The organism is Roseibium sp. RP-7 (assembly GCF_053005225.1).
Map to the genome: position 1 here is coordinate 2,517,500 of NZ_JBRKQA010000001.1, position 113,663 is coordinate 2,631,162.

Sequence of the window (113,663 nt, forward strand, 5' to 3'; positions counted from 1 at the left end):
ATTTTCAGCAGGTCGTGCGGATTCTGGACGAAGCCCGAACCTCAAAGTTGACAAGCGTTCGGCTGCATCTCGATTGACAGGAACACAAGGCGTTCCCGCAATGCAAACGAACCGTTCGTACGCAAAACCCCATCTGTGGCTACAAAAACGGCCCGGTTTTCAAGACCGGGCCGTTCTGGTTTGACATGTGACTACAAGTCGGTTGATCAGCGGCCGATTGCACCGCCGATGATGCCACCCACAACGCCACCGATGAAAGCGGCTCCGGCCGGGTTGAAGTTACCACCGTTGTTGTTGTTGTTGTTCGCACGGTGAGTGGTGGTGTTGTTGGTGCGGCGCGTGGAAGTCGCACTGCGAGAGGCGCTCGCGGCAGCCTGCTGCTTGCGGTTCACTTCAGCCTGGTAGACCGAATACTGCGTCGCCGTCTGTGCAGTCAGCAAGGCGTATTGGGCGGCGGTGAAGTAACCGGTGGCGACGATGCCGTTGGCAGCCTGCCATGCACTCACACCGGCGCGGGTCTTCGGACCGAAGGCACCATCCGGGCGGCCGACATCCTGACCAGCCAGGTTCAGACGGGTCTGAACTTCGCGGCGGGCAGTACGGTTCCAGCCGAGTGAAGCTTCGGTTGCCTCATTACCCGGAACGGCCTTTTGCGGGTCCGGCAGGGTCGCCACAACGCCCGTGGTGCTGGCGGCAGGAGCCGTTGCTGCACCCGGGACGACGGTCGGATTGACCGAAGCAACCTGGCTACCGGCTTCGAGCCGCTTGATGGAATTGCGCGCAAAGTCCGCGAAGAGGCCTGAAGGGTAGGCATCCAGGTAAGCCTTGTAGTCAGCAACTGTGTTGCTGGACTTGGCAGTTTCCCAGATGAGCTTCTCACGTTCCCATGCAATTGCCGACTGGCTGGGGGAGGTCGTTGCGGCATTGTTGACAACCGGCTGCTGCGGAGCGGACGTCGCGGTGTCGCCAAGGGAGGCAACAGTGGTCGTCGCGGCCGGTGCGGCCTGCTTGTTCAGGAACACTTCGCCGATCAGAGATGCATTCACCCACGGGCGCTGCTTCTTTTCCGTCTCTTCATAGACTTCACCGGTAACGCGAGTCATGACGGTCTGGATGGAAGCGTTCGGCGTGTCGATATGTCTGATCAACGCAGAGGTGAAGGGCGAGTTCGCACCGTCGCCGTCCAGGGCAACATCTCCCGGGCTGGTCGCGAATGCGATCACGGAGCCTTCTCCGCCGGTTTCCTGAATCTTGATTTCAGCAAGACCTGCACCAATGCTGCCGGAGCGGCTCGGTCCCATGCGGCGTGCGAGGGTGCGGGCCAGCGGATTGTCGCGGCAGGCATCCAGGAACACCATCTGTACCTTCACGTCCTTGGACATCTGGCGCATGATGAAATCAACGGTAATGGTTTCGAAGTCGAGCGAGGTTTCATCCTCGATCGTGGCGTCGATAGGTACCAGGTGATTCTGACCGGCGACTTGAAGGCCGTGGCCGGCGTAGAAGAGAATGGCGATATCCGCGCCATATGCCTTTTTCGCAAAATCCATGACGGATCTGCGCATTTCACCATAAGTCTGGTCCTGGCCGGCGACGACTTCGAAGCCGAGGGCCTTGAGTTTGGCGGCCATCTGCTCGGCGTCATTTGCCGGATTAGGAAGTTGTACTGTGTGCTCGTAAGCGCCGTTGCCGAGTACGAGGGCAACGCGCTTAGCCAGTGCCGGAGCCGTCCCTGCGAGAATTATTGCCAGCACGGCGATCATTCGTTTGAACATATCCTGTCCTCTCGTAGATCATGGTTGCCTGTCGGTTGAACCGATCTTTACACGAGGTCTTTGTCCTCTTGAGAGGAACAGGTACCCCGGATGGCACTATGTTTCTGTAATACGCGTCACAGGAACGTCAAATAGAAGAAGCTGTCCCTGCAACCAACTGAATCCGGACCGCAACGGTCCGTTGATGACCCCACTAAAATCAGTTGCAGACTATAGCCAATCCTTTTTTTAAAAACCACTTTTCAACAGACAGTTGCTGCCATTTTTTGAGTTACGTTAACACGAAAGGACGTTAGGGAAGGTGGTAGTGGTTTTTTTGCCGGCCGCAACTTGAAAACAGACCGGGTTTTTCGACCTGAAAAAACGCTTTGTGACTTGAATCACCGAGTTTGGGAGACTGTCTGGTAATCTGGTTTCATTGCAAATGCGCGTTTTCGCAGGCCCGGTTGAAGCCTGCACTCAGCGGAGAACACATTATGGCCGGAAGAGCAGATATTCTCAAACATATGAGAGCCAAGCATGTCGGCGTATTTCAGTCCGCAGCCCGGCTCTACAACGTTGCGATTCTGGTACGACGGACAAACACAGCATCCCTTGAGCACGTTGGCGAACCCTACGCCGCGCCCAAGCGCCTGGATTGCAAGGCCAAGACTGCGGACTTCGATGTTAAGCCCGTCGGAAGCAAGTGTCCGGACGCGCAGCGCAAGAACTTTGCAGGCCTGGTAGTCGATCCAAAAATCGTTGGCGAAAAGGCCTTCAAGGCGAGCAAGATGGCAAAGGTGATCGAGGAATGGAGGGAATTTCAAAAACAGTTGCGACCTGAAATGGCAACCTTCGAACAGCAACGGAAACTGACCTACATTCCGCGTGGAGGCGTTTATTTCGTCGAACGCAATCCAGAAGATCCCTATTTCGGCTGTGTGAAGTTCTCGTCCAGTTCGCTTATCACCGCGGCCAAGTGTGTGCACGGAGACTTCGATCTCTACGGCATCGTCGATATGGACGCTCCTGACCAGCTGATCCGCGTCAGAGAGGATCGCTTGGGTCAGAAGCACACGCGCTCGCCAAAGTTTTTTGACGTGCAGCATTTCGTCAACAACCGGCTCGGCATTGCCATGGTCTTGCACGGATCGCAGGAAACCTATGCGACGGAGCACAAGGATGACGACCTGGACATATTCTTCCCGAGTGGACGGATAGAGTATGCAGGCCCTGCAGCCGCAGATATCGAAGCATTCTACAAGAAGGAATTTCCGGGGCGGACATTGTTCCGCAAGGACGAACCTGCCCTGGAAATAAAAGGCAGTTACGTACCACCAAGTGCACTTTGACCAATAGCTTACGCCAATGCCAAGTGCCTGCTTCTGAACCGGAAGGGAAGAAGTTGGCACGCCCAACGGGACTCGAACCCGTGTTTCCGCCGTGAAAGGGCGGCGTCCTAGACCGCTAGACGATGGGCGCGCGGTCGACGCGGCTGCGTCGTGGGGAGGCTTATAGGCGGGATTGAAGCAGCCCGCAAGAGCCTTTGCGACAATTTTTTGCAAGCCCGGGATCCCGGGCCTGCGCCTGTTGAAAACTGTCCGGTTTTACCATTCGCCGGTATTGGGCATGGAGGCCCAGGGTTCTTTGATTTCAAGCGCTTCACCCTTTTGAAGCAGCTCGAAGGAGATGTTGTCCGGCGAACGGACGAAGGCCATGCGGCCGTCACGTGGAGGACGGTTGATGGTGACACCCTTGTTCTGCAGGTTCTCGCAGAATTCGTAGATGTTATCGACCTCATAGGCGAGATGGCCGAAGTTGCGGCCGCCGGTGTAGGTTTCCGGATCCCAATTGTAGGTCAGCTCCAGAAGCGGCGCAGCGTTTGCCTTTCCGGCTTCGACATCGTCGGATCCGGCGAGGAAAATCAGGGTGAACCGGCCTTTTTCGTTTTCGTAGCGACGGACTTCCGTCATGCCCATCTTGTTGCAATAAAAATCAAGTGAGTCTTCAATGTTTGTCACGCGGACCATCGTGTGCAAATAACGCATGTCCTATCCTTTTCCTCAATCGAGGGATTTTCCAAACGGGCACCGGACCGGCCGATGAAGTGCATTGATACCTTGCCCGAAGCTCAGCGCTTTGTGGCACAGTTCAAGGAAGGTTCCTACCGGCAGATCGTTGCCCTGACCGGGGCGGGGATATCGACGGACTCCGGAATTCCGGATTTCCGTTCACCTGGCGGGATATGGTCCAAACGTCAGCCTGTTCAATACCAGGACTTTGTTGCCGATGAGGATAGTCGCCTGGAAGACTGGGACCGCCGCTTCGAAATGATGGACTATTTCGCAAGAGCGGAGCCGAATGCAGCACATCTGGCCATGACGAGCCTGGCGCAGGACGGCAAGCTTCATTGCCTCATCACACAAAATGTCGATGGCCTGCACCAGCGAGCTGGGTTTCCGGACGACAAGCTTGTCGAGATCCATGGCAATTCCACATTCGCAACCTGTCTTTCCTGCGGGGCGCGGGCTGAACTGGAAGCTCAGAAGCCGATTGTTGACGCCGGGCAAAGTCCGAGATGTTCTGATTGCAACGGACTGTTGAAGGCGGCGGTCATAAGTTTCGGGCAGCAGATGCCGGAAATGGAACTGGAGCGGGCAGCGGAGGCTGCTGCTGCTTGCGATCTGTTTCTGGTGTTGGGCTCGTCACTTGTCGTGCATCCAGCCGCACAACTGCCGGCCATCGCCGTTCGTGGCGGTGCAGACCTAGTGATTCTAAACGGTCAGGAAACGCCGTTCGATTCTTACGCGTCAACAGTCATTCGAACACCTTTAGCTCAAACATTTGCGAGATTTGGCGAATAACCGGCCTGATTTCCGTAAATGGTCTGTGGTTAGTCCGACAATTTCCCTTCTCGCCAGAAAGCACAATGTTATCCTTTTGTTAGGAATCAGCTGGCTGGTGAGTCGAATTTTGCCTTCAGCTTAATCATGCGGACCAGAGACGGGACAAAAGGCTATGGGGGTTAAAACCGCACGGGAGCCCCGCGCACTCGAAACATTGACGGACGAAGTCGCCGTTGATGTTCTCGAGATTGCCGGAACGATTAAGTGGTTCGACGTCGGGAAAGGATATGGCTTCATCGTCCCGGACGACGGCGACGGTGATATCCTTTTGCACGTCACCTGCCTCAGGCGAGACGGGTACCAGACTGCTTATGAAGGCGCGCGGGTTGTTTGCGAAGTACTCGACCGACCGCGCGGTCTTCAGGCCTTCCGCATCCTGTCGATGGACGAAAGCACAGCGACCCACCCGTCGCAGCTGCCGCCGTCGCGCACCCATGTTCAGGTTGTCCCCGAAAGCGGTTTCGAAAAAGCGACCGTCAAATGGTTCAACCGCGTCAAGGGTTTCGGGTTTCTGACCCAGGGTGAAGGTTCAGAAGACATCTTCATTCACATGGAGACGCTGCGACGTTTCGGCATCACTGAATTGCGTCCCGGCCAGGATGTGCTGGTGCGCTTCGGCGAAGGCCCGAAAGGCCGCATGGCCGCTGAAATCCGTCCGGTCGGGACAGGCACCCACATACCTGCCTCTCACTGACCCCGCTTTCCGTCATTCTGCACATTGACTTGGCCGGACATGTTCCGGCCTTTTTGTTTGTCGACCTTCAGGCAATCTTCTTTGGCAAACGGGAAGTGTTATTCCGGTCTTGCCCTTGACTGCCAGTCTCCCAAACCGGTTCTGCCGGGTCTTTCAGGAAGTTTTCAGAATGCGTCCTTTCTTTCTGTGCCTCTCGCTTTTTGCTGCAACACTCTGGATTTCGCTCGCGGGTTCGCCAGGGCAGGCGCTGGCGCAGGACCCGCAGTTGAACCTGCCGGTGGAAGATCTTCTCATTCGGTCTGGAGACAAGGAACACCAGTTCAAGGCGGAGGTTGCGTCAACGGACCGGCAACGGTCGATGGGATTGATGTTCCGCAAAGAGATGCCGGCGGAACGCGGCATGCTGTTCCTCTTCGAAGGGGAGGGCGACCGTTACTTCTGGATGAAAAACACGCCCCTGCCGCTCGACATCATTTTCATTGACGCAAAGGGTTCCATCGTCAGCATCGCCGACAACACCACGCCTTTTTCCGAAGACGTCATTCCCTCGCTTGGTCCGGCGAAGTACGTGTTCGAAATAAACGCCGGTCTGGCGGAAAAACTCGAAATTTCGGCCGGAGACAAGGTCAGCAGCCCGTCCATGGAGCTGGAATGAAACCGAATTGCACCTATTCCAGCCTGCTCCAAAATTCTAAAAACATGAATTATATGCGTTGACCGATGAGGCGGCCAGACTGGCGACCGACAGGACCAGCAGGACGCCTGTCGGTGCAGACACGGCGGTGATTACCGCGGAAGCAGAAAGCTCCATCACCGCACCGATGCACTGAGCCTTCTTTTTGTCTCCGCCTGCAAAGGACACGATAATACCTGTCTTGTTGACGACTGTGGCACTGACAGCAACCATCGCGGCTCCTGGCGATAACTTGGTGACACTTGCTAGATTCGCTGTCTGCTGGAATTGGCTCAAAGCAAAAGATCCCGCGCGAACAGCATTCTTTGTCCGACGGTCGGCAGAGGAGTGTCCAACGGCCATATTGGCTACACCCGCTGCTGTATTGGCGATCGACAGCTTTTTTTGGAAGATTGACGAATCTTCTGCGACGGTGATCAGCAGGTCAAAGGTAGCTTGGTATGCTTGCGGATCCTGAAGTATTTTCTGGGACTCGGATCCACCGAAATCTTTTAATGCCTTTGTGAAGTCATCTTTGGTGATCATCTATTTCTTTTCCTGAAATCTATATCAAAAATTGTAATTTGGTTGATGTAAACGTTTTGGTATTTGATTCAATTGCTTGGATACTTTTCATGCGGGAGAATGCCGCCAGTAATCTGGTTGATCAAGCAAATATACTGAAGTTCAGTTTGCACTTTCAAAGACCGTGACGGCACGATGCCTTGGCCGTCGCGTTTACGAGGCTCGTTCACGGTCATCGGGCGTGCTGTTTTGCTTTTGTGTGCAAACTGAGAACAAAGTACGGGACATGTTTGTCAGGTTTTGCCCACAAAACTCGGATATTCTTGGTTTGTTCTAGCTTGACGATAGAGTCTGTGGCCTATAAATCCGAGCAAATCAACGGATCGGGGTATAGCGCAGCCTGGTAGCGCATCTGGTTTGGGACCAGAGGGTCGCAAGTTCGAATCTTGCTGCCCCGACCATTCATTCTCCTAAAATCGATGTGATGCGGTGCGCGTGACTTGGGACTTTGCAATGCAAATCCATGCGCTTGCTGTGGTTCCGTGCCTAAAGGCCGGGATAACTAGGGCCAAGCTACGCTGGTGTCTTGTGCAACTTATCGCCGCATAACAGACTGGTCAGACGGGCGTTTCCAATGCCTGTGGGAGTGACGCCGCTTGCGACGGCATGCAGGCCGCGCCGGATGGGGCTGATGATACCGGATCCTGACGACCAGGCGACGCTGGATGTATCGGCGGCGATAGCCGTGCTGCAGTCCAGAATTGAAAAGGCCGGGCTTTCTCTGAAGGAAAGCGCGGATTTTGCGCTTTTCGAAAAGACCGTCCGGAGCACCGAAGACAAATACCTGATGGAAGATTTTTCACCGCGGTTTTTCGACCTGCACGGGACGACCGCGTTCTGGGTAGGGGCCGTCAACAGCCATGGTAACGTCGTGTCTGTGCAAGCTGCAAAGGTGGAAGACCTGAAAGACAGGTGCCTTGCCGAGCACTGGCATCAGCAGCAACGCAGGATGTTTGTCGATCCAAACCCTCAGGTTCGCTTCGGGACAGAGCACGCGCATGACGCCTATTTCATGCGCGGGCGTATCGTCTATCACGGCAATCTCTGGCTGAGACGGGACATCCGGGGGCAGGGCCTTGCCGAGCCTTTGACCCAGTTGGGGTTTCTGCTCTCACTATTGAAGTGGTCGCCGGATTATCTCTATGGCCTGATGGCCGCAAAAAGCGCAGAAAAAGGCTTCGGCATCCGAGTCGGTTACCGCAGGTTCGTGCCACGCGGCACCCATTGGGAGATTGCGCCTGGACATATCAGGCCGGATGACTGGCTGGTCTATGCCACCAGAAGCGATCTACACGGCCTTGTAAAACTTATCCTCAGGACGTCCGCTGAAGATCCTGAATGACGCCCAGGTAGGCGCAGAAGCGAAGATCGGATTGCAACGAAGGTCGCACGGCGACGATCAACCGCTCGAACGCAACTTCATAGAGTTCGCCATTGACCTGAATTTTCGTGTGGGCGTAGCCGTAATAAGGCGTGCCTTCCAATGCCTTGCGATAACCTTCCGCCGAAGCCTTCTCCAGGTCCGGATCAGGTGTGCGCAGACCGCAGGCGGGTGTCGCCGGGCTTGCCCAGTCTTCGCCGAACAGGTGTCGCTGCCCACTTTCCTTACCGACATAGAAGATCGGAGGAGGAGCGTTTCCGGGCATCTTGTCCGAGCAAAGGCTCAAATGAGGCAGGAACGGTTTCAGGCATTGCTGGATCTGAACCGCATCGGTCGACATGATGCTGTCGTAGAACGCAGACACAGCCGGGTCGGCAAGCCCTTTTTCAATGGCCTGTGTGCCGAGTTCCGAAAAATGAGTATCAGGGCGTGTTAGCACGGTCCTCTCTCATGTTTTGATTTGTTCCATCCGGCAAAAATCGACCAGGGACACCGCACATGTTTGGCCGTTTGCCAATAACCATTTCTACCGGTCGAAGGCTTTCAACAACAGCGACATGACATTCAGGAATTCGTCGCGTTTTTCCGGTGACAGATCGGTGGGATCGGAAACCGAATAGTCCAGCGTCAGGATCATGTCCCACATTTCAGTGAGATTGGCGTCGTCGATCGCCGCTTTCAGTTCGACCGGCGCAATTTTTTCCGGTGCTCTGGTGACCGGCCGAACATGTTCTGGAACATAGCCTTCCAGTCTTTTCAGAAATTCGTAATGCATGTCAAAGCCTTATCGTTTTGATCTTTGGATCGGCCCTTTCAGGCTGTCCGGCCCTGCGATTCTGTATTTTTTGAACCTGCACTTCGTTCCGAAAATCGGCGTCTTCCAGACAAGTTCACGTTAGGGTAGTTAATAGCATGAGTTGCGCCTCCATGTCATGTTACGTGAATGTCATAAATCGCCTCTCCACCAACACCGTTAATACATACTTGTGCTGTTAAATGAGTCGTCGCCGAACCGAAGATTGCGGGTTGCGGCCAATATCGGTGTTGACACCGGCGGCAAAGGCGGGAAAAAGCTGCTGTAAGGAATTGCATCTCACATATTCAGACTTGAGGGCACTGTCACATGGTTGCGCGTATCTACCGTCCGGCGAAAACCGCCATGCAGTCAGGCAAGGCGAAAACCCAGAGATGGGTGCTGGATTACGAGCCGGAGGTCGCCAAGTCCGTCGAACCTTTGATGGGCTACACGTCGTCTTCCGACATGAAGCAGCAAATCCGGCTTTATTTCGAGACTTCTGAAGAAGCTGTCGCATATGCGAAGCGCCATGGCATTCCGCACAGGGTGGAGAAGGCGCAGGAGCGCAAGGTGCGCGGGTCTGCCTATGCGGACAATTTCAAATTCAACCGGTCTGCGCCCTGGACCCACTGAACAAGAACGTTCGGCTCCTCTGACCTGTTCGGCAAGAGATCGGATTGTCTGTTGAAAGCGCCGATTTCGAATCGACACGAGCCGGGTTTTTGACGCATTAGGGCGGTGGAGGCGATCGCCGGATCGGGTTGCCTCCGGACGTTTGGTCTCGATCCAAGTTTGCATGAACGTCTGGCAGGCCTCAGAGATACTGCCCGATAGTCTCATCTGGGAACGGTTTGCGTTCCTGAGAAATTGGCTCCGTAGCTCAGCTGGATAGAGCACTCGCCTTCTAAGCGAATGGTCGCAGGTTCGAATCCTGCCGGAGTCGCCATCTCCCTGATTTTTTTGAAAAAAAACCTGAGCTTCGATGCCTCTACCTTGCGTGGAAAGGCTTCCTGCCGTGCAGATGTCCTAAACTGGACGTTCAAGTCGGGTACTTGGAAAAAGCCTGCAAAAAACAAAAACCGCCGGCCCCTGCAATATAGGAGCACGGCGGTGTTTCTAGACCGCGATTCGCCTGAAGGTTAGAGCGTCTCGGACTTTCCCGATTCCACCTTCTGGCCAACCATGAGCGGCGTGATCTTTGTTTTGAGGATCATGTCCACGTCCTCGGAACCATCTTCCAGGGACTGAAGAGCCATATCCAGGAAATAGGAACAGAACGTACGGCCGTCCTTGTCCGATTCTTTTTTCGTGTAGCGGATCATGCGCTTGATCGCCTCGATTGCAGGCTCCTGCTCGAGTTCAGTGCGGTCCGATTTGCTAACGGTCTTAGACATTTTACTACCCACCAGTATTTGATTTGCCGATTGCAGCGTCGCTGCTGTGACCATCCGATTAAAGCATGCTGTTGCAGCGTGAAATGAGCGTGATAAGGTGCTGTTGTGTTTCAGGTTGCGTGATATTCGCGGTTGCGCGAAGGCGACGGCTGAAGCGTGCATTTCAAATACGGGGAATTGATGGCAATCGCGTCCTGCTTTGCATGCCTTGGGCGGCCTTTGCTCCTTGATAGCGACCAGGAACCTGTGGCGGTCAAGACCCGCAAGGCTCTGGCGATCATGGGCTATCTGAGCCGCATGAGCGGTATGGCGTCGCCCCGGGAAGCACTGGCGGATTTGCTTTGGAGCGGGACAGACCGCCACAAGGCAATGCAATCCTTGCGTCAGGCATTGCGCCAGTTGAAGAGCGCCGAAGAAACGGCCGGCATCGATGTAGTGCGCTCAGCGCCAGGTCACATACAACTCGACCCATCGGCGTTTGCGTCTGATCTCATGGCCATGAATTCGCTCTTGGAACGTGGGCAGGCAGCGGATTTCCGCAAGGCGGGGGAACTGTGGCGCGGCGAGTTCCTGACCGGCTACGACGATATCGATTCTGAATTTTCCGAGTGGCTGACGGTCGAGCGTGAACGGGTGCGCTCAGAACTCATCAGCGCCGCCTTCAAGCATCTGAACAGGATATCCACGGAAGACGGGGGTGTGCAGGCAGAGGCCGGGGCGCGTTTTGTCCTGAAACTCGATCCCGCGTTTGAGGCGGCTCATCGCGTTCTTATTCGTCTCTACATGAAGCTGGGACAGCGAGAACGTGCCGAACAGCAATTCCGGTCATGCGAACGGGAAATGCACCTTCATCTGGACGCTGAGCCTGATGACGAGACTCGGAAACTGCTTAGCGAGGTCGAGGTTGAGGCTACTGGGGAAGAGCTCTTCAAGCGCCAGGAAGCATTAGGTCCAATCGGGGGAGGACTTTCAAACAGCGACGAAGTTGTAAGGCTGCCTGAAATTTCGATTGTATCTTCATCGCTCCTGAAGAAAGGACTGAGCGACGCAGTTCACCTCAGAGAAGAAATCGTGTCAGGCCTATCGTCCTTTAGATCATTCGATTTATTTGAATCCGAATATTTCGGCGACGAGAATACCCCGAAACCAACCCTTGTCGAAGGTCATGAATTGGGGGCTTATCTGCTTCGGTTTAGGCATGACGAACGTTCTGGGAAAATCGTTGTACAATTCGAAGATCGTACAAACGGGCAGATTGTCTTTAATGAGATTGTTGACCTAACGCTTTGGGAAGGCATCGTCCCTGCAGCTAGTCAGATTGTCGGTCGAATTCATGGTCACGCTACAGGTCGCTTGAGGAACCCTGCCAATACGTCGGCATTCGCGCGTTGGTGTCAGGCCGAGGCACTACTTTGGGATTTTACGCCGCAATCCGATGAAAAAGCTATGCGTCTGCTGAACGAGCTGGAGCAGACGAATAAAACCTTCTCCATGATTTATGCCGGGAAGGCATCAATAATTATGAAGCAAGAGTTGCATTATCCCCTTAATGACAGAACGTCTTCGGAGGGAATGAGCAGTCTGCTTGATATGGCAGAGCGTGCAATCGTACTGGATCCTTGGCAAGCTGTGAATCAGCGAGTTTACGGCTGGTCCTTAATTCTTTCCAATATGCCTGAAGAAGCAAAACGCGCCTTCCAAAACGCGGGTCGCCTCAGCTCTTCCGATCCCGCTAACCTCATGTCGGTGGCAGAAGGACTTGCACTTTCGGGAGATGTCAACGAAGCCCGCGAAACGGCCGAGCGCGCGTTCCGCTTGTTCTCTTTCGTGCCCAGGGTGTTCTACGAATACCTTGCAAATATCTTTTTTGCTGCTGAGGACTACGAAAACGCCATCGTTCAAATTGAACGGGGTACGGGAAGCAGTCTTGGTTGCCTGACGACACGCGTAGCAGCACTTGTTTGCTCAGGAAGAGAAGGTGAGGCAATCACTATTCTGGAGAGTTTCAACGAGAAACGAAATCATTTCTTGTTGCCTAACGATAACCTTAATGTTCAACCTGAGCAGTGGCGCCAGCGCATCAATTTTTTCCAGGATGCGCGTGTTCGGGCAAATTTTGATCGGGGCGCTCAGTTGGTCCAAAGGGTGTTGTTCAACAAGCCAGATTAACCTAGCTCAAGAGTTTCGCAACACTAGTGACATATGAGACATCCGCAGAGGACAGCTTAGCTGGATTGAGTTTGAACGGCAGAACACGAGCTTTGTAGCAATCACGCTCGTCAACAACCTTGAAGTCGATCAATTCTGTTGTTTGGGCAGGCAATCCGAGTTCTGCCAGCACAGATCGGGGGTCGCTTTTTAGCTTTTCTGCAAAATCTGGATTTAAATTCGCCTTCGCCAAAAGGCGTCCTAGGTCTGCTGTGTTTCTCCTGTAATATGGAAATCTCGCCATGGCTTTCCACCTTCCTGTCAATTCAGAATAGTCTAACTCAAAGATCTATTGAGGTGTTCGCAAACCATCCAACAACCGACCATAATTGTCTGAAGGGAATGGAAGTGTGTCTGCGGCGGATCTGGCAATGCCAAATGAAACGCCGCACGACGATTTTGTCGGGTTTGGGAACGTGCCGCCTAGAAAAAGTTATTCCGGCAGGTCGTCGTAAAAGCATGTCCCGAGAGCTGCTTTACCGAGTTCTTCGAAATAGCTTTCATCGCCAGCAGCAACGCGCGCTGCATCGATTTCTGCCGGGATGATGAGGTGGACGAGGTCAGCAGTGTCGGCGAAGATTGCGGCATCGGAGTTGATGCCAACTTCAGCCAGGACTTCAGCCGGGTTGGCAACCAGCCGCTCACGTGCTGTGGCGTTCTGAATGATCGCGCCAAGTTTCGCGCCAATTTCCAGTTCAGTCCGGGAAGTTGTGTCAGCGTGCATTATGAGCCTCCGATAGGTTGAGTTGCAATGTGTCCTGCCTGGTGGTGGGATGGTCACCTGGCTTTTTCAAATTCGGTCAAACTTTAGTAAATAGTTATGTATTGAGACTGTTTACTACTGATCGACTGCTTTCGAATAGAATGTAGAACGAGGAAATGAACTCGCTCAATGGCAGTTTTGTTAATCTACGTTGTGTGCAATTGCAGGGTGAGGCGAAGTAAATTGCCATATCAAAACATAAGCAGCCGTCCCGCATCCTCACTGTTGGCGGCGGTGTCTCTTCTATGATCGTTGAAAGTGGATTTGCGGACGACGTACTTGCGGACCTGTCGCGTTTGGGCCTGATAGCGGTGGAGCCGGGCGTTGAGGGAGATCGTGTGCGCTTGCTGGAGCCGGACCTTCGTCTTTTCCTGAAGCTGCTTTCGTCATTCTCCCCAAGACTGGTCCCGATGACACGCCCCGGATGCCCGGTGCATTTTTGCACCGGGTTGCTCAAGTCATCTGAAACTGATGCAAATGAAGTACCTGCTGCAGGGGCACCAATTCCTGCCGGTGGACAGGGGGATATCGCATCAATTGCAGCTATTAGTTGTATAGGCGAGCTTTCCGAAAGGCTAACCCTTTGTAGTATCGGGATTAGTGACAATAGGATTTTCAATTACGACAAAAAACAACCTCAGGTAGATTTCGGTCGATTGCTTGGATTGAGTGAAGCCCAGGCAAGTGTCGCTCTCGGCAGGCTTCGTCTTGGACGGGATCTTTCACGCGTCAACTCTTCAGACTGGTCATCTCTTTCAGACAGGCGTGTCCGGTTGCGGAATTTGAGGTCTGATGAAGAGGCGCAGTGCCTTAGTTTGGGAATTTTGTTTAACGAAGCCGATGACGTTACGGGCTTACGTTTGCCCTTTGCTTCGAGCGTAGGATGCGCTGTCTGGCATGACCTTGAGGGAGCGCGCGCGCGCGCGCTTCTTGAGCTTGTAGAGCGTGATGCAGTTGCGCAGGCCTGGTACAACCGCCTGGGGATAACTTCTCTACCTGAGGGCTATGTGAGGGAAATGCTCCCTCCTGATCTGGTCCAATATCTCGATGACCAGCCGCGGGAATGGGAGCTCTTGCACGTCGACACGGACCTGCCGGTCCAGGTGGTGATTTGTGTCTCTCATGACGTTTACGGCCGGGGGTGTGCGTTTGGATCATCCGCCGGTTGGGACACCGCACAGGCCTGCACCAGTGCAATTCAGGAAATGTTGCAATCGGAAAACGCGCTCTCTCTGATGGACAAATCCTATCCCGCCAGTCACGGCACAAAAGAAGCGCTGAGGTCGCTACCCAGGCAGCTGGCGTATGCCAGAGAGCGCGTGATTTTCGAAGATCTGCCTTTGCGGGGTGCGGTTGCCACGCGTCCTGAGGTTCTGGAGAAGACCTCAACTTTTGAAAGCCTGCTTCAGGGCTGTTTCGACCGCGAGATCAGCCTTTGGGAGTTTGATGCGACCCGCCAAGACCTTGCAATTCCCTGCATCAAGCTGTTGTCCCCCGAGCTTTGCAGTTGGGAGCCAAGGTTCGGCAAAAAAAGGTTGTTCGACGGGGTTGTAGAGCGTGGTTTGCGAGACATTCCCGCGTCCGAAGCCGAATTTGCCGCCCGACCATTTCCCTTTTGAACGATTGACAGGCTGATGCGCCGGCCTTAATAAAATATGAGCCGTGCATTCATGTTTTGTTTGCGAGGCGTCCGGATGACAACTGGGTCATTCGATCTCTGGAAGAAGCCTTTTGGCGGAGCTTGGCTCCGTCCTTTTTCCAGGTGCCTTGTTATCGGACGGTCGGTCGGCCGTCCGCATAAGGGCGGGACAGTGTCATCACCCAGAAATTGCGCCATTTGCCATTATTGCGGTTGGTTCTGGCAATACCTACCCGTGTCACGTAGGGGTTGAGAAGGTTCTTGTTGTGGCCTTCTGAGCCTTGCCAGCCACGGAAGGCTGCTGCCAGATCAGCATATCCCGCACCCAGGTTTTCCGCGCCTGCGTAATTTGCGTATCCTGCCTTGTCGAGCCGTTGTGACAGACCGAAGGCACTGTGAGCCCAGGTGTCCATACTGTCGCGCTCGGCGATATGGCGTGCCATCTTTTGGGAAACGACATCCAGTTCCGGGTCGTGGCGCAAAGCGGGCAAGCCTTTTTGCTGCCGGTAGGCGTTTATCATCGACAGCATCTGCGCCTTGTCGACCGGCTGGTCTGTAAGCACTGTCTTGTCTTCAAGGTCGCTTTTTCCCGGCAAGGCGCCGCAGGCGCCGAGTGAGGCCGCGAAAAGGCCAAGCAGCAACAGCACCAGGAGGCGTTTGGGCAGGGCGATTACGGACATCAGGTTTCATCTCCCGGCCAGACGACGCCTTCATCGGCGAAGAAATGGTACGGGCCAGGATACGCTTCCACGTAGGCCATATGTGACACCACTCCGGTTTTCGGCGAATGATAGTGGAGAAAATAGGCTGCGGGTTCGAAGTTGAACATGGCGGGGCCGTCTTCCGTCAGGTCGAGGACGACCTGGTGTCCGGTGCTGGGAGCAAGCGTCATCACCTTTCCTGCAAAGCTCGCGATGATCGGACGGTGAAGATGACCGCACAGGAAGCGCGCAACATGCCGGTGCGGCGAAACAACTTCCGCAAGCGCATCGGCATCCACAAGTCCGATGTCGTCCATGTGTCGGATCCCGGAAAGTGCAGGCGGGTGGTGGAGGGCGATCAGCGTTGTCTTGGCGCTTTCGCGCAGCCGGCTGTCGAGCCAGTCAAGCTGTGCCTGTCCGAGGCGACCACGCGGATCACCCGGAATATGGGTGTCCAGCGCAATCAGGCGGATGTCGCCGATGTCTGCCGTATAGCAGATCTTGTCATCAAGGCTGCCTGAAAGACCCGGAAAGCTTCCGAGCTCGCGGCGCATGACTTCTGTGCCGTCGTGGTTCCCGGGCACAAGATAGACAGGCATGTCGACGCGCGAGAGGATGGAGCGGGCGAGCGCGTATTCCCTTGGATCGTTTCTGTCGGTTATATCGCCGGTTATAACGAGAGCATCAGGTTTCGGGGTGAGACTCTGCAGCGACTTGATCGCGCGCTCGGCGAGCATATTAGTGTCCGAAACGCGATAGCAGGGCAAACCTCGCGGACGCAAATGCAGGTCCGTCATATGAGCAATCAATGTCATGGAAAACCTTGTGACTCGTCAGGTGGATCATCTGCCCGGACGATAACCGTGCGTTCGAAGAGGGCAAGCACTAGTTTCCCTTTTTGAAAAGCTCATGTAGGAGAAGCGTTCAGAAACGGGCGGGCAGGGGCGACCGCCCAGACGCAGGACACCGGGCGCAGGACACCGGACGCAGGAACTGGACAAGAAAGTTGATGTCGGACACGCGCGACGATCAGAAGCCCGAGGCGGCAGGCAAGGCAGCCGGGAATTCCGAACGCAAGGACAACGTGGACAGCCCATCGGCTGCCCCAGTTCGGAAGCCGGTCTGGTTGCATATCTTCGGCCACGACATCACAGCACCGTTCCTTCTGCTGCTTCTGTCGCTTGCCTTGTTCGTACCAGGTCAATGGACGGTACCTCCCCTGGACAGGGACGAACCGCGCTTTACCCAGGCAACCAAGCAGATGCTGGAAACGAACGATTACATCGACATTCGTTTTCAGGATCAGGCACGTCACAAAAAGCCAGTCGGGATCTATTGGCTTCAGGCAGCTGCCGTAAAGCTGACAGGGCAGGGGGCGGACGCGCCGCTTTGGGCTTATCGACTGCCTTCCGTCATAGCCTCGATAATCAGCGTTCTGGCAACCTTCTGGCTTGCACGGGCATTTATGGGGCCTGCCGGTGCGCTGTTGGCGGCAGGTTTCGTGGCGCTGGCGATCATTGTCGGCGTCGAGGCGCGACTGGCAAAAACCGATGCCGCGCTGTTTGCAATGATCATAATAGCGCAAGGTGCCCTGGCGCGGATCTGGTTGAAGGATCCGGACAAACGGCTATGGGGTCTTGGGTTCCTGTTCTGGACTGCACTTGCGGGCAGTGTCCTCATCAAGGGGCCGGTTGGACCCATGGTGATTGGCCTTACGGTTGTTGGCCTCATGGCCTTGAATCGGAAAGCTGCATGGTTCAAGGGAACGGCGCCAATCGCGGGTCTGCTGTGGTTCGTGCTGCTCGTCTCGCCCTGGTTTGTGGCAATCTGGATCGCGACGGACGGAACGTTCTTCACTGAAGCCATCGGCAAGGACCTCCTTGGCAAGGTCGGGCAGGGGCAGGAAGGTCATGGAGCACCCCCGCTTACCCATCTCGGGGCGATGTTCGGCATATTCTGGCCTTTGCCTGCATTCTTCCTGATTGCCTTGCCGCTCATCTGGCATGAACGAAAAAGTCCGCTGGTGACGTTTGCCGTCGCCTGGTTCGTCCCAAGCTGGGTCGTGTTCGAACTGGTTGCAACGAAGCTTCCGCATTACACGATGCCGCTGCTGCCTGCGCTCGCGCTACCTGTTGCTGCTGCGCTGATGGAGGGGGCTGGCGCCACGACGAGAACGTGGCTGCGTTGGGTAGCGGCAGTGTTGCTGGCGGTGCCTGCGTTGGGGTTGGCCGTCGCCGCGTTTGCCGGTCCTTTTGCCCTGGGTGTCTGGCCGTCACCTCCCGGAGCCGTTCTGCTTGCAGTGGGAGCTGTTTTTGCGATTGCAGCAGCATCCCGGGTTCTGCGAGGACCGGCACTCTATGCTTTCCCCGCCATCTGTCTGACAGCGATCTGCGTCAGCATCGGGTTTTGGGGCTTTGTCGGCCCAGCTCTTACGCCGATCTGGGTCAGTCCGCGCCTTGTCGCGGCCATGGACGAAATCCCCGGTTGCGCAGACAAGTCGAACCGTCTGGTCGTGACTACCGGTTTTCACGAACCCAGTTTCATATTCCTGGAAGGCACGACGACAAAGATCGTTTCGGCGCAGGATGCCGCCGTCTTTCTTGCTGCCGATGAAGCCGCGAATCCAGCTACCTGCCGTATCGCGGCAATAGAAAGCCGGGAAGAAGCCGCGTTTTTGGCCGCCGCAAAGGAGATTGGTCTTGTGCCGGAGGCTGTAAAAAGGGTAGACGGCCTCAATATCAATGGCGGGGACGATGTCGATATCGGGCTTTATGAGAAGTCCGTGCCGACGACGGTTTCAGAAGACGGCAATGAGCAACAGCAGTAAATTTGTCTGGCATGTTCTGGCGCGCATGCGCGGGAATTCTCGGCGGGCTGCAATACTGTTTTCCGGTCGCAGGGAACGTGCGCGCCACAACAGGGATCCGCTTCCTCCCGGGCAGCGGCCGCAGGATATCCTTGCTGTCCTCTTGTTGACGGTTGGCATTGCAGTCGTTGCGTTCGATGTTCCGACCTATCCGTGGCTGCGCTCGCTCCCGGGCGAATACCGGGCCGCCTTCCGAACCTTCACCGATATCGGCAAGGCCGACTGGATCCTCGTTTCTACCGGTCTATGCTGCTTGTTTCTGCTGGCGCTGGATGCCGGGCGCTACGCATTCCGCCTGCGCATGGCAATCGGCGCAGTGTTCACTTATGCGGCCTTCATCTTTTATTCAGTCGCCGCGACGGGGCTTCTGGCCATTGCATTCAAGTGGTCGCTCGGCCGGGCGCGTCCCAAGCTTTACGAGGAAGTTGGTCCGGTCCGCTTCGACTTTTTGGCCTTCGACGGCACCTTCACCAGTTTCCCCTCTGGTCATTCGACCACTGTCGCTGCGCTTGCAACTGCGCTGGCCTTTATTTTCCCGGCCTACCGTTGGCTGATCATTGTTGCGGGCTTCTGGCTTGCGTTCAGCCGCGTCATGGTTGGGGCGCATTACCCCAGCGACGTCATCGCAGGCACGCTATTGGGGATGACGTTCACCTTTTTCACGGTTCGTGCCATGGCCCGGCGGCGGATCGGCTTTCACCTGTCTTCCTCCGGAAAGATTGTACCCAACATGAATGTCCTGTCTGCCAAGGCTTGTGTGCGGGCTGTCTGGCAGGTTCTGCGCGGCCAGCGAGGCGCTGACCGTGTGGAAGCCGAGGTCCCTGCGGCAGACACGACAGAACGGACAAGCGCATGACACAAAGCTATCTGGAAGCTGTTGCGGCCAGCAAGGGCGCGCTCGCCGTCACGGTCGTGGTTCCCGCGAAGGACGAAGCGGAAAACCTGCCCATCCTGCTGGATGAAATCGAAGCTGCATTGCAGGGCAGGCGTTTCGAGGTCATCGTCATCGACGATGGCTCGTCCGACGGTACGGATATCGTGTTGCAGGATTACGCGGCAACCCATGACTGGCTGCGGCCGGTCAGGCACGAGAAGTCTTGTGGCCAGAGCTGCGCGGTGCGCACTGGTCTTTTGAATGCGAGGGGCGACGTCGTCGCGACCATAGACGGCGATGGCGAAAACAACCCCGCCTATATTCCGGCGCTTTTGGACGCTCTCGACGCTGCCGGCCCGGCAGTTGCTCTTGCCGCCGGGCAAAGGCTTGGCCGCAAGGCCAGCCTGGCCAAGCGCTATGCGTCGAAGTTTGCCAACAAGCTGCGCGGCGCGATCCTGCGGGATAACACTCGCGACAGCGGTTGCGGCCTGAAGGCCCTGCGCCGGGAAGTGTTCCTGCAACTGCCGTACTTCGACAGTTGGCACCGGTTCTTGCCCGCACTCGTGATCCGCGAGGGTTACGGTGTCACCCATATCGACGTTCAGGACCGGCAGCGGCGCCATGGAACGTCTAAATACGGGATCTTTGACAGGGCGCTGGTCGGTGTGCTGGATCTGTTCGGAGTGTGGTGGCTGCGACGCCGCCGTAAAAAAATTCCGGATGTTCGGCCACTGACCTGATTAATGCCCCAATCCGGGTGGAGAAGCCCGCCGACCTTTCAAAAACACTGACTGGACCTGAGACATGAGCGCTCTATACGAATGGATCCATGCGGTTTTCATCGCGCAATTGGACTTCTGGATCATTCTGGGTTTCTTTGCCCAGGCCATGTTCATGATGCGCTTCGTCATCCAATGGATCGCATCCGAGCGCGTCGGCCGCTCAATCGTGCCGGTCGCTTTCTGGTTCTTTTCCGTTGCGGGTGGGTCGCTGCTGCTGATCTATGCCATTCAACGACAGGATCCGGTCTTCATCGCCGGTCAGGGACTGGGTCTGCTAATCTATTTCCGGAACCTGTGGCTGATTTTCAAGGAAAAGCGGAACGACCCTACGATTTGAGCCGTTCCGCCCTTCGCTCGACAGTCTGTCAGCCGAATGCCTTCGTCAGTGCCTGATCCAGATCGGCAATCAGATCTTCCGGGTCTTCCAGGCCGATGTGGAGGCGAACCGACTGGCGATCCAGGTTTACCGGGGTTGCCGTGCGGCCGCCCTTGAGGCGAACCGGAATGGCAAGGCTTTCAAAACCACCCCACGAATACCCGAGACCATAAAGCGTGAGCGCATCCAGGAAGGCGTAGGCCTGTTCCTGTGTCGTGCTTTCACTGAAGTCAAAGGCGCACAGGCCCGAGGCTCCCGAAAAATCTCGTTTCCAGAGAGCATGACCAGGATCCGATTCAAGGCCTGGATAGCGGATGCGATCGATGTTGGGCTGGTCCTTCAGCCACCCAAGAACGGCTAGTGTGTTGCGCTGGTGCCGTTCAAGGCGCACGGACAGAGTTCTGAGGCCTCGCAGGCCGAGGTAGATGTCATCCGGCGCGACGTGGCACCCCATGGCACCGCAGAACGCATCCAGTTTTTCCCAGGCGCGTTCGCTGGCAGCGACCGTACCGAGCATAGCGTCGGAGTGTCCGACAAGATATTTGGTGCCCGCCTGGATCGACAGATCGACCCCCATGGACAGTGGCTGGCAGTAAATCGGGCTCGCCCAGGTATTGTCCATCAGAACGGTCGCGCCGATGGCACGGGCCTCGGCGGCAATCGCCGGAACATCCTGCATCTCGAAGGTGAGGGAGCCGGGTGCTTCGGTGAACACGGCTGTCGTGTTTTCCTGGAACAGCGTCTTGATGTCGGCGCCGATCTTCGGATCGTAGAAGGTCACGGAAACCCCGATGCCTGGCAGAACAGTGTCGGCGAAATGGCGGGTCGGTCCGTAAGCCGTATCGACAATCAGGATGTGGTCACCGGATTTCACGCAGGACAGGATGGCCAATGCAATGGCATTCAAACCCGAATTCGCGATCTTGACCCCGGCTGCCCCTTCGATCTCCTTCATGGCCCCTTCAAGGGAGTCCGTGGTCGGGTTGCCTCTACGGGCGTAGGAATAGGTCTGGGCACCCGTCACCATGGTTTTGGTGTCGGGGTAGAGAACAGTCGAAGCATGCACGACAGGCGGATTGACGAAACCGTGAAATGCAAGCGGGTCGCGCCCTGCATGCGCCAGTTTGGTATCCTGCCTCAACGGCGGCTTGGAATTGGTGGAAGACATGAAGGCTCTTGGGTGTGTGTTTTGCGAGAGGCGGCGCGACATGAGCTGCCGTGCGCCGAGCGCTCACTTTAGTCATTCGCGTCATGGTCGCAACCGCCATTTCACGTGTTGTGCGCGGGTCTTTGTGTGGAGAATTTTTCGATTAGCGTTAACCTTCGCAAGGTCTCCGCTAAATGCATTGAACCCTTTTTAGGCATTGAATGAATTCGATTTAGACATGTTCGCTGTTTGTGCATCCAACCTGATGGCAAATGGCGGATAGCTCGAGAAATTTGACGAGATATCTGCAGCAAGTACTTGACCCGAACAGCTAAATGCCATCGTATGGAACCGTTGGGTGGGACGAAAGATATCTGGAGGAAGCAGCCGTCAAGGCTGGCATCCGTCCGGTTACAAGAGACGGAGAAGATGTCTTTCGAACAAACCCGGCATAATAAAAGTATGGGTAACAAATAAAGGCTGCATATCCATGTCCAATAAATTCCTTCCGCTCGTAATCGGCGCTGCTATGGGAGTCGCCGCGACGACGGCTGCTGGTGCAACGACGCTGGAAGACGTCAAGGCAAAGGGCTTCATTCAGTGTGGCGTGAGCCAGGGTCTACCGGGTTTCTCGAACCCGGATGCTCAGGGGAACTGGACCGGTATCGACGTTGACTACTGCCGCGCTATGGCTGCAGCAGTGTTCGGCGATGCGTCCGCTGTGAAATACACTCCGCTGTCCGCAAAAGAGCGTTTCACCGCGCTTCAGTCCGGCGAAGTTGATGTTCTGTCCCGTAACACCACCTGGACCATGTCCCGCGACACCCAGCTGGGTCTGAACTTTGCTGGTGTGAACTACTATGACGGTCAGGGCTTCATGGTTCGCAAGGACCTGGGCGTGACTTCCGCACTGGAACTGTCCGGCGCTTCGGTCTGCACCAACACCGGTACGACCACTGAGCTTAACGTTGCCGACTACTTCCGCGCCAACAACATGCCGTACGAAATCGTCGCCTTCGAAAAGGCCGACGAAGTTGTGGCTGCATACGACGCCGGCCGTTGCGACGTTTACACCACTGACGCATCCGGCCTGTACGCACAGCGCCTGAAGCTGACCAACCCGGGCGACCACATGGTCCTGCCGGAAATCATCTCCAAGGAGCCTCTGGGTCCGGTTGTCCGTCAGGGCGACGATGAGTGGTTCAACATTGCAAAGTGGACGCTGAACGCGATGCTCAACGCAGAAGAGCTCGGCGTGACCTCTGAAAACGTTGACGAGATGAAGTCTTCCGACAACCCGTCCATCAAGCGTCTTCTGGGCGTTGAGGGCGCATTTGGTGAAGCTATCGGCCTGCCGAACGACTGGGCCTATGCGATCATCAAAAACGTCGGTAACTACGAAGAGTCCTTCAACGCCAACGTTGGTCCGGACACTCCGCTCGGCATCTCCCGTGGCGTAAACGCTCTGTGGAACGACGGCGGCTTCATGTACGCACCGCCGGTCCGCTAATCCTCTTCTTTGATTGAGGATTGAAGGGGTTCCGGCGGTTGTTCTGCCGGAACCCTCAATAAATTCCACGCAATAAAAACCGGACAACATACCCGGCAACCGCGTGGGGGAACAGACTGCTTCCGTCGATAGGGGAGTGCCGACGAAGTTCGGCCAGGGAAGCAGGTCAGACACGATTGAGGAGAGGCTGCGTGCCGGGCTCTTTCGTGAAAACTTGGGCGAGGTTCTATGTCAGTAATGGAGCAGGACTCGGCGGGGGCGCCGGCGCGTGCTTCGCTGTTGAACGATCCCAAAGCGCGCGGCATCTTTTACCAGCTGCTGCTGGTCGTCGCGCTGGTGACTTTGGGATATGTCATCGTTTCGAACACGATAGCCAACCTGGAGAGGCAGAACATCGCCTCCGGTTGGAGCTTTCTAGAAAATACAGCCGGGTTTGGAACCAACCAGTCACTGGTTTCCTACTCTGAGACATCAAGTTACGGAAGAGCGATCTATGTCGGCTTCCTGAACACTCTGCTTGTGGCGGGCGTAGGTATCTTCTTCGCCACGATCTTTGGGTTCATCATCGGTATCGCCCGCTTGTCGAACAACTGGGTCATCAGCCGTCTGGCGTATTGCTACGTCGAGCTGGTCCGAAATATCCCGCTGCTGCTGCAGATCTTTTTCTGGTACTTCGCGGTGCTGCGATCGATCCCCGGCAAGCGTGAAAAATGGTCGTTATTCGACACATTCCACCTGAACATTGGCGGTCTTCGGCTTCCCAAACCCATCATGGGGACCGGATCGGAATGGATCGGCTATGCGTTCCTGATCGGGATAGCAGCAGCGTTCCTCGTGGCACGATGGGCGCGCAAGCGTCAGGAGGCCACAGGGCAACCGTTCCCGTCATTCCTGACGGGGGTCGGATTTATTATTGGCCTGCCTTTGCTGACGTACTTTGCAACCGGCATGCCGATCACTCTTGAACATCCGAACTTCGTCGAAACCGGGCCAATCCTGCGTCAGGGGTTCGAACTCAATGTCGGGCTCAATATTATCCCTGAGTTCCTGGCTCTTACCGCAGCCCTGGCAATCTATACCGCATCGTTCATCGCAGAGATCGTACGTGCCGGCATTCAGGCAGTGAGCCATGGTCAGACCGAAGCAGCACATGCACTTGGTCTGAGGAACGGACCGACGCTGAGACTGGTGGTCATTCCCCAGGCGATGCGCGTGATCATTCCGCCGCTGACGAGTCAGTACCTGAACCTTACCAAGAATTCTTCACTGGCAGTTGCCATTGCCTATCCGGACCTCGTCTCGATGGGTGGAACGGTGCTCAACCAGACCGGCCAGGCGATTGAAATCATCGGTATCTGGATGGTTGTCTATCTGTCGCTCAGCCTCATCACATCGGCCTTCATGAACTGGTACAACCAGCGCATGGCGCTCGTGGAACGGTAAGGAGCGTAAAATGGCTAACACTGATATGTTCCAAATCAGAACCGAGGAGGCGCCGCGACTGCCGGCGCCGATCTCGACCACCGGCGTCATCGGCTGGATGCGTCAGAACCTGTTTTCGTCCATCGGCAACACCGTTCTGACTGTAATCGGCATTCTGATCGCCTACTCACTTATCGCGCCTTTGATCCAGTTCGCATTTATCGATGCTGTCTGGAGTGGCGACAATCGCGAAGCATGTCTGCCGCAGGACGGCGGCCATAGCGGTGCCTGCTGGGCTTACGTGGAAGCATACTTCCCGCAGTTCATCTATGGCCGGTATCCGACCGAGGAAATCTGGCGGGTGAACATCGTCTATTTCCTGTTCGCGGTGTTGCTTGTACCGCTTGCAATCCCCAGCGCACCGTTCAAGAAAATCAACGCAATCCTGTTTCTGGTCGTCTTCCCGATCATCGCATACTTCCTGCTGACCGGCCTGGTCATCGGAGATGCGGTAATCCTGCCGATCGTTGAAACAGCGGTTTGGGGCGGTTTGCTTGTCACGCTTGTCATCGCGGTCACGGGTATTGTGGCCTCGCTACCGCTAGGTATCGCGCTGGCGCTTGGACGTCGATCAAGAATGCCGATCATCAAGCTTGTCTCGGTTATCTTCATCGAGTTCTGGCGCGGTGTTCCGCTGATCACGGTTCTGTTCATGTCGTCGGTGATGCTGCCGTTGTTCCTGCCAGAAGGCGTGACCTTCGACAAGCTGCTGCGCGTTCTGATCGGCGTGACCCTGTTCTCTGCCGCCTATATGGCAGAAGTGGTCCGTGGTGGCCTGCAAGCCATTCCGAAGGGACAATATGAAGGTGCCATGGCGCTCGGGCTCCGGTTCTGGCCGATGATGTATCTCATCATTTTGCCGCAAGCTCTGAAGCTCGTGATCCCCGGGATCGTCAACACTTTCATCGGATTGTTCAAGGATACGACTCTGGTTCTGATCGTCGGCATGTTCGACCTTCTCGGCCAGATCCAGTCGTCCTTCACGGATCCGACATGGTCGACGCCCAGCACCGGTCACACGGGTTACCTGTTCGCTGCAGTGGTGTTCTGGACCTTCTGCTTCGGCATGTCGCGCTACTCCATCTTCATGGAGAAGAAGCTTCATACAGGACACAAACGCTAGCAAACCGCTTCCGGGGCGCGCGATGAACCGCAGCGCCCCGGCCACAGGACACTCTTGGAGTTAAAAACTATGTCTGAAAACGCTGTACGCGACGAGGAACTCGCAGCCGATCGTTCCAGAATGACCATCTCCGATACGGACGTGGCTATTGAAATCAAGAACATGAACAAGTGGTACGGGGATTTCCACGTTCTGCGCGACATCAACCTGAAGGTCATGCGCGGCGAACGTATCGTTATCTGCGGACCGTCAGGTTCCGGCAAATCCACGATGATCCGTTGTATCAACCGTCTGGAAGAACATCAGGCGGGACAGATCCTTGTTGATGGCATCGAGTTGACGGACGATCTGAAAAAGATCGACGAAATCCGCCGCGAAGTCGGCATGTGCTTCCAGCACTTCAACCTGTTCCCGCATCTGACGATCCTGGAAAACTGCACTCTGGCTCCGATCTGGGTTCGCAAGATGCCCAAGAAGGAAGCCGAAGACATCGCGATGCACTATCTCGAGCGCGTCAAGATCCCGGAGCAGGCCAACAAATATCCGGGGCAGCTGTCCGGTGGTCAGCAGCAGCGCGTTGCTATTGCACGGTCTTTGTGCATGAACCCGAAAATCATGCTGTTCGATGAGCCGACCTCGGCGCTCGATCCGGAAATGATCAAGGAAGTTCTGGATGTGATGGTCGGACTTGCCGAAGAAGGCATGACCATGCTGTGCGTCACTCACGAAATGGGCTTTGCCCGCAAGGTTGCAAACCGCGTTATCTTCATGGATGCGGGGCAGATCGTGGAGCAGAACGAGCCGGAAGAGTTCTTTACCAATCCGCAGCATGAACGTACCAAGCTTTTCTTGAGCCAGATCCTGCACCACTGATCGGCTAAAGACTACGGATGATGAAACTGCTGCGCAGGTTCCTGATTGGAATTTGCCTTGTTGTCTTCACTGCTGTTGTAGCACTGGGCCTCGGAGCACTCGTTCCGAGGCCTTTGTTCGATTCCAGGCCGGTTATGGAAGCTGCGCAAAGTTTCACAGATAAACGGCGTATTCTGATACTCAACAATCCCATCCATACTGATATCGCCCTCCCGGCCGATCCGGACGTGTTGGAGGCGTTTGGATTCGTATCGGATGGCGGGCTGGAGCTGGATTATCCGGGTGTTTTCTGGATTGCTTTCGGCTGGGGTGGGCGGTCCTTCTATATCGAAACGCCAACGTGGGGCGATTTGAAACCGGGTCCGGTAATAGACGCGTTGACCTGGGATGCTTCGGTCATGCATGTCCGTCGTACCGGCGATATTCCGCTTGAACAGGAAAGCGTCCGCGTAGTTGAACTTAGCCAGCTGGAATTTGATGAGCTGGTCAATGATATCAGGACCAGTTTCCAGTCAGATGGCACAGCGCCTCCGACGGCAATTCCCGGCGTGGCGTACGACGCACACGACATTTTCTTTCCGGCAGTTGGCGGCTTCAACGCGATGATGGGCTGCAACACGTGGACGGCCGACATGTTGAGGCGGGCAGGGGTGAAGACCGGCATGTGGACGCCGCTGCCTCTGACGCTTGACTGGTCGCTGGATCTACATAACGGGCGCTGAAGCAGGGTCCGGAACAAGCCGGTCAACAGCAGCCTCTGCCAGTTCCACCAGGATATCGCGAGATTCCCCAGCGCGGGCGCGAACCGAAAGACCGTGCAGCATCAAAGACAGATGCTGGGCGGCGAACTGGACGCTTGCTTCCGGAACCGAGTCTTTCAGCTCCGCGTAAATCAGACCGGCGAACCCTCGATCCATTCGCTCAACGACATGCGCCAGCATTGATCTGAAGTCAGGATCATCAGCAGCTTCAGTCGTCAGTGTGGAGATGGCCAGGCAACCATAGGCCGCATCACCAAATGTCGACCTGCCGCAATAAAGATCGATAGCAGCTGTCATGATGGCCTTGAGCCGGGGTTTCAGCCCTGCTTTTGTCTGTCCTGCCGCCTTCAGGTGGGCCTGCATCTGGTCCGCGAACCGTGAAATCACCTTCAGATACATGTCTTTCTTACTGCCGAATGCGGCGTAGAGGCTGGGTCTGTTCAGGCCGGTTGCTTCTGCTATCTGGTCGAGACTGGTAGCGGCATAGCCGTGCTGCCAGAACACCAGCATGATGCGGTCGAGCGTGATGTCTTCGTCGAATTTGCGCGGACGGCCGCGTTTGCTTTCGGATTTCATTTTATACCAATTCGCACAAAAATATCGACATGTCTATTTTTGTGCGATACGGTACATAAAAATGGAGCAATCATGGAGACGTTTTGGGAGATGCCGGAAAACACTGCAGACATGGGGACGGTGGCTTGGGGACGAAGGTCTGGTCATTTCAGCAATGGGCGACTGACAAGAACTGAAAAGCTGAAGGTGCTTACAAATCTTGGCCGTATGGGGATGCTGGAAGCGCTGGATGCTTTCAGAGGAAAACTGGGCCTGATCAACACCTTCGGTGCAGACCTTGAAGGACTGCAGCCACCGGAGACCGCATTGGTCCGGGATGCGTTGGACTTTGCCGACGAAGTCCAGAATTTGGACCTGATGCGGCACAGTTGGCGCACCTATTACTTTGGTCTCTTGTTGGGTGGCTATCGTAAGCTCACTGTAGACAAGGAAATCCTCTTCTGTGCAGCCATATTGCATGACGTAGGCCTGGCGTCAGGCCGGACCAGTGAGCCGCGGGATTGCTGTTTCGTGGTCCATGGTGCGGAACGCTGCCAGCACCACCTTGTCGGCCAGGGACATGACCGGGCAAAGGTACATCGGATTGCCGATGCCATCGGACTGCACCTTAACGGGTATGTGTCTGCCAGAAGATATGGTGCAGAAGCACATCTTATTTCGCGAGGAGCAATGTGTGACGTGTTCGGAATGGGGCAGCGCAGGATCGCGCAGAACGTTCGCAAGGACATCTTCGCTCGATACCCGAAAGGGAAACTGAACGATGCTCTGGAGATCTGGCCAGGCCATCATCTTGCCGGCACACGTGCCGACTTTCTGATTAGTCTGGAGCCTTCACGCAAGAAACCGGATGGGTTGAAGGCAAGACCCCAGCCGGGAGAGTGAGCGTTGTGTTGGACAACCGGAATACGACCAAAGTATCGCTACCTTCGTTTTCAGGTTGTGTTCGCGACTCCCATCGGAAAGAATCGGATGTCGCGTTTTTATTGCCTAAAAAACGGCCAAAAACCGGGGGATTGGTAATTATTCCTATTTCGTTTTCGTTGTGGCTCAACGCGCCATTGTCACTATGTCGTACGTAAAAATACAATTTATGGTTTATTTAGAATTGTCGGGTCACGTAGGGTCAGTTTTTATCAAGGTGACCTGCCATGAGCGATCAGGAATACGACTTCCAATCCCGTTTGAAATTCGCCCAAATTGATCATTCCACAATCGAAAATCTCAGAAAACTCTGGCCGGTAATCGAGCCCGTGTTGGACGATGTGCTGGCGGGTTTTTACGTTCACATCAACACCCAGCCAAATCTGGCTGCACTCGTCGGCTCGCATCAGCCCCGACTTGTTTCAGCTCAAAAGGGCCATTGGAAGAAGCTGTTCACGTCGGGCTTCGACCAGAGCTACCAGCAGAGCATCAACCAGATCGGTCATGTGCATTGCCGCATCGGGCTGGAACCGCGTTGGTACATTGCCGGGTATCTTTATGTCCTGCGCCATCTGCATGCCCATCTGACCCGTAAATACAGACGGTCTTTTCAAAACCTTGCCGTCTTGTTGAACGATGTCACGGCGGCCGTCTTCCTTGACATGGACCTTGCCATATCAACCTACGAAGAAGAACTTCTTCTGGAGCGCGCAGCGCAGACGGAACGGTTGAACAAGGCTATCGAAAAGTTCCAGAGCAGCGTCAAGCAACCGCTGGCCGACGTTGAGGCCGGTGCTCGCAGCGTTGCGGGTGAAGCCGAGCATTTGACGAGCGTATCGCAGACCGCGAGAAGCCAGGTTGAGAACGCCGGGCATGTTTCAAAAGACTCTAGCGTCAGCGTCCAGACCGTAGCCTCTGCAACGGAAGAGCTCTCCAGTTCGATCCAGGAAATTTCGAAGCAGATCTCCGGTGCATCCCGTATTGCCAGCCAGGCGGCAGGCGGCACAGAACAATCAAGTCTTCAGGTGGCGAGCCTGGCAGGTGCTGCCCAGAAAATTGGGGATGTGATCGGTCTCATTCAGGCGATTGCCGAACAAACCAATTTGCTGGCTCTGAACGCAACGATCGAGGCTGCTCGTGCCGGTGATGCCGGCAAGGGATTTGCGGTGGTCGCAAGCGAAGTGAAAACCCTCGCAGAACAGACCGCGAAGGCAACCGAGGAAATCAGCCAGCAAGTCACCGAAATTCAAAGTTCGACGGACAATGCCGTGGCCTCCATCCAGTCGATTTCCGAAGTGGTCAAGCAACTTGACGAAATGACGTCATCAATTGCAGCGGCGATTGAAGAGCAGGGTGCTGCAACGCAGGAAATTTCCCACAGCATCCAGACGGTTGCTTCGGGAACGCAGACCCTCGATGAGAACATTGGCGGTGTCGAACAGGCAATCACCGCAACCGATCAGGCGGCCGACAGTCTGTTGGCTGCATCCAGCAGAATGTCTTCAAGCACCAGTTCGATCTCGGATGAGATCCGGGATTTCTTTGAAACCTTGAAGACTGGCACCTGATCAAAGCGCTATTTGATCTCTCAAGCTGGGCCGGTGACGACGTCCGTGTCGTCCCGGCTTCCCCATTCCGCCCAGGACCCGTCGTAAAGCGAAAGATCCCGAGCACCGAGCACGGTAAGGCCAAGGGTCAGGATCGCCGCTGTGACACCGGAGCCGCAAGAGGTCGTGACGGGTTTGTCGAGATCCACTCCAGCATCCTGAAAAGCCTTTGCCAGGTCTTCCTTCTGCAAGAATGTGCCGTCTTCCGCGATGAGCTGGGTGAAGGGCAGGTTGAGCGCGGTCGGCATGTGACCCGACTTCAGTCCGGCACGCGGCTCTGGCGCTTCTCCGGCAAATCGTTCGGCAGACCTTGCATCCAGTATTTGCCGCGAACCATTTGCGATGGTGGAGCGGATCTGGTCGAGGTCAGCAACGGCACCATGGTTCAAACGGGACGAGAAGTGGCTTTGAACCCTGCGGGGCGTATCGTCGTCAAAGGCACGGCCTTCTGCCCGCCACTTCGGAAATCCACCATCCAGAACATAAACTCGTTCCGCGCCCATGCTGCGCAGTGTCCACCAGACGCGTGGCGCGGAATAGAAACCGAAATCATCGTAGACCACCAGTGTCTGACCGTCGCCTATCCCCATCTTCCGCATGGTTGACGAAAACACGTGCGGAGCTGGCAACATGTGAGGCAGATCGCTGGTCTTGTCACAGACCTCGTTGACGTCGAAGAAGACGGCGCCTGGAATGTGGGCGTTCGGATAGACAGGCGGAGCATCTGGATGTGTGACCGGCGGCATCCAGGCATTGATGACAATCAGATCTGGCGAGGAGAGATGATCGTCCAGCCATTGAGTCGATACGAGGGGATGGTCGGTCATTACGGCTCCTTAGGTCTCCAGCAAGCCTTTGGACTTGTGCCAGTCCTCGATTGAGAGGTCCGGATAGTTCTGGAAGTGAACGTGTCCGGGACCGCTCGGCACCTCGATCCAGTCAGGCTTGAACGCCAGCATGATATGGACAATCTCTGGCGGTGTTGGCAAGGGGCTATCGACCGCTCCTGCATGTGGATGCACCAGTTCAGGCCAACGCGGATCCCAAAGCCACAGGTGAGATCCACAAGCCTTGCAGAAATGACGTTCCGCAGGACTGGTCTTTCCATCAATGACAGCGTTGTAGACCGACTTCGTCTCCGCGCCCGATACCTCAAGGCTGCCGGCGTCTCCCATCAGATTGACTGCATAACCGCCGCTGCCACCTGTCTTGCGGCAGATGGAACAGTAACAGCGCATGTAGGGGTAGGGGGTTCTGCTTTCCACTTCGAAGGAAACAGCTCCACACCGGCAGCCACCTGACAGTTTCATTTCAACTTCCTCCGTTTGCTTGTCAGTCGGTCAGGCGGATCCGGACGCGCCTGTTCTGCTTGCCCTTCTTTTCGATCTTGCCAAGTTCAAGCAGGCCGATTTCAGAGGTTCTCGTTACATGGGTACCACCGCAAGGCTGCAAGTCCACGTCGTCGCCGATCCTGACCAGTCTTACCCTGCCAGACCCGCGTGGCGGCTTGACGGACATGGTCTTGACCAGACCCGGGTTGGTATCGAGTTCTTCGTCTGTGATCCAATGGGTGGTTACTTCGTGATCACCAGAAGCCAGCGCATTGAGCTTCTCCAGAAGCGCTTCCCGGTCGATTGTGTCTTCGCCCATATCGAAATCAAGCCGTCCTTCGGGATCCCCGATTTGACCACCTGTAACGGGAAAGGGCAGGGCCACGGACAATAGATGCAAGGCAGTATGCATGCGCATCAACCGGTACCGTCTTGCCCAGTCCAAATGGGCGGTCACTTTTGTGCCGGCGGCAGGCAGGTGTTGTCCTTCTGAAGGGACATGGACGATGGTTTTCTTGTCGTCATCATAGACCGTGGTGGCAATCTCGATCTTCGTGCCGTCTTCCAGCTCCAATGTGCCGCTGTCGCCCGGTTGACCGCCACCGGTCGCGTAAAAAACCGATCTATCAAGCACGATGCCGCCACGCTCGTTGATGCCGGTCACTTCGGCTTCACATGTTCTGAGGTAGGCATCGTCGCGAAACAAAGGCGTGGTCATCCGGAACTCCCTGAAACGAATAGCGTCGAATTGACCAACGAACAGCATGCGGTGCAAGGCCCTATTTGCAGGAAACCGGGGTCATGAAAAACAAACGCCCGCAATCCGGCCGGACCGCGGGCGATAACAATGATGTGGACCAAGTTCAGTCGGCGAAATTCAGATCGACAAAACCTTCTGACCAGTTCTGTGCGTTTGCCTTGCCTTTTGCATTTGTGAAGATCGGCTTGGCCGGGTTTTCGCGCGTCACCGTGAAACAGAGTTTGCCCCAGCCATCGCCGCTCCAGTCTTCGCAATATTGACCAGTCCCGTTAATTTCGACGGCTTCCCACGGAATGTTCCGGATCTTGTCGCCCTTGACCACGACAACGGCGAAGCCGTCGGCGTGGTTGTTCTGCTTGTACTCCGTCACGCCGTCGGGAAAGAAACCATGGATGGAGTTTCCCGACATCATGTCGTTGATCTCGTCTGCCGTCAGGTTGGCCGGATCAGCCAGTGCGTAAAAGCTGCCCGTCAGTGTAGCCAGCGACGTCAGTGCAAGAAGTCGTAGCTGAGATTTCAAGTTGCGCATGTTCCCCTCGATTTCGATGCTTGCATTTGCGCTAAACCCTTGGTTTCGTTCCAGGGCACACTTCATCATGCAGCACGGTCGAAAGAAGACCTGTGAATATCGACGCCAAAATTTCCATTGAGCCGCAACAAGGTGCGGAGAACGTGCGTGTCAACGAGCCGCTCGGAGAAGCCTATTCGGCGTATTGGAACTGGTGGTTGAGGCATTTTGCGAAGCAGGCCGAGGCACGGTTTCCCGCAATTTATGGGAATTCCGTTTTGCAGGGCACTGAGGCGAAGGATCCGCTGTCCCGTATCGGAATGCTCTACGCTTCACGAGGATGCGGAGCGGTTTTCAATCTGGCGCGTGCTCTAGGTCGCCCAGCCGGTTTCGATGTGATCAGTCATCTCCTCACGAGTGCGCCGAGCATGCCTGACCTGGTGAACAGATGGTCGGGTGTCCTGGCACTGCAGGCGTCCTTTCGGTTTCACGAGAACGGTCAAGGAAAGGATTTTATTTCTTCCGTCCAGCGCAATTCACTGGTCTTGTCACCCTACAAGGTACGTCCCGCGAACCAGAAACCATTCGGACCGGCAATGCTGGCCGGTGTCGTGACCGGAACGCTTGAAAGCGCAGGAATACATATTCAGGACATCTGGGCGGTTAGCCGCGGCAGTGCTTCCCGGCCGATCTATCGGTTTGGCAATTTCGTTGAAGGCAACTTGGATTTCGACAGCGATATCCTGATTATTCCTGCAGAAGAAACTTCCGGGTTCAATTCCGAAAACCGGATGATGTCTTCTGCTTCAAGCCTGTCTTTTCACCACCTGCTGAACAGGCCGCAGGGGCCGGGTACGAACCGACTTCTTGCGCGGGTCGTCGGCAGTCTCGAACTTTCAGTGGGGGAGCATCCTGGCTTGTCGTCAACGGCGGCGGGACTTGGTTTATCGCCGAGAAGTCTTTCCCGGCGGCTATCGGAGGCAGGGTTGGGCTACGCCAGGCTCGCTCGTTTCGTCCGACTGCGAAAGGCGACACGTATGATGGCGTCGGGCGACTGCTGTCTCGATGAGATTGCCTACCAGGCGTCCTATTCAGACCGCCACCATATGAGCCGGGATTTTCGCAAGATGGCCCAAGTTCCCCCCGCCGGTCTGAGAGAACTGCTGGCACGCTAGACTGATTTTGGACGCTCAGTCACCACGGGTCACTGGCAGCCAAAGGAACCGGTTCAGCTGTTTGCCTTGGCCACCAGAAGCTTCAGGGCGAAGGTGCCCATAATGCCTGCAAAAGCCCAGTCGAAGGCTCGCATGAACTTCGGCGAGGACTTCAGGAAACGGGCAAACGCACTGGCTCCCAGAACCATCGCAGCGCAGATGGGCATTCCCAGAACGACGAAGTAAAACCCGAGGAACATCAGTTTTCCTGTCGCGTTCGGATCCGCCGCGCTGACAAACTGAGGCAGGAAGGTCACGAAGAACAAGACGATCTTGGGATTGAGGATGTTGATCCCGAGTGCCTGTAACCAGACCCGGTGAATAGGTTGCCTCTTCACGGAGGCTGCTTCCAGCGCAAGGCTGGACCCGTTCCTGACCGCTTGAACTGCGAGATAAATCAGATAAGCGGCGCCGACGATCTTCAGCACTGTAAATGCAAGTGCCGATGCTGAAAGCAGGGCGGAAACACCGATCGCAGCAAGCACGGTGTGCAGGATCAGACCACAGGTTGCCCCAAACACAGCAGCAAGCCCGGCGCGTCGGCCTTGTGTCAGCGTCTTGCTCATGAACAGCGTCATGTCGGGTCCTGGCGTAACGGTCAACACCAGTGCTGCGGCCGTAAAGGCAAGCAGGGTCGCGTAGTCGGGTATGTAAGCCATGGTTTGCAGATGCCGGAGAAGTTGGTCTGATAGAGGTTTAGATCATTCGCCTCGACGGCACCAGTCCGGAAGGGGGCACTCTTCCATCGGTTTCAGAAAACAGATGCTGGATTTTGCCTTCAAGCTGCACGAGGCGCTCTGCATGGCCGCGCAGTCAGGGACTGAATATGTCTCGAACACCGATCAAAGAATAGGAGACAGCAACCTGGCGCCTTGAGCCAGGACACGAAAAACATAACTGCGGGACTGGAACGCGTCCGGCCAGGTCAGGCGGGAGTTCTGGAAATCGGTCTCCAGCATGCTTTCGACGTTGTCGATCATGCGCGGATGGGTGAACCAGAGGGTCAGTTCAAAATTGATCTGGAATGATCTGTTGTCGAAGTTGACCGTGCCGATGGAAACGAGTTCGTCGTCCATCAGCGTAACCTTCTGGTGCAGAAAACCGTCGATATAGCGGTAAACCTTCACCCCGCGCTGCACCAGGGTGTCCTCGTAGGCGTGGCTTGCGAGCCATACAGTCCAGTGATCACGTTTTTCCGGCATCAGAACGCGTACGTCCACACCGCGCATTGCTGCCGAGCAAAGCGCTGTCTGGATGTCGAGAGATGGCACCAGATACGGTGTGGTGATCCATAGCCTCTTTCGTGCCCGGGCTGCCGTTTCGACAAAAGCCAGTGCGCATTCTTCCAGCTTGTCTGCAGGCCCTGTCGGCATCACCAGAACGGCTTCGTCACCAGGCATCGGAATTTCGCCAACCTGAGGCAGTTCGATGCGCTCGCCGCTCGCCCAGAGCCAGTCTTCGACAAAGGAGAGTGCACAAGCAACGGCAGCGGGCCCTTCGACACGGACATGGGTGTCGCGCCAGTGGCCAAACCAGTTGTCCCGGCCGACATACTGGTCCGCAACATTGTGGCCGCCGACAAATGTGACGCGGTAGTCGATCACGACCAGTTTGCGATGATTGCGATAGTTGAGACGCATCGGTCCAAGCAGTCGCAGGAACTTGTGGTTTTCGTTGAAACCGCAAACCTTGACGCCGGCGCTCTTCAAGCGGCTCAGATAGTCTTTTGACAGAGAATGGCTGCCGACATCGTCGTAGAGGAAATAGACCGTTATGCCATCCTTGGCACGGGCGATCAGGGCGTCGGCCATGTCACGTCCCAGTTCGTCGTCATGGATGGCGAAGAACTGGAAGAATATGACGTTTCTGGCCTTTGCAATTTCATTTTTGATGGCTGTGAACGTCGCATCACCATCGATAAGAAGGTCTGCCTTGTTGCCGGCCATGAAGGGAACCCCGGCAACGCGGGAAAGAACTGGCCAGTCTCTGGTTTCCTCGTGATCGGTCAGGCCAAGTTCGTCTGCACGCCTTGCCCGTTCTGCCCGGCCAAGGGTCGCTTGAATCTTCTCGTAGTCGGAAAAGGATCGCCAGCCGAACACGAAATAGAGCGGCACCGTGAGATAAGGCAGAAAAAACAGGGACAGCAGCCATGCGACGGATCCCTGGGAAGTTCTTGAATTCATTACTTCGCGAACGGCGCAGATGCCCGCCGTCACGTACATGATCGCGACAAATGCCGCGACCAGTCCGAGATTGTTTGCCATGGCATCCAGAACGCCGGCATCTGTGACGGCATCGCGGATCACCGCTTCGGCCGCGTCACCGCCTTGCGCCAATGCTTGATCCGCTGAACTCATGTAATGCCCCCCGGTGTCAATCGATCAGGCGAAGGGTGGCTGGATCGTGACTTTTCGCTCCAGCCACTCCGGAACCGGCAAATTCTTTGATCTGAGGAAGTCCGGATTGTAGAGTTTGGACTGGTAGCGGGTGCCGTGGTCGCACAGGATCGTGACGATCGTCTTGCCTGGTCCAAGCTCGCGTGCGAGGCGCCGGGCGCCGGCCAGGTTGATAGCGGTCGAGCCACCCAGCAGTAGCCCTTCCTTTTCCGCGAGATCGAACACCAGCGGCAAGGCTTCTTCGTCTGGAATTGTGTAGGCGTGATCGATTTTAAGATCGCCGACAATCGCGGTACTGCGGCCAAGGCCGATGCCTTCGGAAACCGATCCGCCTTCGGAGGCGACAGCCTTGCCGGTGGTGAACAGCGATTGCATCGCGGCGCCACGCGGGTCGGCGCAGCCGATGACGACACCCGGCTTGTTCTCCTGAAGATAGGTTGAAACGCCAGCCAGCGTGCCGCCTGAACCGACCGCACAGATGAAACCGTCAACACGGCCACCCGTTTGGGCCATGATCTCAGGACCTGTGGTTACGAAATGAGCCTTGCGGTTGTCGAGGTTGTTCCACTGATCGGCAAAGATAACGCCATTAGGTTCAGTCCGTGCCATCTCTTCTGCAAGACGGCGGGCGACGTGCTGGTAATTGTTGGGGTCGGAAAAAGGCTTGGCCGGGACTTCGACAAGTTCAGCACCACACAGGCGCAACATGTCCTTCTTTTCCTGGCTTTGCGTTTCCGGAATAACGATCACGGTCCGGTAGCCGCGTGCACTGGCTACCAGCGCCAGACCGATACCGGTGTTTCCGGCTGTGCCTTCAACAATCACACCACCGGGCTTGAGATCACCGCGGGCTTCGGCTTCTAGAATCATCTGTCGGGCAGGGCGGTCCTTGACCGATTGACCGGGGTTCATGAACTCGGCCTTGCCGAGAATTTCGCAACCCGTTTCCTCGGACAGAGCTTTCAGACGGATGAGGGGCGTGTTACCGATCGCATCGACAACAGAAGCGGACACAGACATTTATTCTTTCCCGGCTGATCTGGTCCGGTGGCGCTGACCGGCCAGATGAAATCTGATAAGCCCCGGACGCTAAAGGTCTGAAAGGCCTTGATCAAGGTCGCAATGTAAGGCTTCAAATGGGGAATGCCAGCACCTGAGGCCAATCAGGTTCCTTTTTCCCTCTGGTGTCAAAAACACGCCATCAGTTGTTCCGTGAAATCAGCTCACTGAAATTCTATTTCTAACAATTCTGGTGTAATTGTTGATCCGATTTTTGTTGCCTGTCGTATCGCCGGTAAGGCAACTTGGGATTCTAAAGCCAAATGAGAGCGGTAATGGAAAAAAACGTGACCGGAATGGACGAGTTACTGGCCGGATATGCGGCCGGGACCTTGACCTATCCGGCGCAGGCATTGGTCGGTGCTCATCTCGAAATGAGCGACTGCAACAGGTCATATGTAAACTCACTTGAAACTCTTGCCGGCTTTGAACTGGAAGACGCCGAACCGGTCTCCATTTCCAATCGGGACGAATTTCTCGGATCGATATTCAGTGGCGCCGTTGATGACCTGAACGATAACGCGCCTGCCGCCGAACTGTCTGAGAAAGGCGGACCGGCCGTTCCCGAATCGCTGCAGTCGATTATCGGTTCCTCGATGGATCAGCTCCCCTGGAAAACCCTCCTTCCTGGCGTCAAGGAATGCAAGTTCGGTGAAATTGACGGCTGCGCAAGCAGTCTCCTTTGGGTGCGGGCAGGTCGAGCAATGCCGTCCCATACGCACCACGGCACCGAGCTTACGCTGGTTTTGACGGGCGGGTTCAAGGACGAAGACGGCCACTATGTGGCTGGTGACGTTGCCTTTGCCGATGGCGATGTGGACCACAAGCCTATAGCTGACGAAGGTGAAGACTGCATTTGCTTCGCGGTGACGGCGGGACGCCTGCAGTTGACCGGCCCTGTTGGCCGCTGGTTCGCACCCTTTATCCGCTAAAATTCAATCCGACACCCGGTCTGTTTGCGTAAAGAGGCAAACGAACCGGGAGAATGAATTGCCCAAGACGAATTATGTTGCCCAAGCTGATCACGGTTGCGCCTGGATCACGGGAGCAAGTTCCGGTATCGGCCGGGAGCTTGCACTTGACCTCGCCCGTTCGGGCTGGAAGGTCATTGTAACTGCCCGCTCGGAACAGGATCTGGCGGAGCTGGAGAGGCAGTCCAAGGCGCTTGCCGGTTCAATTCATGCGCTGCCTGGGGATGTCACGAAGACAGACCTCATGGCCGAACACGTGAAAAAAATTCAGCAGGACTTCGGCGGTTTGAGCCTGCTCGTGGCTAATGCGGGCATTTATCTGCCGCAGGATGGCCTCGATGCCGAAGCAGACGCCTTTCGCAAAAGCTTTGATGTGAACCTCATGGGGACGGTCAATGTGCTTCTGCCGGCAATCACAGCCATGAAGGCGGCGGGCAGGGGGCAGATCGCAGTGGTGTCGTCTGTGGCAGGTTATGGCGGTTTGCCGACGTCAGCTGCATACGGTGCCACCAAGGCGGGGCTGATCAACCTTGTTGAATCCTTGAAATTCGATCTGGACCTTGCAGGGATCCGAATTCAGATCATCAGTCCCGGTTTTGTCGATACGCCGGCAACAAAGTCCAATCCGTTTCCGATGCCTTATCTGATGTCTCCGGAAGAGGCTGTCGAGGAAATCAGGAAAGGCCTGTCCCATCCAAGCCGTTTCGAGATTGCATTTCCGCGTAAATTTGTTCGGCAACTGAAGCTCTTGCGCTGGTTGCCGTACAGTGCCTACTTCGCGCTGGTCGCCCGGTCCACGGGTTGGAACAAGAAAAAGGCCGGGTGATCCCGGCCTTTGAAGTGTGTCTTCAAGATCAGTGCCTTGTCAGGCAGATTTGACGTAGACCATCTGGCGAACATCGATATTGCCGGACCGGAAGCCTGCCTCGCAATAATGCAGGTAGAACTCCCAGAGGCGCTTGAAGCGCTCGTCAAAACCCAGCGGACTGATCCTTGGCCAGGCCTGTCGGAAGCTCTGCCGCCATTCTGCAAGCGTTCTTGCGTAGTCCTGGCCGAAGATCTTCTGATCCATAAGGTCCAGTCCCAGGGACTTGCCGATTTCCGCCAGACGACCGGGCGGAGGCAGCATTCCACCTGGAAAGATATGGCGCTGGATGAAGTCTGTGCCTCTGCGATAGTCCTCGAACATCTTGTCCTGGATCGTGATGATCTGCAGGCCCGCCTTGCCACCCGGCTTGAGGCACTTCGACAATTGGCGGAAGTAGGTCGGCCAGTATTTTTCACCGACGGCCTCGAACATCTCGATGGAGGCTATCCTGTCGAACACGCCATTTTCGTCGCGATAGTCCTGGAAGACCACTTCAACCTTGTCGTTGAGGCCAGCCTTGTAGATCCGTTCGCGCGCGTAATCGAATTGTTCCTGTGAGATGGTCAAGGCTCGCACGTTGGCACCAACCGATTTTGCGACATATTCGGCAAAGCCGCCCCAGCCACACCCGATTTCCAGAACCTTGTGATCGGGAGTAATGCCCGTCTGCCGTACCAGAGAAGCGTACTTCTCGGTTTGCGCCTGTTCCAGATTGTTGGTTTCGTTGCTGTAGATCGCCGAGGAATAGGTCATCGAAGGATCGAGCCATTCCCGGTAAAATGCATTTCCGAGATCATAGTGCGCCGAGATGTTGCGCTTCGACCCGCGTTTGGTGTTGGAGTTCAGCCAGTGGCGTACCGACATCAGAAAACGTGTAAACGGCTTCCCCTGGAGAGCTTCCAGCGTCGATTCCTGGTTTATGCAGAAGACTTCCAGAAACGTGGTCACGTCGGGCGACGACCAGTACCCCGCCATGAAGGCTTCTCCGACACCAACGTCGCCTGCTTGGACGACCATCCGGAAAAATGCCCAGTTATGGATCTTGAGAACACCGTGTGGGCCATCTTCCTGCCCTTTGATATAGAACCTTCGACCGTCTGGAAATTGAACTTCAAGAGACCCGTAGCGGATCTTGAGGGCAAGGCCGGCCGCCATTTTGGCGAGGCGTGGAGCACCCTTCAACTCCGCGCGGAAGTTTTCCTTGGTCAGAACAATCGGCTCACTCATAGCAGAACCTCTTGAAACGTCAGTTGTTTGAAACTGGCAAGACAGAACCTGTCTGCCCAGGCAACCCGTCATTCCCTGCATCTCCTGCGGGTCGAGCGTGAAATGGTACACGCTTGCGCCAGATTTTAAAGGCTTCCCAATGGATGGCGCCGATGACCTTGAATGTCAGCAGCGGCACCTGAAGGCAGGCCTGCAGAATCGAGCCGTTGGAAAGGGGGTGTTGTGTGCCGGAAAATGTCGCCGACAAAAGCGGGCCTTCGCAATCCTTTTCCAGAATGCGAACGCGGACGGTTTTTCCCGGCGGCATCATGCGGAAGAAATAGTGTTGTTCCATGCTGACGAAGGGCGACACGTAGAACAGCTTCTTCTGATCCTGGCGTATACCTGCATCACTGCATTGCCCGGCTCTGACAGGTGCTACGTAGGTGTGGATGCCGCCAAACGTGTTGCGCACCTCGTAAACGAGCGCAATCAGTTGGTTTGACCGGTCATAGGCATAATAAACGCTGAGAGGGTTGAAGCCGTAACCCAGCATCCGCGGATATGCGAGCAGCAGGACCCGAGCAGGTGCCTCTAGCCCTTCCTTGGCGAGCAATCGGTCGACATGGAGCCGCAAATCTGACCCGTCCCTGGGGCCATGGTCCTTCTGATGAAACGACAGCAAATTGAACCGGTTGACGGAAAAGAAGTGGCTGGACTGCGCAGCTTCTTCGAGCCGATCCAGATCGAGCAGCACGGAAAAGACCTTATAGGAAAACCTGTGCTCACGGGGTTTCATGCGGTGATGCATGACCGAGCCCATGAACAAGGATGCCGCCAGATCAGGGGGCGGTCCATTGTCATGCATACAATTGCTCGGCCTTGCCTTCATTCGGCAGCCTCCAGATAGGTATCGCCAGCCGTGTCTTTTTCCCATGGCAGACGGGCACCCAGCGAACGGGCAACATCAAGCCCTGACGAAAGTCCATCTTCGTGGAAGCCGTGACCGCGCCAGGCACCACAATACCAGGTGTTGTTCACGCCTTGAATTTCCCCAAGCCGGTTCTTGGCCTGCTGCGCCATGGCATCGAACTGGGGATGATCATAAACATATTTCGCGAAGGTCTTGTCTTCCTGAGGTGGTGCATAGGGGTTCAACGTAACGAAGACCGGTTTGGAGTGATCGAAGTTCTGCAGCCGGTTCATCCAGTAGCTGACGGTTACGTCCCGGGTTTCGCCGGCTTCGCGATCGGACATGTAATTCCAGGAAGCCCAGACGTTTTTGCGTCTCGGCATCAAGGCCTCGTCGCGGTGAAGGTAAACCTCGTTCGGACGATACCGGATGGATCCAAGGATATCGCGCTCCTGCGGGGAGGGATCACCCAACATGGCAAGGGTCTGGTCCGTGTGGCTGGCAAGGATCACATGATCGAAGACGTCCTGGTGGCCGGATGCGTCGCGCACGATAACCTGACCGTTTTGCCGGAGAACTTCTGTGACCGGCTTGCCAAGCCTGATCTTTCCCTGAAGTGGCGCCAGCAGTTTTTCCACGTAGTTGCGGCTGCCACCGGAAATGGTGCGCCACAGGGGCCGATCGAATGAAAGCAGACGATGATTTTCAAAGAAAGCCACGAAGCTTTCCGCAGGATAGTCCCGCATTTCGTTGATCGGCGTCGACCAGATGGCGGCGCCCATCGCCAGCAGATAGTCGTTTATGAAACCGGAAGAGTAGTGTTCACGCTCCAGGTAGCCACCGAGCGTTTGCCCGCTGAGGCGTCCGGCCTTCAGATCTTCAACGGCTTTGCCATTGAAGCGGAAGATATCACGCAACATGCGCAGGAACCGCGGTGAGACCAGATTACGCCGTTGTGCGAAGACCGCGTTCAGAGAATGGCCTGACCATTCAAGCTTGCCGTTGTCCGCCGACAAGGCAAAGCTCATGTCGCTTATCTCGTTGGCGACCCCCAGATGGTCAAGCAGCGCTGTAAAATTCGGGTAGTTGAGCTCGTTGTAGACGATGAAACCGGTGTCCACCGAAATCCGGGCGCCATCATAGTCGATATCCGCCGTGGCGCTGTGACCACCTGGCCGTTCGCGCCGTTCGTAGAGAACAACGTCATGAAGATCATTAAGGGCCCAGGCTGCACTGTTTCCGGAAATTCCGGAGCCGATTACGGCAATCCGCATATCATATCCTTCGGGGCGTCGGTGTTACCGCGGGAAACCTGGTTGGACGCCAAGTTTTCCAGTTGATGTGCAGCGGTTACGCCTCGCCTTGAAGGGCGGATCACATAGGGCGATGAATTTTATGGATTATTTTTGACGCAAACCATTGGCGCGACTTCAGCCAACGTCATCTGAGGTTTTGCGACCTCGGAAGAGCGGAAAATCTCACACGCGCATCGCCGCTGCCCGGCGAAAAAGCCGGGCAAGCGAATGGCGTGTCGCAAGTCTGCAAGGCAATTGCGCCAAAACAAGCCTCAGGCCTGGATCGTGTCGACAATCCAGTTCCATGCGATTTCGACGCGTGTGCGTGCGGCATCGAAGAAGGCAACGACCTTCTGCCATACCAATTCGCCAAAATCTGCGACCTGCAGCATGGTGCCGCGTTTCTGCGAGGGTTGCTGGCCGGTTTCGATAAGTTCAATTGTGGTCGCATCAACACCTTCATTGACCACACGACGTGTGACCGTGAGGGTGCCTTCATTGACCAGTCTTGATTCATCCTTGCCGGCGACAACCGTATCCTGATCCATGGCGCGAACGACAACGGCCCGGCCATCTGGAAGCAGATGGGTTTCGTTGGTGTTCACTTCACTGTCATAGATAACTTCGCCGAAGGAATCGATCAGTTCTACCCAGATCGTTTTCCGGCCTTCAAGCTCGATTTCGCCCACCCATATCGTGAGCTCACTTTCCAGCGGATCGGCCTGATCCTGTGACGCTGACGCGACTGTGACCGCCAAACGATCCTCAGGCAACGTGATCGTTTCCTGAGGCAATGGGGCCGCAGCAGCGCTTCCCGCCAAGGCAAGGATGAGGCCAAGCGCAAGAGTTCCTGCTCTGGTATTCCGTTGCATGTACGCCTCCCAAGGCTAATACAACTTAAATTACCGCGCGTGGGGTCTGTAAACGGAGGTCCATTATAGGACTTTTCAGGTCTTCCGCGCTTTTGCGCCCCGTTCGTGCGGTCACGATTTTGCCATTATCGCACCACAATCTCCCGAATGCGTGTAACAAAGATCACAAATCCGGGCTTTTTCAGTTATATTTCGGTAATAAATGTGGGTTGAACTGCGAAGTTCAAGGCCAATCACCAGTTCGTGAACGCAAAGCCATCGTCATAACTAACAATGAACGTAGAGTAAGTTTGTTGACTGTGGTAATTTTGTCGATGTTTTTCGATGATTTTGATCGGTTTCCGCTATTGCCTGTGCACTTGCCTTGAACTCGAGGTCAGCAACCTGCCGGTTTGCTCAACGCGGCTAGAGGTGACTACCTCACAGAAGTTCCAACTAAAAAGCTCCACCGGCAGAGGTCCGGCGGAGCTTTATGGGATCGGCACAGTTGATGGGGCACGTGCAAATCTCCCGACAGATCAAATCCTTGCAGCAATCAGGCCGTTTTAGTTTGCCGTTGGATCTGCAGATCGGGTCAGGTCCTGAAGGCTGGATTTCGATCGTCCCATAAATTGATACTGACCGACCATTCACATTCAACCTTGGTAAAAATAACAATAAGTGTGTTTGAGGGGGCGCTGCTGAGCTCAAGATCCCATGTAAGACTATGATTGATTTGAGAAATGCAAATGCTGGGGGATGAACGATCTTAAATTCGGTATTGAAAATAATAGAAATAAAACTTTGCGAGTGCTTGTATTTGCAAGCAAAATGCCAATCATCCGTGCGTTCAGGACGCGTTTGGTAAGCAATGCATCCTTTTTAGTCGGCTGGATTCGGCAGTTACTCATGCCGTTCGAAAGAGCGCTCAGTACTCAAGCGGATGCCCTGCGCGATAGACTTGTAACCGGTTTCCAATCGAAGGTCCGCTGAAAAGGGTAACTCGGCACAGGGCGGTGTTGGTTTGTGAGCGCTTCTATGTCCTGGTTAACCGCACCATCCGTGAGGGCCATACGGGCGGGATTGGCGATTGGGGCCAGCTCTGGCGACAGGTATCCGGATTTCAAGATCAAGAACCTTGCAGTGGACGGTTCAATGGCAAAGCGCCGAAAATCCTCCAGTTGATGGAAGGGGCGTCTGTGTTCCGTCAGGATCACCAAATTACCTGCGATCCTGGTCAACACTTCCCGATTATGATCCTGTTCTCTGCCTCGTTTAGACAGCAAGACAGCTTCCGTGCTAACGACCTTGCAATCGCTGCCCAGGGCACCGCCAATTGTGAGGCGGGACGAAGAGCCGTCTGGCAATGCCCAGAGTTTTTCGACCGAAACCGGATCAGCGATCCCTGCAAATACACCTCCAGTCAAGCCTCGTTCCAGCCAGGCCGCCAGGACATCAGATCTGTCACCAACACCACCACCTGTCGGATTGTCGCCACTGTCGGCAAGGATGAGGGGAGACGAGCTTTCTGTTGCAGCATCGTCCAGGCACAGCTCGAGCGGCTTCGTGGGGACACCAAATTCGAAGTCTTGCCTTGCGGACCAGTACTTCGCAGCAATTTCGGAAGCCGCCAGTTGAATGGCATCCAGGTCTGTTCCCGTCACCACGGCAGCCGCTGTGGCTCTTGCCGTATCCGCCCAGACGTACCCCACCATCAGATTGGCATCGGTCACCCCGGATCTCTGATCGAATACCGGCAACGTCGCATAAAGAGATTTTGCCGGTTCATCTTCCGTGCTGGTTCGTTCCCCGGGCAGGAGAACCGGCACGGGAGCCCAGGCCACGTATCTCTTGGGACCGCCACCCAATTGGTCGACAAGATTTGCCGCGGCACGTCGATGTGTTTCGGTCACGTCGATATGAGGGGCAGTGCGATAAGCACAGAAGATGTCGATCTGATCGACAATGGTTTGCGTGACATTGCCGTGCAGATCGTAACTGACAGCGATTGGCACTTGCGGCCCGACAAGTTGGCGAACGGCAGAGATCCAGTCCCCTTCCGCATCGCTCAGACCGATCACATGCATGGCGCCATGCATAATCAAGAGAACACCGTCACATGGCTTCTCGGCTTCAAGTTCGGCAAGAAAGGCAGACTTGAAGCTCGCATAGCAATCCGCAGACACCGGTCCGCCTGGAATGGATCTGGCGTGAAACAATGGACAAAAGGTGACGTTAGGAAATCTGCCGCCGTCGACGCCTGCCTGTACCAGCAAGTCCTTGCCACGGGTGACCGTGAAGTCTGATGCGGTTTGCTGGACCGGTGAATAGGTGCTGCATTCGGTATGAATGCCGCCAACTGCAATTTTCATCTTCCTGCCTCGTCACGCATTCAAAGCTGGGGGAAGAAGGGGGCCTGTGCTGCAAATCGCAGCCAGGCCTTGCTGGCGGGATCGGTCCAGCCGGCTTCGGCGACCGCATACAGCCGCGGAAAAACCATATGATTGAAGATGACGTTGTCGGTCATGTGCTCGCACCAGATGCAGGCCTGCACCCCCTTGAGGCGCTCTTCACTGCCGGTGCTGAGACCGGCAGCTGCTTCATAGCCATAACAGTCTTCCGGTGTCGAAACGCCGGCCCAACCCGCACCCGGCTCATGCCAACCGGACGCCTGAACCATATCCATGTAATAGTGCTGTCCCGGGGTGCAGATGACGTCGTAGCCCTGATCGATCAGGTCCTTGGTGACTTCCTGTCTTTGCCAGGCCATCAGAAGCACGCCATCCGGGTCGATGCCGCCACCGTGTGAGACTTCGTCCCAGCCGGCAAGTTTCCGGTTGAGTTTTCTCAGGATGTCGCGCACGCGGCCCATGAAATAGGCTTGTACTTCCATTGTATCCGCAAGACCCTTTTCCTCCATGAGGCGTTGGGTCTTCGGCGAGGCAAGCCATGAATTGACGTCGACTTCGTCGCCGCCGATATGGATGAAGTCGAACGGAAACAGGCTGGCAACTTCCGCAAAGACCTTTTCCAGAAACTCGTAGGTTTCATCCATCGCCGGGTTCAGTGCGTTGTTCGGATAGCCCTGAATGGAATGGTAGCTCTCCGGGGTCTCCGCCTGATCGGTGAAGCGCGGGTAGGTTTTCAAAACGGCGGTTGAATGCCCCGGAACATCGATTTCCGGCAGGATATCTATGTTCAGGCTGGTGGCATGGGCAACAATCTCGCGAACCTCGTCCTGCGAATAGGCCCCTTCGTAGACTTCTGCGGCAAAGCCAAGCTGGGGCACCTGCTGGCACCCAGGGCCACGCCGCGCGCCGCCCACGGTCAGTTCGGGATAGGCCTTGATTTCAAGTCGCCAGCCTTCATCGTCTGTCAGATGCCATTGGAAGACGTTCATCCGACCCCAGGCGAGAATGTCGAGCAGGCGCATGATGTCTTTGGGGCCACGGAAATGTCGTGACACATCCAGATGCGTTCCACGCCAGGAAAACCTTGGCGCGTCTTCAATCACGCCCTGTGCAGGATACTTGAATGTACCGGGTGCCTCATAGGTGCCGTAGGCCATCTGGGCGAGTACCGTCAGGCCATAGTCACGGCCGACGGGGCCGCTGTAGCGCAAGACTGCTTTCGCTTGGTCAAATTCGAGCCGGTAACCGTCAACTGCAAGGCTATCGTCCTGCTGGAACTCAATCGCGATTTGATGATGCGATTGAGTAAAACGGAAAGGATGTGGCGCTCCTGGAAAGAGCCTTGCTGCGAGCGCGTTGATCTTGGCCGCCGCCGACTTTTCCTCTGCAGAGCCCTGGGCAACAAGGAAGCTTGTCTTGTCGTCCGCAAAGGCCGTTACTTCCACTTTCTGGGGCCAGGGAACGATATGCAACGGTTCAGGAAGGTGTCCAGCCGGCATGCTGCGACGTTCTCCGCTGTCCAGCTCTTCCGGCGCTTCAAGATCATTGCACAGCACCTCGATGACGCTGCCACCGGTGCTGACATAGGCGGACTTCGGACCATCAAGCCGGTGTCTTGCCACGTTCGCCAGGCCGGTGATGGCAAAGGTCCAGGTTTCGCCTGGTTCGATCGTTTCGCCAGTGTTTGGCGTGATTTCGTGAAAATTCGCAATTCGGCTGAAACTCGCTGCGTTTTCAAGCTTGGCATTTGCCGTGGCCCGGTTGACCGCCGTGTAGGCCAGCGTGAAATCCTTCAGGGGCCTGGAGCTTGTATTGGTCAGTGCAAACTCCTGACGAGACGCAGCAAGATCCTCCGCAGGGCGGTAGAAACAGTCGAGCACAAACTTGGTCATGACTTAAAATCCGTCGAAATCGGGAGATTGAGTGAAGGTTCGGGCAAGGGCAGGTGACCCGGCAGTGAGCCCACTGTCGACAGGCAGGCAAACACCCGTGATGCAACGCGCCGCCGGACTGATCAGGAATGAAACGGCCGAGGCAATGTCATTCGGTTCAGGCAGGGATTTGAACGGATACCAGGAAAGGGCCTCGTCAAAGACGTCCGGATTGGCAGCCTGCCGTATTTTCCAGGCCTGAGTCTTAACAGTGCCAGGCGCGATGGCATTCGATCTGAGGCCATACTTCCCGTATTCGACTGCGATGGACCTTGTTGCATGGATCAGGCCGGCCTTTGCAGCGCTGTAGGCTGGGTGACCGAAGACAGACAGTCCGTTGACAGAGGCAATATTGACCACGTTGCCGGCACCGCTTGAAATCAAGGGCTGTTCAAAGGCCTTGAAGCAGTTGAGCGCGGCTTCCAGATTGAGGGCGAGATCCCTGGACAGCGTTTCGGCAGTCATCTGATGCAACGTAAGTGCCGCAGCGGCGCCCGCGTTGTTGATGATTGTATTGACCTGCCCCAGTCTGGCAGCCTCCTTGGCAAGCCGGGCTAGGTCATCAGCCTTGGTCAGGTCGCATTGGATCGCAGCAATATCGGCACCGTGGTTTTCAAGACTTTCCACCGCGCCTTCGAGGGCAATCATGTCTATGTCCACGGCGGCGATGATGTGGGTTGCTGACAGCTTCGCAGCAATGGCCATGCCGATGTCGCCGGCTGCGCCCGTTACCACCGCAACGGGTTTCGGAGTTTGATCAGTCACCGAGGGCTTCCTTGTCATCCGGATCGCGCGTGTTGCTGAGCTGGTATTTGACGCGTCTGAGGTTTTCTCGAGCCTCGTCGCCCCGCCGCATGGCGACAAGCGTTGCCAAGAGATCTGTCACAAACAGGAAGGCATAGCGGCTGGTACTTGGCCGCAGGATGTTGTCACCTTCGGGCAGGTCGATGGCAATCGTGATATCGGCCAGATCGGCGACGGGCCGACCCGGGCGGGTGAGGGCGATTACGATTGCCCCGTAGGTCTTCGCTGCCTCCAGCGCACGTGCCATTTGCAGGTTCCGGCCAGAGACAGACGACGCAATGATGACGTCACCGGTCCTCATGGTGGCTGCCTGCATCAGCTGCATGGCATGATCCGTCACGCTGACCGTACGCAGACCCAGGCGGAAAAACCGGTTCTGCATTTCGTCCGAAATCATCGAGGATGTCCCGCCCGCACCGAACGCTGCCAGCAGATTGGCGGTCGAGATCGCATCTGCAGCTGCCAGCACCGACTCCATGTCCAACGCTTTGCGCGTACTGGTGGCTGCATCCTGAAACTGGGCCAGAAGACTGTCGGCAATATCGCGCGGCGCGTCAGAAGCCGCATTGGCGGTCAGATATCTGGTTCCGGCAAAGGTGACCTGGGCAACCTGCACCTTGAAGGCGGTGTAACTCTCGCAGCCAAGCCGACGGCAAAAACGGGTAACGGTCGGCGGCGAAACACCTGCCCGTTCGGCAACATCCGTAATGCCGGCATTGACGATGAACTCGGCATCGTTGCGCAACAATGCAGCCAGGATCCGTTCCGACTTGGACAGCTCCGGCTCGATCTGTTGCAGAACGGACAGGATATCCCGCATGGGGTCAGGCCGGCTTCTTGTACGCGACGCAATCAATCTCGACCTTGCAGTCCACCATCATGGTTGACTGGACACAGGCGCGTGCCGGTGGGTGTTCACCGAAATAGCTTTTATAGACTCCGTTAAACGACCAGAAATCGCGCGGATCATCGAGCCAGACACCGACGCGGACAACATGTTCAAGGCCGTACCCGGCCTCTTCCAGGATCGCGATAACATTCTTGATGGTCAGGTGAGTCTGTTCGACAATCCCCGTGCCGACAATCTCACCATCCTTCATCGGTACCTGGCCGGAGACATAAAGCCAGCCGTCAGCTTCAACGGCTCGAGCGAAGGGCAGATTCTGGCCGCCGGCACCTGATTTTTCAGCACCATAGCGCTTGATAGACATATTGGGCTCCAAAATGAAAATGATTTACATAGTGGTTTGACATTGGTTTTATTTCACCTTTATATTTTTCAAAAATCAACCGTCAAAATGAAAATGGTTTCCGATATGCAGGCCCTTTCAGACAGCCAGACAAATCCATTTGCAGGAAAAGACGAAGATCGCTCCGAGATCTGGGACATGCTTGTCATGCGGGACATCAATGCCTTCGTCGCAGCGGACTGGGAGCAGGTGGCCGATGATTTCGACGAACCAGCCTTTTTTGGTGTAGACGGCGGAAAGGTACCTAATCCCGACGACTGGAAACTCGGGTTTCCGGATCTCGGCTCCTACAAGGAGCGCTGGTTGAGCCAGGCGGAAATTTTCAGAGCGACGGAATTTACCGAAGACGCGCGTGCCGCCATTTTCGACGCTACCCGCCTGACCGAGATCGACATCAACGGAAACCGGGCGATCGCGCACAAGAAATTCGACGGCCGCATCCGGAAAGCAGATGGCGGCGAGGATCGCTTGTTGTGGCAGACGCTCTATTTATGTGTCCGAAAGGAGGGACGCTGGAAGATCTGCGGCTTTGCCGGATATTTGCCCAATCCTCTCGGAGCCGCGTCCTGATCATGACGAAGCCCCGCGCTTTTACGGCAGCTCTGGCAACAGAAACCAACACGTTTTCACCGATCCGGATTGATATCAACGCATTCAGGGCGTCGCTGCTGGCAAGGCCGGGGGAGCATCCGGAAACTCCGACCCTGTGTTCTGCCGTCGTCACCGTAGGGCGCCGGTTTGCTTGTGAAAACGACTGGGAACTGGTTGAAGGTACCGCGGCGTGGGCAGATCCGGCCGGACTGGTTTCGCGGCAGACCTTTGAGGGCTTGCGTGACGAAATTCTGGATCAGATCGTGGCAGGTGGACCTTTCGACGTTGTCGTCATTGGCCTGCATGGTGCGATGGTGGCTGACGGGTATGATGATCCGGAAGGGGATCTACTGAGCCGAATTCGATCCGTGGTCGGCCCGGATGTCCCTGTTATTGCAACGTTCGACCCGCACAGTCATCTGACTGCAAAGCGTGTTGCCGCGGCTGACGCGCTCATCGCCTTCAAGGAATTTCCCCACATCGATTTCGTCGATCGGGCCGAGGATGCATGGCGTATTGCTGGGCAAGCGGTTGCAGGCGAAGTCAAACCTGTAATGAGCGTTTACGATCCCAAGATGATTGACGTCTTCCCGACAACATCCGAGCCTATGCGCCGGTTTGTCGATGAGATGATCCGCCGGGAGCAGGAAACGCCGGGCCTTTTGTCTCTCTCTGTTATCCATGGCTTCATGGCGGGCGACGTCCCCGAAATGGGGACCAAGTTGCTGGCAGTGACAAATAACGATCCGGCACTTGGGTCCGAAGTTGCCCGTGACCTTGGAGAGGCCCTGTTCAAGCTGCGCGGCAAGGTGCGAAGTGCTGAACTTACTCCGGCCGAAGCCTACGCAAAGGCATTGTCCTGTGAAGGTGGTCCGGTCACGATCGCGGACATGTGGGACAATCCCGGTGGGGGAACGGCCGGGGATGCGACCGTCCTGCTGGCAGAAGCCATTGCCGGCAAGCTCGAGAACATTGCCTTCGGCTCAATCTGGGACCCGGTAGCAGTCCAGCTCTGTCACGCAGCGGGCGAGGGGGCTCGGATGATGCTGCGGTTCGGAGCGAAATCAGCACCGGAAACCGGTAAGCCGATCGACGCCGAAGTTGAAATTCTCCGCAACATCCGGAATGCAGAGCAGTTTTTTGGCCAGAGCATCGTTCCCATCGGTGACGCAAGTCTGATCCGGATTGGCGGAATCGAAGTGATCCTGAATTCGACCCGCGCCCAATGCTTCGACACGAGCCTGTTTTCCAACTTCGGTATCGATCCGTCCAAAAGGAAGATCCTGGTGGTCAAGTCGACGAACCATTTTCATCAATCGTTTGCTCGCATCAGTCCGTTGATCCTCTATTGCGCCGCCGGACGTCCCTATCCCAACGACCCGAGGGTAACCCCCTATAAGAAAGCGCCGAGGGATATCTGGCCGATCAACGAGGCAGTCAACGCGAGTGGGCATGAAACCGATACCAGTGCCGGTACTGCCGGCCGCAAGGGAGGCTAAGCGATGAGTGTCGGGCTGTCAGTGCAGGATCTTCTGACCCCTGTCGCCGTGATCGATGAAACGGTCATGGAGACGAACATCAAGGTTGCACAGGAGTATTTCGACCGTATTGGCCGGAACTTCCGGCCTCATATCAAGACACACAAGATCCCGGCGCTGGCCGCTTTACAGCTGGCCTATGGCGCACGCGGTATCAACTGCCAGAAAATAAGCGAAGCGGAAGTGTTCGCCGACGCAGGCTTCACCGATATCCTGATCACCTTCAATATGCTCGGCAAATCGCGGCTCGACAGGTTGAAGTTGTTGAATACCAAGGTGGATCTGCAGGTTGTTGCCGACAATGAAGTTGTCGTCGACGGTCTGGCGAGTGCGTTTTCCGGGGATCAGCCGCTGAAGGTTCTGGTCGAATGCGATACAGGGGCCGGACGCAACGGCGTGCAAAATACGGATGCTGCGGTCGCGCTGGCCAAGCGCATCGATGCATCGCCCGGGCTGGTATTCCATGGTCTGCTGACCTATCCGAAGGCATCCTCCGAAAAGGCGGTTGAAGCTTATTTTTCTGAAACACTGTCACTTCTGAAACAGGCAGGTCTTGAGTGCCCCGTCGTCTCGCATGGAGGTTCTCCGAGCCTGTTCGACAGTGATCTTGTGCCTAGTGCGACGGAGCACCGGGCCGGAACCTATATCTTCAACGACCGCTCGATGGTGCGCGCCGGTATGTGCGATTTTGACGATTGCGCCATGCATGTGCTGGCCACAGTCGTCTCCCGGCCGACCGAAAACCGGGCGGTTCTGGATGCGGGATCGAAAGCGTTGACGTCCGATTTATTGGGTTTTTCCGACCACGGTCTGTTGATCGACTATCCGGAGGCGTCCATTGCCGCGCTCAGCGAGGAGCATGCCGTCGTCGACCTGACGAAGTCCGGCAAAAAACCGCAGATCGGCGAACGGGTCCGGATCATTCCCAACCATACGTGCGTCGTTTCAAACCTTTTCGACCGCCTGGTGTTTCACAGAGACGGCGTGGTGACCCGCATCGAGACGGTCGCCGCCCGTGGGCAAGTCGTCTAGTCCTCCAGACGGCTTGCCCGCCGTTTCCCGAAATTTCAAACGGCCGCCTTTCGGGGCGGCCGTTCTCATTTGGGGTATCTGATGGCAAGTGTCAGATATGCATGTCCGCAGCATCCAGTTCTTCTAGCGAAAGCTGGCGGTCAAAAGCGTTTCCGTTACCGTCGAACAGGTGGCAATCCACACCCTTCAGTCCCATGGAAACAGGCACACCAACCTTCGCCGGGGCGGATCCGGGCAAGACACTGCAAAAAGTGGACTTGGCACCGGCAACCGTGCTGTAGGTGACGGTGTGAATGCCGAGATGTTCAACGACGGTCGGAACAATCTCTATGGAGGCATCGGCAGCGCCTAGTGTCAGATGTTCCGGGCGAATGCCAAGGGTAAGGCTCTTTCCTGCAACTTCTTCCGCGGCATCTACCTTGACTGTCAGGTCCTTGCCTGATGGCAAGGTGACGACAACGCCTTCAGGACCGGAACTTTTTCCGGACACCTCGATGAAGTTCATTTTGGGGTTGCCGATAAAGCCGGCAACGAAGGTGTTCTGCGGTTTGTGATAAAGCTCCAGCGGTGAACCGACCTGGGAGATGATACCGTGATCCAGCACCACGATCCGGTCCGCCATGGTCATGGCTTCAACCTGGTCGTGGGTGACGTAGATCATGGTCGCGTCAAGTTCCGTGTGCAGCTTGGCAAGTTCAACACGCATTTCCGCTCTTAGTGCCGCATCCAGATTGGACAGGGGTTCGTCGAACAGGAAAACGGAAGGCTCGCGCACGATGGCCCTGCCGATGGCGACGCGCTGGCGTTGCCCGCCGGAGAGCTCGCCCGGTTTGTGCTGCAGTCTTTCCTTCAGTTGAAGAATGCCGGCAGCGGCTTGAACCTTCTCCTCAACCTTGTCCTTGGAAAGGCGTTCGACGCGCAAGGGGAAGGCGATGTTCTCGTAGACAGACATATGCGGATAGAGCGCATACGACTGAAATACCATGGCGATGCCGCGTTTGACCGGCGGCAGATCGTTGACGACCTTGTTCTCGATCGTGATATCGCCGCCCGTGATTTCCTCCAACCCTGCAATCATGCGCAGCAAGGTCGATTTTCCGCATCCGGACGGACCGACAAAAACAATGAATTCGCCATGGTCCACATCAAGATTGACACCCTTGATGACTTCCATATGGCCATAGCTTTTGCGTACGTCGCGCAGCTGCAACTCGCCCATGGTCATTCCTTTTTTGAAGAGGTGACCGGGCCCCCGAAAGTGGGAGAGGGGGCCCGGACAGTGCTCAAGGTGTTACTTGAATTCCTCAAGCTGTTCCGCGGCGATTTCGACGGCTTCAGCCGGATCGACTTCACCAAGGACAACACCCTGAACGGCTTCGTTGATCGAATCCTGAAGGCCGACGTAATCGGTGACGAACGGCTCCGGACCACCGGTCGGGATCGCATCGAGGAAAGCAGACCAGGTCGGGTCCTTCTCAACCAGCGCACGCACTTCCGGCAGATCGCGCAGCGGCGTGAACCCTTCAGCCAATTCGAAGGCCATCTGGTTTTCCGGGTTGGTCAGAAGCTTTGCGAGCGAAAGCGCCTGTTCTTCAACGCCGGACCCCTTGAAAACGGCCAGGGAGTCGGTGATCAGCAAAGTGCCCGGAGTGCCGGACGGACCTACCGGGATCGGTGCGACACCCCAGTTCACGTCGGTCACGCGGGTGCGCTCCCACGGACCGGAGATGAACATGCCGATTTTGCCTTCGGAGAACAGCGGACGCAGCTTCGCGCGGTCATAGGCGATCGGGCCCGGCTGCGAGACTTCGGCCATCTTGCCGTAGAAGGCGAGGGCTTCAACGTTGTTCGGGGAATTGAAGACGATTTCGCCGTCTTCGTTGATGACCTGACCACCGTTCGTATAAACGTAGTTCATGAACTGGTGCATGGTGTTGTCGAAGGATGCGGCCGCGAGGCCGAAACCGTCAGAGTCGGTCTTGTCCTTGATAGCCTTGGCGAAATCGTACATTTCGTCCCAGGTCTTCGGCGGCGTATCCGGATCCAGGCCTGCAGCCTCGTAGAGATCCTTGTTCCAGTAGAGAGCCTTGGTGGAGAAGGCGCGCGGCAGACCCCACTGCTGACCGTTGGCAGTGATCGTTGCCAGGATCGGTGCCGCGTAGGTGGCCTTTTCTTCTTCTGTCATGTTGACCGGAATGATCAGGTCATTGGCCGCGAGCTGCTTCAGCGTGCGCGAGCCCATGTAGGCAACAGCCGGCGGGTTCCCGGCGGACGCGAGCGTCGTGGATTTTTCCTGGCACTGGCCCCAGGGAACGAACTCGAGCTGGACCTTGTAGCCCGGATTTTCGCCTTCCCAACCCTTGATCAACTCATCCTGCAATGGAATTCCGGCGCCGGTGTTGTCGCCGCAGTTGATCATGTGAATGACCTTGTCTTCTGCCTGGGAGGCTCCGACGAGAGAGAGCGCGAAGACCCCTCCCAATAGCACTGATTTAAGTGTCATCTGTTTTCCCTTTTCTGGTTGGTTTCTTCTTTTTGTTATTCTTTGACGGCGCCTGCCGTGAGACCGGCGACGATGAAACGTTGCAGGAACACATAGACGAACAGCACAGGGAGGATGCCCACGAGGCTGGCGGCCATGAGTTCGTTCCAGACCACGGTCTGGCGTCCGAAGAACTGGAACAGCCCCACGGGAAGCGGGTTCAGTTCGTTCACGGAGTTGAAGGTCAGCGCATAGATGAATTGCTGCGCGTAAGCGGTGATGAAAGCGGTGATCGTGACCACCACGATGCCCGGCAACGCCACGGGAATGATCACGCGCCAGAGCGTGTAGATCTTGCCGGCGCCATCCACCCAGGCCGCTTCCTCAAGCTCCTTGGGGATCCGGATCAGATAGGAGCGCAGAAGCCAGATACCGGTCGGAATGACGAAGGCCGTTCCTGGCGCAATCATCGCGAAATAGGTGTTCAGCAGCCCGTATTGCTGCATCAGCTTGAACAGCGGAATGATCAGCACCGCACCGGAGAACATGTTCACCGCTATGAAGATGCCGAGCAGCGAGTTTCGCGCTGGAAACTCGAACCGGGCGAAGGCATAGGCAGCCGGGATGATGCAGAACAGGCCGAGGACCGTCACCACCGTGGCGATGAAGAACGAGTTGAGCATGTAGACCCACAACAGCGGCACGTTCTGCCACATGGTGATGTAGGCATCGAAGCTCATCTTGTCGGTGATGAACTTGTAGGGGATCGAGAACAGGCTGCTGAGCGGCCTCAGCGACACCACGAAGGCTTCGACGAAGGGAGCCAGGACGAAGGTCAGGAACACCGCGAGACCGAGATAGATCAGCACATATTCGTACCAGCGATACTTATGCAGCATTGTGCGGGCTCCTTTTGGCAAGGCGCGACAGCAGCATGAAATAGACCAGCATGAACGAGCCCAGGAACACCACGATCATCACCGTTCTGGCGGCGCCTTCGCCGTATTTGAAGCGGCTGATCGCGGTCTTGTAGGTGTCGATGATCATCGTGGTGGTTGCGCCGCGCGGACCGCCTTCGGTCAGGATCCAGATGATGTCGAAGGAGTTGAAGGTCGCGATGGCCGACAGAAGCGCCATCGTCGCGATCGAGGGAATGATCAGTGGCAAGGTAATGCGGCGGAACCTGTAGAGCCGAGAGGCCCCGTCCACCCAGGCTGCTTCATAAAGGTCCTTCGAAATGGACTGCATGGCGGCCAGCAGATAAAGCGTCACCATTGGAACACCGATCCACACATCCGTCACGATAGTCGACATGAAGGCGGAATTCTTGTAGGCGAGGAATTCGAACGGCCCGCTCAGAATGCCAAGTCGTTGGGCCATTCCGGAAATCATTCCGAACTGACCGTTGTACATCCATCCCCAGATGAAGACGCCAATGGCAATCGGGATCACCCACGGCGGCATGACCAGCACGCGAAACAGGGTGCGACCCGGCACCATCGCGTTGAGAAGCACGGCTCCCAGGGTTCCGATCAGCATTTTCAGCGCTACAGAGAGAGCCATCCAGTAGAAGGTCCGCGCAATCACTTCCGGAAAGCGGCGCGACATGAGCTTCTCGTAGTTTTCCAACCCTACGTATTCGTAGTTCGGGCTCATGCTCGTGTTGGTGAAGGAAAGCCGGAATGTTTCAAAAAGCGGATAGGCGACGATAGCCAGCATGACGAGGGACGCCGGCACCAGAAGCAGATAAGGAAAATAGTCGGTCTTCTTTCGCGAGTGCGCCATGGTGCCCCCTATGCCACGCCGTAGCTGTCGAATTGCTGCCAGGTTTCGGCAAGGTCGATGACGCTGCGCGTCCGGCGCGCTTCGTCCAGCTTGATCGCCGTCAGACCGGCCTCAAGCGCATCCAGAACACTGACCGGCAGATGTCCGCCGTTGCGGAAGTAATGGTCGAGGTCACGCGCCATGGCTTCATCGGCGCCATAGTGGCCGTGCCGGCTGGCATCAACGACCTGCGGCTTGTCGATCAGGCAGGCGGATGTCAGGGCGTCATGCACCCGGTAGTAATTCCGAATGAAGTCTCCTTCCGCCATGCCCTTGGTCCCCATAACGGCAAAGCGCCGGAATTCGTCCGGTACATACATGTTGGTGTGAAAGCAGAGGTTCGCGCCGTCCTCGTATTCGATCAGCGCTGTCTGGTAGTCGATGATGTCGCCATCACTGTCGAAGTCGGCATTGCCGCCACCCCATCGCGGTGTGAATGGATCGACCCTGCCTTCGATTTTCGGTGTCGGAAAGGTATGGTCCTGATCCGGCCGGTTCTCCGGAACAAAGCTCTTCCGTCCGCCGAAGCTGGAAACGAAACGTGGCCGACAACCTGTGACACCCTGGTAGAGATCCAGATCGTGGCAGCACTTTTCCAGCATGAATCCGCCGGAATTCCGGTCATAGCGGCGCCAGTCGCGCATGAAGAAGGACCCGTGGTAGGGACCGATATGCTCGGACGCCTCAATCGAGACCACTTTGCCGATCTGGCCGGACTTGAGGCTTTTCTGAAGTTCGGTGTAGAGCGGCGAATATCGCAGCACCAGTCCGACAAGGACACGTTTCGATCCACCATGTTCCTTCATCAGGGACAGGAGTTCGAAGGTTTCCTCTTCGCTGACGACAACCGGCTTTTCACAGAAGATGTAGCGAACATCAGATTTGAGCGCGGTTCGCAGATGATCGAGGTGCATGAAATTGGGGGACCCGATCATCAGGAGGTCTAGCTTTTCCCTTCGGATCATCCTGTCGAGATCGGTGTAGGCGGTCAGGCTGTGGCCGCAATTGGCCTCGACATGCTTGAGGCCGGCGGGTGTCGGGTCAACGTAAGCGCAGGGATCAAGATCTCCTGAAACCTCCTGCAGGCAGTTGCTGACATTGGCAATTCTCGCGCCCAGTCCGACATAGCCGGTCTTCATGCTGCGGCCTCCGTAAATTGGTCCATGGCACGGCGAAGTGCCTGGACGACGTTTCCATCGGTGTCCTTGATGCCTGCCTCGGAAACGAAGCCGAGGCGCGTTTCCAGGTCCTGCGGCTCCGGCAAGGGCTTCACGGAAGAACAGGACGCATGCAGTTCCTGCACGCCGGATCGTTTGAGAATTTGGGAAGCATTGGCGGCGGTGACACCCGATCCTGCCATAATGGAAATCCGCCCTGCAGCGACATTGACCGCCTGCTGAAGCAGTGAAAGGCCGTGTTCTGCTTTGCTGGCCTGTCCAGAGGTCAGCACGCGTTCGAAACCGAGCGTGATCGCGTCTTCAATCGCTTTTTCGTAGTCGCGTGCGGTGTCGATGGCCCGGTGCAAAGTTGCCGGCAGTCTGGTGCCGTTCAGGGATGCGGCCAGAAAGTCTCGATCGAGATTGTGCTGGCTGTCGACCGCCCCGATCACGATTCCCGCAAGACCTGCTTTTTCAGCCGCGTGGATGTCGCGCAGCATCAAGGCCTTTTCCAGGTCCGAGTACTCAAAATTACCGGATCGGGGGCGGATCATCGCGTAGACGGGAACCGGTAGTCTGGCCGCGGCCACCATGAACCCCTGGGAAGGGGTCAGGCCGCCTTCGGACAGAGCCGCGCATAATTCAATTCGGTCAGCGCCGTTTTCGGCTGCCGTCCAGGCGCCTTCGAGGGTGTCTACACATACCTCGAGGGGGATCCTGGTCACCGGGCCGCCTCCTTGATGAGCGTACGGGCCACGATGCCGGCACCATGCAGGCCGCCATTGGCGGCAAATTCGCCTTTGATGACGAGTGGCTCGCTATAGTCGGCAAGAACAAGGTCACGTGTCTTTCGATCGATCACGTCGAGAAGAACAAGATCGTTCGAAAGGCCACCACTCACCGGTATGACATCCGGACCAAGTGTGTTGACGAAAGCGGAAAGCGCACGCGAAAGCAGAGTGGTGAAGGCGTCGAGCGTTTGTGTGGCTGCTGCATCACCGGCATGCCAGGCGGCAGTAATATCCTTGCTTGCCAGATCCAGCCCATGCAGTGACCGGTGGATCTTCTCCATGCCACGGGCCGAGCAGACCGCGTCGATGCATCCTGTCTGGCCGCAGCCGCAGGGATAGTGCTCAATACCTTTCAACTGGCCGCCAGCTGTCGGGTCCATGATGGGGCCGTGACCCCATTCACCCGCGATGCCGCCATAACCGGTAACAAGCGTGCCATTGACGACAAGCCCGCCACCGACACCAGACCCGAGAATAATACCGAAAACGACCGGCTTGCCCAGTCCGGTGCCATCGACGGCTTCGGCAAGCGCAAAAGCATTGGCGTCATTTGTAATGGCGACAGGACGTTTGAGGGCGGTTTCCAGATCCGATTGCACGGGTCGTTTATGCAGGCAGGGGATGTTGGCCACATCCGCGATGCCGCTGCGGGTATCAAAGGCGCCTGCAAGCGAAATCGAGATAGGAGATCCATCCGGCCTGGAGCAGTCGGCAATCGCGTCTACAAACGCCTGCCAGTCAGATCCGGGTGTCGCTACCCGGCCTTTTTCCGCAACGGTTCCATCCGCTTGGAGCTCTCCATGTCGGATGAAGGAGCCGCCAATATCAAAACAGGTGGTCATCGCCTGTTCAAACGCCTCTGGGTTATATTTGTTAACGTCCAGTTATAATACCAATATGCAACCAATCGCATTGGTAGTAAACCAAAAAAAGAAATTGGCATCATTTTTTCAAGGAATTGGGCGGCTGACACCTGTCAAAAACAACGGCTACATCGCGCAAGCTCAATAGTGCCGTGAGAAGGCCCAGCCTGCTGTTTGCGGACGAGATTATGTTCGAAAATGTGCCAGGTGTCTGTTGGAAGCGCGGGCACGCGTCAAAGGAAAGGACGCAAGTTTCCGCTGTGTTCGTTGAGCGACATTTCGGCGCTTTCAGCGTCGAGGCCTTCTCGAATCATGAGAACCGCAACCTTCACTCTGCCTTGGGCCTGCTGGAGCTTTTCCGCTGCAGTTTCTGCCGTACAGCCCGTCAGATCCTGAAGGATGCGATAAGCGCGCTGGCGCAGTTTTTCATTGTCCGCAACCAGGTTGACCATGTGGCCACGAACTGCGTGTCCAAGCCTCAGTGCCACCAATGTAGAGATCATGTTGAGTGCGGCTTTTTGGGCGCTTGCCGCCCCGAGACGTGTAGAGCCTGCGATGATTTCAGGAGGTGTTTTCAGGAAGATCGGAAAATCCGCCTGACGGAGGAGGGGAGTGTCAGGATTGTTTGCCAATGCAACGGTTTTTGTGCCTGCCGACTGTGCACCTCTGAACGTGCCAAGAGTATAAGGAGTTGATCCACTTGCAGAAACTGCAATCAGGATATCTCCTTCTCCAAGGCCTGATTTTTGAAAGTCAGCGAAGCCGGCTTCCTCGTCGTCCTCATATGTGCCGGCAAGGTGAAGCAGGTTTGCAGCCCCCCCGGCATAGAGCATGCGCATGCGCTCAACGGGAAAGCCGAACGTTCCCGGCAATTCCAGGCAATCCGCCAGGGCTGTCAGTCCGGCACTGCCGGCGCCGGCATAACCGATTTTTCCACCTGAAACAGTGACTGTCTGAAGTGCTTCGGCGGCTTTTGCGATCTCCGGAATGGCCGTTTCGGTGGCATTCAGCGCATCTTTCTGCCGTTGCAGCAGCAGCGACAGGACGTCTTCATCAGACTTTTTGGACAGGCCAATGGAAATCGGATCGCGGTCTTCGGTCGTCGGCAAATTCATGGTTCAGGAACTCGGAGGCACACCAAGTTTCGTATCGCGGAATTAAGTCTCTCAAGGCAATCACGCGCCTGGAACGTTTCCGTTGGGTGCTCCAGCAGTGGTGATGCAGGTTCGGAAATTGTTTTAACACTTGATTTTCGGTTTCGATAGAGTTTAAATTGGTATCTGAAAGGTATTATTTTCATCTCCTAAGGCGCCCCTTTTCATGACTGACTTCATTTCCTTGCTGGAAAATGGTGACTGGTTGGCGAATTCCAGCGGTCCCCGATACCTGCAGCTGCGGCGGCGCATTCAGCAGGCTATTGACGACGGCGTGCTGAAGGAGAATGAGCCGCTTCCGTCGGAACGCGAGATTGCCTCCATTACGGATCTGTCCCGTGTGACGGTGCGCAAGGCAGTTGCCGGTCTTGTTGAGGATCAGGTCGTTGTCCAGAAGCGCGGTAGCGGATCCTTCGTTGCACCAAAGGTGCATAAAGTTGAACAGCGCCTTTCCAGCCTGACGTCCTTTTCCGAGGATATGGCACGCCGTGGTCTTTCCGCCAGCAGCGAGTGGCTGCGCCGCGGACTGTTTCCAGCTTCGCCCGAAGAAATGTTCACGCTCGGTCTCACGTCCGGTCAGCGCGTTGCCCGCGTCGACAGGCTTCGCAAGGCAGACGGCACCCCGATGGCAATCGAGCGTGCCTCTCTTTCCGAGAGCGTCCTGCCTCATCCGGAGCGGGTCACCACGTCTCTTTATGCCATCCTGCGCACGGCCGGCTTGCAGCCTGTTCGCGCTATCCAGCGCATTTCAGCCCGCAATCTTGAGCCTATCGATGCCGACATTCTCGGTGTGCCGGCCGGGTCTGCCGGGCTGAAAATAGAACGCGTGTCCTATCTCGCGTCCGGAAATGTCGTCGAATTCACCCGTTCCGTTTACCGCGGCGATGCATATGACTTCATCGCCGAACTTCAGATTTCGGAAGACTAATCCTGATGATTGAAGCAAGTACCATGGCCACGCCGACGCACATGCGCCGGGAAATCGAAGAAATCCCGGACGCTGCGCGCCGTCTGTTGGCCGATGGACACCCGTTGATCCGCGACATTGCAAAGAGGGCAGGCGCGCCGGTGTTCCTGGCAAGCGTCGCTCGCGGTTCTTCTGACCACGCTGCGACGTTTCTCAAATATGCCTCGGAGATCTACCTTGGTCTTGCCATGGCCTCTCTCGGCCCATCCGTTTCTTCGGTTTACGGTGGCAAGGTCAAGCTGGGTGAGGCTCTTGTGATTGCAATTTCCCAATCCGGCGCCAGCCCGGACAGTCTCTCGGTTGTGGAAAGTGCAACCGCGCAGGGGGCTTTCACGGTAGGGTTTACCAACACGTCGGGAAGTGAACTGGCAAAGCTTTCCAGCGCCGCGATCGATATTTGTGCAGGTCCTGAGCGTAGCGTCGCGGCGACCAAGACCTTCGTCAATTCCGTCTTGGCGGGCCTGCTGCTTTTGGCGGAAATCGGAGCTGACAAGGAACTGCTCGACGCGTTGGCTGCCTTGCCGGAGCACTTTGAAAAAGCAATCGACAAGGACTGGCGCGCGCTTGCCAAGCCGATCGAGCAGCGGGGTTCGCTTTATGTCATTGGACGCGGACCTGGTCTGGCTATCGCAAATGAAGCTGCGCTGAAATTCAAGGAAACCTGCCAGATCCATGCGGAGGCTTATTCGTCCGCCGAGGTAATGCACGGTCCTGTCTCGATCGTCGAAAACGGTTACCCGATCCTGGCACTTGGTGTGCGCGATGCAGCCGAAGAGGGGCTAGCCCAGGCTGCGGATCGCATGGTGGACCAGGGTGGAAGTGTTTTTGCAACGACCGACAAGGTGGAGCGGGCGGAAAAGCTGGCGTTCCAGGCAACCGGGCATCCATTGACCGACGCCTTGGTGCAGATTGTTTCTTTCTACGCCTTCATCGAATGGTTTGCACGGCAACGCGGTTTCAATCCGGACGTTCCCAAGCACCTGAAGAAAGTCACCCAGACCGTATGACCTCCACAACCGCCTATCTCTGCAGCCGGGTTTTCGATGGTGAGAAAATCCATGCGAATGCTGCCCTGCTTGTCGAAAATGGCAAGGTGGCTGGCCTTCTTTCTGCCGATCAGGTTCCAGTTGGCGTAGAGACTGTCGATCTTGGCGACGGCATTCTCGCACCGGGATTGATCGATCTGCAGGTCAATGGCGGCGGTGGCTTGATGCTGGGGGATGCGGAAACAGTCGACGATATCGAACGTATTTGCGCCGCCCATGTCAGCCTCGGTACAACAGCCCTGACACCGACTTTGATCACGGACACGCCCGAGGTGACGCGAAAAGTCGTTGATCTGGGAATTGCCGCCTGGTCGCGGGGTGTGAAGGGGTTTCACGGTCTGCATCTCGAAGGGCCGCATCTGTTCGCGGGGCGCAAGGGGGCGCATGACCCGAATCTGATCCGGCCTTTGAACCGCGAAGATATGGCGCTTTACCAGCGCGCGGCGCGGGAATTGCCAAGCCTCATCATGACTGTTGCACCGGAAACGGTGCCGCCAGAACAGATGCGGGAATTGGCTGACGCGGGAATTCACATCAGTCTTGGCCACAGCGGAGCAACATACCGGCAGTGCAAGACAGCTGCTGAAGCGGGTGCTTCGATGGTCACCCATCTTTTTAACGCCATGAGCCCGTTGCAACACCGCGAACCCGGCCTTGTGGGCGCCGCGCTCGATCTGGGCGCGCTCAACGTGGGCATCATTGCTGATGGTGTCCATGTCGACCCGGTCGCGATGCGGGTTGCGCTCAAGTCAAAGACTGGCCCGGGCAGGATCTTTATCGTTACCGACGCCATGTCCCAGACCGGCACCGATGTTACGTCCTTCTTTCTCGGAGGTCGGGAAATCTTTCGCCGCGATGGCACATTGACCCTCGAAGACGGCACGCTTGCCGGCGCCGATATAGATTTGCCGGCGTCCTTGAAGTTTCTCACCGGTACACTCGAGCTTCCGGTCGAAGCTGCTCTTGCAATGGCGACCAGTGATCCTGCGGACGTTCTCGGGCGCCCGCTCGGTCGTTTCGAAGAAGGCTATCCGGCTGACTTCGTACAGCTTGGCAATTCCTATGAGGTCGAGGGCGTATGGATTGCGGGAGAGCAATTCTCGAATACGTAGCCCGGCATATATGCTGGTGGTCTACATACCGCACCAAACTTGAGGGATTGGCAGCGCGTTCGCCGGTTAGGTCTTGTCGACCTTTTTCAGCGTTGAGCGAACGTTTGGAAGTGTCAGCAGTGTATTCGGTATTTGCAGCAATTCCTTGAAGAAGCGGCTGACCAACGCTCCGCGGCTTGGCTTGTAGGGCGATGAAATGAACGATTTCAGACCCCAGCCAATACCGCCAACATTTGGAAGGGCGCGGATAGCGGTTTCGTAACAGCGCCGAACCAGCGCTGAATCACTGTTCTTGAATGAATGCAGCAGGCCGCACCGCTCCATGTCACGCTTGAATTCCTTCGAGATGACCGAGGTTTCGCGTTTCGTGAAAGTCCAATTGATGTTGATGTTCTCGTCTTCCTTGGCAACCACCCGGTGGTACCAATGGGGAGGCAGATAGAGAAGATCACCTTCCTCCAGATCGAATTTGTAGAATCGCTTGTTCCGAAGCAATCGCTCTTCGTCTTTCAGTAAAGAGAAGTTGGTGAACGGGTAGCACGGTAACGGTGTTTCGGGCGAAACCAGTACCCATTCCTTACGGCCCTTCACCTGTACGGTGATGACATTCTCGGCGTTGGTATCGTAGTGGAACTCTGTCCGGTTGTTCCTGCTGTTGATCCAGAATCTCCAGGCAACGGAATCTTGCATTATCCGATCGGACGCGAGGATCTCCTTCAGGAAATCCGGCATCTCGATATCTTGTTCGAGTACGGGGGAGCGGCTGACGAAAAAGACACCTCTGTCGCGGACCTTTGGCAGCGTATGGAGTTCTGCTCGTAATCGGCCGGATTGCCACCTTTCCCGCGCAGGCCAGTTTTTCGCTAGACCTTTTATCAGCAGGGGCTGTTCCTTGTCGCAGTAGGCTTCAAGAAATTCGGCATAACCTGGTGCTGCGGTTACGGTGGCAATGGTGTGTGTGTTGTCGCCGCTCATAAAAGGTACCACGCATTTGAAGATTTGCGGGTTCAGGGGTGCTGGATTTTGCTGCGATTTTCCATGATGCTCCCTTTGGAAAAATCACGATAGGAGCAACCTGAAGCTTTATCAAGAAGCGCTACTCAACAACACAGAGCCACTGGAGGCGCAATCTTCGCTATAAACGTACCCAGGAAATGTTGTTTAGGAAGATGGTGCGGAACGTTACTGCTGCGAAAGACGCGCTCGCATCAAATGGCTGTCGATTTTTGAGGCGGTGCAGATTGCTGCAAGATCAAACGTGAATAAGATCAACCCGGACACTGAACGGTGTCCCAGCCTTCAGAAATACAGCATTCGGGAGGATTAAGAAGAGGTGGTGATGGCTCCCCAGGCCGGACTCGAACCAGCGACCCAGCGATTAACAGTCGCTTGCTCTACCAACTGAGCTACTGGGGATCACCACGCTCGGGGCCAGCGCGTTGCCGCCCCGTCGATGGAGATGCGTATATCAAAGGCTTGATCCGTTTGCCAAGCCCCCGAGGGCGTTTTTTTCATCAAGCCGTCATTTTTTTGATCTCGGTGTGGAAAACTCGATATATTTCAGATGGCTAGGTGTTCTGTCGAGCTTGGAAAACCCTACGTTTCGCGACGATTGGAACACCCCGGGCAGACTAAATCGGCTGTGCCTTTTTCTGACTTTGGCGCAAGAAGGCGTCCGTCTTGATTGCCTGGCCGATTTTCAAGGTTAGCCGTCAGCGACTTTCTGCTGCTTGTGTCGGCCTCAAGATACGTTTAGGAAGAAACCGACGGTTCCGGAAAAGGCCTTGCCTGATCCGGATGAAACGGGAATCCGGTGCGGTCTTTTTCAAGTCCAGATCCGGAGCTGCCCCCGCAACTGTGAGCGGTGAGTGGCTGTACGAAAACCACTGGCGTCCTGATGGGGCCGGGAAGGGGTACAGACCGCGCTGAGCCGCAAGCCAGGAGACCGGCCGTCACATTGTCAACCCTATGGCGCTGTCGGGCGGACGGCTGGGAGAAGGAATGACGCATTCAAACGGCGAGAGGACGACGCTGGTCCTCGGCGGTGCCCGCTCCGGAAAAAGCCGGTTCGCGGAAAAGCTTGTCCATGAAACCGGTCTGCAAAAAATTTATATCGCGACTGGTGCTGCCCACGACGATGAAATGGCCAGCCGGATCGCCGCTCATAAAGATCAACGCGGCCCGTCTTGGCTCACCGTGGAAGAACAGCTCGAACTTGCGGCCGTGCTTGAAAACGAATGCAGGCAAGACCGGGTGGTTCTTGTTGACTGCCTGACCCTGTGGCTGTCGAACCTGCTGTTTGCAGACAAGGACATTCCCGCCGAAACGGCGCGGCTTTGCGCGGTTCTGAAGGGTCTTCAGGGGCCGTGCGTTTTCGTTTCCAACGAAGTTGGTATGGGGATCGTGCCGGAGAACCGTCTGTCGAGGTCGTTCCGCGATGTGCAGGGACGACTGAACCAGGATATGGCGCATAGGTGCCAACAGGTCGTCTTCGTTGCTGCGGGCCTGCCGATACTTTTGAAACCCACATCACAACCGGATATCAAATTATGACCACTTCATCCCTGCAGCCGGGCGCAAAAATTCCGGCAACGATCGTCACTGGGTTTCTCGGAGCAGGCAAGACCACGCTGATCCGCAATTTGCTTACCAATGCCAATGGCAAACGCATTGCCCTTATTGTCAATGAGTTTGGGGACATGGGCTTCGACGGTTCCCTGGTGAATGGATGCGCTGATCCCGATTGCGCCGCGGAAGAGGTGGTTGAGCTTACCAATGGCTGCATATGTTGCACCGTTGCCGACGATTTCCTGCCAACCATGGAAATGCTGCTCGCGCGGGACAATCCGCCGGAGCATATTGTTATCGAAACCTCTGGCCTGGCTCTGCCGCAGCCGCTCGTTCGCGCTTTCTCCTGGCCGAGCGTCAAGCCGAAGGTAACGGTAGATGGTGTTGTCACGGTGCTGGATGCTGCAGCACTCGCCGAAGGCCGGATCGCACTTGATGAAGATGCACTTGCCGCGCAGCGTGCCGCCGACGAGGCTCTTGATCATGACAGTCCTGTTGAAGAACTCTTTCACGACCAATTGCGTTGCGCAGACCTCGTCGTTCTGAACAAGGCTGATCTCGTCTCCGAAGACGCTTTGAAACAGGTGCATGAGAAGATCGCCGCCGATGTTCGTCCGGCGGTTCACGTGGTGACATCCGAAAAAGGCACGCTTCCGATTGAAGTTCTGCTCGGCAGGGGCTCTGCTGCCGAGGACGATATGGCAGATCGGCACGAGCATCATCACCATCATGATGATCACGACCACGACCATGACCACGATGATGATCATGATCATCACCATGACGACCATCATCACGATCATCACCATCACGATGATTTTGAAAGTCACGTGCTGGCTGTCTCATCTTTCGCCAGCCTGAAAGATGCAGAGGCAAAGGTTCTGGAAGCCATGGCGCAAAAAGGCGTCCTGCGCATCAAGGGGGCTGTAAAAATCGAGGGCAAGGCAGCACCTGCAATGGTTCAAGCTGTCGGACCGCGTGTCGAAACCTGGTTCGCCGCCGGCGCTGAGAGCAGCGGCAGACTGGTCGTGATCGGTTTGAAGGGCCTCGACCTGACTGCGGTTCGTGGCCTGCTGGGTGAATTGACGGCTGCTGCCTGACACGCTGGATAGAAGCTGGAAATAAAGACCAAGCATGCACATTCTCGCCAGCCAGACGCGCCGGATCGATGACGGTGGGGACGCGGTCGATCTCGGCCAGTCTCCAGCCGACATTCTGTTCCTGTCCGCTGCAGACACCGAACTGGGAAGCTTTGCCGCTGCGCAATCACGGCTTGGAACAGGCCGGGCAGGCCTGCGGCTCGCCAATCTCATGGCCTTGTCGCATCCCTATTCGGTCGATCTTTATGCCGAACAGACCGTCCGTGGGTCTCGGCTGATCGTTCTGCGAATTCTGGGTGGAGTGGAGTACTGGCGCTACGGCCTGGAAAGGTTTGAAGAAGAAGTCCGCGCGAATGGCATCGATCTGATTGTCATTCCAGGCGACGACAAGTGGGACGAAGAACTGACGTCCCGCTCCACCCGATCACCAGCGGAAGTGCATTGCTTCTGGCGATATTGTGTGGAAGGCGGCGCGGAGAATTACGCCAATGCCTTGAGATATGCAGCGCACCTGATCGGAAAGGGAGAAGAGCCCGCGCATCCGGTGCCTCTTCCTCGCGCGGGTATCTATCTTGCTGGCAAGGCCGCCCCCGATATAGCGCAACTGAAGGCCTCCTGGCGGGATCCTGAAAGACCTGTTGCAGCGATCACGTTCTACCGTGCTCTGGTGCAAGGTGCCCAAACCGCACCACTGGATGCGTTGATCGCTGCTCTCGACAAAGCCGGCGTAAATGCACTGCCGATCTATGTTTCCAGCCTGAAGGAAGCGGAATCCGTCGCCGTTCTGGAAAGCCTGTTCGATGAGGCACCGCCTGATGTCGTTTTGAACGGTACTGCCTTCGCCGTCTCGAAGGCCGGCGCAGCCCATCAGCCGACACCGCTCGATCGACCCGGCAAACCTGTGCTGCAGGTCGTCTTTTCGTCTTCCTCCAAAGAGGGCTGGGAAGACAGCGATCAGGGCTTGTCGATACGTGACCTCGCCATGCATGTCGTCTTGCCGGAGATTGACGGCCGGATCTTGACCCGTGCTGTCTCCTTCAAGGAAGAAGGGGTCTTCGATGAGGCCACCCAGTCGACGCCGGTTGCCTTTACGCCTGTTCCGGATCGGATCATGTTTACCGCGGCGCTTGCGGCTGCCTGGGGGAAACTCGGCCGGAAACCGGCTGCGGCCAAGAAGTCGGCCCTTATCCTGGCAAACTATCCGAACCGGGACGGGCGTCTTGCCAACGGTGTAGGGCTCGACACGCCTGCGTCATGCGTTCATTTGCTCAAGGCCATGGCCGCCGCGGGCTATGACGCCGGCAAGGTTCCAGCAAGCTCCGCAGATCTGATGGAAATCCTGACTTCGGGCGTAACCAATGCCCTGGAAGGCCGATCAGGCAAGGACGAATATCAGGCCTTGTCGCTTCAGGACTACGAGCGCTCCTTCGACAGGTTGCCCGACGTTGTTCGGTCAGCAGTTGTTGAACGTTGGGGAGTGCCGTCGGACGATCCTCATGTAACGGATGGCCATTTCCGCCTGGCCCTGCACCGGTTCGGCAATCAGGTGGTCGGTATTCAGCCGGCGCGTGGCTACAACATCGATCCGAAGGAAACCTACCACGATCCGGCATTGGTGCCGCCGCACCACTATTTTGCCTTCTACATCTGGCTGCGGGAACAATTCGCGGTCGATGCCGTCATTCACCTCGGCAAACACGGCAATCTGGAATGGCTGCCCGGCAAGGCACTGGCCCTGGCTGAAAGCTGTTTCCCGGAAGCCGTTCTGGGGCCAATTCCGAACATCTACCCGTTCATCGTCAATGACCCAGGTGAGGGGGCGCAGGCCAAGCGACGGACCTCGGCCGTCATCGTCGATCACCTGACACCGCCTTTGGCCCGAGCGGAGAGCCATGGCGTTGCCGAAGAGCTGGAGACGCTGCTTGATGAGTATTATCTGGCGAGCGGCGTTGACCCGCGCCGCCTTAAGGCATTGACGCGGGACATCCTGGACACTGCTGCACGGCATGGTCTGGACAAGGATATCGGTATTACCGAGACCATGGACGAGGAAACCCGCCTTGCGCGCCTCGACGCTCACTTGTGCGACCTGAAGGAACTGCAGATCAGGGACGGGCTGCATATTCTTGGCGAAAGTCCCGAAGGCGATCTTCTGATGGATCTGCTGGTTGCGTTGGCAAGGGTACCGCGCGGCAACAGGCCGGAACAGCAGAGCCTGCAAAGGGCTATCGCTTCGGACCTCGGTTTTGAAGGCTTTGATCCACTGGATTGCGATTTTGCTGCCCCCTGGCAGCAGTGTCGACCGGAGCACCTCGCAAATGTTCTGGAGGCTCCCTGGAGATCGCAAGGTGATACGGTCGAACGTATCGAACTTCTTGCCCGCGAAATCGTTGCGGGTAATCGCGGAGTGCCTGAGGCGTGGCAATCGACCCTTGCTGTTCTGGATGATCTAAACCAGGTTCTGCGGCCGGCTGTAACCGGCTCCGGACACGCTGAAACAAGCGCAGTGCTGACGGCATTGGAAGGTGGGTTCGTTGCCCCCGGGCCATCCGGCGCGCCTTCGCGTGGGCGTCCGGATGTGCTGCCCACTGGCCGGAACTTCTACTCCGTCGATGTACGTGCAGTGCCGACCGAAACCGCATGGCGGCTCGGTTGGCAATCCGCATCTCTTGTTGCAGAACGATACTTCCAGGAAGAAGGCGAATGGCCGAAATCGCTGGTCCTGACATGTTGGGGCACTGCCAACATGCGAACCGGAGGTGACGACATTGCCCAGGCGCTGGCGCTTATAGGGGCGCGTCCGGTGTGGGAGCAGGGTTCGGGCCGTGTCACCGGGTTCGAAATTCTGAAGCTTTCAGAACTTGGACGACCGCGTGTCGACGTTACCTTGCGGGTTTCCGGGTTTTTCCGTGATGCCTTCCCGCATCAAATGGATCTTTTTGACAGCGCCGCCCGTGCGGTCGGTGCGCTTGAAGAACCGGACGAAGCCAATCCGATTGCCGCACGAATGCGATCGGAAAGTGCACGGCTTCAAGCTGAAGGGCTGGACAAGAACGAAGCCGAACGCAGGGCCGGGTTCCGTGTCTTTGGCTCAAAACCGGGTGCCTATGGTGCTGGTCTGCAGGCGCTGATCGACGAGAAGCTTTGGGAGGAACGTTCGGATTTTGCCGATGCCTTTCTGACATGGGGTGGTTACGCCTACGGTGGCGGTGCGGAAGGCTCCGTCGCCAGGCACGATCTCGAAACGAGGCTGAAAACCGTGGACGCAGTCCTGCACAATCAGGACAACCGCGAACACGATCTGCTGGACAGCGACGACTATTATCAGTTCGAGGGCGGACTGGCAGCGACTGTCGAAGCACTGAAAGGCGAAGCACCGACGGTCTACCACAACGACCATTCGCGGCCTGAGCGTCCGGTGGTCCGCACCCTTTCGGAAGAGATCGGCCGCGTGGTGCGCGCTCGTGCGGCAAACCCGAAATGGATCGCAGGCGTCATGCGGCATGGCTACAAGGGCGCGTTCGAGATGGTTGCGACGCTCGACTATCTGTTCGCATTTGCCGCGACCACCCGGGCCGTGGGAGATCACCATTTTGACCAGCTGTATGATGCCTACGTGGATAACCAAGAAGTTCTGGATTTCCTCAAGGACGCCAATCCGGCGGGTCTCACCGAAATGCTGGACCGCTTTCATGAAGCAATTGAACGCGGCCTCTGGACGCCGCGACGCAATTCGACCCATGCTGCGCTGAATGATTTGAAAACAAGACTGGAAGGGACGGACGCATCGTGACCGCCGACAAGGACAAGCCGGAACTGACCGAAGAAGAACTCAATGCCCGCCATGCCGAGAAGATGCGCAAGAAGAAGGCCGCACGTGACAAGATCATGGCGACCAAGACCATCGAAAAGGGCTTGCTGATCGTCCACACGGGCAAGGGCAAAGGCAAGTCGACAGCCGGTTTCGGAATGGTGTTCCGTTCTCTCGGTCACGGCCACAAGGTGGGCGTGGTGCAATTCGTGAAGGGGCGGATCGAAACCGGTGAGCGCATGGCTCTGGAACGGTTCTCCGATCTCGTCACGATCAAACGGATGGGTGAGGGGTTCACGTGGGAAACACAGGACCGGCAGCGGGATATCGATGCGGCGAACGAAGCCTGGCAAGCCGCCAAGGACATGATCACATCCGGTGAATACCGCCTGATCCTGTGTGACGAGCTCAACATCGTTCTGCGCTACGATTATCTGGATATCGCCGAAGTGGTCGATTTCCTGAAGAACGAAAAACCGGACGATGTGCATGTCGTCATCACTGGGCGAAATGCCAAGGACGAGCTGATCGACATTGCAGATCTTGTCACCGACATGACCCAGATAAAACATCCCTTCCGGTCTGGTGTGAAACCACAGGAAGGCATCGAGTTTTAAACCCGGGCACTTGGATCACGAAACCCAGAGGTAATCAAAGGGGATCGAGGATGAGCAAGCTATTCGACCACAGTCTTCGCACGGCCTCGCAGGCGCATGTGGAAACGGTCCGGAAATACGAACTTTACCGAACCGTTGTCGAATTTCTGGCTGCATTGACGTTTCTTGTCGGCAGCGTCTTCTTTTTCTACGACAGCCTGATGTACGCAGGAACATGGTTGTTCGTGATCGGATCGGTTCTCTTTGCCGTTCGGCCGACGGTTCGCTTGATGCTGGAACTGCGGCTCGCCAATCTTCCGGTGCCAAGCGAATTTCGGCCATATGGCGCAGCACCATTCGGCAAAGATTGACGTTGCATGGTTGAGACAAAAGCGGCCGGCAAGGTACCGGCGATCATGGTCCAGGGCACAGGCTCGAATGTTGGCAAAAGCCTGATCGTCGCCGGTCTGTGTCGTCTTTTTGCCAACCGTGGCCTGAACGTTCGCCCTTTCAAGCCGCAGAACATGTCAAACAACGCTGCCGTAACAGCCGACGGCGGCGAAATCGGCAGGGCCCAGGCGCTTCAGGCCATGGGCTGCCGCGTTCCGTTGAGCGTTCACATGAACCCCGTTCTGTTGAAGCCCGAAACCGACACCGGTGCTCAGGTAATCGTGCAGGGCAAACGACATGGCACGATGCGGGCGCGCGAATATGGAAAGCAGAAAGCTGAATTATTACCGAAGGTTCTGGAGAGTTTTTCAATAAACGCCTCAGGTGTTGATCTGGTGATTGTCGAGGGGGCAGGAAGCCCTGCGGAAATCAATCTCCGCTCTGGAGACATCGCCAACATGGGATTTGCCGAGGCGGCGGATCTGCCGGTGATCCTGTGTGCGGATATAGATCGCGGCGGGGTTATTGCATCAGTCGTCGGAACCTGTGCTGTGCTGGAAGAAAACGAACGGCAGCGCATCAAGGGCTTCTTCATCAACCGGTTCCGGGGAGACCCGAGCCTGTTCGACGAAGGCTTGCGAGAAATCGAGCAGCGTACCGGTTGGCAAGGTGTCGGTGTTGTCCCGTGGTTTGCGGATGCTGCGAAACTTCCGGCAGAAGATGCGCTCGGTCTGGCGGACGGATTTGGTGACGGGGGGCTCAAGATCGTTGTTCCCGTGATCTCGCGGATCGCCAACTTCGACGACCTGGATCCGCTCCGGCTTGAACCGGGTGTTACGCTTGAGCTTGTTCAACCGGGCACCCCGTTGCCGGGAGACGCCGATGTCGTGCTTTTGCCCGGGTCCAAGTCCACTGTTGGTGACCTTGCCTTTTTCCGCAGACAGGGTTGGGACATAGATCTCAAGGCACACCACCGACGGGGCGGGCACATCCTGGGCGTCTGCGGTGGATATCAGATGCTGGGCAAGGTCATCTCGGATCCGGACGGTATCGAGGGATCCCCCGGAACGGTCGAAGGCCTGGGCTATCTGGATGTCGAGACCATCCTGACGGCAGATAAATCGACCGTTGCCGCACGCGCGACCCATGTTGCCAGCGGAGCCCCTGTCTCCGGCTACGAAATTCATGTCGGCCGAACGTCCGGGCCAGACTGTGCCCATCCCATGATGCGCCTTGATGATGGTCGGTCCGATGGTGCGGTCTCAGCGGATGGCCGAGTGTACGGAACCTACATTCACGGCCTGTTCACCGACGATGCCTTCCGGACGGCATACCTGAATGCCTTCGGTGTCCGCTCCGACCTCAGCTACGATCAGGACATCGACCGGATTCTGGACGACCTTGCAGGGCATCTGGACAGCGTCCTCGACGTGGAGGCCATCCTGAAGATCGCACGCGGCGCGGCTGAAAACGCCTGACCTAGAAGGCCAGCAATAACGCCAGACCTGCAATCAGCAACGCTTCGAGTGCGTAGCAGCCAATGAGGATCCTCAAGGCGCGCGAAATATCCTCTGCCCTCGCATCCTTTCGTCCACTCGCATTCAGATACCGGTCATTGACGGTGTAACCCGGATAGATCCGCGGTCCTGCAAGAGCCAGGTTCAGTGCGCCTGCCATGGCAGCCTCCGGCCAACCGGCATTTGGTGAGCGGTGCTTGCGGGCGTCGTCCAGAATACAGGCAATGCTCTTGCGGACCGAGCCCCGGGACAAGGGCGCACACAAGGCGATAAACAGCCCCGCCAGGCGCGAGGCGGGCAGATTGACCAGATCGTCGAAACGGGCAGCCGCCCAGCCGAAGTCGGCATAAACCTCGTTCTTGTGGCCGATCATGCTGTCGGCTGTATTCACCGCCTTGTAGACGATCAATCCGGGCAGGCCGAGCACGGCGAACCAGAATACGGGCGCCACGATACCGTCGGAATAATTCTCGGCGCAGGATTCGATGGCTGCCCGCGAGACACCGGCTTCGTCCAGCCGGTTCGGGTCACGCCCGACAATCAAGGAAACCGCCTTGCGGCCACCTTCCAACCCGTCCTTCAACAGGCCATCCCGCACGGCTGCCACGTGACGGTAAAGACTGTTTTGGGCGATAAACACCGCAGCTACGACAGCTTCGAGCACCCTGCCATATGGCAGCCACTTCGCAACGGCCTCAATGACGACGCCGGCAAGTCCGGCGCTGACAAGCAGCGCCAGGAGTGTCAGCACGCCGCCGAGCTTGCGCGTTGCCGGTGCGAATTCCGTTTTGTTGAAATGCCGGTCGAACAGGCCAATCAACTTGCCGATCCAGACAACCGGATGCGGCAGACGTTGCCACATCCAGTCGGGGTCACCGATCAGGGCGTCCAGCAACAGCGCGGCGAGAAGCAGCCAGAGAGCGTGGTCGTAAAGCAGCATCCCGGTCCGTCAGACCTCTTTTAGCGCTTCTGCAAGAGCGTCTGTCAGACGTTTGAGATTTTCCGGTCCACCTGGAAGGCCAAAGCGGATCCAGGTTGGTGCGTAGTCGAAGATCCGCGTCCAGATCCTTCTGCGGGCAAGGGCCTCATGCAGGCCTTTTGGATTGCGCAGACCGGCAAGCGCATAGAGAGGGGTGCCGCCGAAGACACTGAGGCCTGCCTCGGAAAGTGCGACTGTCAGGTCCGCCATGTCTTCGATCAACTGCCTGGTTGTCCGATCCTGCCAGGTGCTGTCACGCAGTGCCCTGGCCCCGATTTCCAGTGCCGGTCCGCTGAGGCTCCAGCTGTCGAGCAGGCCGGACATTCTGGAAATGGCGGTTTTTTCGCCTGCAAGAAAGCCGATCCGTAGTCCCGCAAGACCGAAGAACTTTCCGAAGGACCGCAAAACGACAACGTTTTCGGTTCCGATGTGCGGCAGCAAGGTGGCGCCCGGTACGACATCGGCAAAGGCTTCGTCCACCACCAGATAACCGCCGCGTGCGCTCAGTGTCCGCGCGATTTCGATCAGGCTTTTGACATCTATCAGACGTCCGTCCGGATTGTTCGGATTGACCAGAACCACGATCTTTGCATCAGCGGGCAGGGAGTAGACGCTGGATACTTCGATAGGTGCTCGGCTTTCCCGCGTCCAGGCATCCCTGTGGCTGGTATAGGTGGGTGAGGCGAGAACGACCGGCCCTTCAGGAAGGATGGTCGGTAGAAGCGACAGCAGGACCTGTGTTCCAGGCGCTGCACAGACAGCGAGATTGTCGGGAATGCGATAAGCTTGGCGAGCAGCTGCAATCAGGTGTTCTTCGGCCCCGCGTGCCGGCAGGCTGGTCCAGGTGGACAGCGGCAGGTCGTCAGGCACGGGATAGCTGTATGGATTTATCCCGGTTGATAAATCCAGCCAATCGTCATGCGTTCCGCCAAAGCGCTCAATCGCAAGGGTCAAATCCCCGCCGTGTTCCATGAAAATGCCTCTTGCAGTTGGCAGGTCGGCCGATCTGCCTTTCGTTACTCATCTAGCCGGTAGGGAGACCAAAAGTACAGACGGTTCCCGACATGCGTTGCCGCAAGAACGTCCTGCGCTTTGGTTCGTCCTGTCCCAAAGGCTGTTATGCGCATGTTGCCTGCCTTTTCAAACATTTATCAGGGTTCGGTGCCGCACTTCTGTCATTAGGGTGCAAGGGAGGCGGGTACGGCCGAAGGCGACGCAACTTTGGGCGCATTGACAGATCCGTCAAAGTGCAGAAAAAAGAACAAAAAGAGAACAATGTGCACCGAAGGACGCCCTGATGGCAAAGACCAGCCACCATTCACCATTGCAGGACGTGGAACGCGACACCCTGCTGGCTCAGCTTGCGCTGGCGCGGCAGGCCTTGATCAAGGCGCAGCGCGGCATGCGCCCCAGATCCGGACTGTCGCGCTCTGCCGCTGCGGTGATAGAGGAAATCGACGAATTTGCCTTTGTACTGACCGGTTCGACCGAGTTTTTTCACACAGGCGCCCACGGAACGCCGCCAAGACAACCCGGTTGATCGTGGCGAGAGCCGACCCACGATTGGATTGATCAAAGCCCTCGTTGGGTCTCGGAAATCAACTGGTCGACAATCCTGTCGAGAATGTCCTGGGGCAGGTGACCGTCTTCAGGAATATCACCAGCCAGTTCCAGCTGGCGTTCTGCGGAGGTGCCCCTGGCGGCGATTTGCCTCAAATGGTTCACGTCGGACACGCAGTCAAAATGAACTGCGTCCGGAAGAATGAGTTCAATCAGTTCCTCGATCATGTCCGGAAAGGCTGCCGTTTCGTTGCGGCCGAAATCGATCAGTTGTGCATTTGTGCCGTGTCGTTGTGCCTGCCAGCGGTTTTCCGCCAGGAGAAACCGTGAATATTGCCGCCAACCCTGATTGGCGCGGCGCAAGCGGTAAAGCATGCGGCACAGGCATCTGAAAGTCGCCGCTATGGCGACGGCATCGTCAAGCAACGGGCAGACATCGGTAATGCGCATTTCCAGTGTCGGAAACCGGTCGGAGGGGCGCAGGTCCCACCAGATCTTGGTGGCATCTTCGATGACACCGGCGCGAACGAGGATGTCGACCGTGTGCCGATAGTCGAAGTAACTGTCGAATCCGGGTGGCAGGCCGGTCCGCGGCATTTCGTTGAAAACCGACAGGCGATAGGACTTCAGGCCGGTGTTCCGACCACGCCAGAACGGGGATGAAGTGCTGAGTGCGAGCAGGTGCGGCAGGAAATAGGCGAGCTGATTGAACAGCTCAATGCGCAGTTCTTCGTCTTCGATACCGACATGAACATGCATTCCGCAGATCACCATACGCTTGACCACGAGCTGCATGGTCCTGGCGATCTCGTTGTAACGTTCCTTGTCTGTGTGCGGCTGGTCCGTCCAGTCGGCGAAGGGGTGGGTTGAAGACGCAATCGGCGCCAGATCGAACACTGCCGCCTCGCGCGCAATGGTCTTGCGGAAATAGCCGAGTTCCGCGCGGACTTCCTGCAGACTGGAGCAAACCGGTGTTCCAACCTCGATCTGACACTTCAGAAATTCAGGACTGACCCGTCCTTCGAGGGCGGTTTCGCAGGCCTTGAACAGTTCCGGTGGCGGCGAACTCGCCAACATGCGGGTCGATCTGTCGACGAGGAGATATTCTTCCTCGACGCCAATGCTGAAACTCGGTTCCTTCATGCTAGGCAGCTTCCGTGCTGTTACAGCGTTCGGTCAAGGCAGGATAAATGCGGATGGAGCACCTGAGAAACGATCGACACCCGGATCCTTGCCAAAAACTACCAGATGTTACCCGCGCCAGGCGTATAGGCAGCACCCATCACCGTGTTCGCCTTGACGATGTCGCACTCAAGAATGCCGGAAAACCTGGCGATGGGAGTGCTTGTCTCGGTCATGCTGGCAGAAACCTTGAATTTGCTGCCGGCCGAGATCTCGACAGTGTCCATGCCCTGGATGAGCACGCTTTTCGGCGCACTGATGATGACATCCTGGTTCTGTAGCGAAATCACGCTTTCCAGATCAGCTATTCGGTTTTCCAGGTCATTGATGCGCTGGCGCAAGGCTTCCACAAGAGCCGCGGTATTGTCGCTCGCGGAAACCGCTTGCGGTGTCTTGCGCGGCCGGGGCGGTTCAACGCGTTTCATGGTTGATGTCGTGATCACTCGCGCCGGTTTGCCTGGCGCTGGCGGACTTCCACCTGGTGTTTTCATGGCACATCCCCTTTTTCAAGGCTTCTGGACAGAAGCTAACATGACGCTAGGGAAAGATGTAGCATCGGCCTCGTTCAAGACAACGAACGCCTGAAAACATGCAATGATCTGAAAAAGTGTCTGGAGGCCCCGACCGGAATCGAACCGGTGTACACGGATTTGCAATCCGCTGCGTCACCACTCCGCCACAGGGCCCCTAGGTGGTGTGCCGCGCCTTATCAAACAGTTGCGCGATTTGGTCAAGCCCTGTTTTCAACGTCGTACACATTTCCACCGTTGCCGTTTATCGATTTGAGGAAAGCCATGAGTTGCTGCTTATTTTCCGCAGAAACCGGGTGCCATCGCAGGATCTGCTCGCGCGGATACTTGTCAGGCAGCCTTTGCATCGCTAATGAACGTTTCTCAAGAGGCGCCGGTAATCCGGCATGTCAAAGTGAGGGCCGATATGACGGACTTTAATCAGTCCCGCCGCAAGATGGTGGATAACCAGCTGCGCACCAACGATGTGACCGATCACCGGATCCTGGACGCAATGGAAGTGGTGCCGCGCGAGCGCTTCGTTCCCGCATCCAAACGTGCCGTTGCCTATATCGACGAAGATCTGCCGATTGGAGCAGTCGAAACCGGCCGCATGCTGATGAAACCGCATATTTTCGGAAAGCTGGTTCAACTGGCGGATATCCGGGAAGGCGATGTCGTTCTGGTCATTGGAGCTGGCACCGGTTACAGCGCTGCAGTCGTTTCCAAACTTGCTGCTTCCGTCGTGGCTCTTGAGGAAAATCCGGACCTTGCCAAGACGGCAACCGAGGTTCTGGTCGATCTCGGCATCGAAAATGCGGTTGTCGTGGAAGGCGCACTGGCAGCAGGCTATTCTTCCGAAGGCCCTTACGACGTCATTTTCGTGGACGGAGCCGTCGAGGTGCTGCCAAAGGCTCTGACTGACCAGCTGAAACCGACTGGACGTCTGGCAGTGATTGAAGGACGCGGTGGTGCTGGCGTCGCCAAACTCTACCAGAAATCGGGTTCTGCGGTGAGCAGCCGATTCGGTTTCAATGCCTCCGTTAGCGTGCTTCCTGGCTTCGACAAGGCTGACGAATTCGTTTTCTGAGCGATCAATTTGGTCCGGACTGACAGAAACCCGCCGAATGATGGCGGGTTTTTGCTTTAAAAGCGGAGAAATGGCTTAACGCAGCGATAACTTGTTGCCATTAAGCCGCACTCGCGGAAATTCGCAATTATCCGCTCTCAAACGGTTGAAGAATAACACCCATCAGTTTACTCAACAGGATCAAGTAGGTTGACCCGGAAGGAGTGTGGGGTGTCTGGTCGTTCAACTCTAAAAGTTTTGACCATTGCTGTTGGCCTGTTGGGTGGCGTTTCCGCCACCGCCTTGACCGGTGCCTCCCTGTCTCCCGCTGATGCTGAAACCATCAGAGAATCGCTGGCGCTTGCCTATTCGAACAATCCCACCTTGAACGCGGCGCGTGCGCAGCTTCGTGGTGTGGATGAGAATGTGCCTCAGGCACTTACGGGCTGGCGGCCAACCGTGACAGCATCCGCAGCGGCCGGACGCCTCGCAGCCGGGGCCGACTCGGCGATCGACTATCGCAACAATGCGTCGATCTCGCTGACGATCAGTCAGACCCTGTTCCGCGGCTTCCGGACGATCAATTCCACCCGTCAGGCAGAAGCTGTCGTGCGTGCTCAGCGTGAAAGCCTGATGTCGACGGAGCAGGACACGCTGCTGGATGCGGCAACGTCCTACGTGGATGTGATCAGGGATACGGCTCTGGTGTCGCTTCAGCGCAGCGACCTTGCCTTCCTTCAGGAACAGGTAAGAGCCGCACGTGACCGGTTCGACGTAGGTGAGGGCACCCGGACGGACGTCAGCCAGGCGGAAGCCCGCGCTGCCGAAGCCCGCGCCAGCCTCAACACCGCGATGGCCAACCTGAATACAAGCCGCGCCATCTACCGTCAGGTGATCGGCGTTGAGGCACGCAGCCTGTCGGCGGATACGTCGATCAGCCGCTACGTTCCCAAGTCCATTGACGAGGCGATGCAGCTGAGTGAAACACATCAGCCGTTGATCCGTCAGGCGCAACACCTTGTCGATGCCGCCATTTTCAACACCAAGACGATCGAAGGCGAACTTCTGCCGACCGTCACCTTGGATGGCAGCATTTCCAGATCGTGGAACCCGTCTGCAACGACCGACTACAGCGATAATGCGCAGATCTTCGGTAACGTCAGCATTCCGCTCTACCAGGGTGGTGGCGTGTCGTCGCGTGTGCGGCAGGCCAAGGAAGAGCTGGGCCAGACCCGTCTGCAGCTGGATGTGGCGCGCGATCAGATTCGCGCCAACGTCATTTCCGCCTGGGGTAACTACCAGGCGGCAGAAGCTTCCATCGTTGCAGCCCAGGCCGCCGTCGAAGCACAGCAGCTGGCCCTGGAAGGCGTTATTGAAGAGCAACGCGTCGGTCAGCGCACCACGCTCGACGTTCTTGACGCTCAGCGCGAACTGGTCATTCAGCAGTCCAATCTCGTAACAGCGCAGCGCAACCGGATTGTCAGCGGATATCAGCTGGTTGCTTCGATTGGCCGGTTGGACGCTGAATCACTTGGCCTCAACGTTGCCCGCTACAATCCGAAGCAGCATTACGAGGCTGTGCGGGACCAGTGGTTTGGTCTGCGCACGCCGGATGGCCGGTAAGAAACTGGTAACTTATATTCTTCACGATGGCGGCTGACGGTCGAAAGATCTTCAGCCGCTTTTGTTATTCGGCTGATCATCCTGACAAATTTACGAAGGATGACGTGAAACGCCTGGCCGAATTCCACCCTTGATCGGTAATTCCCGACTAAAAAGGGGATAAGGCGATGCTTCGGGGCGCGTTCACTTTGCGCGTTTCTTATTGACCCGCATAATTTCGGTTAACGAATCATTTTGATGGAACAGACTGTTCCTGAGCGTAGCCGGTAAGTACGGGGGAAGTCATGGCGCAGGCGAAGAAGGCTGATGAGCCGTCGATGGAGGAAATCCTCGCGTCGATCCGCCGAATCATATCCGATGAGGACTCCCAGGGAGCCGAAGACGGCGAAAGCGGCAGCAGCGAACCCGTAGAGACACCAGTAGAAGAAGAGGCGGCGGACGATATGGGCAATGCCTCCGAAATGTCCCAGGACGATCTCGACAAGCTGTTCGACATGAGCAGCGACGATGATGAAGATGACCTTCCGGTAGAAGACGACGACGCGGATGACATGGCTGCAGCCATGGCTGCGGATGCCGAAGAAGACGAAGGCGAAGACGTTCTGGAGCTGACCGAGGAACTGGCGATTCCTGACGATGATGCGATGGACATTGTCGAAGGAATGGCAGAGGACCTGGACGGCGACGAAGGAGACATTTCCTTCGCGGCTCCACCTGCTCCTGAATTTGATCCTGAACCGGAACCTGTCTTCGACCCTGAGCCTGTGATGGCCGCTCGGCCGGTGCCTGACGATTTGCCGAATGTGGCGGACGATGCCCCTCTGACATCGCAGAACACCGGTGAAGCCGTTCACGCGGCATTCGACAACCTGTCGAACATGTTTGTAGGCTCGCAGGCGCAGACGGTTGAGGAGCTGGTCAAGGAAATGCTGCGGCCGATGCTGAAGGCGTGGCTGGACCAGAACCTGCCTGGCATGGTCGAGCAGATGGTTCAAAAGGAAATTCAGCGCGTGACGCGCCGGCGCTAGGCCGGATTTGTCCGAAGATTTCAGTCAGGGGGTGTCAGATGGCATCCCCTGAATTCGTTTCTGGCAATCGCTGAGCACATATTCTGCCATTCACAGCCTTGGCATGCCTTGCGGATTGAGCCGTTAGCGAACGCATCTCTCAGAACAGACAGGGTCTGTCGGTCCAAAATGATGGAATTGCCCTTTTCAAGAGGGCGTCCGAGCGCCAGTGCAATATCAGCGGCCGCTGTCCGGTCCCTGTCGCGAACGCTTTCATTTCGACAATGGCACCCCGGGTCGTCCAACATTGGCTGGCACAAGGTGTCAGGACCTTCTACCAGCTCAATGGGTTCACCTTCATTCAGGCGCTGAACGATTGTGCTGTAATTTTCGACAAAGGCCGGCGTATAGCCTTTGCCCAGATAGGTCAGCATGCAAAGCAGGTGGTGTGGACGGATTGAAACGGTCATGACCCGCTTATCGCAGCAAACGTCATTCAACCCAAGTTCTGACTGTCGGATAGGCGCTTCTCCCTCCAAATGCGCCACATGGCTGCGGGATTGGCCTGCATAGGCGGTTGACTTGCGGCAGCGCATCCGATTTACACGGTGCTTCACGAAAATCGAAATTCATTCTCCCATTGAGTGACCCTGATGCTGGATAAGACCTACGATGCGGCCAGCGTTGAGCCGCGGATTTACGAAACCTGGGAAAAGGCGGAGGCCTTCAAGGCCGGAGCTGGTGCCAAAGAGGGTGCAGCCTCCTTTTCCATCGTAATTCCGCCGCCGAACGTAAACGGTTCGCTGCACATGGGGCATGCTCTCAACAACACGCTTCAGGACATCCTGATCCGCTGGAAGCGCATGCAGGGCTTCGATACTCTTTGGCAACCGGGCACCGACCATGCGGGGATCGCGCTTCAGATCGCTGTCGAAAGACAGATGGCCGAACGCAACGAGCCGAGCCGCACAGAGATCGGCCGCGAGGCATTCGTGCAGCGTGCGTGGCGCTACAAGGGAGAAGTCGGCAGCGCGATTATCGCTCAGCTCAAGCGTCTGGGCGCATCATGCGACTGGTCGCGTGAGCGGTTCACCATGGACGAAGGCCTGTCGGAGGCCGTTCGCAAGGTTTTTGTCGACCTCTACAACGAGGGCCTGATCTACAAGTCCAAGCGGCTTGTCAACTGGGATCCGAAGATGGAGACAGCCATTTCCGATCTCGAGGTCGAGAACATCGAAACCGATGGACACATGTGGCACTTCCGCTACCCGCTTGCTGGTGGCGCGACCTATGAATACGTCGAGAAAGACGAAGAGGGGAACATCACCCTTCGCGAGACCCGTGACTATATTTCGATTGCCACGACGCGGCCGGAAACCATGCTGGGTGACGGTGCCGTTGCCGTTCATCCGGACGATGAGCGTTACAAGCCAATTGTCGGCAAACTCTGCGAAATCCCGGTCGGGCCGAAGGAACATCGCCGTTTGATCCCGATCATCACCGACGAATATCCGGATCCGGATTTCGGCTCGGGGGCGGTCAAGATCACCGGTGCACATGACTTCAACGACTATGGTGTCGCTCAGCGCAACAAGATTCCGATGTACCGCCTGATGGACACCAAGGGTGCGATGCGCGCCGATGGTGCGCCTTATGTCGAAGAGGCCGCCAAGGCCCAGGCGATCATCGATGGCGCAGAGATGACCATTCAAGAGGTCGATCTCATCAACATCGTTCCGGACGATCTGCGTGGACTTGACCGGTTCGAGGCGCGCAAACGCGTTATTGAACAGATTACGGCGGAAGGTCTGGCAGTTACGGCGCCGGCGGATCATCCGGACGTCGCCTGGATGAAGGGGCAGGCCCCTGAATGGAACACGCTTGGCCGGGCCGTCGTTCGTCCGCTGGAGGAAGGCGCGGAAGCACCGGAGCGGTTGCCGCTGGTTGAATCCAAGAAGATCATGCAGCCGTTCGGAGACCGCTCCAAGGTCGTCATTGAGCCTATGCTGACGGACCAATGGTTTGTCGATGCCAAGACACTGGCGGCTCCCGCCCTGAAAGCCGTTCAGGACGGCACGACCAAGCTTATTCCCGGCAACGCCGACAAGGTCTATTTCAACTGGCTCAACGACATTCAGCCCTGGTGTATTTCCCGCCAGCTCTGGTGGGGCCATCAGATCCCTGTCTGGTACGATGAAGATGGCAAGGAATACTGCGCGCATTCCGAGGAAGAGGCCGTTGCAATGGCAGGCGGCAAGGCGCTGACGCGCGACGAGGACGTTCTGGACACGTGGTTCTCCTCTGCGCTCTGGCCGTTTTCGACGCTTGGTTGGCCACACAAGACGCCGGAACTCGAGCGCTACTACAAGACGGATGTGCTCATCACGGGTCTCGACATCATCTTCTTCTGGGTTGCCCGGATGATGATGCAGGGCATTCATTTCATGGACGAAGTGCCGTTCCACACGGTTTACTTCAACTCGATCGTTGTTGATGGCAAGGGCAAGAAAATGTCCAAGTCGACCGGCAACGTGATCGATCCTCTCGATCTGATCGGCCGTTTCGGCGCCGATGCCACTCGGTTTGCGCTTGCGAGCCAGGAGGTTCAGGCCCGCAGAATGCTTCGGATGTCCGACCAGGCAGCCGAAGGCGGTCAGCGCTTTGCCACCAAACTCTGGAACGCTGCCCGGTTCGCCGAAATGAACGGCTGTGCCCGGATGGAAGGGTTCGACCCGGCAGCAACCAAGCACACGCTCAACCGTTGGATCGCAACGGAAGCAAGCCGCTGTATCACCGAGGTGACCGCAGCACTCGAGGACTTCCGGTTCAACGATGCATCCGGTGCTGCCTATCGGTTCACCTGGAACACGTTCTGCGACTGGTACCTGGAACTCGCAAAGCCGATCTTCAACGGTGATGATGAAGCTGCCAAGGCTGAAACCCGGGCAACGGCAGCATGGGCGTTGGACGAAATCCTGAAGGTCCTGCATCCGATCATGCCGTTCCTGACGGAAGAACTGTGGGAGCGTCTCGGAGACGAAGGCAACGCGCATGATGGCTTGCTGATGCTGACTGCCTGGCCGGAGCCCAAGGTTTCCGATGAGGCTGCGGCTGGTGAGATCAACTGGCTTGTCGATCTGATTTCCGAAATCAGATCGGTTCGCGCGGAAATGAACATTCCGGCAGGTGCGAAGGTCTCCGTGGTCGTCACAGGGGCCAGCGAACAGACCAAGGCCCGGCTCAAGACCCACGAATCTGCCATTCTTCGTCTGGCAAGGGCTGAGACCGTTTCCCTGGCTGATGCAGCTCCCTCTGGAGCGGCCCAGATTATTGTTGGAGAAGCCACGGTCTGTCTGCCACTCGCCGGGGTCATCGACCTTGGTGCAGAAAAGACCCGACTTCAGAAGGAAGCCGGCAAGCTGGAAGGTGAGATCTCGAAGATCGAGAAGAAGCTTTCCAACCCGGCATTCGTTGCCAAGGCCCCCGAAGAGGTTGTTGACGGCGAACGCGAAAAAGTTGCCGAATCCAAGGAAAAGCTGGAGAAGGTCCAGACGGCGCTCGGTCGTCTGGCGGAAATCGGCTAGATCATTTCTCGGCCCGGAACGAGCTTTGTCTTTTCCGGGCCGCAATTCGGTGCTAGCGCCGCATAAAAGAACACACGTATGCTTAGCACCTGAGGAATCGAATTGAAGCTGATGGCGGACCAGTTTGACACGATGAAAGCGGTAAAGCGCCTGGGCGCAGGCCTTGGAATCGCGGCAATGGCGATGGTCATGCCCCTGGTTTCTGCACACGCTCAAAAGATCGAAAACCCGGTCGCAGTCTTTTCGGGCCTCGACAAGATCACCGGACGTATCATCTCCTTCGATGTTTACATTGGTGAAACCGTCCAGTTCGGTGCGCTGCAAGTCACGCCGAGGGTCTGTCACACGCGCCCTCAGACGGAATCGCCTCTCACGACCGGTTTTGTTCAGGTAGATGAAATCACGCTCAACAACGAAGTACGGCGGATCTATTCCGGCTGGATGTTTGCAGCCAGCCCGGGCCTCCACGCGGTTGAGCACCCCGTGTACGATATCTGGCTGACCGATTGTAAACTTGCCTCAAGCGTTCCGCCGCCAGAAGATTATGCCGGTCCTCCCATTAAAGGCACCGTTGCAGAGGGCGAAGACCCGTTGGCTGGACCTGACGACGGTCTGGATACTGGTCCGGGCGTGCCGCGTCCGAAACCCTTCCAGGGGTAGGCAGAAGTCGGAAAACGGCTTTGGGTCTTATCGCGTAAACCGTTCTGCTCCTCTGGTCGCGAGCCCGGAATAGAGTTCTTGCGACAACGAAAGCCCGCAACCTTCGACCATTCGGCGTGATGTTGTGTTCGTTGCCGCTACCAGTTCATAGACATGTGTCGCTGAAAGTCGTGTCAATGCTGCGTCCGCCATCAGCGCATTGACGTAAGTGCCGAACCCTTTACCGCGTTGTTCAGGCGCAACGGCAACGAGACCACCCCAGGCATACTTGTGATAGGGGCTGTGATGATTGTGCGGCAGATAGGCGTGGGCACAAGCGGCAAGGCAACCTGCGTCATCCATCAAGCCGACGGAAACAACCGCACCATGATCGCCATTCAGGAACGATCCTGAGAACGGAGCGATTCCAGCCGCTGCCATGAATTCCTGGAACGAACGCGTCAGCGGACCCTCTGCGCCGTCAAGCTCTGAAAATGGGCGAATGCCGCCTGGAAGGGCGGTTGAAAGGGTCGGCCTTGTTGCGTCGCGGATCGCATTTGTGTCGCCCACGAAGACATCCCAGGTGTCCAGCCGGTAGCCGTTTTCTGTCAGAGCGTTTTCCAGGTCGGGCTGACGGGCTTTCTTAAGCAGACGAAACCCGAACACGCCATCTTCTGCCAGTACTTCGAAAATGGAGTCGAACCCCAGGGCATCAGGATCGTCCGTACCGAGCGTGCGTACATTGCAGCAGGCTCCGGGCGTCTTCATGGTCCAGCCGTAACGTTCTTCCGCTCGCTGCTGGAGCTTGATTTGCTGTTCCGTCCCGAAGTAGCCGGCCATCGTGTTCACGCCTCCCGGTTCTCAATCTGGGAAATCAAGGCAGGCAAATACCGGTCTGTCCAGTCTGCTAATTGTTACAGGGACTTGGCGGTTGCTCTCAATTGCGTGCAGGGTACCCTGGAGCACGCAATTCAAAGCCAGTCTTGGAGGCGGTGAACCCGAGGTTCTCGTAGAACCGATGAGCGTCCTTGTTGGCTGAACCGGACAGCAACATCACCTTGAAACATCCGGCCGAAAACGCCTTGTCGGTGGCAGCACGAAGTAGTGCCTTTCCAATTCCGCTCCCCCGCCAGTCGGCATGTGTAACGACATTTTCAACAAGGGCGAATGGTGCGCAGCCACGCGTCAGATTAGGCACGACAATCAGCATGCAGGTCGCAACCAATGTGCCTGCCAGTTCTCCGACAAGCAAATCGACACCTTGTTGCGTCAGGATCTGGTGAAAAGTTTCGAGGCGAAAATCATCATCAGCGGCAATGTCGTTGGAAATCAGTTGGGCATAGAGCGCGCAAAGTCGTTGGAAATCTTCGGACTTTGCCGAGCGGATGACGAGACTGTCTGTTGAGACGGGCATGAGAACCGCAGGCGTTCGGACAAAAGAAAAGCCCGCCGGGTGGCGGGCTTCGGTGTCGTGTCAGTCGATGTCGACGTAATCGGAAGGCGTCAGCCCAAGCCGCCCATCCACATATGTGCCGCAACGCTGCATGAGCTCGTCCATATCGTTTTCGAAGAAATGGTTGGCTCCCGGAATGGTTTCGTGATCGATCACGATGCCTTTCTGGGTTTTCAGCTTGTCGACCAGCGTCTGCACATCCTTCTGCGGAACGACCTTGTCGTTGTCACCATGAATGATCAGGCCGGAGGACGGGCAGGGGGCCAGGAACGAGAAGTCGTGCAGGTTTGCCGGTGGGGCGACCGAGATGAAGCCTTCGACTTCAGGGCGGCGCATCAGCAACTGCATGCCGATCCAGGCACCGAACGAGAAACCGGCAATCCAGCAGGCGCGGGCGTCTGTATGAACGGTCTGCACCCAGTCGAGAGCCGCCGCTGCATCGGACAGTTCGCCCTGGCCATGGTCGAAGGAGCCTTGCGAACGGCCGACGCCGCGGAAGTTGAAACGCAGCACTGCAAATCCGCGCCGGGCGAACATGTAGTACATCTGGTAGACGATCTGGTTGTTCATCGTGCCGCCGAATTGCGGATGCAGATGCAGAACCAGGGCAATGGGCGCGTTGCGTTTTCTGGCGGGATGGAACCGGCCCTCAAGCCGGCCGGCGGGACCGTTGAAGATCACCTCAGGCATGAAACGCTATGTCCTTGTCATTTTGTCGCGCAGAAGAAGATCGCGCGGTAATTTGGGCTCACGATACGTGGTTTCCCGTAAGTCTAAACTTGACTCTTTGTCTCCGAGTTTCTAGAACCCTGTTTAGAATTATTCGAAAGTTCGCACCATCCCTCAACAGGCAGACGATGCTCGGTTCGACCGGTTGGGGGCAGTTATCGTCATCATGACGGAAAAATTCAAGGTTTTTCGCACATGTGACTGATAATAAAGCGAAAATTCGATTCTTTGCGAAACTTGAGTTCAAGCGTAAGAGGCGCTATGCAGCAGCAGTCAGCCCCGATCTATCTGGACCACAACGCCGGCGCGCCTCTGCGCGAAACCGCGCGTGAGGTCATGATCGAGGTGCTGAATGATGCAGGCAACGCATCCTCCGTTCACGCTCACGGCCGCAAGGCGCGTGGACGCATTGAAACCGCACGCGAACAGGTCGCCCGTCTTTGCAACGCCAGGAACCGTGCTGTGACATTTGTGTCCGGCGGAACGGAAGCGAACATGACGGCGCTATCACCGGCCTGGCAAGACCAGGGAGCGCCCGTTTACCTCGACAAGTTGTTCAGGAGCGCTATCGAGCATCCTTCCGTGATGACTGGCGGACGCTTTGCGGTTTCCGATCAGGTGGTCATACCTGTCGACAGCAATGGCCGTGTTGAGCTCGGTGCCCTCGAACTGGCTGTCAAGGACGCCGGGCCAAGCCTCATTTCCGTGATGGCTGCCAACAATGAAACCGGTGTCATCCAGCCTCTTGCCGAAATCGGTGCCATTGCCGAAAGACACGGCCACTTCTTTCACGTCGACGCGGTTCAGGCTGCCGGCCGGATGCCGATCGATCTGGAAAGCTGGAAGGCAGATGTCCTGACGGTGTCTGCTCACAAGTTCGGTGGTCCGCAAGGCATCGGCGCGGTTGTGGTGCGCTCAACAGCCCGGGTTCCTGCGCCTTTGATGGTTGGTGGTGGACAGGAAAACTGGCGCCGTGGCGGCACGGAAAACGTTTCGGCAATCGCCGGCTTCGGTATTGCCAGCAAGGCCGCTCTTGAAGAATCCGCCGATACGCGCCATTTGAGCGATATGAAGGCGAAGCTCGAAGCCGGGCTGTGCGCGATTTGTCCTTCGACAGTTATTTTTGGCGACAAGGCTGAAAGACTGTCCAACACCTGTTGCTTTGCCGTTCCTGGCATTCCGGCAGAAACCGCGCTGATCGCCTTCGATCTCGACCATATCTCGGTTTCATCCGGTTCAGCCTGTTCTTCCGGCAAGGTGTCCGTGTCTCATGTGCTGACAGCCATGGGCGTTCCGGAAGATCTTGCCCGCTGCGCCTTGCGTATTAGCATGGGGTGGAATACCAGCGGCGCCGATATCGACAGGTTCCTTGAGCTGTGGCCGAAAATCGTCGGCAGGCTCAATCCGCAAGCACGTCATCAGGCGGCTTGACGACAAGATTTAGGCAGCTTCGCTGCCAGACATGGCGCAGGTGACAAGGTCCCTGCAGGAAATAACAAAAGCAGGCACGAGGCCTGTTGAATGGAGGCAAGACATGCCAGCTGTACAGGAAACCATCGATACGGTGAAAGCCATCGATGTCGACCAGTATAAATACGGCTTTGTGACCGATATCGAGTCGGAAAAAGGCGCCAAAGGCCTATCCGAGGAAACCGTTCGCTTTCTGTCGGCTAAAAAGAACGAGCCGGAATGGATGACGGAATGGCGCCTTGATGCGCTCCGCCGCTTTCAGCAGATGGAAGAGCCGACCTGGGCGCGCGTTTCCTACCCGAAGATTGATCTCGACGACCTCTATTACTGGGCGTCCCCGAAATCCGTCGAAGGCCCGAAAAGCCTGGACGAAGTCGATCCGGAACTGCTGGCGACCTACGAAAAGCTCGGTATTCCGCTGCGCGAGCAGGAAATCCTGGCCGGTGTCGAGCCGAAGAACCGGGTTGCGGTCGACGCTGTGTTCGATTCCGTTTCCGTCGTGACCACGTTCAAGGAAGAGCTGAAGAAAGCCGGCGTCATCTTCTGCTCCATTTCCGAAGCACTGCGCGAATATCCGGATCTGGTGAAGAAGTATCTCGGTTCCGTCGTTCCGGTGACCGACAACTACTACGCGACCCTGAACTCGGCTGTCTTTTCGGACGGATCCTTTGTCTATGTGCCTGAAGGCGTTCGCTGCCCAATGGAACTGTCGACCTATTTCCGTATCAACGAACAGAACACCGGACAGTTCGAACGTACGCTGATCATCGCGGAGAAGGGCGCTTACGTGTCCTACCTGGAAGGCTGTACGGCACCTCAGCGTGACGAGAACCAGCTTCATGCCGCTGTCGTTGAACTGGTGGCCCTGGATGATGCGGAGATCAAATACTCCACCGTCCAGAACTGGTTCCCGGGCGACAAGGACGGCAAGGGCGGCATCTATAATTTCGTCACGAAGCGTGGCGACTGCCGCGGCAAGAATTCCAAGATCTCCTGGACGCAGGTCGAGACCGGATCAGCGATTACCTGGAAATACCCGTCCTGCATCCTGCGCGGCGAAAATTCGCGTGGTGAGTTCTATTCGATCGCGGTTTCCAACGGCTACCAGCAGGTCGACAGCGGCACCAAGATGATCCATCTGGGCAAGAACTCTTCCAGCCGGATCATTTCCAAGGGCATTTCCGCAGGTAAGTCCCAGAACACTTATCGTGGCCTGGTCTCCGCTCACCGGAAGGCCTCGAATGCGCGCAACTTCACCCAGTGTGACTCACTTCTGATCGGTCAGGACTGTGGTGCGCACACCGTGCCTTACATCGAGAGCAAGAATGCCTCGGCCCAGTTCGAACACGAGGCGACCACCTCGAAGATCTCGGACGACCAGATGTTCTACTGCCTGCAGCGCGGATTGTCGGAAGAAGAAGCTGTGGCGCTGATCGTCAACGGTTTCGTCAAGGACGTCATCCAGCAGCTGCCGATGGAATTCGCCGTCGAGGCACAGAAGCTGATCTCGATCAGCCTGGAAGGATCCGTGGGCTAGAGGGCCTGCAAAGTTACGAATTGATTTGGGCCTTGAATGCCCGCCGAAATACGAGGAACAATCTCAATGCTTGAGATCAAAAACCTGCATGCCCGCATTGCGGAAGACGAAACAGAGATCCTGCGCGGCATTGATCTGACCATCAATGCAGGCGAAGTACACGCCATCATGGGTCCGAACGGTTCCGGCAAGTCGACGCTGTCCTACATCCTGGCCGGCAAGGACGACTACGAGGTTACCGAAGGCGAGATCCTGTTCAACGGAGAGAACCTTCTTGAGATGGAGCCGGATGAGCGCGCTGCTGCGGGCCTGTTCCTGGCGTTCCAGTACCCGATCGAGATCCCGGGTGTTGCCACCATGGAATTCCTCAAGACGGCGATGAACGCACAGCGCAAGGCGCGCGGTGAGGACACGCTGTCGATCCCGGACTTCATGAAGCGCGTCAAGGAAGCCGCCGGTCACCTGAACGTCTCCATGGACATGCTGAAGCGCCCGCTCAATGTGGGCTTCTCTGGTGGTGAGAAGAAGCGTGCGGAAATTCTGCAGATGTCCTTGCTGGAGCCGAAGCTCTGCGTTCTCGACGAGACCGATTCCGGCCTCGACATCGACGCACTCAGGATCGTTTCTGAAGGCGTGAACAAGCTGCGCGGTCCGGATCGCGCCATGGTGGTGATCACCCACTATCAGCGTTTGCTTGACCACATCGTTCCGGACGTCGTCCACGTTCTGTCCAAGGGCCGCATCGTCAAGACCGGCGACAAGGACCTTGCGCTGGAGCTGGAAAAGAACGGTTACGCCGACTACATCGACACGGCCGCCTGAGGGAGCAAAGCGATATGAACGCCAGCGCACCCATCAAACACACCCAGGCGGAGAGCGACCTGCTGGAGCGTTTCGACAGCGCGAAAGACGGTTTGGCCGGCTCGGTTGCCGTCAAGGCTCTGCGCGAAGCGGCGCTCGGCCAGGTTCGGGACCGTGGACTGCCGCATCGCCGGGTAGAGGAATACAAGTATTCCGACCTGCGCGCCTACATGAAGTCAGCAGCCCCGCTCGCAGGATCGGCCGATGAAGCTGCGGCAAGAAGCCTGATAGAGACACAGGACGGTTTTGGAGATCTCGACCGCTACCGTATCGTCGTAGCCAATGGGTCCTATCTTGCCGCGCTTTCGGACGTGGAAGCGCTCGCAGGCGAAGGTGTAACCCTGATAAACGTTGCCGACGCCCTTGCCGGCGAAACAGGCACCCAGTTGATTGCGTCGCCAAAGACGGGACCGTCCGACGGTGTCGTTGCCTTGAACACTGCCTTCCTCCAAGGCGGCGTCGTCATGACAGTCGCGGCGGGCGTGGAAGTGTCCAAGCCGGTCGAGCTGGTTCAGGTGGCGACTTCCACGGGCGCGCAGGCCGTCCGCAACCGCATCGAACTTGGCGAAGGCGCAAAATTACGTCTTCTGGAAACCTTTGTCGGAGATACCGGTGAAGGGGAACTGAACACGGTGTTTGACTACGATCTCGCCGACAAGGCAGCGCTTGCTGCCACGCGATTGATCGTCGGCAAGACGGACGCCGCGCAGCTGTTTACGACAATCGCAACGCTTGGCGCTGAAACCGAGCTGAAATCGCTTGGCTTCATCGCTGGACCGCAGTTCACGCGCAACCAGCAATTCATCAACTTTACCGGCGAAAATTCGGAAGCGAAAATCTACGGCGTGACCATGGCTGGCGGTAAATCGCTGGCTGATCAGACGCTGATCGTCGATCATGCTGTGCCACACTGCAACAGCCGCGAGTTCTTCAAGACCGTGCTGGACGGCGAGGCCAGGGGGGTCTACCAGGGCCGCATCAACGTCGCCCAGCATGCGCAGAAAACCGATGGCGAGATGATGACCCAGGCTCTGCTCCTCTCCGAGGATGCGGAAATGGCGAACAAGCCAGAGCTGGAGATTTTTGCGGACGACGTATTGTGTGCTCATGGTGCGACCAGCGGACAGATAGATGAAGACCTGCTCTTCTACCTTCGTGCCCGTGGCATTCCGGAAGACGAGGCAAAGACCCTTCTGGTACTCGCTTTCCTGTCCGAAGCGATTGAAGAATACGGCGAGGACGATGTGACCGAAGGCCTGGAAGCGCGCGTGCGTGACTGGCTTGCCAATCACTGACATCTGAAGCGAACGGGAATAAGGAGCAGCGCCGCATGACGGTCGCGACCGCAGAAGAAACAGCCGGCAACACCGGTTACGACGTCGAAACCATCCGTCGGGATTTTCCGATCCTGTCGCGGGAGGTTTACGGCAAGCCGCTGGTCTATCTGGATAACGGTGCTTCCGCCCAGAAACCCCAGCAGGTGATAGATGCGGTGACCAAGGCTTACTCGGAGGAGTACGCCAACGTTCATCGTGGCCTGCATTTCCTGTCGAATACCGCAACGGACAATTATGAAGCCGCGCGCGAGAAAGTGCGCCGTTTCCTGAATGCCGGATCCGTCGATGAGGTGGTTTTCACCAAGTCCACGACCGAAGCGATCAACCTGGTGTCATATGGCCTCGGGCCCGACTATTTTGCCGATGGCGGTGAAATCGTTCTGTCGATCATGGAGCACCACTCCAACATCGTGCCTTGGCATTTCCATCGGGAGCGTCACGGTGCGAAGTTGAAATGGGTCTATGTTCGCGAGGATGGCTCGTTCGATCTCGATGCCTTTGCTGATACCTTGACGGACAAGACAAGACTGGTTGCGCTCACGCACATGTCGAATGTTCTGGGCACGGTCGTTCCGGTGAAGGAAGTTTGCCGGATCGCGCATGAACGGGGCATCCCGGTGCTTGTGGACGGAAGCCAGGCGGCCGTACATCTTCCTGTCGACGTTCAGGACATCGACTGCGATTACTATGTCTTCACGGGACACAAGGTCTATGGGCCGTCGGGCATCGGGGTCTTGTGGGGCAAGCCGGATCGGTTGAAAGCCTTGCGTCCCTTCAACGGTGGCGGCGAGATGATCCTCGACGTGACCGAGGACCTCGTTACCTATAATGAACCGCCGCACAGATTTGAGGCCGGTACGCCACCGATCGTGCAGGCAATCGGTCTTGGCGCGGCTCTCGACTATATGGATGCGATAGGCCGTGAAAACATTGCACGCCACGAAGCTGATCTGAAGGATTATGCCCACCGGAAGCTGCGCGAGATCAATTCGCTGCGGATTTTCGGGGATGCGCCGGACAAGGGCGCAATTGTTTCGTTCGAACTGCAGGGCGCCCACGCACACGACGTTGCCACGATCATCGACCGTGCAGGGGTCGCCGTGCGGGCAGGGACCCATTGTGCACAGCCGCTCTTGGCAAGATATGGTGTGACCTCTACATGTCGGGCAAGCTTCGGGCTTTACAACACGCGTGCGGAAGTGGACGCGCTGTATGAAGCCCTGTTGAAGGCTCAGAGCTTTTTCGGGTAAGGACGGACCCCATGGAAAACGCTACCACAATCGATACCGGCGCGGACGGCGAAGAGTTGCAGACGGAAGTCTCGGCCAAGAGCGCCATTCCGGCAAATGAACTCGACCAGCTGACCACCGATATCATCGGTGCTCTGAAGACGGTCTACGATCCGGAAATTCCATGCGACATCTATGAGCTTGGCCTGATCTACAAGGTCGATATCGAGGATGACAGGTCGATCAACATCGACATGACCCTGACGGCCCCTGGCTGCCCTGTGGCTGGCGAAATGCCGGGCTGGGTGGAAAATGCCGTTTCTGCGGTTGCAGGGGTGGGGCCGGTCAACGTTGATATGGTCTTCGACCCTCCCTGGACACCCGATCGCATGTCTGACGAAGCGAAGGTTGCGCTCAACTGGTATTGAGCTTCAAGCCTTTAATCGGATAAGCTGAAACCCCATATCAGGTTTAGCATTCGCTGCACTGAACGAGGATCATATGGCTTCCGCCGCTAAATTCCAGGTGATGACCCTGACTGACGCCGCCGCCGAGCGCGTGAAGGAACTTGTCGAGAACTCCGACAAGAATGCGATCGGCTTGCGTGTCGGTATCAAGAAGGGCGGCTGTGCCGGTATGGAATACACCATGGAAATGGTGGATGCGGCTCGGCCAGGTGATGATGCCGTTGAAGACAAGGGGGCGAAACTCTTCGTGGATCCTTCTGCCGTGCTCTTTCTGCTCGGCACGGAAATGGACTTCGAAGTGACCAAGTTCCGTTCAGGCTTCATCTTCAAGAACCCGAATGAAGTATCCGCCTGTGGCTGTGGGGAATCCGTTTCGCTTCAGGCTGCGGACCTGAACGCCCTGGCACGCTGATCGCGCCTTTCTATCTATTCGATGAGATTTTCATGAGCCTTTTCGAGCGGCTGAAGGCCGACGCCGGCCCGCAATGGTCCGACTACACCCGTCACGCATTTGTTCAGCAGCTTGGCGCGGGAACGCTGCCGCTATCTTGTTTCAAGCACTACCTGGTTCAGGACTATCTGTTTCTCATCCAGTTCGCCCGCGCTTATGCGCTTGGCGTCTACAAAAGCCCGTCAGTCGCCGACATGCGTCAGTCACTGGACGGGGTAAAGGCGATTCTGGATGATGAACTCGATCTGCATGTCGAGATGTGCCGCAGTTGGGGCATGGAGCGTGACATGATCGAGCAGGCACCAGAAGACACGCCCACAATGGCTTACACGCGCTTTGTGCTCGATGCCGGTATGGCTGGTGATCTCCTGGACCTTCAGGCAGCTCTTGCACCTTGCGTAATTGGTTACGCGGAAATTGGAGCCAGGCTGGCAGCGGAAGGTTGCGACACCGATGGCAATCCCTACGCACGCTGGATCCGGGAATACGCCAGTGAAGGCTATCAGGAACTCGCAAAGGGCTTTATCGCCTGGCTCGACGGAACTGCAGGCCAGACGTTGACGGAGCACCGCTATCCGCGCGTCCTGTCCATATTTGAGAAGGCCTGCCGCCTGGAAAGTGATTTCTGGCAGATGGGGCTGAATGCAAAAGACTGAGACAGTTTTCTGCTCAGCCCGTGTTTTTCCGATGGATTTTGAGACCCGATACTTGATCGGGGACGATGCCTTGGATCAGGCAACGTCTTCCCGCTGATCCACTCCTGCAAGATCCTTTTCAGTCTTCACAAGGTTTCGACCGGCATCTTTTGCAAGGTAGAGTGCTTCGTCCGCGCGCGAAACGATGGAATGGACCGTATCGATGTTCTCGTAGGTTGCGATGCCGACGGAGATGGTCACACGGCCGAGATTTTCTCCCGTTGAACGTTTCACGAGTTCTTTGGACATCACCGCATTTCGGATGTTCTCGCCAATTTCAGCGGCATCTTCGAGCCCGACATGTGGCAGAATGATCGCAAATTCCTCACCGCCATACCGGCAGGCGATGTCCTGTGCCTTGATGTTCTGTTTAACCGCAAGTGCGACAAGTCGCAGAACCTGGTCGCCAGTCTGGTGGCCATAGGTGTCGTTGAACTTCTTGAAGTGATCGATATCGGTCATCAGCAAGGAGAAGCCACGACCGCTCTCCTTTGATTGATCGATGACCCGTTCAATCGAGTTCTCGAAGTGTTTGCGATTGTTGAGTGTCGTCAGCTCGTCCGTCAGGGATTCGTAGCGGATCGCTTCCAGTGACGACTGCAGGTTCTCAATGTGTTTCTTGGACTCAAGCAGCTGGCTCTCCAGCTTGCGGTTGGACGCAACTGCATTCTGGGTCGATTTCACCAGATGTGTGACGTAGTTCTGTAATTTCTCCGGATCGGAAACCGACCTGATCTTTTCGCCTGCCTGCTCGAGCGCGGTGCCATAATCGGACGTGGCGTCAGCACTCAGCTTTAGCGTGTCGACCAGTTCTTCAACTTCCCGGGAAACCTTGGAGCCAACTTCATCCAAGCGATCACCGAGCCGTGTCGGCGACAGGAAGCGACCGTAAAGGGTCAGCATCTCGTCGGTGCTGATCCTGCCGTTGGATTTTATGGATTCATTGACGGCCCTGTTCAGGCCTTGATTGTATCCAGCCGCGTAAGTGTACCAAAGCTCGTAGGAACGAGGGTAGGCTGGCAGCACATTCTTCTTGATGTAACTGATTGCGGACTCTCCATACTGGATAGTCCGCTTATGGTCGTCTTCATCCGCCATCAAGTTTCTCTCACCCATGCCTTGCGAATCCGCCCCACACGGACACAAGAACTAGGTTTTAAACTCGGCTGGAAGGTTTAAGGAGCCGTTAAGCTTAAAGCAAAACCTGGAGAGAATTCGGCGTTACGAGGCCTTTTTAGGCCGCGGCTCACGCAGAAGAAACGCAGGAATGTGAACGCCAGCACCGAAGGCAGGTTCCAGTTTATCGTTTCTGGAGCGCTTGCCAGTCTGCCGTTGCGGCAGGTTTGAGACCGGTGTCGGGTTCAGCATTTCCGGGAGTTCCTCCATCTGCTCTTCCACGACTTCGCGTGGCTTGCTCTGCGACCGGCGACGATTGGAAGGCTTGGGTTGTTCTGCAGCCTCGTTGTCGTTGCTCGACCGTGCGTTCCTGGAAGGCTTGCCGGCCTTGCGGCGTGCCTTGCGTTCCTGTGCTGCAGCTTCGAAGTCTATCGCATCGCCCAGCCAGTCGATGTCCTTCTTGATCAATGTCTGAATGGCATCGAGGTATTTCTGGTCTTCACCGGTTACGAGCGTGAAGGCTGTGCCCTTGCGTCCGGCGCGGCCCGTCCGGCCGATCCGGTGGACATAGTCTTCGGCATTGCTCGGAACATCGAAGTTGAAGACGTGGCTGACCTCGGGAATATCGAGGCCACGCGCGGCAACGTCACTTGCGACGAGGAGCTTGATCGTTCCCTTCCGGAAATTGTCCAGCATCATCATGCGTGTACGCTGGTCCATGTCGCCATGGAGAGCGCCGACGTTGTATTCATGACGCTCCAGAGACCGGTAAAGCGTCGTCACGTCCCGTTTGCGGTTGCAGAACACAATCGCATTCTTGAGGTCTTCAGCACCTTCCAGCAGTTCGCGCAGGGCTGCGCGCTTTTCGTAGTCCTTGGACTCGGCTGCCTTCAGAAACTGAGCGACGTTTTCAGCCGTCGACGAGGTCGGAGCGACTTCGATACGGGCCGGGTTCTGCAGGAAAGTTTCTGTCAGACGCTGGATTTCCGGTGGCATCGTCGCCGAGAAGAAAAGAGTCTGACGGGTGAACGGGATCAGCTTGCAGATCCGCTCGATATCCGGAATGAAGCCCATGTCGAGCATACGATCGGCTTCGTCGATGACGAGGATTTCAACGCCCTGCAACAACAGCTTACCGCGCTCGAAATGATCAAGCAGACGGCCAGGCGTCGCAATCAGAACATCTGTGCCACGGTCGAGCTTCTTGTCCTGGTCGGAAAAGGAGACGCCGCCGATCAGCAGGGCGACATTGAGTTTATGGTTGGTGCCGTATTTGGCGAAATTCTCTTCAACCTGCGCAGCGAGTTCGCGCGTCGGTTCCAGGATGAGCGTGCGCGGCATCCGCGCACGAGCGCGGCCCTTTTCGAGCAGCGTCAGCATGGGCAGTGTGAAACTTGCGGTCTTGCCGGTTCCGGTCTGGGCAATGCCAAGGATGTCGCGGCGCTCAAGCACCTGCGGAATGGCTCCCGACTGGATTGCCGTGGGTTCCTTATAACCTGCTGCTTCAACTGCAGCGAGGACCTTCTCGCTAAGACCGAGAGTATTAAATGCCATGGAGCGCTTTGCCCGAATGTTGTGATTGTTAATCGGCGGCGCCGTGGGAACCGCCGGTGCCAATGTGCGCACACCCTACATTCATGCGCTCAGGTGTCAATGCGCTTGAGAGGTAAAATCTCAAGAAAATCGAGTAATTCCGAGTACGATTTGCCATCTCAGTTAATAGTGCAACCAAGTTGGTTCATGAAATCGGCTGGAAAATCAGTATGCGTTGCCCAAAATGCAGGCGCAAACGAAGGTATGTGTTTCCGAAAGTATCGCTTCAGCCGGTATTCGATACGTAAAATTGCGCAGCGTCAGGCAGAAAGAGCCGCCGGTTTGTAGAACAGGTCGTAGTCTGACTTGTAGCGCCGCCGCAGCTGCTGCACCAGGCTGTCTTCGGTAAAGGACAGCAGCGTGTCCCTGCCGACAAAATTGTCCACGTGATACGCGACAGGAGATTTCGTGCGGAACCTGAGAGAGCTTTCCGAAAGAAAAGTTGCGAATGACTGGTCGAAATCTTCAAGCTGCAAGATCAGATCGGCCGTCAACATACCTTTGTAGGTGAGGGCAGCTGTCTGGCTGCGAAACAGATTGTCTGCTTCCAGGTCCGAGATCGACGCAACGTGTGACACGAACTCCTGAGGTGTCATGTCCTGATTGAACTGGCGCTCTTCATAATAGGCAGGAAGCGGATCGGCACTCAGGATGACTTTCTCATAACAGTAGGCCAACCGATGCATCGGATCCTGGACCCAGGCCGCGACTTTCATTTCGGGATGCCGCCGCTTGAGTTCGCGTGCTGTCAGTAACTCCACATTCCCATGGAAGAGCAGCCGTTCCGTGGCGGCGGTCCGAAGATCAAAACCGGAAAGGGCCTTGAGCTTGTCGGTACCGGCAAGGCAATGAAGAACCGGGCGCAGAAGTTGAAAAGCAGGTTCTGCGATACGGGCAAAGGCGATCTTGTGCTTGGGAAAAGCCAGGAAGACATGATTTCGCAAGGGGCGAAGCCGTCTGTCCAGTATCGAATACATCCGGTTTAACATGCTACGTTTCCGACCGGTCAAATAGGCAATGCGGGCAAAAATATACGCCCGCCCAACCTCTTCAAAAAAAGATATAGATCAAAATACCTGCTGTTGCGGCTAAATATCAAGATCCTCAGCGAATTCAGCGTTGTCCTGAATGAACCGGAAGCGCGCTTCCGGCTTGTTGCCCATCAGCCGTTCAACTGTGTCGTTGGTGTCTGTTACAGCTTCTTCTTCGACAACGACCTTCAGCATGGTCCGCTTGGACGGATCCATCGTCGTTTCCTTCAGCTGAGCCGGCAACATTTCACCCAAACCCTTGAAACGGCCGATTTCCACCTTGGATTTACCCTTGAAGACGGTGTCCATCAATTCGTCTTTATGGGCATCGTCGCGTGCATAGAGGGTCTTCCCTCCCTGGCTGAGACGATAGAGTGGTGGCACGGCCAGGAAGAGATGGCCACCACGGATTAGCTCCGGCATTTCGCGGTAAAAGAAAGTAATCAAAAGTGATGCAATGTGGGCGCCGTCGACGTCAGCATCCGTCATGATAACGATCTTCTCGTACCGCAGGTCACTTTCCCGGTATTGGGAGCGCGTGCCGCAGCCAAGGGCCTGGATGAGATCGGCGAGCTGCTGGTTGGCAACGAGTTTGTCGCGGCCGGCGTTTGCGACGTTCAGGATCTTGCCGCGCAGGGGCAAGACGGCCTGGTTGGAACGGTTGCGCGCCTGTTTGGCCGAGCCACCTGCCGAGTCACCCTCCACGATGAAGAGTTCGGTGCCATCGGACTGGTTTGCCGAGCAGTCGGCAAGTTTGCCTGGAAGGCGCAGCTTGCGCACAGCTGTCTTGCGGGCAACGTCTTTTTCCTGGCGACGGCGCAAGCGCTCATCCGCGCGATCGATCACCCACTCCAGAAGCTTGTTTGCCTGGTTGGGGGAGGCCGTCAACCAATGGTCAAATGCATCACGCACAGCAGTCTCTGCAATGCGCGTGGCTTCGTTGGTCGCCAGCTTGTCTTTGGTCTGACCGACGAATTCGGGCTCACGGATGAAGACGGACAGCATTCCGCCGGCTGATGTCATCACATCATCGCCGGTGATGATGGATGCCTTCTTGTTGTTTGTCAGTTCGCCATATGCCTTGAGGCCGCGCAGCAGGGCATATCGGAAACCCGCTTCGTGAGTTCCGCCTTCCGGTGTCGGCACGGTGTTGCAGTAGGAACTGACAAAGCCGTCGCCGGCAAACCAGCTCACTGCCCATTCCACGGATCCGTGTTTGCCGGCGTTGTCGGTGCGGCCGAAGAACACGTCGTCGACGACACGGCGTTCCTTGGTCAGTCTCTCGTTGAGAAAGTCGCGAAGACCACCGGGGAAGTGAAACACGGCCTCGGCCGGTGTCTCGTCCTTTTCAGACAGCAATTCAGGTGCGCAGTGCCAGCGGATCTCGACACCGCCAAAGAGATAGGCCTTGGACCGTGCCATCTTCAAAAGGCGCGCCGGGACAAATTTGGCGCCTTTGCCGAAGATTTGATCGTCTGGTTTGAAGCTGACCTGGGTCCCTCGTCTGTTCTGGGTGTCGCCAACCAGCTCGAGAGGACCCTGGGCGTGACCGCGGCGGAAAATCTGGCGATAGAGCTTGCGGCTGCGTGCGACCTCTACAATCAGTTCCTCTGACAGCGCGTTGACCACGGAAATTCCGACACCGTGCAGACCGCCAGAGGTCTCATAGACCTTGCTGTCGAACTTGCCGCCCGCATGCAGCGTCGTCATGATCACTTCGAGTGCGGACTTGTCCTTGAACTTCGGGTGAGGGTCGACAGGAATACCGCGGCCGTTGTCGGTGATCGTCAGATATCCATCGTTGGAAAGCGACACGTCGATCCACGTCGCATGGCCGGCAACCGCCTCATCCATGGAGTTGTCGATCACTTCGGCAAAGAGGTGATGCAACGCCTTTTCGTCAGTGCCGCCGATATACATGCCTGGCCGGCGCCGAACCGGCTCGAGCCCTTCGAGAACCTCGATGTCGGCCGCTGAATAATCGTCGCTGACCGCGACTGGCGCAACGGGACGCGGCTTTTGCGGAGCTGGGGCGGGCTCATCTTGTGTCATTGGGGCAGAGACCGCCGCGTTGCCTGCAAACAGATCGTCTTTTGCGCTCATTCCGTATCGCCTGATGGGTCTTGGGTCACAGTTTCTACAAACTCAGCGCTGTTACCTACACCGAATCATGTCTCAGTTTGAAGGACAAAGATAGAACGGCAAAGGTAATTGGCCAAAAGCCCCCGTTTTCAACAGCCCTGGGCCCAAAAATCCGATCTGGAAACACATCATCAACCCGCCTGTGATGAAATAAGGGTCTTGAATGGGAGAGGGGCGGTCACAATATGTGCCAATTCCGCAACAGTTACTGACAGAGTCATTTGCAGGGCCCCGGTTTGCCACCGTTGCCCCTGTTCGGCCATGTTTGCCCGTCACCCGTTACGCTAATGTCTGGGACGACCAGATCGGGATCAACTCCTGAAGTGGTTCACAGTCCGGACAAAAGTGTCAGGAAATGGTCTTATTTCGGCGTCGTATGGCCCAACTTAAGACGAAATGATCGGCCAATTTAGGCCACTCCGAAACAGTGGGTCCCGCAGGCATATGCTTTTGGGACCAAAGAGACAGCAAATGCGCTTGGCGCGGACAAAAAACAAGAAAGTCCGTCGGGGATCTGTTTCGTTGCCGACGGATAATAGTGTGACTGGGATGCCTAAGAACAGCACAAAGCTTCAACGCATGGGAAGAGCCGGAACCGTGCTCGGTGCGTTGATCCTGATCGGCCTGACAGGGCCCGTGGCCGCCTTTGACGGTCAGCCGGCGCCTGCACGGGCGATCGGTCCGAACGATCTTTCCCCGTCTGAAGCACTGCGGGCCGGTGCCCGCCAATATTATTCCGGCGACAAGGCCGCTGCGCTTGGGTCGCTGCAGTATGCCGCCGAAAACGGTCAGCCCATGGCCGCCTGGAAGCTGGGCGAAATGTATGCCTCCGGCGACGGCGTCAAGGAAGACGACCTCAAGGCGTTTGAATATTACAGTCAGATCGTTCGTGAGCACGGGGAAGATCGACCCGATGCACCGGATGCTCCCTTCGTCTCAAGCGCCTTCGTTGCGCTCGGTTCCTACTATCTGAACGGCATCGACGGCGCTGTGCCCAAGAATGAATCACGTGCCCGTCAGATCTTCACGCATGCCGCCTCCTATTTCGGCGATGCCGATGCCCAGTATGAACTTGGCCGCATGTACCAGGAAAACAACAGCCGCATGGCCGTTCGTTGGTACAATCTTGCCGCGCTCAAGGGGCACGTGGGTGCCCAGGCACGCCTTGGTGAAACGCTCTATGCACTCGGTACGTCGGACAAGAAAAAAGCTCGCGGCCTGATGTGGATGACCGTTGCCCGGGAACAGGCCAAGGGAACGGATGCCAGCTGGATCCATTCCATGCACGAGCAGTATTTCGCGGTTTCGCCCGAGCCTGTCAGGCAGATGGCCAGATCAATGGCTGACGGATGGTTGAAGCAAAATCGCCCGGACGTGCTCACCGCACAGCAGTTGCCCGCACAATAACCTCAAGCTCATAGAGACCGATCTGAACACCATGTGGGTGTGATCGTCCGTCTTCAATGGCTCTCGCACATGCCGTGCCAACTCTGCTCCGGTTCGAAGCAGGAGCGTGCCAGGGTTTCAGAAAATCTGCGTTATCTGGCGAGTGATCTTCAACCTGACGGATAAGTTGGTTTTGTGGGACGCTTGGTCGTGAATTTATCGATCGCAGGGCTTTGAATTTGGGTCAGTGGGCAAGGCGCGTTGCTGATCTGCCAGGACGTGTTGTTCAGCACCATTTCACATGTCGCCATTCGCAGCCCGGATGGGCTCTTCAGGCAGATAGATTCACCTACGCCGTATTTTTCGCCCTGGTATCGGCAGGTACACGAGACGTCTTGCGCCAGAGCCGCGCTGCCTGACCCAAGAACTAGACCGAAAATCAACCATGTGGTGACAGTAAAGACCGAACGACCGGCAATCGAAGTCGTTACCGGTATGTCCTTTCCGCATGTCGCCGTCGCGGATGTTGGTCGGCTGAGCGTCATCCCATGATGGAAAAAAGCTTACCATGACGTCAGCCGACCGCAAGCCCGGTTTCCGGGCACGCACCGCGCTTCACGCCTGCATCAGCAATGGAGCTGGATTTCTGGAGGCAGTTTCAGTCTCAAGCAGCCAACTTCACCCAGACTGGCACATGATCCGACGGCTTTTCCCAGCCGCGCACATGCTTGTCGATACCGCAGCCTGAGAACCGGTCTGTTGCTTGCGGAGACATCAGAATATGATCGATCCGAATGCCGTTGTTCTTTTGCCAGGCACCTGCCTGATAGTCCCAGAACGTGAAGGTTTCCGGCGCTTCGCTGCAGGACCGGACTGCTTCGGTCAAGCCGAGGTGGGTGAGGGCACGGAAGCGTTGCCGGCTCTCAGGCTGAAAGAGAGCGTCTTCCAGCCAGTTCTGCGGGTTCTTTGCATCCACGGGATCGGGGATCACATTGTAGTCTCCCAGCAACAGGAATGGCGTTTCCTCTGAAAGACGCATTTGAGCATGCGCAATCAAGCGGTCCATCCACTCGAGCTTGTACGGAAACTTTTCTGTTCCCAGCGGATTGCCGTTGGGAAGATAGAGGCAGCCGATTCGAACCTGGCCGTTATCCGTCGACAGACTGCCTTCAATATAACGGGCCTGTTCGTCCGCATCGTTTCCGGGCAAGCCGCGCTGAATATCAGTCAATGGCGTCTTGCACAAAAGCGCCACACCGTTGAAACCCTTTTGGCCGTGTGTTTCGACGGCGTAGCCGAGGTCTTCAAACGGCTGACGGGGAAAGTTCTCGTCGACGGACTTGATTTCCTGAAGGCAGGCGACATCCGGAGACGCTTCCTTGAGCCACTCAAGGACAGTGTCGATACGTGCCTTGACGCCGTTTATGTTCCAGGTCGCAATTTTCATGAGCGCGGTTGCCTCAATTGTTCGAAACTGCCGGGGCAACCGGCGTCAATGCGGTATCGCAACAGTGTCAGATCGTGAAACTGGTGCCGCAGCCACATCCGGCGACCGCATTCGGGTTGTTGATCTGAAAAGATTGGCCAATCAGATCATCGACGAAATCGATTTCCGATCCGCTCATATATTGAAGGGAAATGGAATCGATCAGAACCGTTGCCCCCGGCTTTTCGATCACCAGGTCGTCGTCTTCGCGGCTGTCGACCACGTCATATTTGTACTGCAGTCCGGAACATCCGCCACCTTCCACGCTGACACGCAGCATGCTGCCGCCCGGTTCCTTGGACAAAATCGATGCAATGCGCTTGGCAGCGCGGTCGCTGACTGTTACGCCAATTTCAAGTGTTTCGGTCATCTTTCACCGACTCGCTTAGTTCCGGCAATGTGCGGGAACGTTAAACCTGATTTGTTCAGATAAGTATGTTTTGCGACCGCCCGCGTCAATGTGTTGCCCGCGGCCCGAGCAACAGCAAACGCAGACCGGTTCTGTGAAGGATGGCTGGAAACTGATGAAAGCGGATATCGGATTTGGGGGACAATCCCGCGCAATCTACGCGGAAAACCCTCTGGAAAGCCGGGGAAGGCTCTTCCCCGAGCCTGACAGCCCGACGCGGACACCCTTCCAGCGGGATCGGGACAGGATTATTCATTCTTCCGCGTTTCGCAGGCTCAAGCACAAGACGCAGGTTTTCGTTTATCACGAAGGTGACCATTTTCGCACACGGTTGACCCACACCATCGAGGTATCGCAAATCGCGCGCTCGCTGGCACGCGCTTTGCGGCTTGATGAAGATCTGGCGGAATGCCTGGCCTTGTCACATGATCTCGGTCACACGCCGTTTGGGCATGAAGGCGAAGACGTCATGCATGAGTGCATGGCACCCTTCGGCGGGTTCGACCACAACGCGCAATCACTGAGGGTCGTGACCCATCTGGAGCAGCGCTATGCCGAATTCGACGGTCTGAATCTGGCCTGGGAAACTCTGGAAGGGTTGGTCAAGCACAACGGCCCCCTGATTGATGCCAGCGGTGCGCCGCTCGGAAAGTTCAAGGACAGCCAGTTGCCGTTTGCGATCCGCGACTATGCCAGGAAACAGGACCTCCTGTTGCATACCTGGCCTGGTGCAGAGGCGCAGGCAGCTGCCATTGCCGATGATATTGCCTATGACGCGCATGATCTCGATGACGGATTGAGGGCAGGGCTGTTCGCGATCGAAGACATGCGCGATGTGCCGTTCCTGGCCGACATCCTTGCCGAGGTCGATGGTAAATATCCGGGTCTCGAAGAGAGCCGACGTATCCACGAGATCGTCAGGCGATCGATCACGCGCATGGTCGAGGATGTCATTCGCGAAGCGGTGCGCAATCTGAATGACGTTGCCCCGCAAAGCGTCCAGGAGATTCGCATGGCGGGGCGTTGTCTCGTCGGTTTCTCTGCGGACATGACGGCTGCGGAAAAGGAAGTGAAACGGTTCCTGTTCGCCCGGGTCTACCGGCATGAAGATGTTCTTGCAGTTCGAAAGCTGGTTGCCCGGGTTGTGCGGGACCTGTTCACAAGGTTCCTTGCGGAGCCGGACCTCATGCCGAAACCATGGAACAGTGGCCTTGGCAATCTGGGTGAAGCGGAAGTCGCGCGACTGGTTTGCGACTATATCGCCGGAATGACCGACCGATACGCCATCGAAGAGCACCGCAGACTGTTTGACGACACTCCTGATTTGGGGTAGGCGCAGAGGCGACTTTACAGCCCCGTGGCGCCGAAGGCTTTTCCTTCGCAGCGCGCGGGGGCTTTGTGTTTGAAAACCAAAACCAGACCGGTGTTCTATGAATATCTTCGCGGACTTCACGCTGCGCGTCAAAGACGCTCTCCAAGGCCTTGATCTAAAAGATTCAAATGGAGATGCCCCGGATCTTTCGCGAGTCGTCGTGGAAGCCCCGCGTGATCCGGCACATGGCGATCTTGCCACCAATGCTGCAATGGTGCTTGCAAAACCACTCGGCATGAAGCCGCGCGATCTTGCCGAGCAGCTTGTTGCCAAGCTCAACACTGACCCGGAAATTACCGAGACGACGATCGCCGGCCCTGGTTTCATCAACCTGCGTGTCGCCCAGGGGGTCTGGCACAAGGTACTGGCCAGCGTATTGGATCAGGGTATCCGCTTCGGAGCCCAGGAACGTTCTCCTGCTCCGAAGGTCAACGTCGAATACGTTTCCGCGAACCCGACAGGTCCGATGCACGTCGGTCATATCCGTGGCGCGGTCGTGGGTGATGCCCTGGCGAACATTCTGGCATTTGCCGGCAATTACGTGGTCAAGGAATATTACATCAACGATGCTGGCTCGCAGATCGATACGCTGGCTCGTAGCGCCTTCCTGCGTTACCGCGAGGCACTTGGCGAGGACATCGGCGCCATTCCGGCCGGCCTTTATCCGGGCGACTACCTGAAGCCCGTCGGTGAAAAACTGAAAGCGGAGTTCGGTTCGTCGCTGGTAAGCAAGGAAGAAAGCGACTGGCTGCCGCTGGTAAAGGAACGCGCGATTGCCGCCATGCTCGAGTTGATCCGGCAGGACCTGGCAGCGCTCGGTGTGGAACACGAGGTGTTCTATTCCGAAAGAACCTTGCATGATCGCGGCTCGGGCAACGGTTCGAAGATCGATCACATGCTCGAAACTCTCCGGAACAAGGGTCTGATTTACGAAGGCACGCTTCCGCCACCCAAGGGTCAGGTTCCTGATGACTGGGAAGACCGCGAGCAAACACTGTTTCGCGCAAGCGACTTTGGTGACGATACCGACCGGGCTCTCAAGAAATCCGATGGCTCCTACACGTATTTCGCTGCCGACGTCGCCTATTTCCAGGACAAGTTCGAACGGGGTTTTTCCGAAACGATCTACGTGCTTGGTGCCGATCACGGCGGTTACGCCAAACGCCTTCAGGCAGTCGGGAAGGCGATTTCCGACGGCAAGACGGAAGTTATCGTCCGGTTCTGCCAGCTTGTGAAGCTGATGCGTGACGGCGAGCCGGTCAAGATGTCGAAACGCTCCGGCGATTTTATCACACTGCGCGATGTCGTGGATGAAGTCGGGCCGGACCCGGTTCGCTTCATGATGCTGTTCCGCAAGAATGATGCACCGCTGGACTTCGACTTCAAAAAGGTTACTGAACAATCGAAAGACAATCCGGTCTTCTATGTTCAATACGGCCATGCGCGTTGCTGTTCGGTGTTGCGGCAGGCGGCCGATGAGCTCAAGGAAGCCGGGTATGCGGTTGATGATCTTGCCGGGGCCGATTTCACCTTGCTGGATGATATCGGCGAACAGGAGCTTATCGCCAAGATGGCGGAATGGCCGAAAGTGGTCGAAGCAGCTGCAGAAACACATGAGCCGCACAGAATTGCGTTTTATCTACATGAACTCGCTAGTTCTTTGCATGGCCACTGGAATAAAGGCTACGAATTGCCTCATTTACGTTTTATTCAGGCTGGTAACTTGAAATTAACCCTAGCGCGTCTTGCTTTGGTTCGTGCAGTATCTTTGGTGCTCGCTTCAGGTCTAACGATTCTCGGCGTGAATGCTCCTGAAGAAATGCGCTAGTTTTAATGGCCGCTGGGAACGACTAAATGGCTCGCCAGCGACTTGAAGTGGACCGGTTTTCGTAAAGCTCATGTCACAAGACTACGAAACAAAGCGATCAGATTTGCGCGCCTCGCAAAACGAGGCGGGCGGCGAACGGCCGGCCGCGGAGGATCCGCTGGTTGAATTGGCCCGGATTGTCCACAAGAACAAGCAATCGGGGGCAAATGTGAGCAGCGGCCGCGTTGGTAGTACAGATTATTTTGCGGGGCTGGACGATGTGGCAGGCGATGCGCCTGCACAATCCACCCCGGCGCCGTCGCGCATCGAACCTTCGTTTTCAAATCTACGTCCGGTGTCGAATACGCCTGAAGCCACTGCTGGCGCGGACTTTGCCGAAGAACCTGAAGGAACATACAGCGCCTCCAGGAATGATTTCTACGCGGCGACACCGCCGTCCAGCTTCGAGCAGTCTTTCCAGCTGGAAGAGCCGGTTCAAACAGCCCCTGTGACGCCTTCTTCACACGTTTCTTCGCTTTGGCCGAGCGAGCCGGAGCAGGCCGCAGAACCTGTACAATCAGTCGCTCCCCCGGTTGGCGTGTCACATGCTCCGGTGGATCATGTCGTCCAGTTTCGCACGCCGCAGGCTGCCCCAGTGCAGGCTGAGCCGGAGGGCGCAAACGACAAGTCCTATCTCGCACCTTCCGTTGCCATGGATCTCGAACAGAATCTTACGGCAGAATTGGAAGACGAGTTGATCGGCGCCTTGCGTCAGTCCGTTGACGAGACACATCCGGCAAGCGCGCCCGATATGGGATATGCAGACGAGGTGGAAGAGGCTGCCCCTCAAACTCCCTCAATTCCTGTGATGCCACCGGCATCTTCATACTCCCGCGAAAAAAACGATTTTGCCGTTTCTGACAGCTTGACCCGCGCAACCCAGGTGCCGAGCGCGCCGTCCGTGTCTCCCGCCATTGGGACCGCAGCGTCCAGCATTTCGAAGCCAATTGATGCGCCGCGTCCGTCGGACGACTACCGGATTGGCGGTGTGCAGCACGATGAACCGGTTGAGGCAGTTGCTGGAGATGAGGAGGTATTCGAAACCTCCAGCTACCAGCAGCCGGTAACCGGGCAACGTCCGCAGATTGACGAGAATGACTTCTTTGCTGCGCTGAACCCGGTTCAGTCCGAACCGGCTGCGCAAAAGGCGGAATCCGCGCCGGAACAGGCAGGAGATCCTGCCGGCATAGACGCCCTTTTTGCCGATCTTGACTTCCCGGCTCCAACGTCTCGGAAACCTGTTGGCGGATCGATCGATCCATCGTTGCAGGACACTCCATCAACAGAGCCGGATCTGGACGATATGGCTTGGCCTGCTGCAGCTGCAGCGGTTCCTCAATCGGAAGACGACGAAACGCCGCCACCGCCGGAAGGTTATGACCTTGATGCGGTTGCACGGGCAATGCAGGAAAGCGATCCAAGCCTTACCGGTGCTGGCGTCCTGCCGCCTCACTCGGCAGCCGAACGCAACGCGATACCGCATGCGGGCGAAAAATCCCGGAAAGGCTTGTTCGTTGCAGCTGGAGTGCTTGGCGTTGCTGTCCTGGGTGGCGCAAGCTTCTTTCTGTTCGATAGCGACGCCGTTCCTGTACCCAGTGGTCCGCCACCGGTCATCAGCGGTCTGCAGGAGCCGCTCAAGGTATATCCGGAGCAGAGCCAGGCTTCGGCAAATGATCAGGCCGGCAAGCTTATTTATGATCGGGTCGACGGCACTGGTGTAGCCGGACCAGACAGGCTTATCCCGACAGAATCTCCGCAACCCGCAGAGCTGCCGCCGGCACCTGCTGGCACCAATGGCGACGCCGATCTCGTTCCCGGAACTCCGAAACGGGTAAGGACTGTGGTCGTGCGACCGGACGGAACCATCATTCCTGAAGGTGAAGAACCTGCCGTGGCGACACCGGCGCAGCCTGAACCGGCGGCACCTGCGGAGCCTGATGTGGCTTCCGGCGAAAACGGTTCGCGGGTGGTTTCAACGTCACCTGTCGTGACCGGTGCGGATGTCGCGCCTGCAGATCCGTCAACCACTGCACCGGAACCGGCTCAGCCCGATACACCGGCAATCGTAACAGGTGCTGACGTAGCGCCGGAACCGACTGCAAGTGAACCTGCTGCACCGGTGCCGTCAGTTGTGCCACGCAAGAAACCGGATGCACCTGTCCAGGTTGCCAGTGCTCCAGCCGTCACCACACCGGTGCAGGCGCAGCAGAACGATAGTCCGCTTAACCTTACGCAACAGCCTGACGCCCCGGCAACAACTGCGCCCGCAGCACCGGCGCCTGTTGCCAGCACCTCCGGCGGCAGCATCCCGTCTGGGACCTATATCGTTCAGGTAACGTCTCAACGTTCTGAAGCTGCTGCAAGCGACGCTTACTCTGGACTGCAACGGAGGTTCCCGGCTGTATTGGGTAACCGGAACGCGGTGATCGTTGCAGCGACCGTTGAAGACAGGGGTGTGTTCTACAGGGCGCGTATCCCGACCGGGTCGCGCGATGAAGCAATTGGCTTGTGCGAAAGCCTCCAGGCAGCCGGTGGCGACTGCTTCGTTCGCAGACAGCCCTGAGACAGACTACACAATCGAAAAGCGTAAGTAAGACGGTCGGGTATTCCCGGCCGTTTTATTCTGCTGCTGCGACTGGCTCGTTCAACGAGGTGCCGCGCAACTGCGGTCCCATGTGACGGAAGACCTCGGCGATGGCATCCATAGCCTGGCGCACGGCGGGTTCCCGGCGCAAGTCCCGGTGAACGATGATGTGTTCGACGTTCGTGAGTTCCGCAAGCGGCTCAGTCAATCTGACGAGCTCGCGGTTACTGTCGCCCATGAAAACCGGCAAGAGACACAATCCGGCTCCCGATGCGGTCATGTTCATGAGAGTCGTCATGGTATTGGAGCGCAGATTCGGCATCTGTGCCAGCCGGGTTTCCAGCCAGCGCATCTGTGAGGGATACCAGAGGTCGTCTGGAGCAAAGCCAAGCCATGTACAAAGCTTGTAACGGTCCGGTGTTCTGGCGGCAGGGTGTTTCGCGACGTAATCGGCTGAACCGTAAACTGCGTAGGCCAATTCACCGATTTTCCGTGCAATCAACGTGTCGGTTTCCGGAAGGCAATTGCGGATCTGCAGCTCTATACTGCGTGACTGGTGATTGACATGCTGGTGGCTTGATATCAGTTCAAGCTCGACACCATCGAGCAGGCCTGTCAGCAGTTCAAACCGGTCAGTCAGAACCCGCGCACGGACTTCGTCCACGGCGACCCGAACAACCTTCAGTGCCGATCCGGACAGATCAGGCAGGATCCGTGCTGCTGCCTCCGCCTTCTTGCGCATGTCATCTGCCAGTGGGATCAGGCGCAGCCCGGCATCCGTCGGCTTCAGTCCTGTCGGCGTACGGTCGAACAGTCTTGCGCCAATCCGGTCTTCAAAGCTCTTCAGGCGGCGGCTCAGTTGCGGTTGGCTGATGTCCAATGCCTTTGCCGCCCCGGAGAGAGAGCGCATGCGGGCAGCCGCATCAACCAGTTTCAGATCATCCCAGTTCATGGGTAGGTTATACCAATATACAGGGAGAGGAGCAACGTAATGCGTATACGCATACCCGTTATGGGGTTTTCACGACTGATTTGGCTGCCAGAGCAGTGATAAGACTTTCCTGAAATTACCTGGAACCGCTGAATGTCACAGAACTCTGTCTATCACCGCCCGGATAACACGTTGCTTGCCCTGTTGCTTGCACTTGCCGGCATGGCTGCTTTCACACCGATATTTGCCGCAGGCAAACTGTCTGGAGGTTTGTTGCCGGTCGCTGTGCTGGTATGGCTTCGGTTCATTGGGGGAGCTGCAACGATTGTGAGTGTTGCGGCCTTCAAGCGTGTTCCGGTGTTCACGCGTGTCAGCCCGCTCTGGAAACTGCACCTCATGCGAGCGTTTTGTGGTGTTGGCGGACTTGCCTGCTCCATCTACGCCGCAAGTGTTCTGCCCTTGGCGGACGCAACCGCAATAGGCCTCACAAAAGGTATCATCGCCATCGTTCTGGCTGGTCTTGTCCTCAAGGAGGTGATCACCGGTCGCCATTGGGTCGCAGGTGTGTTGTGCGCTGCAGGTGCGTATCTCGTGGTCCGGTCTGCGGAAAGTGCTGCGGGTTATGACGAGCTTGCGTTGGCTGGCGTCATGTCAGCGCTCATGGGC

105 protein-coding genes, 5 tRNA genes, 1 pseudogene and 1 riboswitch (2 of these 112 running past the window's edge) are annotated in these 113,663 nt (G+C 56.6%); of the genes and pseudogenes, 56 read left to right on the forward strand and 55 right to left on the reverse strand.

What is annotated here, in order from left to right:
- Positions 1-77 carry the 3' end of an ExbD/TolR family protein gene (locus ACVDG9_RS11310; RefSeq protein ID WP_447237998.1) on the forward strand. The gene continues 349 nt to the left of window position 1, outside the view, so the window shows 77 of its 426 coding nt (coding positions 350-426); its start codon lies off the left edge, out of view; the stop codon is at positions 75-77.
- A gap of 129 nt (positions 78-206) precedes the next feature.
- On the opposite strand, the gene ACVDG9_RS11315 is transcribed toward ACVDG9_RS11310, so the two are convergent.
- The gene (locus ACVDG9_RS11315) at positions 207-1,775 is read right to left on the reverse strand and encodes a caspase family protein (RefSeq protein WP_077292973.1); all 1,569 of its coding nucleotides are present in this window, start codon (positions 1,773-1,775) and stop codon (positions 207-209) included.
- Positions 1,776-2,221: 446 nt separating this feature from the next.
- On the opposite strand from ACVDG9_RS11315, the gene ACVDG9_RS11320 reads away from it, so the two are divergent.
- A complete protein-coding gene (locus tag ACVDG9_RS11320) occupies positions 2,222-3,106 on the forward strand; it encodes a hypothetical protein (RefSeq protein ID WP_447237999.1) in 885 nt (294 codons plus the stop codon).
- Positions 3,107-3,160: 54 nt separating this feature from the next.
- Here the strand turns inward: ACVDG9_RS11320 and ACVDG9_RS11325 are convergent.
- Together ACVDG9_RS11325 and ACVDG9_RS11330 are read right to left on the reverse strand one after the other, a co-directional pair.
- A tRNA-Glu gene (locus ACVDG9_RS11325) sits at positions 3,161-3,236 on the reverse strand.
- 125 nt (positions 3,237-3,361) lie between these two features.
- On the reverse strand, positions 3,362-3,802 hold the full coding sequence (locus ACVDG9_RS11330; protein ID WP_022999346.1) for a VOC family protein: 441 nt from the start codon (positions 3,800-3,802) through the stop codon (positions 3,362-3,364).
- Positions 3,803-3,856: 54 nt separating this feature from the next.
- On the opposite strand from ACVDG9_RS11330, the gene ACVDG9_RS11335 reads away from it, so the two are divergent.
- From ACVDG9_RS11335 to ACVDG9_RS11345, 3 genes are all read left to right on the forward strand, one after another.
- Complete coding sequence (locus ACVDG9_RS11335) at positions 3,857-4,618, forward strand: SIR2 family NAD-dependent protein deacylase (RefSeq protein WP_447238000.1); 762 nt, start codon at positions 3,857-3,859, stop codon at positions 4,616-4,618.
- Positions 4,619-4,772: 154 nt separating this feature from the next.
- Entirely contained in the window at positions 4,773-5,354 is a 582-nt protein-coding gene (locus ACVDG9_RS11340; RefSeq protein ID WP_022999344.1) for a cold-shock protein, read from the forward strand.
- A 169-nt stretch (positions 5,355-5,523) separates the two neighbouring features.
- A complete protein-coding gene (locus tag ACVDG9_RS11345; protein ID WP_447238001.1) occupies positions 5,524-6,009 on the forward strand; it encodes a DUF192 domain-containing protein in 486 nt (161 codons plus the stop codon).
- A gap of 36 nt (positions 6,010-6,045) precedes the next feature.
- Here the strand turns inward: ACVDG9_RS11345 and ACVDG9_RS11350 are convergent, their stop codons facing one another.
- Positions 6,046-6,573, reverse strand: coding sequence for a hypothetical protein (locus ACVDG9_RS11350; protein ID WP_055654034.1), 528 nt, complete (start codon positions 6,571-6,573; stop codon positions 6,046-6,048).
- Between the two features lie 363 nt (positions 6,574-6,936).
- Here ACVDG9_RS11350 and ACVDG9_RS11355 point away from each other — a divergent pair.
- A tRNA-Pro gene (locus ACVDG9_RS11355) sits at positions 6,937-7,013 on the forward strand.
- A 230-nt stretch (positions 7,014-7,243) separates the two neighbouring features.
- Positions 7,244-7,954 carry a hypothetical protein gene (locus ACVDG9_RS11360; protein ID WP_075283049.1) on the forward strand — a complete coding sequence of 237 codons (711 nt, stop codon included), beginning with the start codon at positions 7,244-7,246 and terminating at the stop codon, positions 7,952-7,954.
- Here ACVDG9_RS11360 and ACVDG9_RS11365 read toward each other — a convergent pair.
- On the reverse strand, positions 7,926-8,432 hold the full coding sequence (locus ACVDG9_RS11365; protein WP_075283039.1) for a hypothetical protein: 507 nt from the start codon (positions 8,430-8,432) through the stop codon (positions 7,926-7,928). The genes ACVDG9_RS11360 and ACVDG9_RS11365 overlap by 29 nt on opposite strands.
- Before the next feature lie 87 nt (positions 8,433-8,519).
- Positions 8,520-8,768 carry a hypothetical protein gene (locus ACVDG9_RS11370; protein ID WP_055654038.1) on the reverse strand — a complete coding sequence of 83 codons (249 nt, stop codon included), beginning with the start codon at positions 8,766-8,768 and terminating at the stop codon, positions 8,520-8,522.
- Between the two features lie 348 nt (positions 8,769-9,116).
- Here ACVDG9_RS11370 and ACVDG9_RS11375 point away from each other — a divergent pair, with 348 nt between their 5' ends.
- Together ACVDG9_RS11375 and ACVDG9_RS11380 are read left to right on the forward strand one after the other, a co-directional pair.
- Entirely contained in the window at positions 9,117-9,422 is a 306-nt protein-coding gene (locus tag ACVDG9_RS11375; protein ID WP_022998830.1) for an ETC complex I subunit, read from the forward strand.
- Between the two features lie 236 nt (positions 9,423-9,658).
- Positions 9,659-9,735, forward strand: a tRNA-Arg gene (locus tag ACVDG9_RS11380).
- Between the two features lie 193 nt (positions 9,736-9,928).
- On the opposite strand, the gene ACVDG9_RS11385 is transcribed toward ACVDG9_RS11380, so the two are convergent.
- Positions 9,929-10,183 (reverse strand): hypothetical protein, encoded by a 255-nt coding sequence (locus tag ACVDG9_RS11385; protein ID WP_022998829.1) that lies wholly within the window; start codon positions 10,181-10,183, stop codon positions 9,929-9,931.
- A 498-nt stretch (positions 10,184-10,681) separates the two neighbouring features.
- On the opposite strand from ACVDG9_RS11385, the pseudogene ACVDG9_RS11390 reads away from it, so the two are divergent.
- Positions 10,682-11,023: pseudogene (locus tag ACVDG9_RS11390) on the forward strand (AfsR/SARP family transcriptional regulator); the annotation flags it as partial.
- Between the two features lie 1,330 nt (positions 11,024-12,353).
- On the opposite strand, the gene ACVDG9_RS11395 reads toward ACVDG9_RS11390, so the two are convergent.
- Positions 12,354-12,635 carry a hypothetical protein gene (locus ACVDG9_RS11395; protein WP_168686929.1) on the reverse strand — a complete coding sequence of 94 codons (282 nt, stop codon included), beginning with the start codon at positions 12,633-12,635 and terminating at the stop codon, positions 12,354-12,356.
- Between the two features lie 189 nt (positions 12,636-12,824).
- Entirely contained in the window at positions 12,825-13,115 is a 291-nt protein-coding gene (locus ACVDG9_RS11400) for a hypothetical protein (RefSeq protein WP_447238002.1), read from the reverse strand.
- Between the two features lie 284 nt (positions 13,116-13,399).
- On the opposite strand from ACVDG9_RS11400, the gene ACVDG9_RS11405 reads away from it, so the two are divergent.
- Positions 13,400-14,773, forward strand: a complete 1,374-nt coding sequence (locus tag ACVDG9_RS11405; RefSeq protein WP_447238003.1) for a YcaO-like family protein — start codon at positions 13,400-13,402, stop codon at positions 14,771-14,773.
- A gap of 151 nt (positions 14,774-14,924) precedes the next feature.
- Here the strand turns inward: ACVDG9_RS11405 and ACVDG9_RS11410 are convergent, their stop codons facing one another.
- Positions 14,925-15,473 carry a CAP domain-containing protein gene (locus ACVDG9_RS11410; protein WP_447238004.1) on the reverse strand — a complete coding sequence of 183 codons (549 nt, stop codon included), beginning with the start codon at positions 15,471-15,473 and terminating at the stop codon, positions 14,925-14,927.
- Positions 15,473-16,309 carry a phosphodiesterase gene (locus tag ACVDG9_RS11415; protein ID WP_447238005.1) on the reverse strand — a complete coding sequence of 279 codons (837 nt, stop codon included), beginning with the start codon at positions 16,307-16,309 and terminating at the stop codon, positions 15,473-15,475. Before ACVDG9_RS11415 ends, ACVDG9_RS11410 begins: the two co-directional genes overlap by 1 nt.
- 194 nt (positions 16,310-16,503) lie before the next feature.
- Between ACVDG9_RS11415 and ACVDG9_RS11420 the strand changes: the two genes are divergently transcribed.
- From ACVDG9_RS11420 to ACVDG9_RS11435, 4 genes are all read left to right on the forward strand, one after another.
- The gene (locus ACVDG9_RS11420; protein ID WP_447238006.1) at positions 16,504-18,321 is read left to right on the forward strand and encodes an ArnT family glycosyltransferase; all 1,818 of its coding nucleotides are present in this window, start codon (positions 16,504-16,506) and stop codon (positions 18,319-18,321) included.
- Positions 18,305-19,216, forward strand: coding sequence for a phosphatase PAP2 family protein (locus ACVDG9_RS11425; RefSeq protein WP_022998821.1), 912 nt, complete (start codon positions 18,305-18,307; stop codon positions 19,214-19,216). Before ACVDG9_RS11420 ends, ACVDG9_RS11425 begins: the two co-directional genes overlap by 17 nt.
- Entirely contained in the window at positions 19,213-19,974 is a 762-nt protein-coding gene (locus tag ACVDG9_RS11430; RefSeq protein ID WP_022998820.1) for a glycosyltransferase family 2 protein, read from the forward strand. Before ACVDG9_RS11425 ends, ACVDG9_RS11430 begins: the two co-directional genes overlap by 4 nt.
- A 64-nt stretch (positions 19,975-20,038) precedes the next feature.
- Complete coding sequence (locus ACVDG9_RS11435; protein ID WP_022998819.1) at positions 20,039-20,353, forward strand: lipid-A-disaccharide synthase N-terminal domain-containing protein; 315 nt, start codon at positions 20,039-20,041, stop codon at positions 20,351-20,353.
- A 28-nt stretch (positions 20,354-20,381) separates the two neighbouring features.
- On the opposite strand, the gene metC is transcribed toward ACVDG9_RS11435, so the two are convergent.
- Entirely contained in the window at positions 20,382-21,560 is a 1,179-nt protein-coding gene (gene metC / locus ACVDG9_RS11440; protein ID WP_055654061.1) for a cystathionine beta-lyase, read from the reverse strand.
- A 469-nt stretch (positions 21,561-22,029) separates the two neighbouring features.
- On the opposite strand from metC, the gene ACVDG9_RS11445 reads away from it, so the two are divergent.
- The 5 genes from ACVDG9_RS11445 to ACVDG9_RS11465 all read left to right on the forward strand — a co-directional run bounded on the left by ACVDG9_RS11445 (position 22,030) and on the right by ACVDG9_RS11465 (position 27,249).
- A complete protein-coding gene (locus ACVDG9_RS11445; RefSeq protein WP_031268586.1) occupies positions 22,030-23,049 on the forward strand; it encodes an amino acid ABC transporter substrate-binding protein in 1,020 nt (339 codons plus the stop codon).
- Positions 23,050-23,286: 237 nt separating this feature from the next.
- Positions 23,287-24,492: an amino acid ABC transporter permease gene (locus tag ACVDG9_RS11450; protein WP_022998817.1), complete on the forward strand. Its 1,206-nt coding sequence runs from the start codon at positions 23,287-23,289 to the stop codon at positions 24,490-24,492.
- Positions 24,493-24,502: 10 nt separating this feature from the next.
- Complete coding sequence (locus ACVDG9_RS11455) at positions 24,503-25,654, forward strand: amino acid ABC transporter permease (RefSeq protein WP_031268584.1); 1,152 nt, start codon at positions 24,503-24,505, stop codon at positions 25,652-25,654.
- Positions 25,655-25,723: 69 nt separating this feature from the next.
- A complete protein-coding gene (locus ACVDG9_RS11460) occupies positions 25,724-26,527 on the forward strand; it encodes an amino acid ABC transporter ATP-binding protein (protein WP_022998815.1) in 804 nt (267 codons plus the stop codon).
- 17 nt (positions 26,528-26,544) lie between these two features.
- Positions 26,545-27,249: a TIGR02117 family protein gene (locus tag ACVDG9_RS11465; RefSeq protein WP_447238007.1), complete on the forward strand. Its 705-nt coding sequence runs from the start codon at positions 26,545-26,547 to the stop codon at positions 27,247-27,249.
- Here ACVDG9_RS11465 and ACVDG9_RS11470 read toward each other — a convergent pair.
- Positions 27,232-27,864, reverse strand: a complete 633-nt coding sequence (locus ACVDG9_RS11470) for a TetR/AcrR family transcriptional regulator (RefSeq protein WP_447238008.1) — start codon at positions 27,862-27,864, stop codon at positions 27,232-27,234. The two genes, ACVDG9_RS11465 and ACVDG9_RS11470, sit on opposite strands and share 18 nt — an antisense overlap.
- A 72-nt stretch (positions 27,865-27,936) precedes the next feature.
- Here ACVDG9_RS11470 and ACVDG9_RS11475 point away from each other — a divergent pair, with 72 nt between their 5' ends.
- Both ACVDG9_RS11475 and ACVDG9_RS11480 read left to right on the forward strand, forming a co-directional pair.
- Positions 27,937-28,746, forward strand: a complete 810-nt coding sequence (locus ACVDG9_RS11475) for an HD domain-containing protein (RefSeq protein ID WP_447238009.1) — start codon at positions 27,937-27,939, stop codon at positions 28,744-28,746.
- Between the two features lie 266 nt (positions 28,747-29,012).
- The gene (locus ACVDG9_RS11480) at positions 29,013-30,353 is read left to right on the forward strand and encodes a globin-coupled sensor protein (protein WP_022998811.1); all 1,341 of its coding nucleotides are present in this window, start codon (positions 29,013-29,015) and stop codon (positions 30,351-30,353) included.
- A gap of 20 nt (positions 30,354-30,373) precedes the next feature.
- Here ACVDG9_RS11480 and sseA read toward each other — a convergent pair whose 3' ends face one another.
- The 4 genes from sseA to ACVDG9_RS11500 all read right to left on the reverse strand — a co-directional run bounded on the left by sseA (position 30,374) and on the right by ACVDG9_RS11500 (position 33,012).
- Positions 30,374-31,219, reverse strand: a complete 846-nt coding sequence (sseA, locus tag ACVDG9_RS11485; protein WP_022998810.1) for a 3-mercaptopyruvate sulfurtransferase — start codon at positions 31,217-31,219, stop codon at positions 30,374-30,376.
- A 9-nt stretch (positions 31,220-31,228) separates the two neighbouring features.
- Positions 31,229-31,702, reverse strand: a complete 474-nt coding sequence (locus tag ACVDG9_RS11490) for a GFA family protein (protein WP_077292957.1) — start codon at positions 31,700-31,702, stop codon at positions 31,229-31,231.
- A gap of 22 nt (positions 31,703-31,724) precedes the next feature.
- The gene (locus tag ACVDG9_RS11495; protein ID WP_447238010.1) at positions 31,725-32,441 is read right to left on the reverse strand and encodes an alanyl-tRNA editing protein; all 717 of its coding nucleotides are present in this window, start codon (positions 32,439-32,441) and stop codon (positions 31,725-31,727) included.
- A 145-nt stretch (positions 32,442-32,586) separates the two neighbouring features.
- The gene (locus ACVDG9_RS11500) at positions 32,587-33,012 is read right to left on the reverse strand and encodes a hypothetical protein (RefSeq protein WP_139314165.1); all 426 of its coding nucleotides are present in this window, start codon (positions 33,010-33,012) and stop codon (positions 32,587-32,589) included.
- 92 nt (positions 33,013-33,104) lie between these two features.
- Between ACVDG9_RS11500 and ACVDG9_RS11505 the strand changes: the two genes are divergently transcribed.
- Complete coding sequence (locus ACVDG9_RS11505; protein ID WP_447238011.1) at positions 33,105-34,166, forward strand: AraC family transcriptional regulator; 1,062 nt, start codon at positions 33,105-33,107, stop codon at positions 34,164-34,166.
- Between the two features lie 53 nt (positions 34,167-34,219).
- Here ACVDG9_RS11505 and ACVDG9_RS11510 read toward each other — a convergent pair whose 3' ends face one another.
- From ACVDG9_RS11510 to ACVDG9_RS11520, 3 genes are all read right to left on the reverse strand, one after another.
- Positions 34,220-34,864, reverse strand: a complete 645-nt coding sequence (locus tag ACVDG9_RS11510) for a LysE family translocator (protein ID WP_075283025.1) — start codon at positions 34,862-34,864, stop codon at positions 34,220-34,222.
- Positions 34,865-35,047: 183 nt separating this feature from the next.
- On the reverse strand, positions 35,048-36,562 hold the full coding sequence (gene cls / locus ACVDG9_RS11515) for a cardiolipin synthase (RefSeq protein ID WP_447238012.1): 1,515 nt from the start codon (positions 36,560-36,562) through the stop codon (positions 35,048-35,050).
- A 24-nt stretch (positions 36,563-36,586) separates the two neighbouring features.
- Positions 36,587-37,621 carry a cysteine synthase A gene (locus ACVDG9_RS11520; protein ID WP_062488848.1) on the reverse strand — a complete coding sequence of 345 codons (1,035 nt, stop codon included), beginning with the start codon at positions 37,619-37,621 and terminating at the stop codon, positions 36,587-36,589.
- Between the two features lie 314 nt (positions 37,622-37,935).
- Between ACVDG9_RS11520 and ACVDG9_RS11525 the strand changes: the two genes are divergently transcribed.
- Positions 37,936-38,592, forward strand: a complete 657-nt coding sequence (locus tag ACVDG9_RS11525) for a ChrR family anti-sigma-E factor (protein WP_152510899.1) — start codon at positions 37,936-37,938, stop codon at positions 38,590-38,592.
- Between the two features lie 58 nt (positions 38,593-38,650).
- On the forward strand, positions 38,651-39,457 hold the full coding sequence (locus ACVDG9_RS11530) for an SDR family NAD(P)-dependent oxidoreductase (RefSeq protein WP_447238013.1): 807 nt from the start codon (positions 38,651-38,653) through the stop codon (positions 39,455-39,457).
- A 39-nt stretch (positions 39,458-39,496) separates the two neighbouring features.
- Here the strand turns inward: ACVDG9_RS11530 and ACVDG9_RS11535 are convergent, their stop codons facing one another.
- From ACVDG9_RS11535 to ACVDG9_RS11575, 9 genes are all read right to left on the reverse strand, one after another.
- A complete protein-coding gene (locus tag ACVDG9_RS11535; RefSeq protein ID WP_228930484.1) occupies positions 39,497-40,726 on the reverse strand; it encodes an SAM-dependent methyltransferase in 1,230 nt (409 codons plus the stop codon).
- A gap of 19 nt (positions 40,727-40,745) precedes the next feature.
- On the reverse strand, positions 40,746-41,597 hold the full coding sequence (locus ACVDG9_RS11540; protein WP_447238014.1) for a DUF1365 domain-containing protein: 852 nt from the start codon (positions 41,595-41,597) through the stop codon (positions 40,746-40,748).
- Positions 41,594-42,892 (reverse strand): NAD(P)/FAD-dependent oxidoreductase, encoded by a 1,299-nt coding sequence (locus ACVDG9_RS11545; protein ID WP_447238015.1) that lies wholly within the window; start codon positions 42,890-42,892, stop codon positions 41,594-41,596. Before ACVDG9_RS11545 ends, ACVDG9_RS11540 begins: the two co-directional genes overlap by 4 nt.
- 293 nt (positions 42,893-43,185) lie before the next feature.
- Positions 43,186-43,785 (reverse strand): hypothetical protein, encoded by a 600-nt coding sequence (locus ACVDG9_RS11550; protein ID WP_022998797.1) that lies wholly within the window; start codon positions 43,783-43,785, stop codon positions 43,186-43,188.
- Positions 43,786-44,699: 914 nt separating this feature from the next.
- Positions 44,700-46,136, reverse strand: a complete 1,437-nt coding sequence (locus ACVDG9_RS11555) for a M81 family metallopeptidase (RefSeq protein WP_447238016.1) — start codon at positions 46,134-46,136, stop codon at positions 44,700-44,702.
- A 20-nt stretch (positions 46,137-46,156) separates the two neighbouring features.
- Positions 46,157-48,067 carry a beta-N-acetylhexosaminidase gene (locus ACVDG9_RS11560; protein WP_447238017.1) on the reverse strand — a complete coding sequence of 637 codons (1,911 nt, stop codon included), beginning with the start codon at positions 48,065-48,067 and terminating at the stop codon, positions 46,157-46,159.
- A gap of 3 nt (positions 48,068-48,070) precedes the next feature.
- Positions 48,071-48,871, reverse strand: a complete 801-nt coding sequence (locus ACVDG9_RS11565; RefSeq protein WP_447238018.1) for an SDR family oxidoreductase — start codon at positions 48,869-48,871, stop codon at positions 48,071-48,073.
- Positions 48,864-49,730 carry a MurR/RpiR family transcriptional regulator gene (locus ACVDG9_RS11570; protein WP_055654096.1) on the reverse strand — a complete coding sequence of 289 codons (867 nt, stop codon included), beginning with the start codon at positions 49,728-49,730 and terminating at the stop codon, positions 48,864-48,866. Before ACVDG9_RS11570 ends, ACVDG9_RS11565 begins: the two co-directional genes overlap by 8 nt.
- A gap of 4 nt (positions 49,731-49,734) precedes the next feature.
- Positions 49,735-50,121 (reverse strand): RidA family protein, encoded by a 387-nt coding sequence (locus tag ACVDG9_RS11575; protein ID WP_022998792.1) that lies wholly within the window; start codon positions 50,119-50,121, stop codon positions 49,735-49,737.
- A gap of 87 nt (positions 50,122-50,208) precedes the next feature.
- On the opposite strand from ACVDG9_RS11575, the gene ACVDG9_RS11580 reads away from it, so the two are divergent.
- From ACVDG9_RS11580 to ACVDG9_RS11590, 3 genes are read left to right on the forward strand one after another with little or no spacing between them, the layout of a single operon-like run.
- The gene (locus ACVDG9_RS11580; RefSeq protein ID WP_447238019.1) at positions 50,209-50,730 is read left to right on the forward strand and encodes a hypothetical protein; all 522 of its coding nucleotides are present in this window, start codon (positions 50,209-50,211) and stop codon (positions 50,728-50,730) included.
- A gap of 2 nt (positions 50,731-50,732) precedes the next feature.
- The gene (locus tag ACVDG9_RS11585) at positions 50,733-52,250 is read left to right on the forward strand and encodes a M81 family metallopeptidase (RefSeq protein WP_447238020.1); all 1,518 of its coding nucleotides are present in this window, start codon (positions 50,733-50,735) and stop codon (positions 52,248-52,250) included.
- Positions 52,251-52,253: 3 nt separating this feature from the next.
- On the forward strand, positions 52,254-53,321 hold the full coding sequence (locus ACVDG9_RS11590) for a D-TA family PLP-dependent enzyme (protein ID WP_447238021.1): 1,068 nt from the start codon (positions 52,254-52,256) through the stop codon (positions 53,319-53,321).
- Between the two features lie 91 nt (positions 53,322-53,412).
- Here ACVDG9_RS11590 and ACVDG9_RS11595 read toward each other — a convergent pair whose 3' ends face one another.
- The 8 genes from ACVDG9_RS11595 to ACVDG9_RS11630 form a co-directional block, all read right to left on the reverse strand.
- Positions 53,413-54,540, reverse strand: coding sequence for an ABC transporter ATP-binding protein (locus ACVDG9_RS11595; RefSeq protein ID WP_152510887.1), 1,128 nt, complete (start codon positions 54,538-54,540; stop codon positions 53,413-53,415).
- A gap of 72 nt (positions 54,541-54,612) precedes the next feature.
- A complete protein-coding gene (locus ACVDG9_RS11600; RefSeq protein ID WP_031268566.1) occupies positions 54,613-55,824 on the reverse strand; it encodes an ABC transporter substrate-binding protein in 1,212 nt (403 codons plus the stop codon).
- Between the two features lie 35 nt (positions 55,825-55,859).
- Positions 55,860-56,702: a carbohydrate ABC transporter permease gene (locus ACVDG9_RS11605; protein ID WP_022998786.1), complete on the reverse strand. Its 843-nt coding sequence runs from the start codon at positions 56,700-56,702 to the stop codon at positions 55,860-55,862.
- Positions 56,692-57,588, reverse strand: a complete 897-nt coding sequence (locus ACVDG9_RS11610) for a carbohydrate ABC transporter permease (protein ID WP_022998785.1) — start codon at positions 57,586-57,588, stop codon at positions 56,692-56,694. Before ACVDG9_RS11610 ends, ACVDG9_RS11605 begins: the two co-directional genes overlap by 11 nt.
- Before the next feature lie 8 nt (positions 57,589-57,596).
- The gene (locus ACVDG9_RS11615) at positions 57,597-58,766 is read right to left on the reverse strand and encodes a Gfo/Idh/MocA family protein (protein WP_447238022.1); all 1,170 of its coding nucleotides are present in this window, start codon (positions 58,764-58,766) and stop codon (positions 57,597-57,599) included.
- A complete protein-coding gene (locus tag ACVDG9_RS11620; protein WP_447238023.1) occupies positions 58,763-59,509 on the reverse strand; it encodes a copper homeostasis protein CutC in 747 nt (248 codons plus the stop codon). The genes ACVDG9_RS11615 and ACVDG9_RS11620 overlap by 4 nt, the downstream gene beginning before the upstream one ends.
- Complete coding sequence (locus ACVDG9_RS11625) at positions 59,506-60,417, reverse strand: ROK family protein (RefSeq protein WP_447238024.1); 912 nt, start codon at positions 60,415-60,417, stop codon at positions 59,506-59,508. The genes ACVDG9_RS11620 and ACVDG9_RS11625 overlap by 4 nt, the downstream gene beginning before the upstream one ends.
- A gap of 254 nt (positions 60,418-60,671) precedes the next feature.
- Entirely contained in the window at positions 60,672-61,553 is an 882-nt protein-coding gene (locus tag ACVDG9_RS11630; protein ID WP_168686899.1) for an N-acetylmuramic acid 6-phosphate etherase, read from the reverse strand.
- A 205-nt stretch (positions 61,554-61,758) separates the two neighbouring features.
- Between ACVDG9_RS11630 and ACVDG9_RS11635 the strand changes: the two genes are divergently transcribed.
- From ACVDG9_RS11635 to nagA, 3 genes are read left to right on the forward strand one after another with little or no spacing between them, the layout of a single operon-like run.
- Positions 61,759-62,520, forward strand: a complete 762-nt coding sequence (locus ACVDG9_RS11635) for a GntR family transcriptional regulator (protein WP_022998780.1) — start codon at positions 61,759-61,761, stop codon at positions 62,518-62,520.
- A gap of 5 nt (positions 62,521-62,525) precedes the next feature.
- The gene (locus ACVDG9_RS11640) at positions 62,526-63,566 is read left to right on the forward strand and encodes an SIS domain-containing protein (protein ID WP_447238025.1); all 1,041 of its coding nucleotides are present in this window, start codon (positions 62,526-62,528) and stop codon (positions 63,564-63,566) included.
- The gene (gene nagA, locus ACVDG9_RS11645; RefSeq protein WP_447238026.1) at positions 63,563-64,717 is read left to right on the forward strand and encodes an N-acetylglucosamine-6-phosphate deacetylase; all 1,155 of its coding nucleotides are present in this window, start codon (positions 63,563-63,565) and stop codon (positions 64,715-64,717) included. Before ACVDG9_RS11640 ends, nagA begins: the two co-directional genes overlap by 4 nt.
- A 66-nt stretch (positions 64,718-64,783) precedes the next feature.
- On the opposite strand, the gene ACVDG9_RS11650 is transcribed toward nagA, so the two are convergent.
- Positions 64,784-65,692, reverse strand: coding sequence for a cupin-like domain-containing protein (locus tag ACVDG9_RS11650; protein WP_447238027.1), 909 nt, complete (start codon positions 65,690-65,692; stop codon positions 64,784-64,786).
- A gap of 365 nt (positions 65,693-66,057) precedes the next feature.
- Positions 66,058-66,133 (reverse strand) — tRNA-Asn (locus ACVDG9_RS11655).
- 334 nt (positions 66,134-66,467) lie between these two features.
- A riboswitch (cobalamin riboswitch) is annotated at positions 66,468-66,685 on the forward strand.
- A gap of 33 nt (positions 66,686-66,718) precedes the next feature.
- Between ACVDG9_RS11655 and cobU the strand changes: the two genes are divergently transcribed.
- Genes cobU through ACVDG9_RS11685 form a run of 6 tightly spaced genes read left to right on the forward strand, consistent with a single transcriptional unit; the run spans position 66,719 to position 74,660 of the window.
- Positions 66,719-67,270 carry a bifunctional adenosylcobinamide kinase/adenosylcobinamide-phosphate guanylyltransferase gene (gene cobU / locus ACVDG9_RS11660; RefSeq protein WP_447238303.1) on the forward strand — a complete coding sequence of 184 codons (552 nt, stop codon included), beginning with the start codon at positions 66,719-66,721 and terminating at the stop codon, positions 67,268-67,270.
- Complete coding sequence (gene cobW / locus ACVDG9_RS11665; protein WP_031268560.1) at positions 67,267-68,385, forward strand: cobalamin biosynthesis protein CobW; 1,119 nt, start codon at positions 67,267-67,269, stop codon at positions 68,383-68,385. Before cobU ends, cobW begins: the two co-directional genes overlap by 4 nt.
- A 34-nt stretch (positions 68,386-68,419) precedes the next feature.
- The gene (gene cobN, locus ACVDG9_RS11670) at positions 68,420-72,178 is read left to right on the forward strand and encodes a cobaltochelatase subunit CobN (RefSeq protein WP_447238028.1); all 3,759 of its coding nucleotides are present in this window, start codon (positions 68,420-68,422) and stop codon (positions 72,176-72,178) included.
- Positions 72,175-72,813 (forward strand): cob(I)yrinic acid a,c-diamide adenosyltransferase, encoded by a 639-nt coding sequence (gene cobO / locus ACVDG9_RS11675; protein WP_022998764.1) that lies wholly within the window; start codon positions 72,175-72,177, stop codon positions 72,811-72,813. Before cobN ends, cobO begins: the two co-directional genes overlap by 4 nt.
- 50 nt (positions 72,814-72,863) lie before the next feature.
- A complete protein-coding gene (locus tag ACVDG9_RS11680) occupies positions 72,864-73,163 on the forward strand; it encodes a YrhK family protein (RefSeq protein ID WP_022998763.1) in 300 nt (99 codons plus the stop codon).
- 6 nt (positions 73,164-73,169) lie between these two features.
- Positions 73,170-74,660, forward strand: a complete 1,491-nt coding sequence (locus tag ACVDG9_RS11685; protein ID WP_447238029.1) for a cobyric acid synthase — start codon at positions 73,170-73,172, stop codon at positions 74,658-74,660.
- Between the two features lies 1 nt (position 74,661).
- Here the strand turns inward: ACVDG9_RS11685 and cbiB are convergent, their stop codons facing one another.
- Both cbiB and cobD read right to left on the reverse strand, forming a co-directional pair.
- Positions 74,662-75,639, reverse strand: a complete 978-nt coding sequence (gene cbiB, locus ACVDG9_RS11690; RefSeq protein ID WP_447238030.1) for an adenosylcobinamide-phosphate synthase CbiB — start codon at positions 75,637-75,639, stop codon at positions 74,662-74,664.
- A 9-nt stretch (positions 75,640-75,648) separates the two neighbouring features.
- Positions 75,649-76,650, reverse strand: a complete 1,002-nt coding sequence (cobD, locus tag ACVDG9_RS11695) for a threonine-phosphate decarboxylase CobD (RefSeq protein ID WP_022998760.1) — start codon at positions 76,648-76,650, stop codon at positions 75,649-75,651.
- A gap of 325 nt (positions 76,651-76,975) precedes the next feature.
- Here cobD and ACVDG9_RS11700 point away from each other — a divergent pair, with 325 nt between their 5' ends.
- Complete coding sequence (locus tag ACVDG9_RS11700; RefSeq protein WP_447238031.1) at positions 76,976-77,218, forward strand: hypothetical protein; 243 nt, start codon at positions 76,976-76,978, stop codon at positions 77,216-77,218.
- Between the two features lie 32 nt (positions 77,219-77,250).
- Here the strand turns inward: ACVDG9_RS11700 and ACVDG9_RS11705 are convergent, their stop codons facing one another.
- From ACVDG9_RS11705 to ACVDG9_RS11715, 3 genes are all read right to left on the reverse strand, one after another.
- The gene (locus ACVDG9_RS11705; protein ID WP_447238032.1) at positions 77,251-78,381 is read right to left on the reverse strand and encodes a carboxylate-amine ligase; all 1,131 of its coding nucleotides are present in this window, start codon (positions 78,379-78,381) and stop codon (positions 77,251-77,253) included.
- 98 nt (positions 78,382-78,479) lie between these two features.
- The gene (locus ACVDG9_RS11710) at positions 78,480-78,845 is read right to left on the reverse strand and encodes a hypothetical protein (protein ID WP_022998757.1); all 366 of its coding nucleotides are present in this window, start codon (positions 78,843-78,845) and stop codon (positions 78,480-78,482) included.
- A gap of 187 nt (positions 78,846-79,032) precedes the next feature.
- Positions 79,033-79,106 (reverse strand) — tRNA-Cys (locus tag ACVDG9_RS11715).
- 250 nt (positions 79,107-79,356) lie between these two features.
- Between ACVDG9_RS11715 and ACVDG9_RS11720 the strand changes: the two genes are divergently transcribed.
- The 3 genes from ACVDG9_RS11720 (at position 79,357) to ACVDG9_RS11730 (ending at position 82,649) form a co-directional block, all read left to right on the forward strand.
- Positions 79,357-80,019 carry a protein-L-isoaspartate O-methyltransferase family protein gene (locus ACVDG9_RS11720; protein WP_031268553.1) on the forward strand — a complete coding sequence of 221 codons (663 nt, stop codon included), beginning with the start codon at positions 79,357-79,359 and terminating at the stop codon, positions 80,017-80,019.
- A gap of 210 nt (positions 80,020-80,229) precedes the next feature.
- Complete coding sequence (locus tag ACVDG9_RS11725) at positions 80,230-81,621, forward strand: TolC family outer membrane protein (RefSeq protein ID WP_447238033.1); 1,392 nt, start codon at positions 80,230-80,232, stop codon at positions 81,619-81,621.
- Positions 81,622-81,905: 284 nt separating this feature from the next.
- Entirely contained in the window at positions 81,906-82,649 is a 744-nt protein-coding gene (locus tag ACVDG9_RS11730) for a PopZ family protein (RefSeq protein ID WP_022998753.1), read from the forward strand.
- A gap of 20 nt (positions 82,650-82,669) precedes the next feature.
- On the opposite strand, the gene ACVDG9_RS11735 is transcribed toward ACVDG9_RS11730, so the two are convergent.
- Positions 82,670-83,098: a DUF1284 domain-containing protein gene (locus ACVDG9_RS11735; protein WP_447238034.1), complete on the reverse strand. Its 429-nt coding sequence runs from the start codon at positions 83,096-83,098 to the stop codon at positions 82,670-82,672.
- Positions 83,099-83,281: 183 nt separating this feature from the next.
- Between ACVDG9_RS11735 and ACVDG9_RS11740 the strand changes: the two genes are divergently transcribed.
- Both ACVDG9_RS11740 and ACVDG9_RS11745 read left to right on the forward strand, forming a co-directional pair.
- On the forward strand, positions 83,282-86,212 hold the full coding sequence (locus ACVDG9_RS11740; RefSeq protein ID WP_447238035.1) for a valine--tRNA ligase: 2,931 nt from the start codon (positions 83,282-83,284) through the stop codon (positions 86,210-86,212).
- A gap of 111 nt (positions 86,213-86,323) precedes the next feature.
- Positions 86,324-86,872: a DUF2155 domain-containing protein gene (locus ACVDG9_RS11745; RefSeq protein WP_208984158.1), complete on the forward strand. Its 549-nt coding sequence runs from the start codon at positions 86,324-86,326 to the stop codon at positions 86,870-86,872.
- Positions 86,873-86,899: 27 nt separating this feature from the next.
- On the opposite strand, the gene ACVDG9_RS11750 is transcribed toward ACVDG9_RS11745, so the two are convergent.
- The 3 genes from ACVDG9_RS11750 to ACVDG9_RS11760 form a co-directional block, all read right to left on the reverse strand.
- Positions 86,900-87,691 (reverse strand): GNAT family N-acetyltransferase, encoded by a 792-nt coding sequence (locus ACVDG9_RS11750; protein WP_447238036.1) that lies wholly within the window; start codon positions 87,689-87,691, stop codon positions 86,900-86,902.
- A gap of 97 nt (positions 87,692-87,788) precedes the next feature.
- Positions 87,789-88,265: a GNAT family N-acetyltransferase gene (locus ACVDG9_RS11755; RefSeq protein WP_447238037.1), complete on the reverse strand. Its 477-nt coding sequence runs from the start codon at positions 88,263-88,265 to the stop codon at positions 87,789-87,791.
- 60 nt (positions 88,266-88,325) lie between these two features.
- Complete coding sequence (locus ACVDG9_RS11760) at positions 88,326-88,994, reverse strand: alpha/beta hydrolase (RefSeq protein ID WP_022998747.1); 669 nt, start codon at positions 88,992-88,994, stop codon at positions 88,326-88,328.
- A gap of 300 nt (positions 88,995-89,294) precedes the next feature.
- On the opposite strand from ACVDG9_RS11760, the gene ACVDG9_RS11765 reads away from it, so the two are divergent.
- From ACVDG9_RS11765 to tenA, 8 genes are all read left to right on the forward strand, one after another.
- Positions 89,295-90,464, forward strand: coding sequence for a cysteine desulfurase family protein (locus ACVDG9_RS11765; protein WP_447238038.1), 1,170 nt, complete (start codon positions 89,295-89,297; stop codon positions 90,462-90,464).
- A 103-nt stretch (positions 90,465-90,567) separates the two neighbouring features.
- Entirely contained in the window at positions 90,568-92,040 is a 1,473-nt protein-coding gene (sufB, locus tag ACVDG9_RS11770) for a Fe-S cluster assembly protein SufB (protein WP_031268546.1), read from the forward strand.
- Positions 92,041-92,106: 66 nt separating this feature from the next.
- The gene (gene sufC / locus ACVDG9_RS11775) at positions 92,107-92,862 is read left to right on the forward strand and encodes a Fe-S cluster assembly ATPase SufC (protein ID WP_006933229.1); all 756 of its coding nucleotides are present in this window, start codon (positions 92,107-92,109) and stop codon (positions 92,860-92,862) included.
- A 14-nt stretch (positions 92,863-92,876) separates the two neighbouring features.
- Complete coding sequence (locus tag ACVDG9_RS11780; RefSeq protein WP_447238039.1) at positions 92,877-94,196, forward strand: SufB/SufD family protein; 1,320 nt, start codon at positions 92,877-92,879, stop codon at positions 94,194-94,196.
- A gap of 35 nt (positions 94,197-94,231) precedes the next feature.
- Positions 94,232-95,488 carry a cysteine desulfurase gene (locus tag ACVDG9_RS11785; protein ID WP_447238040.1) on the forward strand — a complete coding sequence of 419 codons (1,257 nt, stop codon included), beginning with the start codon at positions 94,232-94,234 and terminating at the stop codon, positions 95,486-95,488.
- An 11-nt stretch (positions 95,489-95,499) separates the two neighbouring features.
- The gene (locus tag ACVDG9_RS11790) at positions 95,500-95,895 is read left to right on the forward strand and encodes an SUF system Fe-S cluster assembly protein (RefSeq protein WP_006933232.1); all 396 of its coding nucleotides are present in this window, start codon (positions 95,500-95,502) and stop codon (positions 95,893-95,895) included.
- A 73-nt stretch (positions 95,896-95,968) separates the two neighbouring features.
- Entirely contained in the window at positions 95,969-96,346 is a 378-nt protein-coding gene (gene sufA / locus ACVDG9_RS11795; protein WP_022998742.1) for a Fe-S cluster assembly scaffold SufA, read from the forward strand.
- 32 nt (positions 96,347-96,378) lie between these two features.
- Positions 96,379-97,041, forward strand: coding sequence for a thiaminase II (gene tenA / locus ACVDG9_RS11800; RefSeq protein ID WP_447238041.1), 663 nt, complete (start codon positions 96,379-96,381; stop codon positions 97,039-97,041).
- A gap of 75 nt (positions 97,042-97,116) precedes the next feature.
- On the opposite strand, the gene ACVDG9_RS11805 is transcribed toward tenA, so the two are convergent.
- The 4 genes from ACVDG9_RS11805 to parE form a co-directional block, all read right to left on the reverse strand.
- A complete protein-coding gene (locus ACVDG9_RS11805; protein WP_022998740.1) occupies positions 97,117-98,178 on the reverse strand; it encodes a GGDEF domain-containing protein in 1,062 nt (353 codons plus the stop codon).
- 123 nt (positions 98,179-98,301) lie between these two features.
- Positions 98,302-99,750, reverse strand: a complete 1,449-nt coding sequence (locus tag ACVDG9_RS11810; protein WP_055654145.1) for a DEAD/DEAH box helicase — start codon at positions 99,748-99,750, stop codon at positions 98,302-98,304.
- Positions 99,751-100,049: 299 nt separating this feature from the next.
- A complete protein-coding gene (locus ACVDG9_RS11815) occupies positions 100,050-100,778 on the reverse strand; it encodes a sulfotransferase family 2 domain-containing protein (RefSeq protein ID WP_139314249.1) in 729 nt (242 codons plus the stop codon).
- Positions 100,779-100,877: 99 nt separating this feature from the next.
- A complete protein-coding gene (parE, locus tag ACVDG9_RS11820) occupies positions 100,878-102,923 on the reverse strand; it encodes a DNA topoisomerase IV subunit B (protein WP_447238042.1) in 2,046 nt (681 codons plus the stop codon).
- A 588-nt stretch (positions 102,924-103,511) separates the two neighbouring features.
- Here parE and ACVDG9_RS11825 point away from each other — a divergent pair.
- Positions 103,512-104,369, forward strand: a complete 858-nt coding sequence (locus tag ACVDG9_RS11825) for a tetratricopeptide repeat protein (RefSeq protein WP_173013998.1) — start codon at positions 103,512-103,514, stop codon at positions 104,367-104,369.
- A gap of 643 nt (positions 104,370-105,012) precedes the next feature.
- Here ACVDG9_RS11825 and xth read toward each other — a convergent pair.
- Complete coding sequence (gene xth, locus ACVDG9_RS11830) at positions 105,013-105,795, reverse strand: exodeoxyribonuclease III (RefSeq protein ID WP_447238043.1); 783 nt, start codon at positions 105,793-105,795, stop codon at positions 105,013-105,015.
- Between the two features lie 67 nt (positions 105,796-105,862).
- The gene (gene erpA / locus ACVDG9_RS11835; protein ID WP_022998733.1) at positions 105,863-106,204 is read right to left on the reverse strand and encodes an iron-sulfur cluster insertion protein ErpA; all 342 of its coding nucleotides are present in this window, start codon (positions 106,202-106,204) and stop codon (positions 105,863-105,865) included.
- A 154-nt stretch (positions 106,205-106,358) separates the two neighbouring features.
- Between erpA and ACVDG9_RS11840 the strand changes: the two genes are divergently transcribed.
- The 3 genes from ACVDG9_RS11840 to ACVDG9_RS11850 all read left to right on the forward strand — a co-directional run bounded on the left by ACVDG9_RS11840 (position 106,359) and on the right by ACVDG9_RS11850 (position 112,045).
- Positions 106,359-107,576: a deoxyguanosinetriphosphate triphosphohydrolase gene (locus ACVDG9_RS11840; protein ID WP_077293721.1), complete on the forward strand. Its 1,218-nt coding sequence runs from the start codon at positions 106,359-106,361 to the stop codon at positions 107,574-107,576.
- A gap of 97 nt (positions 107,577-107,673) precedes the next feature.
- Complete coding sequence (gene argS, locus ACVDG9_RS11845) at positions 107,674-109,443, forward strand: arginine--tRNA ligase (RefSeq protein ID WP_447238044.1); 1,770 nt, start codon at positions 107,674-107,676, stop codon at positions 109,441-109,443.
- A 208-nt stretch (positions 109,444-109,651) separates the two neighbouring features.
- Positions 109,652-112,045, forward strand: coding sequence for an SPOR domain-containing protein (locus tag ACVDG9_RS11850; protein ID WP_447238045.1), 2,394 nt, complete (start codon positions 109,652-109,654; stop codon positions 112,043-112,045).
- 55 nt (positions 112,046-112,100) lie between these two features.
- On the opposite strand, the gene ACVDG9_RS11855 is transcribed toward ACVDG9_RS11850, so the two are convergent.
- The gene (locus tag ACVDG9_RS11855; protein WP_447238046.1) at positions 112,101-113,018 is read right to left on the reverse strand and encodes a LysR family transcriptional regulator; all 918 of its coding nucleotides are present in this window, start codon (positions 113,016-113,018) and stop codon (positions 112,101-112,103) included.
- A 132-nt stretch (positions 113,019-113,150) separates the two neighbouring features.
- Between ACVDG9_RS11855 and ACVDG9_RS11860 the strand changes: the two genes are divergently transcribed.
- On the forward strand, positions 113,151-113,663 hold the 5' portion of the coding sequence (locus ACVDG9_RS11860) for a DMT family transporter (RefSeq protein ID WP_447238047.1). Its footprint extends 411 nt past the window's final position; the window shows 513 of its 924 coding nt (coding positions 1-513); the start codon lies at positions 113,151-113,153; its stop codon lies beyond the right edge, outside the window.

Coding starts and splice junctions, on each gene's coding strand:
- ACVDG9_RS11680 (WP_022998763.1), top strand. CDS start 72,864: ATGAGCAAGCTATTCGACCACAGTCTTCGCACGGCCTCGCAGGCGCAT.
- ACVDG9_RS11455 (WP_031268584.1), top strand. CDS start 24,503: ATGGCTAACACTGATATGTTCCAAATCAGAACCGAGGAGGCGCCGCGA.
- ACVDG9_RS11810 (WP_055654145.1), bottom strand. CDS start 99,750: ATGGCATTTAATACTCTCGGTCTTAGCGAGAAGGTCCTCGCTGCAGTT.
- sufC (WP_006933229.1), top strand. CDS start 92,107: ATGCTTGAGATCAAAAACCTGCATGCCCGCATTGCGGAAGACGAAACA.
- ACVDG9_RS11500 (WP_139314165.1), bottom strand. CDS start 33,012: ATGCGCAACTTGAAATCTCAGCTACGACTTCTTGCACTGACGTCGCTG.
- ACVDG9_RS11785 (WP_447238040.1), top strand. CDS start 94,232: ATGACGGTCGCGACCGCAGAAGAAACAGCCGGCAACACCGGTTACGAC.
- ACVDG9_RS11395 (WP_168686929.1), bottom strand. CDS start 12,635: ATGGCGAGATTTCCATATTACAGGAGAAACACAGCAGACCTAGGACGC.
- ACVDG9_RS11405 (WP_447238003.1), top strand. CDS start 13,400: ATGATCGTTGAAAGTGGATTTGCGGACGACGTACTTGCGGACCTGTCG.
- ACVDG9_RS11465 (WP_447238007.1), top strand. CDS start 26,545: ATGATGAAACTGCTGCGCAGGTTCCTGATTGGAATTTGCCTTGTTGTC.
- ACVDG9_RS11360 (WP_075283049.1), top strand. CDS start 7,244: ATGATACCGGATCCTGACGACCAGGCGACGCTGGATGTATCGGCGGCG.
- nagA (WP_447238026.1), top strand. CDS start 63,563: ATGACCTCCACAACCGCCTATCTCTGCAGCCGGGTTTTCGATGGTGAG.
- ACVDG9_RS11445 (WP_031268586.1), top strand. CDS start 22,030: ATGTCCAATAAATTCCTTCCGCTCGTAATCGGCGCTGCTATGGGAGTC.
- ACVDG9_RS11370 (WP_055654038.1), bottom strand. CDS start 8,768: ATGCATTACGAATTTCTGAAAAGACTGGAAGGCTATGTTCCAGAACAT.
- ACVDG9_RS11415 (WP_447238005.1), bottom strand. CDS start 16,309: ATGACATTGATTGCTCATATGACGGACCTGCATTTGCGTCCGCGAGGT.
- ACVDG9_RS11400 (WP_447238002.1), bottom strand. CDS start 13,115: ATGCACGCTGACACAACTTCCCGGACTGAACTGGAAATTGGCGCGAAA.
- ACVDG9_RS11640 (WP_447238025.1), top strand. CDS start 62,526: ATGATTGAAGCAAGTACCATGGCCACGCCGACGCACATGCGCCGGGAA.
- ACVDG9_RS11755 (WP_447238037.1), bottom strand. CDS start 88,265: ATGCCCGTCTCAACAGACAGTCTCGTCATCCGCTCGGCAAAGTCCGAA.
- cls (WP_447238012.1), bottom strand. CDS start 36,562: ATGAGTTCAGCGGATCAAGCATTGGCGCAAGGCGGTGACGCGGCCGAA.
- ACVDG9_RS11555 (WP_447238016.1), bottom strand. CDS start 46,136: ATGAAAATTGCAGTTGGCGGCATTCATACCGAATGCAGCACCTATTCA.
- ACVDG9_RS11705 (WP_447238032.1), bottom strand. CDS start 78,381: ATGAAGGAACCGAGTTTCAGCATTGGCGTCGAGGAAGAATATCTCCTC.
- ACVDG9_RS11625 (WP_447238024.1), bottom strand. CDS start 60,417: ATGACCACCTGTTTTGATATTGGCGGCTCCTTCATCCGACATGGAGAG.
- ACVDG9_RS11540 (WP_447238014.1), bottom strand. CDS start 41,597: ATGAAGGCAAGGCCGAGCAATTGTATGCATGACAATGGACCGCCCCCT.
- ACVDG9_RS11375 (WP_022998830.1), top strand. CDS start 9,117: ATGGTTGCGCGTATCTACCGTCCGGCGAAAACCGCCATGCAGTCAGGC.
- ACVDG9_RS11490 (WP_077292957.1), bottom strand. CDS start 31,702: ATGAAACTGTCAGGTGGCTGCCGGTGTGGAGCTGTTTCCTTCGAAGTG.
- ACVDG9_RS11685 (WP_447238029.1), top strand. CDS start 73,170: ATGGTTGAGACAAAAGCGGCCGGCAAGGTACCGGCGATCATGGTCCAG.
- ACVDG9_RS11610 (WP_022998785.1), bottom strand. CDS start 57,588: ATGGCGCACTCGCGAAAGAAGACCGACTATTTTCCTTATCTGCTTCTG.
- ACVDG9_RS11330 (WP_022999346.1), bottom strand. CDS start 3,802: ATGCGTTATTTGCACACGATGGTCCGCGTGACAAACATTGAAGACTCA.
- ACVDG9_RS11470 (WP_447238008.1), bottom strand. CDS start 27,864: ATGAAATCCGAAAGCAAACGCGGCCGTCCGCGCAAATTCGACGAAGAC.
- ACVDG9_RS11825 (WP_173013998.1), top strand. CDS start 103,512: ATGCCTAAGAACAGCACAAAGCTTCAACGCATGGGAAGAGCCGGAACC.
- ACVDG9_RS11535 (WP_228930484.1), bottom strand. CDS start 40,726: ATGAGTGAGCCGATTGTTCTGACCAAGGAAAACTTCCGCGCGGAGTTG.
- ACVDG9_RS11765 (WP_447238038.1), top strand. CDS start 89,295: ATGCAGCAGCAGTCAGCCCCGATCTATCTGGACCACAACGCCGGCGCG.
- ACVDG9_RS11760 (WP_022998747.1), bottom strand. CDS start 88,994: ATGCCTGAGGTGATCTTCAACGGTCCCGCCGGCCGGCTTGAGGGCCGG.
- ACVDG9_RS11410 (WP_447238004.1), bottom strand. CDS start 15,473: ATGTCCGTAATCGCCCTGCCCAAACGCCTCCTGGTGCTGTTGCTGCTT.
- ACVDG9_RS11350 (WP_055654034.1), bottom strand. CDS start 6,573: ATGATCACCAAAGATGACTTCACAAAGGCATTAAAAGATTTCGGTGGA.
- sseA (WP_022998810.1), bottom strand. CDS start 31,219: ATGACCGACCATCCCCTCGTATCGACTCAATGGCTGGACGATCATCTC.
- ACVDG9_RS11720 (WP_031268553.1), top strand. CDS start 79,357: ATGACGGACTTTAATCAGTCCCGCCGCAAGATGGTGGATAACCAGCTG.
- ACVDG9_RS11425 (WP_022998821.1), top strand. CDS start 18,305: ATGAGCAACAGCAGTAAATTTGTCTGGCATGTTCTGGCGCGCATGCGC.
- ACVDG9_RS11630 (WP_168686899.1), bottom strand. CDS start 61,553: ATGAATTTGCCGACGACCGAAGACCGCGATCCGATTTCCATTGGCCTG.
- ACVDG9_RS11520 (WP_062488848.1), bottom strand. CDS start 37,621: ATGTCTGTGTCCGCTTCTGTTGTCGATGCGATCGGTAACACGCCCCTC.
- cobN (WP_447238028.1), top strand. CDS start 68,420: ATGCACATTCTCGCCAGCCAGACGCGCCGGATCGATGACGGTGGGGAC.
- ACVDG9_RS11780 (WP_447238039.1), top strand. CDS start 92,877: ATGAACGCCAGCGCACCCATCAAACACACCCAGGCGGAGAGCGACCTG.
- ACVDG9_RS11575 (WP_022998792.1), bottom strand. CDS start 50,121: ATGTCTATCAAGCGCTATGGTGCTGAAAAATCAGGTGCCGGCGGCCAG.
- xth (WP_447238043.1), bottom strand. CDS start 105,795: ATGAAAATTGCGACCTGGAACATAAACGGCGTCAAGGCACGTATCGAC.
- ACVDG9_RS11545 (WP_447238015.1), bottom strand. CDS start 42,892: ATGCGGATTGCCGTAATCGGCTCCGGAATTTCCGGAAACAGTGCAGCC.
- cobD (WP_022998760.1), bottom strand. CDS start 76,650: ATGGAACACGGCGGGGATTTGACCCTTGCGATTGAGCGCTTTGGCGGA.
- ACVDG9_RS11730 (WP_022998753.1), top strand. CDS start 81,906: ATGGCGCAGGCGAAGAAGGCTGATGAGCCGTCGATGGAGGAAATCCTC.
- argS (WP_447238044.1), top strand. CDS start 107,674: ATGAATATCTTCGCGGACTTCACGCTGCGCGTCAAAGACGCTCTCCAA.
- ACVDG9_RS11345 (WP_447238001.1), top strand. CDS start 5,524: ATGCGTCCTTTCTTTCTGTGCCTCTCGCTTTTTGCTGCAACACTCTGG.
- sufB (WP_031268546.1), top strand. CDS start 90,568: ATGCCAGCTGTACAGGAAACCATCGATACGGTGAAAGCCATCGATGTC.
- ACVDG9_RS11740 (WP_447238035.1), top strand. CDS start 83,282: ATGCTGGATAAGACCTACGATGCGGCCAGCGTTGAGCCGCGGATTTAC.
- ACVDG9_RS11420 (WP_447238006.1), top strand. CDS start 16,504: ATGTCGGACACGCGCGACGATCAGAAGCCCGAGGCGGCAGGCAAGGCA.
- erpA (WP_022998733.1), bottom strand. CDS start 106,204: ATGACCGAAACACTTGAAATTGGCGTAACAGTCAGCGACCGCGCTGCC.
- ACVDG9_RS11585 (WP_447238020.1), top strand. CDS start 50,733: ATGACGAAGCCCCGCGCTTTTACGGCAGCTCTGGCAACAGAAACCAAC.
- ACVDG9_RS11855 (WP_447238046.1), bottom strand. CDS start 113,018: ATGAACTGGGATGATCTGAAACTGGTTGATGCGGCTGCCCGCATGCGC.
- ACVDG9_RS11700 (WP_447238031.1), top strand. CDS start 76,976: ATGGCAAAGACCAGCCACCATTCACCATTGCAGGACGTGGAACGCGAC.
- metC (WP_055654061.1), bottom strand. CDS start 21,560: ATGTCTTCCACCAATTCCAAGCCGCCGTTGAGGCAGGATACCAAACTG.
- ACVDG9_RS11315 (WP_077292973.1), bottom strand. CDS start 1,775: ATGTTCAAACGAATGATCGCCGTGCTGGCAATAATTCTCGCAGGGACG.
- ACVDG9_RS11495 (WP_447238010.1), bottom strand. CDS start 32,441: ATGACCACGCCTTTGTTTCGCGACGATGCCTACCTCAGAACATGTGAA.
- ACVDG9_RS11745 (WP_208984158.1), top strand. CDS start 86,324: ATGGCGGACCAGTTTGACACGATGAAAGCGGTAAAGCGCCTGGGCGCA.
- ACVDG9_RS11710 (WP_022998757.1), bottom strand. CDS start 78,845: ATGAAACGCGTTGAACCGCCCCGGCCGCGCAAGACACCGCAAGCGGTT.
- sufA (WP_022998742.1), top strand. CDS start 95,969: ATGGCTTCCGCCGCTAAATTCCAGGTGATGACCCTGACTGACGCCGCC.
- ACVDG9_RS11580 (WP_447238019.1), top strand. CDS start 50,209: ATGAAAATGGTTTCCGATATGCAGGCCCTTTCAGACAGCCAGACAAAT.
- ACVDG9_RS11595 (WP_152510887.1), bottom strand. CDS start 54,540: ATGGGCGAGTTGCAGCTGCGCGACGTACGCAAAAGCTATGGCCATATG.
- ACVDG9_RS11480 (WP_022998811.1), top strand. CDS start 29,013: ATGAGCGATCAGGAATACGACTTCCAATCCCGTTTGAAATTCGCCCAA.
- ACVDG9_RS11435 (WP_022998819.1), top strand. CDS start 20,039: ATGAGCGCTCTATACGAATGGATCCATGCGGTTTTCATCGCGCAATTG.
- ACVDG9_RS11600 (WP_031268566.1), bottom strand. CDS start 55,824: ATGACACTTAAATCAGTGCTATTGGGAGGGGTCTTCGCGCTCTCTCTC.
- ACVDG9_RS11430 (WP_022998820.1), top strand. CDS start 19,213: ATGACACAAAGCTATCTGGAAGCTGTTGCGGCCAGCAAGGGCGCGCTC.
- ACVDG9_RS11840 (WP_077293721.1), top strand. CDS start 106,359: ATGAAAGCGGATATCGGATTTGGGGGACAATCCCGCGCAATCTACGCG.
- ACVDG9_RS11650 (WP_447238027.1), bottom strand. CDS start 65,692: ATGAGCGGCGACAACACACACACCATTGCCACCGTAACCGCAGCACCA.
- ACVDG9_RS11590 (WP_447238021.1), top strand. CDS start 52,254: ATGAGTGTCGGGCTGTCAGTGCAGGATCTTCTGACCCCTGTCGCCGTG.
- ACVDG9_RS11335 (WP_447238000.1), top strand. CDS start 3,857: ATGAAGTGCATTGATACCTTGCCCGAAGCTCAGCGCTTTGTGGCACAG.
- parE (WP_447238042.1), bottom strand. CDS start 102,923: ATGAGCGCAAAAGACGATCTGTTTGCAGGCAACGCGGCGGTCTCTGCC.
- ACVDG9_RS11460 (WP_022998815.1), top strand. CDS start 25,724: ATGTCTGAAAACGCTGTACGCGACGAGGAACTCGCAGCCGATCGTTCC.
- ACVDG9_RS11570 (WP_055654096.1), bottom strand. CDS start 49,730: ATGCGGGATATCCTGTCCGTTCTGCAACAGATCGAGCCGGAGCTGTCC.
- ACVDG9_RS11475 (WP_447238009.1), top strand. CDS start 27,937: ATGGAGACGTTTTGGGAGATGCCGGAAAACACTGCAGACATGGGGACG.
- ACVDG9_RS11805 (WP_022998740.1), bottom strand. CDS start 98,178: ATGGCGGATGAAGACGACCATAAGCGGACTATCCAGTATGGAGAGTCC.
- cobU (WP_447238303.1), top strand. CDS start 66,719: ATGACGCATTCAAACGGCGAGAGGACGACGCTGGTCCTCGGCGGTGCC.
- ACVDG9_RS11790 (WP_006933232.1), top strand. CDS start 95,500: ATGGAAAACGCTACCACAATCGATACCGGCGCGGACGGCGAAGAGTTG.
- ACVDG9_RS11340 (WP_022999344.1), top strand. CDS start 4,773: ATGGGGGTTAAAACCGCACGGGAGCCCCGCGCACTCGAAACATTGACG.
- ACVDG9_RS11605 (WP_022998786.1), bottom strand. CDS start 56,702: ATGCTGCATAAGTATCGCTGGTACGAATATGTGCTGATCTATCTCGGT.
- ACVDG9_RS11550 (WP_022998797.1), bottom strand. CDS start 43,785: ATGCAACGGAATACCAGAGCAGGAACTCTTGCGCTTGGCCTCATCCTT.
- ACVDG9_RS11635 (WP_022998780.1), top strand. CDS start 61,759: ATGACTGACTTCATTTCCTTGCTGGAAAATGGTGACTGGTTGGCGAAT.
- ACVDG9_RS11385 (WP_022998829.1), bottom strand. CDS start 10,183: ATGTCTAAGACCGTTAGCAAATCGGACCGCACTGAACTCGAGCAGGAG.
- ACVDG9_RS11560 (WP_447238017.1), bottom strand. CDS start 48,067: ATGACCAAGTTTGTGCTCGACTGTTTCTACCGCCCTGCGGAGGATCTT.
- ACVDG9_RS11525 (WP_152510899.1), top strand. CDS start 37,936: ATGGAAAAAAACGTGACCGGAATGGACGAGTTACTGGCCGGATATGCG.
- ACVDG9_RS11750 (WP_447238036.1), bottom strand. CDS start 87,691: ATGGCCGGCTACTTCGGGACGGAACAGCAAATCAAGCTCCAGCAGCGA.
- cobW (WP_031268560.1), top strand. CDS start 67,267: ATGACCACTTCATCCCTGCAGCCGGGCGCAAAAATTCCGGCAACGATC.
- tenA (WP_447238041.1), top strand. CDS start 96,379: ATGAGCCTTTTCGAGCGGCTGAAGGCCGACGCCGGCCCGCAATGGTCC.
- ACVDG9_RS11735 (WP_447238034.1), bottom strand. CDS start 83,098: ATGACCGTTTCAATCCGTCCACACCACCTGCTTTGCATGCTGACCTAT.
- ACVDG9_RS11815 (WP_139314249.1), bottom strand. CDS start 100,778: ATGTTAAACCGGATGTATTCGATACTGGACAGACGGCTTCGCCCCTTG.
- ACVDG9_RS11615 (WP_447238022.1), bottom strand. CDS start 58,766: ATGAAGACCGGCTATGTCGGACTGGGCGCGAGAATTGCCAATGTCAGC.
- ACVDG9_RS11510 (WP_075283025.1), bottom strand. CDS start 34,864: ATGGCTTACATACCCGACTACGCGACCCTGCTTGCCTTTACGGCCGCA.
- ACVDG9_RS11450 (WP_022998817.1), top strand. CDS start 23,287: ATGGAGCAGGACTCGGCGGGGGCGCCGGCGCGTGCTTCGCTGTTGAAC.
- cbiB (WP_447238030.1), bottom strand. CDS start 75,639: ATGCTGCTTTACGACCACGCTCTCTGGCTGCTTCTCGCCGCGCTGTTG.